Annotated in this window: 100 protein-coding genes, 1 tRNA gene and 7 pseudogenes (1 of these 108 running past the window's edge); 23 read left to right on the top strand and 85 right to left on the bottom strand. The window is 41.6% G+C overall.

What is annotated here, in order from left to right:
• The 11 genes and pseudogenes from secA to CO692_RS12270 form a co-directional block, all read right to left on the bottom strand.
• Nucleotides 1-194 (bottom strand): annotated as a pseudogene (gene secA / locus CO692_RS12325) (preprotein translocase subunit SecA); its annotated part reaches 2188 nt to the left of the window's first position; the annotation flags it as partial.
• Nucleotides 195-441: 247 nt separating this feature from the next.
• A complete protein-coding gene (locus tag CO692_RS12320) occupies nucleotides 442-1257 on the bottom strand; it encodes a DUF1189 family protein (RefSeq protein WP_096742355.1) in 816 nt (271 codons plus the stop codon).
• Between the two features lie 10 nt (nucleotides 1258-1267).
• Nucleotides 1268-2101: a sugar ABC transporter permease gene (locus tag CO692_RS12315; protein WP_077453539.1), complete on the bottom strand. Its 834-nt coding sequence runs from the start codon at nucleotides 2099-2101 to the stop codon at nucleotides 1268-1270.
• A gap of 2 nt (nucleotides 2102-2103) precedes the next feature.
• Nucleotides 2104-3393, bottom strand: a complete 1290-nt coding sequence (locus CO692_RS12310) for a carbohydrate ABC transporter permease (protein ID WP_077453540.1) — start codon at nucleotides 3391-3393, stop codon at nucleotides 2104-2106.
• A 160-nt stretch (nucleotides 3394-3553) separates the two neighbouring features.
• Nucleotides 3554-4819, bottom strand: coding sequence for an extracellular solute-binding protein (locus CO692_RS12300; RefSeq protein ID WP_096742354.1), 1266 nt, complete (start codon nucleotides 4817-4819; stop codon nucleotides 3554-3556).
• A 155-nt stretch (nucleotides 4820-4974) separates the two neighbouring features.
• Nucleotides 4975-5922: a LacI family DNA-binding transcriptional regulator gene (locus tag CO692_RS12295; RefSeq protein WP_096742353.1), complete on the bottom strand. Its 948-nt coding sequence runs from the start codon at nucleotides 5920-5922 to the stop codon at nucleotides 4975-4977.
• A gap of 182 nt (nucleotides 5923-6104) precedes the next feature.
• A complete protein-coding gene (hpf, locus tag CO692_RS12290; protein WP_005237301.1) occupies nucleotides 6105-6662 on the bottom strand; it encodes a ribosome hibernation-promoting factor, HPF/YfiA family in 558 nt (185 codons plus the stop codon).
• Between the two features lie 137 nt (nucleotides 6663-6799).
• Complete coding sequence (locus CO692_RS12285; RefSeq protein WP_077453544.1) at nucleotides 6800-7483, bottom strand: ComF family protein; 684 nt, start codon at nucleotides 7481-7483, stop codon at nucleotides 6800-6802.
• The gene (locus CO692_RS12280) at nucleotides 7473-8783 is read right to left on the bottom strand and encodes a DEAD/DEAH box helicase (RefSeq protein ID WP_096742352.1); all 1311 of its coding nucleotides are present in this window, start codon (nucleotides 8781-8783) and stop codon (nucleotides 7473-7475) included. Before CO692_RS12280 ends, CO692_RS12285 begins: the two co-directional genes overlap by 11 nt.
• Before the next feature lie 106 nt (nucleotides 8784-8889).
• Nucleotides 8890-9210 (bottom strand): PTS sugar transporter subunit IIB, encoded by a 321-nt coding sequence (locus CO692_RS12275; RefSeq protein ID WP_005228768.1) that lies wholly within the window; start codon nucleotides 9208-9210, stop codon nucleotides 8890-8892.
• Nucleotides 9211-9282: 72 nt separating this feature from the next.
• Nucleotides 9283-9576 (bottom strand): hypothetical protein, encoded by a 294-nt coding sequence (locus CO692_RS12270; protein ID WP_005237305.1) that lies wholly within the window; start codon nucleotides 9574-9576, stop codon nucleotides 9283-9285.
• Between the two features lie 110 nt (nucleotides 9577-9686).
• Here CO692_RS12270 and CO692_RS12265 point away from each other — a divergent pair, with 110 nt between their 5' ends.
• On the top strand, nucleotides 9687-10328 hold the full coding sequence (locus tag CO692_RS12265) for a YigZ family protein (protein WP_096742351.1): 642 nt from the start codon (nucleotides 9687-9689) through the stop codon (nucleotides 10326-10328).
• 200 nt (nucleotides 10329-10528) lie between these two features.
• Here the strand turns inward: CO692_RS12265 and CO692_RS12260 are convergent, their stop codons facing one another.
• Complete coding sequence (locus CO692_RS12260) at nucleotides 10529-11236, bottom strand: GntR family transcriptional regulator (RefSeq protein WP_005228765.1); 708 nt, start codon at nucleotides 11234-11236, stop codon at nucleotides 10529-10531.
• Between the two features lie 198 nt (nucleotides 11237-11434).
• Nucleotides 11435-15661, bottom strand: coding sequence for a 2-hydroxyacyl-CoA dehydratase (locus CO692_RS12255; RefSeq protein WP_096742350.1), 4227 nt, complete (start codon nucleotides 15659-15661; stop codon nucleotides 11435-11437).
• 174 nt (nucleotides 15662-15835) lie between these two features.
• Here CO692_RS12255 and CO692_RS12250 point away from each other — a divergent pair, with 174 nt between their 5' ends.
• On the top strand, nucleotides 15836-16441 hold the full coding sequence (locus tag CO692_RS12250; protein WP_005237309.1) for a TetR/AcrR family transcriptional regulator: 606 nt from the start codon (nucleotides 15836-15838) through the stop codon (nucleotides 16439-16441).
• Between the two features lie 43 nt (nucleotides 16442-16484).
• Here CO692_RS12250 and CO692_RS17730 read toward each other — a convergent pair whose 3' ends face one another.
• The 10 genes from CO692_RS17730 to CO692_RS12205 all read right to left on the bottom strand — a co-directional run bounded on the left by CO692_RS17730 (nucleotide 16485) and on the right by CO692_RS12205 (nucleotide 23162).
• On the bottom strand, nucleotides 16485-16652 hold the full coding sequence (locus CO692_RS17730) for a hypothetical protein (protein ID WP_005237320.1): 168 nt from the start codon (nucleotides 16650-16652) through the stop codon (nucleotides 16485-16487).
• 302 nt (nucleotides 16653-16954) lie between these two features.
• The gene (locus CO692_RS12245) at nucleotides 16955-17362 is read right to left on the bottom strand and encodes a NusG domain II-containing protein (protein ID WP_096742349.1); all 408 of its coding nucleotides are present in this window, start codon (nucleotides 17360-17362) and stop codon (nucleotides 16955-16957) included.
• A gap of 25 nt (nucleotides 17363-17387) precedes the next feature.
• Nucleotides 17388-17783 carry a hypothetical protein gene (locus CO692_RS12240; RefSeq protein WP_096742348.1) on the bottom strand — a complete coding sequence of 132 codons (396 nt, stop codon included), beginning with the start codon at nucleotides 17781-17783 and terminating at the stop codon, nucleotides 17388-17390.
• Between the two features lie 38 nt (nucleotides 17784-17821).
• Nucleotides 17822-17992, bottom strand: coding sequence for a 50S ribosomal protein L32 (gene rpmF, locus CO692_RS12235; protein WP_096742347.1), 171 nt, complete (start codon nucleotides 17990-17992; stop codon nucleotides 17822-17824).
• A 29-nt stretch (nucleotides 17993-18021) separates the two neighbouring features.
• Nucleotides 18022-18156, bottom strand: coding sequence for a putative metal homeostasis protein (locus tag CO692_RS12230; RefSeq protein WP_096742346.1), 135 nt, complete (start codon nucleotides 18154-18156; stop codon nucleotides 18022-18024).
• Between the two features lie 15 nt (nucleotides 18157-18171).
• The gene (gene rpsN, locus CO692_RS12225) at nucleotides 18172-18441 is read right to left on the bottom strand and encodes a 30S ribosomal protein S14 (protein ID WP_005225340.1); all 270 of its coding nucleotides are present in this window, start codon (nucleotides 18439-18441) and stop codon (nucleotides 18172-18174) included.
• Between the two features lie 16 nt (nucleotides 18442-18457).
• Nucleotides 18458-18610: a 50S ribosomal protein L33 gene (rpmG, locus tag CO692_RS12220; protein WP_005225339.1), complete on the bottom strand. Its 153-nt coding sequence runs from the start codon at nucleotides 18608-18610 to the stop codon at nucleotides 18458-18460.
• A 298-nt stretch (nucleotides 18611-18908) separates the two neighbouring features.
• A complete protein-coding gene (locus CO692_RS12215) occupies nucleotides 18909-20888 on the bottom strand; it encodes an alpha/beta hydrolase family protein (RefSeq protein WP_096742345.1) in 1980 nt (659 codons plus the stop codon).
• Between the two features lie 78 nt (nucleotides 20889-20966).
• Entirely contained in the window at nucleotides 20967-21911 is a 945-nt protein-coding gene (locus CO692_RS12210; protein ID WP_096742344.1) for a tocopherol cyclase family protein, read from the bottom strand.
• 213 nt (nucleotides 21912-22124) lie between these two features.
• Complete coding sequence (locus tag CO692_RS12205; protein WP_096742343.1) at nucleotides 22125-23162, bottom strand: NADH:flavin oxidoreductase/NADH oxidase; 1038 nt, start codon at nucleotides 23160-23162, stop codon at nucleotides 22125-22127.
• A 262-nt stretch (nucleotides 23163-23424) separates the two neighbouring features.
• Here CO692_RS12205 and CO692_RS12200 point away from each other — a divergent pair, with 262 nt between their 5' ends.
• On the top strand, nucleotides 23425-25563 hold the full coding sequence (locus tag CO692_RS12200) for a HelD family protein (protein WP_096742342.1): 2139 nt from the start codon (nucleotides 23425-23427) through the stop codon (nucleotides 25561-25563).
• A 142-nt stretch (nucleotides 25564-25705) separates the two neighbouring features.
• Here CO692_RS12200 and CO692_RS12195 read toward each other — a convergent pair whose 3' ends face one another.
• A complete protein-coding gene (locus CO692_RS12195) occupies nucleotides 25706-27082 on the bottom strand; it encodes a CHAP domain-containing protein (protein ID WP_221887454.1) in 1377 nt (458 codons plus the stop codon).
• Between the two features lie 391 nt (nucleotides 27083-27473).
• On the opposite strand from CO692_RS12195, the gene CO692_RS12190 reads away from it, so the two are divergent.
• The gene (locus CO692_RS12190; protein ID WP_081118385.1) at nucleotides 27474-28874 is read left to right on the top strand and encodes a metallophosphoesterase; all 1401 of its coding nucleotides are present in this window, start codon (nucleotides 27474-27476) and stop codon (nucleotides 28872-28874) included.
• 449 nt (nucleotides 28875-29323) lie between these two features.
• On the opposite strand, the gene CO692_RS12185 is transcribed toward CO692_RS12190, so the two are convergent.
• The 5 genes from CO692_RS12185 to CO692_RS12165 all read right to left on the bottom strand — a co-directional run bounded on the left by CO692_RS12185 (nucleotide 29324) and on the right by CO692_RS12165 (nucleotide 35484).
• Complete coding sequence (locus CO692_RS12185; protein WP_081118384.1) at nucleotides 29324-29677, bottom strand: nuclear transport factor 2 family protein; 354 nt, start codon at nucleotides 29675-29677, stop codon at nucleotides 29324-29326.
• Nucleotides 29678-30263: 586 nt separating this feature from the next.
• The gene (locus tag CO692_RS12180) at nucleotides 30264-30464 is read right to left on the bottom strand and encodes a cold-shock protein (RefSeq protein WP_015509157.1); all 201 of its coding nucleotides are present in this window, start codon (nucleotides 30462-30464) and stop codon (nucleotides 30264-30266) included.
• 247 nt (nucleotides 30465-30711) lie between these two features.
• On the bottom strand, nucleotides 30712-32172 hold the full coding sequence (locus tag CO692_RS12175) for a glycoside hydrolase family 1 protein (RefSeq protein WP_096742341.1): 1461 nt from the start codon (nucleotides 32170-32172) through the stop codon (nucleotides 30712-30714).
• A 1-nt stretch (nucleotide 32173) separates the two neighbouring features.
• Nucleotides 32174-33616 carry a glycoside hydrolase family 1 protein gene (locus CO692_RS12170; protein WP_016610579.1) on the bottom strand — a complete coding sequence of 481 codons (1443 nt, stop codon included), beginning with the start codon at nucleotides 33614-33616 and terminating at the stop codon, nucleotides 32174-32176.
• Complete coding sequence (locus tag CO692_RS12165) at nucleotides 33613-35484, bottom strand: beta-glucoside-specific PTS transporter subunit IIABC (protein ID WP_096742340.1); 1872 nt, start codon at nucleotides 35482-35484, stop codon at nucleotides 33613-33615. The genes CO692_RS12170 and CO692_RS12165 overlap by 4 nt, the downstream gene beginning before the upstream one ends.
• Nucleotides 35485-35591: 107 nt before the next feature.
• Here CO692_RS12165 and CO692_RS12160 point away from each other — a divergent pair, with 107 nt between their 5' ends.
• Entirely contained in the window at nucleotides 35592-36401 is an 810-nt protein-coding gene (locus CO692_RS12160; protein ID WP_005225327.1) for a MurR/RpiR family transcriptional regulator, read from the top strand.
• A 245-nt stretch (nucleotides 36402-36646) separates the two neighbouring features.
• Nucleotides 36647-37231: a polymer-forming cytoskeletal protein gene (locus tag CO692_RS12155; protein ID WP_010747631.1), complete on the top strand. Its 585-nt coding sequence runs from the start codon at nucleotides 36647-36649 to the stop codon at nucleotides 37229-37231.
• Between the two features lie 193 nt (nucleotides 37232-37424).
• On the opposite strand, the gene CO692_RS12150 is transcribed toward CO692_RS12155, so the two are convergent.
• The 4 genes from CO692_RS12150 to CO692_RS12135 all read right to left on the bottom strand — a co-directional run bounded on the left by CO692_RS12150 (nucleotide 37425) and on the right by CO692_RS12135 (nucleotide 41993).
• Nucleotides 37425-39089 (bottom strand): peptide ABC transporter substrate-binding protein, encoded by a 1665-nt coding sequence (locus tag CO692_RS12150; protein ID WP_096742339.1) that lies wholly within the window; start codon nucleotides 39087-39089, stop codon nucleotides 37425-37427.
• 228 nt (nucleotides 39090-39317) lie between these two features.
• Complete coding sequence (locus tag CO692_RS12145) at nucleotides 39318-40265, bottom strand: hypothetical protein (protein WP_060792887.1); 948 nt, start codon at nucleotides 40263-40265, stop codon at nucleotides 39318-39320.
• A gap of 108 nt (nucleotides 40266-40373) precedes the next feature.
• On the bottom strand, nucleotides 40374-41213 hold the full coding sequence (locus CO692_RS12140; protein ID WP_185939936.1) for a Cof-type HAD-IIB family hydrolase: 840 nt from the start codon (nucleotides 41211-41213) through the stop codon (nucleotides 40374-40376).
• A gap of 156 nt (nucleotides 41214-41369) precedes the next feature.
• Nucleotides 41370-41993 (bottom strand): GNAT family N-acetyltransferase, encoded by a 624-nt coding sequence (locus CO692_RS12135; RefSeq protein WP_096742337.1) that lies wholly within the window; start codon nucleotides 41991-41993, stop codon nucleotides 41370-41372.
• Nucleotides 41994-42066: 73 nt separating this feature from the next.
• On the opposite strand from CO692_RS12135, the gene CO692_RS12130 reads away from it, so the two are divergent.
• Entirely contained in the window at nucleotides 42067-42855 is a 789-nt protein-coding gene (locus tag CO692_RS12130; RefSeq protein ID WP_096742336.1) for a MerR family transcriptional regulator, read from the top strand.
• Between the two features lie 86 nt (nucleotides 42856-42941).
• Here the strand turns inward: CO692_RS12130 and CO692_RS12125 are convergent, their stop codons facing one another.
• Both CO692_RS12125 and CO692_RS12120 read right to left on the bottom strand, forming a co-directional pair.
• Nucleotides 42942-44714 carry an oleate hydratase gene (locus CO692_RS12125; protein ID WP_074536535.1) on the bottom strand — a complete coding sequence of 591 codons (1773 nt, stop codon included), beginning with the start codon at nucleotides 44712-44714 and terminating at the stop codon, nucleotides 42942-42944.
• Nucleotides 44715-44957: 243 nt separating this feature from the next.
• Nucleotides 44958-46598 (bottom strand): SH3 domain-containing protein, encoded by a 1641-nt coding sequence (locus CO692_RS12120; protein ID WP_086338612.1) that lies wholly within the window; start codon nucleotides 46596-46598, stop codon nucleotides 44958-44960.
• Nucleotides 46599-47208: 610 nt separating this feature from the next.
• On the opposite strand from CO692_RS12120, the gene CO692_RS17725 reads away from it, so the two are divergent.
• Complete coding sequence (locus CO692_RS17725) at nucleotides 47209-47349, top strand: hypothetical protein (RefSeq protein ID WP_005237363.1); 141 nt, start codon at nucleotides 47209-47211, stop codon at nucleotides 47347-47349.
• 74 nt (nucleotides 47350-47423) lie between these two features.
• Here CO692_RS17725 and CO692_RS12115 read toward each other — a convergent pair whose 3' ends face one another.
• The gene (locus tag CO692_RS12115; protein ID WP_096742335.1) at nucleotides 47424-48302 is read right to left on the bottom strand and encodes a DMT family transporter; all 879 of its coding nucleotides are present in this window, start codon (nucleotides 48300-48302) and stop codon (nucleotides 47424-47426) included.
• Nucleotides 48303-48416: 114 nt separating this feature from the next.
• Between CO692_RS12115 and CO692_RS12110 the strand changes: the two genes are divergently transcribed.
• Complete coding sequence (locus tag CO692_RS12110) at nucleotides 48417-49190, top strand: helix-turn-helix transcriptional regulator (protein WP_226818144.1); 774 nt, start codon at nucleotides 48417-48419, stop codon at nucleotides 49188-49190.
• A gap of 324 nt (nucleotides 49191-49514) precedes the next feature.
• Here CO692_RS12110 and CO692_RS12105 read toward each other — a convergent pair whose 3' ends face one another.
• The 4 genes and pseudogenes from CO692_RS12105 to CO692_RS12090 all read right to left on the bottom strand — a co-directional run bounded on the left by CO692_RS12105 (nucleotide 49515) and on the right by CO692_RS12090 (nucleotide 53199).
• On the bottom strand, nucleotides 49515-49973 hold the full coding sequence (locus tag CO692_RS12105; RefSeq protein ID WP_005225310.1) for a GNAT family N-acetyltransferase: 459 nt from the start codon (nucleotides 49971-49973) through the stop codon (nucleotides 49515-49517).
• A 72-nt stretch (nucleotides 49974-50045) separates the two neighbouring features.
• Nucleotides 50046-50344, bottom strand: a pseudogene (locus tag CO692_RS12100) (MazG-like family protein).
• Between the two features lie 150 nt (nucleotides 50345-50494).
• Complete coding sequence (locus CO692_RS12095; protein ID WP_010747619.1) at nucleotides 50495-51808, bottom strand: PTS sugar transporter subunit IIC; 1314 nt, start codon at nucleotides 51806-51808, stop codon at nucleotides 50495-50497.
• An 11-nt stretch (nucleotides 51809-51819) separates the two neighbouring features.
• Nucleotides 51820-53199, bottom strand: coding sequence for a glycoside hydrolase family 1 protein (locus tag CO692_RS12090; RefSeq protein WP_096742334.1), 1380 nt, complete (start codon nucleotides 53197-53199; stop codon nucleotides 51820-51822).
• 199 nt (nucleotides 53200-53398) lie between these two features.
• On the opposite strand from CO692_RS12090, the gene CO692_RS12085 reads away from it, so the two are divergent.
• Complete coding sequence (locus CO692_RS12085) at nucleotides 53399-54097, top strand: GntR family transcriptional regulator (protein ID WP_034868333.1); 699 nt, start codon at nucleotides 53399-53401, stop codon at nucleotides 54095-54097.
• Nucleotides 54098-54161: 64 nt separating this feature from the next.
• Here the strand turns inward: CO692_RS12085 and CO692_RS12080 are convergent, their stop codons facing one another.
• The 3 genes from CO692_RS12080 to CO692_RS12070 all read right to left on the bottom strand — a co-directional run bounded on the left by CO692_RS12080 (nucleotide 54162) and on the right by CO692_RS12070 (nucleotide 56829).
• Nucleotides 54162-55481, bottom strand: a complete 1320-nt coding sequence (locus CO692_RS12080; RefSeq protein ID WP_015509139.1) for a glycosyltransferase family 2 protein — start codon at nucleotides 55479-55481, stop codon at nucleotides 54162-54164.
• Nucleotides 55481-55987 carry a hypothetical protein gene (locus tag CO692_RS12075; protein WP_096742333.1) on the bottom strand — a complete coding sequence of 169 codons (507 nt, stop codon included), beginning with the start codon at nucleotides 55985-55987 and terminating at the stop codon, nucleotides 55481-55483. The genes CO692_RS12080 and CO692_RS12075 overlap by 1 nt, the downstream gene beginning before the upstream one ends.
• Nucleotides 55988-56082: 95 nt before the next feature.
• On the bottom strand, nucleotides 56083-56829 hold the full coding sequence (locus CO692_RS12070) for a YcjF family protein (protein WP_096742332.1): 747 nt from the start codon (nucleotides 56827-56829) through the stop codon (nucleotides 56083-56085).
• 399 nt (nucleotides 56830-57228) lie between these two features.
• Here CO692_RS12070 and CO692_RS12065 point away from each other — a divergent pair, with 399 nt between their 5' ends.
• From CO692_RS12065 to CO692_RS12045, 4 genes are all read left to right on the top strand, one after another.
• On the top strand, nucleotides 57229-57426 hold the full coding sequence (locus tag CO692_RS12065; RefSeq protein WP_096742331.1) for a hypothetical protein: 198 nt from the start codon (nucleotides 57229-57231) through the stop codon (nucleotides 57424-57426).
• A gap of 434 nt (nucleotides 57427-57860) precedes the next feature.
• Nucleotides 57861-58181, top strand: coding sequence for a hypothetical protein (locus tag CO692_RS12060; RefSeq protein WP_226818140.1), 321 nt, complete (start codon nucleotides 57861-57863; stop codon nucleotides 58179-58181).
• An 11-nt stretch (nucleotides 58182-58192) separates the two neighbouring features.
• Complete coding sequence (locus CO692_RS12055; RefSeq protein ID WP_096742329.1) at nucleotides 58193-58483, top strand: DUF5960 family protein; 291 nt, start codon at nucleotides 58193-58195, stop codon at nucleotides 58481-58483.
• A 188-nt stretch (nucleotides 58484-58671) separates the two neighbouring features.
• A complete protein-coding gene (locus CO692_RS12045; protein WP_096742327.1) occupies nucleotides 58672-58929 on the top strand; it encodes a hypothetical protein in 258 nt (85 codons plus the stop codon).
• Nucleotides 58930-59569: 640 nt separating this feature from the next.
• Here the strand turns inward: CO692_RS12045 and CO692_RS12040 are convergent.
• Entirely contained in the window at nucleotides 59570-60430 is an 861-nt protein-coding gene (locus tag CO692_RS12040) for an N-acetylmuramoyl-L-alanine amidase (protein ID WP_244323048.1), read from the bottom strand.
• A 124-nt stretch (nucleotides 60431-60554) separates the two neighbouring features.
• Nucleotides 60555-60890, bottom strand: a pseudogene (locus tag CO692_RS12035) (phage holin family protein); the annotation flags it as partial.
• Nucleotides 60891-60926: 36 nt separating this feature from the next.
• On the opposite strand from CO692_RS12035, the gene CO692_RS12030 reads away from it, so the two are divergent.
• The gene (locus CO692_RS12030) at nucleotides 60927-61370 is read left to right on the top strand and encodes a hypothetical protein (RefSeq protein ID WP_226818138.1); all 444 of its coding nucleotides are present in this window, start codon (nucleotides 60927-60929) and stop codon (nucleotides 61368-61370) included.
• Nucleotides 61371-61422: 52 nt separating this feature from the next.
• Here CO692_RS12030 and CO692_RS17720 read toward each other — a convergent pair.
• Nucleotides 61423-62830: pseudogene (locus tag CO692_RS17720) on the bottom strand (IS3 family transposase).
• 57 nt (nucleotides 62831-62887) lie between these two features.
• Here CO692_RS17720 and CO692_RS12015 point away from each other — a divergent pair.
• Nucleotides 62888-63607 carry a tyrosine-type recombinase/integrase gene (locus tag CO692_RS12015; protein ID WP_226818135.1) on the top strand — a complete coding sequence of 240 codons (720 nt, stop codon included), beginning with the start codon at nucleotides 62888-62890 and terminating at the stop codon, nucleotides 63605-63607.
• 84 nt (nucleotides 63608-63691) lie between these two features.
• On the opposite strand, the gene groL is transcribed toward CO692_RS12015, so the two are convergent.
• Together groL and groES are read right to left on the bottom strand one after the other, a co-directional pair.
• Nucleotides 63692-65320 (bottom strand): chaperonin GroEL, encoded by a 1629-nt coding sequence (groL, locus tag CO692_RS12010; protein ID WP_005237384.1) that lies wholly within the window; start codon nucleotides 65318-65320, stop codon nucleotides 63692-63694.
• 32 nt (nucleotides 65321-65352) lie between these two features.
• Nucleotides 65353-65637: a co-chaperone GroES gene (gene groES, locus CO692_RS12005; protein WP_005225291.1), complete on the bottom strand. Its 285-nt coding sequence runs from the start codon at nucleotides 65635-65637 to the stop codon at nucleotides 65353-65355.
• A 218-nt stretch (nucleotides 65638-65855) separates the two neighbouring features.
• Here groES and CO692_RS12000 point away from each other — a divergent pair, with 218 nt between their 5' ends.
• Nucleotides 65856-66500, top strand: a complete 645-nt coding sequence (locus CO692_RS12000) for a CPBP family intramembrane glutamic endopeptidase (protein ID WP_096742323.1) — start codon at nucleotides 65856-65858, stop codon at nucleotides 66498-66500.
• Nucleotides 66501-66542: 42 nt separating this feature from the next.
• Here CO692_RS12000 and CO692_RS11995 read toward each other — a convergent pair whose 3' ends face one another.
• From CO692_RS11995 to CO692_RS11940, 12 genes are all read right to left on the bottom strand, one after another.
• Nucleotides 66543-67973 (bottom strand): 6-phospho-beta-glucosidase, encoded by a 1431-nt coding sequence (locus tag CO692_RS11995; protein ID WP_074932480.1) that lies wholly within the window; start codon nucleotides 67971-67973, stop codon nucleotides 66543-66545.
• 25 nt (nucleotides 67974-67998) lie between these two features.
• Nucleotides 67999-69291, bottom strand: coding sequence for a PTS sugar transporter subunit IIC (locus tag CO692_RS11990; protein ID WP_096742322.1), 1293 nt, complete (start codon nucleotides 69289-69291; stop codon nucleotides 67999-68001).
• A gap of 155 nt (nucleotides 69292-69446) precedes the next feature.
• A complete protein-coding gene (locus CO692_RS11985; protein ID WP_096742321.1) occupies nucleotides 69447-70184 on the bottom strand; it encodes a MurR/RpiR family transcriptional regulator in 738 nt (245 codons plus the stop codon).
• A gap of 43 nt (nucleotides 70185-70227) precedes the next feature.
• Complete coding sequence (locus CO692_RS11980; protein WP_005231151.1) at nucleotides 70228-71034, bottom strand: MBL fold metallo-hydrolase; 807 nt, start codon at nucleotides 71032-71034, stop codon at nucleotides 70228-70230.
• 55 nt (nucleotides 71035-71089) lie between these two features.
• Nucleotides 71090-71944 (bottom strand): two-component system regulatory protein YycI, encoded by an 855-nt coding sequence (locus CO692_RS11975; protein ID WP_005225285.1) that lies wholly within the window; start codon nucleotides 71942-71944, stop codon nucleotides 71090-71092.
• Nucleotides 71945-73255: a YycH family regulatory protein gene (locus CO692_RS11970; RefSeq protein WP_096742320.1), complete on the bottom strand. Its 1311-nt coding sequence runs from the start codon at nucleotides 73253-73255 to the stop codon at nucleotides 71945-71947. It abuts the gene before it with no gap.
• Entirely contained in the window at nucleotides 73252-75093 is a 1842-nt protein-coding gene (gene walK, locus CO692_RS11965) for a cell wall metabolism sensor histidine kinase WalK (RefSeq protein ID WP_005225283.1), read from the bottom strand. Before walK ends, CO692_RS11970 begins: the two co-directional genes overlap by 4 nt.
• 3 nt (nucleotides 75094-75096) lie before the next feature.
• Nucleotides 75097-75801 (bottom strand): response regulator YycF, encoded by a 705-nt coding sequence (gene yycF / locus CO692_RS11960; RefSeq protein WP_010747607.1) that lies wholly within the window; start codon nucleotides 75799-75801, stop codon nucleotides 75097-75099.
• Between the two features lie 132 nt (nucleotides 75802-75933).
• Nucleotides 75934-76794, bottom strand: a complete 861-nt coding sequence (locus tag CO692_RS11955) for a DegV family protein (RefSeq protein WP_005225280.1) — start codon at nucleotides 76792-76794, stop codon at nucleotides 75934-75936.
• Nucleotides 76787-77353, bottom strand: coding sequence for a DUF1836 domain-containing protein (locus tag CO692_RS11950; protein WP_034858210.1), 567 nt, complete (start codon nucleotides 77351-77353; stop codon nucleotides 76787-76789). The genes CO692_RS11955 and CO692_RS11950 overlap by 8 nt, the downstream gene beginning before the upstream one ends.
• Nucleotides 77354-77847: 494 nt before the next feature.
• The gene (locus tag CO692_RS11945; RefSeq protein ID WP_226818133.1) at nucleotides 77848-79035 is read right to left on the bottom strand and encodes a tyrosine-type recombinase/integrase; all 1188 of its coding nucleotides are present in this window, start codon (nucleotides 79033-79035) and stop codon (nucleotides 77848-77850) included.
• Between the two features lie 60 nt (nucleotides 79036-79095).
• Complete coding sequence (locus CO692_RS11940) at nucleotides 79096-79332, bottom strand: helix-turn-helix domain-containing protein (protein ID WP_096742318.1); 237 nt, start codon at nucleotides 79330-79332, stop codon at nucleotides 79096-79098.
• 80 nt (nucleotides 79333-79412) lie between these two features.
• Between CO692_RS11940 and CO692_RS11935 the strand changes: the two genes are divergently transcribed.
• Nucleotides 79413-79485: transfer RNA gene (locus CO692_RS11935), tRNA-Lys, on the top strand.
• 647 nt (nucleotides 79486-80132) lie between these two features.
• Here CO692_RS11935 and istB read toward each other — a convergent pair.
• The 11 genes from istB to CO692_RS11880 form a co-directional block, all read right to left on the bottom strand.
• A complete protein-coding gene (gene istB / locus CO692_RS11930; protein WP_096742317.1) occupies nucleotides 80133-80873 on the bottom strand; it encodes an IS21-like element helper ATPase IstB in 741 nt (246 codons plus the stop codon).
• On the bottom strand, nucleotides 80863-82101 hold the full coding sequence (istA, locus tag CO692_RS11925; RefSeq protein ID WP_096742316.1) for an IS21 family transposase: 1239 nt from the start codon (nucleotides 82099-82101) through the stop codon (nucleotides 80863-80865). Before istA ends, istB begins: the two co-directional genes overlap by 11 nt.
• Nucleotides 82102-82579: 478 nt before the next feature.
• Nucleotides 82580-84118 (bottom strand): glycoside hydrolase 43 family protein, encoded by a 1539-nt coding sequence (locus tag CO692_RS11920; RefSeq protein WP_096742315.1) that lies wholly within the window; start codon nucleotides 84116-84118, stop codon nucleotides 82580-82582.
• 17 nt (nucleotides 84119-84135) lie between these two features.
• A complete protein-coding gene (locus tag CO692_RS11915) occupies nucleotides 84136-85035 on the bottom strand; it encodes an alpha/beta hydrolase (RefSeq protein ID WP_096742314.1) in 900 nt (299 codons plus the stop codon).
• Nucleotides 85036-85056: 21 nt separating this feature from the next.
• Nucleotides 85057-86220 (bottom strand): GDSL-type esterase/lipase family protein, encoded by a 1164-nt coding sequence (locus CO692_RS11910; RefSeq protein ID WP_010747594.1) that lies wholly within the window; start codon nucleotides 86218-86220, stop codon nucleotides 85057-85059.
• Between the two features lie 94 nt (nucleotides 86221-86314).
• On the bottom strand, nucleotides 86315-87415 hold the full coding sequence (locus CO692_RS11905) for a glycosyl hydrolase family 8 (protein ID WP_010747593.1): 1101 nt from the start codon (nucleotides 87413-87415) through the stop codon (nucleotides 86315-86317).
• 12 nt (nucleotides 87416-87427) lie between these two features.
• Nucleotides 87428-89554 (bottom strand): glycoside hydrolase family 3 C-terminal domain-containing protein, encoded by a 2127-nt coding sequence (locus CO692_RS11900; RefSeq protein ID WP_096742313.1) that lies wholly within the window; start codon nucleotides 89552-89554, stop codon nucleotides 87428-87430.
• Between the two features lie 267 nt (nucleotides 89555-89821).
• Nucleotides 89822-90430: a YesL family protein gene (locus CO692_RS11895; protein WP_081117184.1), complete on the bottom strand. Its 609-nt coding sequence runs from the start codon at nucleotides 90428-90430 to the stop codon at nucleotides 89822-89824.
• 38 nt (nucleotides 90431-90468) lie between these two features.
• The gene (locus tag CO692_RS11890; RefSeq protein ID WP_010747590.1) at nucleotides 90469-91365 is read right to left on the bottom strand and encodes a carbohydrate ABC transporter permease; all 897 of its coding nucleotides are present in this window, start codon (nucleotides 91363-91365) and stop codon (nucleotides 90469-90471) included.
• 18 nt (nucleotides 91366-91383) lie between these two features.
• Nucleotides 91384-92349 (bottom strand): ABC transporter permease, encoded by a 966-nt coding sequence (locus CO692_RS11885; protein ID WP_080646945.1) that lies wholly within the window; start codon nucleotides 92347-92349, stop codon nucleotides 91384-91386.
• Between the two features lie 89 nt (nucleotides 92350-92438).
• Nucleotides 92439-94136, bottom strand: coding sequence for a sugar ABC transporter substrate-binding protein (locus tag CO692_RS11880; RefSeq protein ID WP_096742312.1), 1698 nt, complete (start codon nucleotides 94134-94136; stop codon nucleotides 92439-92441).
• Nucleotides 94137-94355: 219 nt separating this feature from the next.
• On the opposite strand from CO692_RS11880, the gene CO692_RS11875 reads away from it, so the two are divergent.
• Nucleotides 94356-95186, top strand: coding sequence for a helix-turn-helix domain-containing protein (locus tag CO692_RS11875; protein ID WP_010747587.1), 831 nt, complete (start codon nucleotides 94356-94358; stop codon nucleotides 95184-95186).
• Nucleotides 95187-95251: 65 nt separating this feature from the next.
• Here CO692_RS11875 and CO692_RS11870 read toward each other — a convergent pair whose 3' ends face one another.
• From CO692_RS11870 to CO692_RS11860, 3 genes are read right to left on the bottom strand one after another with little or no spacing between them, the layout of a single operon-like run.
• A complete protein-coding gene (locus tag CO692_RS11870; RefSeq protein ID WP_096742311.1) occupies nucleotides 95252-96268 on the bottom strand; it encodes a Gfo/Idh/MocA family protein in 1017 nt (338 codons plus the stop codon).
• A gap of 15 nt (nucleotides 96269-96283) precedes the next feature.
• On the bottom strand, nucleotides 96284-97444 hold the full coding sequence (locus CO692_RS11865) for a Gfo/Idh/MocA family protein (protein WP_096742310.1): 1161 nt from the start codon (nucleotides 97442-97444) through the stop codon (nucleotides 96284-96286).
• Nucleotide 97445: 1 nt separating this feature from the next.
• Nucleotides 97446-98321 (bottom strand): sugar phosphate isomerase/epimerase family protein, encoded by an 876-nt coding sequence (locus CO692_RS11860; RefSeq protein ID WP_010747584.1) that lies wholly within the window; start codon nucleotides 98319-98321, stop codon nucleotides 97446-97448.
• 284 nt (nucleotides 98322-98605) lie between these two features.
• Between CO692_RS11860 and CO692_RS11855 the strand changes: the two genes are divergently transcribed.
• On the top strand, nucleotides 98606-99319 hold the full coding sequence (locus tag CO692_RS11855; RefSeq protein ID WP_096742309.1) for a helix-turn-helix domain-containing protein: 714 nt from the start codon (nucleotides 98606-98608) through the stop codon (nucleotides 99317-99319).
• Nucleotides 99320-99404: 85 nt separating this feature from the next.
• On the opposite strand, the gene CO692_RS11850 is transcribed toward CO692_RS11855, so the two are convergent.
• Nucleotides 99405-101174, bottom strand: coding sequence for a family 43 glycosylhydrolase (locus tag CO692_RS11850; protein WP_096742308.1), 1770 nt, complete (start codon nucleotides 101172-101174; stop codon nucleotides 99405-99407).
• Nucleotides 101175-101266: 92 nt separating this feature from the next.
• Nucleotides 101267-102748, bottom strand: coding sequence for a GH39 family glycosyl hydrolase (locus CO692_RS11845; protein WP_096742307.1), 1482 nt, complete (start codon nucleotides 102746-102748; stop codon nucleotides 101267-101269).
• Nucleotides 102749-102922: 174 nt separating this feature from the next.
• On the opposite strand from CO692_RS11845, the gene CO692_RS11840 reads away from it, so the two are divergent.
• Entirely contained in the window at nucleotides 102923-104092 is a 1170-nt protein-coding gene (locus CO692_RS11840) for an ROK family protein (protein ID WP_010747580.1), read from the top strand.
• A gap of 227 nt (nucleotides 104093-104319) precedes the next feature.
• On the opposite strand, the gene xylB is transcribed toward CO692_RS11840, so the two are convergent.
• The 5 genes from xylB to CO692_RS11815 form a co-directional block, all read right to left on the bottom strand.
• Nucleotides 104320-105816 (bottom strand): xylulokinase, encoded by a 1497-nt coding sequence (xylB, locus tag CO692_RS11835; RefSeq protein ID WP_096742306.1) that lies wholly within the window; start codon nucleotides 105814-105816, stop codon nucleotides 104320-104322.
• Nucleotides 105817-105834: 18 nt separating this feature from the next.
• Nucleotides 105835-107364 (bottom strand): glycoside hydrolase family 43 protein, encoded by a 1530-nt coding sequence (locus tag CO692_RS11830; RefSeq protein ID WP_096742305.1) that lies wholly within the window; start codon nucleotides 107362-107364, stop codon nucleotides 105835-105837.
• A gap of 465 nt (nucleotides 107365-107829) precedes the next feature.
• The gene (locus CO692_RS11825; RefSeq protein WP_096742304.1) at nucleotides 107830-109773 is read right to left on the bottom strand and encodes an alpha-glucuronidase; all 1944 of its coding nucleotides are present in this window, start codon (nucleotides 109771-109773) and stop codon (nucleotides 107830-107832) included.
• A gap of 73 nt (nucleotides 109774-109846) precedes the next feature.
• Complete coding sequence (gene xylA / locus CO692_RS11820) at nucleotides 109847-111151, bottom strand: xylose isomerase (RefSeq protein WP_010747576.1); 1305 nt, start codon at nucleotides 111149-111151, stop codon at nucleotides 109847-109849.
• A gap of 489 nt (nucleotides 111152-111640) precedes the next feature.
• A complete protein-coding gene (locus CO692_RS11815) occupies nucleotides 111641-112114 on the bottom strand; it encodes a YitT family protein (protein ID WP_208787793.1) in 474 nt (157 codons plus the stop codon).
• An 87-nt stretch (nucleotides 112115-112201) separates the two neighbouring features.
• Here CO692_RS11815 and CO692_RS17960 point away from each other — a divergent pair.
• A pseudogene (locus CO692_RS17960) lies at nucleotides 112202-112288 on the top strand (resolvase); the annotation flags it as partial.
• A pseudogene (locus tag CO692_RS11810) lies at nucleotides 112288-112431 on the top strand (topoisomerase); the annotation flags it as partial. The pseudogenes CO692_RS17960 and CO692_RS11810, both read left to right, overlap by 1 nt.
• Nucleotides 112432-112482: 51 nt before the next feature.
• Here CO692_RS11810 and CO692_RS11805 read toward each other — a convergent pair.
• The 4 genes and pseudogenes from CO692_RS11805 to CO692_RS11790 all read right to left on the bottom strand — a co-directional run.
• Nucleotides 112483-112680, bottom strand: a pseudogene (locus CO692_RS11805) (ATP-binding protein); the annotation flags it as partial.
• A 587-nt stretch (nucleotides 112681-113267) separates the two neighbouring features.
• Nucleotides 113268-113546 carry a type II toxin-antitoxin system PemK/MazF family toxin gene (locus tag CO692_RS11800; RefSeq protein ID WP_060792690.1) on the bottom strand — a complete coding sequence of 93 codons (279 nt, stop codon included), beginning with the start codon at nucleotides 113544-113546 and terminating at the stop codon, nucleotides 113268-113270.
• Nucleotides 113533-113808, bottom strand: a complete 276-nt coding sequence (locus tag CO692_RS11795) for a type II toxin-antitoxin system RelB/DinJ family antitoxin (protein ID WP_005225277.1) — start codon at nucleotides 113806-113808, stop codon at nucleotides 113533-113535. The genes CO692_RS11800 and CO692_RS11795 overlap by 14 nt, the downstream gene beginning before the upstream one ends.
• Nucleotides 113809-114738: 930 nt before the next feature.
• The gene (locus CO692_RS11790; protein ID WP_034868317.1) at nucleotides 114739-115227 is read right to left on the bottom strand and encodes an AAA family ATPase; all 489 of its coding nucleotides are present in this window, start codon (nucleotides 115225-115227) and stop codon (nucleotides 114739-114741) included.
• Nucleotides 115228-115343: the final 116 nt, after the last annotated feature.

Here is a 115343-nt window from a genome sequence, read left to right as displayed (position 1 = left end):
GCTTCAGGTAATAATTTATCCAAAGTCTCTCCCTCTTGGAAACGACGACGAAATTCATCGGTTTTCCCGCGTAATTGTTCATCAGATAAAGCGGCCATTTCATCCGCATGTGATTCAACTTGATTCGCAATATGGTCAAGACGTTTTAATTCTTTTTTGTCGTTTTCGATTAATTTTCTAAAAAAATTGGCCATACCTTAATAATTCTCCTTTTACTTCTACATTATCCTAGCTGGAAACTCTCCTAACTATTTTAGCACTAGTTCACCATAAATGAAATATTTTTCGATAGAACTATCGCATCAATCTTGCGTGATAAACGGATTCTTAACCTTTTTTCACAGATTTTAAAGAAACGAAGGGAAAAAATACGCAACAAGCCATTGATCGGCGCCAAAAGTCCAGCGCACGTCCAAATGACTTGTTGCGAATGTTTGCAAATTAGGCCGTTTTAAAACGGGTTTTTAAGAAAGCTAAGAAAAGCATCAGCAGCATGCCTAAAGACTGAATCCCGATCATCAAGATGATATCAGCGCCAATAAATCCTGCCAACATTGCCACCAGAGAGCCTACCCCCAATGCATTTAAAATCACGTTCGTGCTTTCTTTGAAGCTGCCGATTGTCGACAGTCGTGATTTTTTCGTCAACCAGAGGAAAAACGCTGCGCCTATGACGAGAATACTATTCATTGCCACCAATAAAAATGCCACTGTGATCGTCTGACTGAAGAAAATCGCCGTCTCGTTGTTGCGATAGAAGCCGTCTTCGATTGCTTTTTGAAACGAAGCCGCATCATCTACTTGATCAGGTGCCATTTCCGCCGTGTAACGCATTTCATAGTGATAAGTTTGTCCATCGATTTCTTCTTTGATGGTCCAGTCTGTTTCCCGAAAATTGATGGCGTATTTCGCTTTTTCAAGAGCCGCTTCTGAAAGCGCAACGCCTATAATGCCCGTTTCTGTTTGCGAAAAGACTTGTGACTCATCCGCTAAAAGTTTGCCATCTTCCAGCTGCAACTCATTGTATTTGGCTGCTGTTTCAGCAGTCATGAGTGTTTTTGCATGGGGGAAAAATGCCGCAAAGGCTTGATCCGTTTGCTTGCTGATCATCAAGGTCAGCGGGACCATCAGCAAGGACATCAAGAAAATATAGACAAACACTTGCTGCCAGCGATTTAATTTTTTACGCCATGCATAGACTTTTGTTGGAGAAAAAATGGCCCCAAAGTATGTTAAGGGAAATCGTTGTTCAGACATCCTATCATTCCTATCCTTTTGTTCCGCCCGAGGTCAAACCTGAAACAAAGTATTTTTGTAAGAAGAAAAACAGTGCAGCAATCGGTACGGCGATCAAAATCGCCCCAGCCGCAAAAAGTGCTACCCGTTGGTTACGGGCATCGTTGATAAAAGTCTGCAGACCGACTGCGACAGTCAAACGCTCTTGTGAGCGAAGCAAGAACCGCGCTAGCAAGAATTCGCCGAATGGCCCCATAAAGGCCCATAATGCTTGCACGGCGACCATTGGTTTTACGAGGGGCAAAACGATTTGCCAAAAGATGCGAAAATGCCCTGCACCATCAAGTTTTGCTGATTCATCCAAGTCAATCGGTACCGTATCAAAGTACCCTTTCATCAGCCAAGTATTCATGGGAATCCCACCACCGATATAGATCAGTGTCAAAAACCAGAAACTATCTAGACCGTTTGCTAATAAGCCCATGACATAAAAAGCGGTCAACGCCGACATCGTTGGCACCATCTGAACGATCAAGAACACCATCAAACTGCTCTTACGACCGGCAAAGCGATAACGACTGTAAGTATACCCTGCCAGCGTTACGATCATTACTTGGATCACCATCGTGGAAACGGCCACGATCAAGGTGTTTTTATACCATGTCAAATAGGGGGTTTCATTGAATAAACGTCGAAAGTTGTTCAATGTCCAATCCGCATCAAAATCTAAGCGAAAAGCGATCATGTTCCCTGCCTTGAAGGCTGAGGTTGCGGTAATCAACAAGGGATAGATGATAATGATCGATAAAGCGATCATAAACAAGTAGGTAAATAATTTGCTGAAAGAAAACTTTTTCTTTTTCATCCTCAGTCCTCCATATTAAATGCATTCGTCTTTTTAAACACCAGTAATGAAATGGAGATCACCACAAAGGAAATGATCAAGGTCAATGCAGATGCGATCGAATATTGTGGCGAGCCACCCGTCGTCAATTTGTAGATCCATGAAATCAAAATATCTGTCGAACCGGCATTTCCACCTAAACTTCCTGGACCACCTTCGTTAAAGAGATAGATCATGGAGAAGTTATTAAAGTTCCCTGTGTATTGCGTAACGAAGGTTGGTGCTGCCACCAAAAAGATCGCCGGCAACGTAATATTGCGAAAACGCTGAATCGCATTTGCCCCATCCATTTTGGCTGCTTCGTATAAATCTTCAGAAATGGATTGTAAAATCCCTGAGACCATGACATAAATATATGGAAAACCTAACCACCCTTGAATCAAAATAATCGCGGTCTTTGTCCAAAACGGGTCGGTTTTCCAAGCAATATTGCCAATATCAACAAAAGGCAAATTGTTCAATAGCGGGATCACCTGAGTATTGATTGCTCCAGCGGTATCATTAAACATGTTCGAAAAACTCATGATCGTGATGAACGCTGGCACCGCCCAAGGAAGTAAGAAAATCACCCCGAAGACCCGACGGAACTTCACAAATTTTTGATTGGCAACAACTGCTGTCAGTATTCCTAAGGTAATTTGCAAAGTAGTTGCTAAAACGGTCCAAATCACCGTCCAACTAAACACTTTTACAAAGGTGTCGCGGTAAGAACTTAAGGTGAAGATATTCGTAAAATTCGAAAAACCGATCCAGTCGATTAAGTTTGCTGGCGGAATATGTCGAAAATCATAGTTGGTAAACGCCATGAAGAGTGTCACCATTACCGGAAAAATAATTGCTACGATCATCACCAGATAGGCTGGGATCGTCAATAGATAAGCGAAACCATCCTCATACAATTTATTGAAAAACTCTTTTCTCGTAACTGCCACCGGGAACCCTTTTTCAATACTTTGGCGAACTTGATAGGCATCTTTGATATTTAAAACCCAAAAGATAATGAAAATAACGGTAACGATGACCTGTAGCGTTCCTTCGATCAACAAGAACAAAGAATTGTGTTCCATCGGTACTGATCCCAGTGTGACAAAATTATATAATGCTTGTCCACCGAACAAAAGCATTTCGCCAAGAAAAATTAGAAAGACCGCAAAAAAGAGTCCCGCTTTAAATTTCTGACCATTTTTGAATTGTCCCACCCCAGGGATGATTGAAAGAAGCGCTGTCTGCATGGCTTTTGAATTCGTCCTCATATGTATCCTCCTTAAAATCGAAAGTCTGCCAAGCGGCCGACGATCCATAGAAATCAATCTCATCAAGCAATTTCTTGCGTGCTACGTTGCAAGGAATCCTTTTGACAAACATCCTCTATAGAATCGTCGACATGAATGACAGACCGTAATCGGCTATTTATTAATATTTCTGCTCAATCGCTTCTTCGATTGTTTTGGCAGCATTATCCGCTGCTTCTTGAGGAGTCATATTACCTGAACCTGCATCAAATAGCATGTTTTCAGCCCCTACCCAAACCTCAGACATTTCAGGGATATTTGGCATTGGTTGTGAAACACTGTATTGCTCGATTACTGCTTTTGCTACTGGATCATCAGAAGCAGCGACTGTTTCTTGAGCCATAATGTTTGCTGGAATATCATGACGCATTTCATACAATTTCTCTTGATTGGCTTCGTTGGTCAAATACTCGACAAATTGTTGAGAAACGTCTTTGTTTTGTGAGTAGTTGGAAACAACCCACGCTTTTCCTCCGCCAAATGTTTCATAATCATTGCCATTGCTCAATGTTGGGATTTTCGCTACGCCATAGTTGATCCCTGCTTCTTCAAAGCCGTTCACGCCCCATGGTCCGTAGATGATAGCTGCTGTTTTGCCTTGGTTGAAGTAATCCAACATCAAGTTTTCGTTGGCTGATACGTCCAGCATTCCTTGTGGCCAAACATTTTGGAACCAATCTGTTGCATAGGAGATCGCTTCAACAGAACCTTCATTGTTGATCCCTAAATCAGATGGATCTGTTCCTTCATCCCCAAAGACATAACCACCATAACCAGCTAATAGACCATACGTATAATAAAAGTCTGTCCAGCGAGCTAAGAAGCCAACATTGTCATCGCCTTCTGCAAAACGATCATCTTTTGCTAGTTCTTCTAAATCAGAAAATGTTGCTGGCGCTTCATCGATCAAATCTTTGTTATAAAACATGACAACCGCTTCAATCATTGCTGGTGCGCCATAGATTTTATCATCGATCGTCACTTGTTGCTTGTCTGTATCGCTGTAACGGCCATCATCTGGCAAAGTCATCTCTGCCAAATGCCCTTGCGATCCTACTTGACCCACGCGGTCATAAGGAGACATCGTAACGTCGGGTCCTTTGCCAGCAGGTCCGTCTAATTGAAGCGCATCCATTTGATCGAACATGTCCATTTCTACAACGTTGATGGTCACATCATTTTCAGATTCAAAGTCAGATTTCACTTCATTGATATAATCAATATAGTCTGCGCCTACAGAGACCGTGATCGTTTTTTCATCGCTACCTGAACCTGCATCTGCATTGCTACCATCGGTACTACCGCTGTTGCCACCACATGCCGCAAGCGCTAACAATGCGCTTCCTGAAACTAATCCTAAAGCTGCCTTTTTCCAATTCACTTTCATCCTCTTTACCTCCTGCAATTTGTAACTCCATTATGCAACCGGTTTCTTAAAATGGCAAACCTTTTCTAAATGTTAGCGATAACAAAAATAGAAAAAGCCTTTAAATTAAGATATCAAGGAATCAAAAAGAAATTGCGCAACCATTTGCTTAATTTTCACCTTGTGGATTCACGAACCACCAGTTGAGGTAAAAAGCGCTGTTGTCGCTGGCTTGTATCATTATGTTCGATTTTTTGGATCAATAATTCGCCGCAAGCTTCCCCCATTTCCACGATGGCTTGCTTCATCGTTGTCAATTTTGGCGAACTTACCTGATCAAGGAATACGCCATCATAGCCGATGATCCCAAAATCAGCTGGCACCTCCACTCCGATCGACTGCAAGCCTTGATTAATGCCTAAGGCTAAACGATCCGTAGCACAGATAAAACAAGTGTTTTTCACTAAATGCTCATTCTGCGTTTGGATAAACTTGCGGGCAGCGGAAGAGCGATTGTCAAAACGATAGATTTTTGGTGCTTGTCCCGCTTTTGTGACTGTATCTATGTATCCTTTTTCTCGGCTTTTTGTAAACGCTTCTTCCAATTCTAAACCAATATAGACCAATTGTTGATAGCCGGCGTCGATAGCATGTTTGCATGCAGAAACGATTCCCTGGTAGTTGTCACTGTCGACAAAACTGAACCCAGCTTCATTTTCACCAAACAACACCACAGGCTTCCTTAAATTTCTTATCCAGTCCATGTCAGCCTGCCGAAAGCCCGTAATGATACTGCCATCTGCTGGGCCACGATCCACCCCGTCAGTCGTAACCAGCTGCAAAGAATAGTGTGCTTTACCGATAGAACGAGCGATCCCAACCAATAAGTTCATATAGTAAGGTTCTGTCGTATCCATCTCCTCTAAGATATACACTTTGATGATATGGGAACGCTTGGAAACTAATGATTTGGCAGCAATGTTCGGCTGATAATCCAATTCAAGCATCGCTTGATGAACTAATTGCTTTAACTCTTCAGTTACTTTGTCCGGATGATTGATCACTCGAGAAACGGTCATTGCGGAAACATTTGCTTTTTTAGCAACATCTGCTAGCGTAGTCATGATTCACTCTCCTTGTATTATTTCATCTATAGTATAACACATTAACTTAAAAGATAACTTGAAAGGATTTAGATATAAAAAGAATTTCTCCCTTTATAGACAATATAAAAAAACAGAGTAGCTTCTCAGCTACTCTGTCAAAAAAGACTTTTTGGGGTGTCGAGAAAAAGACTCAACACTTGTTAATCTGTTTCGATCAACCCGTATTTGCCATCTTTTCGACGATACACAATGCTCGTTCCATTCGTTTCCGCATCTTCAAAGATAAAGAAGTTGTGTCCAAGCATGTTCATTTGTAAAACAGCTTCTTCACTGTCCATTGGTTTTAAAGACAAACGTTTTGTACGTACGATGTCTAATTCAGAACCATTGTTTTCTTCATCATTTGCTTCAGTTGTGAACAAATCACCATCTGTTGGCGGAACCAACGCTGTCTCACGAGATTTGCGGTTGATTTTTGTTTTAAATTTGCGGATTTGGCGTTCCAATTTGTCAACAACCAAATCGATACTAGCATATAGATCAGGTGAGGTTTCTTCCGCACGCAGAACTAAGAATGGTAAAGGAATCGTTACTTCTACTTTTGCTGTTTTTTCAGTATATACTTTCAAATTAACATGTGCTGTTGCTTCCGGCACATCATTAAAATAACGTTCTAATTTACCTACTTTTTTCTCGACGTAATCACGGATCGCTTCTGTTACCTCGATATTTTCGCCGCGCACATTATATCTAAACATAAAAATTACCCCTTTCGTCTACCAGTAAAGAAGGAAAAGGACCACTCTTTTCTTCTTCTTAACTCTATTATATCGAACTCTTGGTCATTTGCCTAGTAAATCGAACAATTTTCTTTAAGCGTTTTCAAAATAACGATTCAACGGGCAAAGGAAAAGGATCGAATCGACTGGGGGGCAAAGGTCTGCAATGCTTCAGCTGCGTGATATAACGTTCTACCGGTAGTGTAAACATCATCGATCAACAATAATTTTTTCCCTTTGATTTCACATGCTACATCCGGCTTCACCGCAAAAGGTTGGGCCTCCTCTAATCGTTGCTTGCGAGAACGTTGAGCTTGTGGTGCGGTATCAACCACTTTATCCAGCCATTCTTGCGACTTGACTCCGGCTGCGTCCAGCACAGCGGTCACTTGATTAAACCCTCGCTGCTGGTAACGTTCTGCCGATAGCGGGATGGGTATCAAACAATCGTATTCAAAGTTGTTGATCTTTTGTCTGATGGCCGCAGCAAAGGTCTCCCGCAACTGATAGTTTCCCATTAATTTGTATTCGTGAATCCACGCCTTCATCCCTTGATCGTAAGCGAACAGTGCCCGATGCTGCAAATGGATCATGGGACAGGTTTTCGCCCAAAAGAGACAGTCACTGCAGGAAATGGTATCCTTTTTGCCACATGTTGGGCAGCAGCTTTGCCAATCGATCACGGTAAATCGCTGAGCGCATTGTGGACATAATTCTTTTTCGGGGATGCGCCAAGGAGCCAACAGCTCAATGATCGTTACCTCTCTTGGAAAAAATATTTGGCACCAACTACACTCCATCGGTCAACCAGCTCCTTGCTAATTGGTTCATCTCATTGAGTTCTTTAATTGCTTGACGGATCGCTTCTGTCATTTGGTCGTAGAAAAAAATGACTTCCCCTTCTGTAAACGCACCTTTGCGATCGACACGGCCAGCGATTTGTACTAACGCCGATTTTGTAAAGACCGGGTGATTGGCTCCTAGTACCACCACTGAGACATTTTCAAACGTTACGCCTCGTTCTAAAATCATCGTTGTAAACAACACCTTGTACATTTGGCTGCGCGCCGATTGGACTTTTTCCCTCCGTTTTTCATCTTGTGAAGAAACACTAGTGATGAGCCATGATGCTTCTTGCCTGCGGACAGCCCCTTCCATTTCCTTCATCAGCTGAATACTTGGACAAAATACCAAGACAAAGTTTTTTTTAACCAACCGCTGCAAGTGCTGTAGCAATGGTCGCAGCCAACGTTTTTTGCGATAAGCCTGCGCCCAGCGACTATAATGAATAGGTTTGGGAACGATCAGCGGACGCTGATGAAACCGCAACGGCATTTTCAACACAGCGAATTTTCCACGAATTTCTTGCAGCAGCCGTTCTGAAGGCGTCGCACTTAAATAGATCAGACACCCGTTTTCTGCCAAGGCATTGTATAATCCGTAACGCAGCTGCGTATCGCCCTCGTAGGGAAATGCATCTACCTCATCTACCACGATCAGTTGAAAGCTGCGATAAAAATGCAGTAGCTGATGAGTGGTGGCAATAAGGATCGTTGTATAACGATAAGGTTCTTCTGATTCCCCATAAAGGAGCAGGCTTTCCTCTTGTGGGAACGCTTGTTGAATCCGGGGGAACAGTTCACGGCAGACATCGATCCGTGGCGAGACGATCGCCACACGACCACCTTCTTGCCGTACGTGGCGGATCGTTTCAAAGATCATCTCGGTCTTCCCTGAACCCGTGACTGACCAAACAAGAGACGATTTCTTTTGTCGACAATTTGCTACTAGTTGCTGAGAAATTTTTTGCTGAAACGAAGTCAACACTCCTGGCCAAACGATCTTGTGATCAAAGGCTGGAAGATCCGTTTGTTGAATTACAAGTTGGCCACCTGATGTGATCCGACCATAGCGAATACAAGTTGGACAGTAATAGCTGCCTATCGGTAATTGCACCGACGGCTTGTGGTGGGAAGATCCGCAACGCTGACAAACGATTCTCTTCCCCTGCTCGAGCATTGCCGGTCGAGAATCAAAGGGTTTTCCTACACTCATTGTTTCATCTAAAACAAAATATTGTTTTCCTTTTTGACGATTCATAAAATACACCTCAGTTTTAAGTACGCAAAAAAACCGGTTCAAGTACTTTTCAAAAAGTACTTGAACCGGTTACAGAATCTATCGTTCATTTAACAGCAGGTCTTGCTTATTCGCCGATCAATGTCAAGGCTTGATCTAAGACTTTTTCGCCGTTCATCATGCCATAATCTGCCATGTTGATTACTTCTAATGGAATTCCTTTTGGCGCTAGACGTTTCTCAAAATCGCCTTTCATGAAACGAACTTGTGGTCCTAATAATAAAACATTTACGTCTTTGCTTTCTAAATGTTGATCTGCTTCTGATGCGGAAACTGCAAAAATATCTGCTTCTAATCCTTTTGCTTCAGCTGCTTTTTGCATTTTTGTTACTAATAAGCTTGTACTCATTCCTGCAGAACAAACTAACATAATTGTTTTTTTCGCCATATCGAACACTCCTTGAATTTTAAGAATAAGATAACATTTCCTATCTCTAGTATAGAACAAGTTTGAAATTTGTCAACGCTTTCTATCCAGCAACCAGTTTGATTTTACTAAACGATTAAAAACGACATACTCTTTTTTTAAATTGACGAGGACTACCTCGTAGCCGGCATTCAGCCACGCATACGCCCCATTTTCTGGATGGCGGTAATCATTCGCCCACCAATCGCTACTGGTGCGGGCACTTTTGGGCAAACCGGATGCGGGGAAAAGAAATTCATCAAACTGCGTAAACGTTAAGGTGATTTGCGAACCGCCGTTGTTCTTTAAATAGTGAGTGATCGTATCGTACTTTTTGCGTCTACCCAAAGCAAATGCCTCCTCTTTTTAGGGTCTATGTTCGTACCTGTTTCTTTCTTCTATTTGTAACTTTCCTTCCGATTGCCTATACTAGAAACATAAAGGAGGCGATCGTACGCGTGACTTATCGAACGATTCGACAAGACGGAGAAACAGAAATAGAAATCAAAAAATCGCGTTTCCTCTGTTCATTAAAACGAATTCAATCAGAAGACGAAGCCAAAGCGTTTATTCAAGCCCTCAAGAAAGAGCATTGGAAGGCAAATCATCATTGCAGCGCCTATGTATTGGGTGAAAACCATGAGATCCAACGCAGCAGTGATGATGGTGAACCTAGCGGCACCGCTGGGGTACCGATTTTAGAAGTGTTAAAGAAAAACGAACTGATCAATGTGATCGCGGTTGTTACCCGCTACTTCGGTGGAACGAAACTGGGTGCTGGTGGATTGATTCGCGCTTATTCAAGTTCGGCCTCTGCTGGAATCAAAGAGGTAGGAATCGTCGAGGGTATTTTGCATCAAGAACTTGCCTTGACCATCGAGTATCCCCTTTTAGGCAAGCTCCAAAACTACTTAGACCTGCAGAATATCTATATAAAAGATATTGGTTATACGGAGAAAATCGTTGTCACCTTAATGATTCCTGAAGCAGTACTTGCTGACCAAGAAGCCGCTCTGATCGATTTGCTACAAGGTCAAGTGCAATTGACCAGAGGGACTACCGAATATGTAGAACGCTTGATCGAGCAGTCAACAGAGTAAGCCAGCTTACTAAAGACCTTCCAGTGTGTGCTCTTTTCCTCAAGGAGGACGCTGCCAAGTTTGCTACAACCAATGCAGGAAGCCCAAATATTTGAAAAGCCGAAACGGTCATACACCCAGCGACGCTAAGCAACAGCAGATACGCTCGTAAGGTCCTTTCGGCTTTTTTGGTCTTTTTGTTGCCAATTGGAATAGACAGGTTATTTTTCCATATAAAATTCAAAACGATTACCAACATATTGGGTGCGCACGTATTCAAATGGTTGACCATCTTCAAATGAAGTGATTTGCCGCATACGTAAAATCGCATCGCCGCGTTTGATTTGTAAGTAATCAGCAATTTGCTCGGAAGCGACCATGGCTGAGATCGTTTGCGAAGCGCCGCCAATTTTCCGCTGTCCTTTTTCTTCCAACACTTTATAGAGGGAAGAGATGATCTCCTCCTTGCTAAAGTCATGAATAAACTTTTCAGGGATACTCGCGACTTCAAAACAGATCGGCACATCATCCGCATACCGAATCCGCTCCATCCGTAAAATCGTTTCGTGACCTTCTAATTGCAGCTTTTCCATTTCACTGGAGCTAGGTGCAGTTAAGAAATAAGCGACCGCTTTGCTAGAAGGCTTACGACCAAGAGAATTCATAATTTCGGTAAAACTCGTCGTGCCCGTCATTTTTTCCTGTACTTTTTGGCGAGCCACATAAGTGCCGGAACCGATTTTACGCTCAAGAATCCCCTCATCTGCTAAGGTTTGGATCGCTTGTCGCAACGTCATGCGACTCACGCCGAATTGTTTCGACAACTCCCGTTCTGAAGGCAGACGATCCCCGATTTTGTATGTATTGTTTTCAATATTGGCTTTAATTTGATCATGAATCTGGATATAAACAGGTAATTTTTCCACCACTACACATTCCTCCGTTCCCCTCCTATTATAACTGGTATATACCTAAATAGCTAATAAAAAAAGCAAAAACTGCTCTGTTTTTCTCAATTTGTGCGAATTCTTTCCCCATTTTATAGGCAGAAAAAGAAGTTATCACAAATTGTCCAAACAAGAGCAGTTTCTTTGCTTTTAAATTGGTTCGGTCGCTGACTTGGGAATTTATTCAGCCAGCGCTTTATTAGCAGTGGCCATCAGCAAGCGGATACGATTCAATTGATTGACGATCGAGACACCTGGATCGTAATCAATCGCTGCAATGTTCGCCTGTGGGTATTGACGACGTAATTCTTTCATAACACCTTTTCCTACTACATGGTTAGGCAGGCAGCCAAATGGTTGCAGACAAATGATATTGTTGACATCATTTTCCAACAGATCAATCATCTCACCGGTCAAGAACCAGCCTTCTCCCGTATGATTGCCGATGGAAACAATCTCGCTCGCTTGCTCCGCAAGCTGATGGATCGAATGGATACCATCAAAACGCGTTGACGCCCGCAGTGCTTTATCCATCGGTTTTTGGAGCCTTTCAATCGCCATGATCGCAAAATCAGCGATCATTTTACTTTTCTTCGCCATCCCCAAATGCTCGTAGCGCCAAATCTGATTGTAGAGGGAATAATTCATGAAGCCGACAATATCCGGTACGACCGCTTCCGCTCCTTCTGCTTCTAACAGGCGAACGACATCGTTATTAGCTGTCGGTGAATATTTCACTAAAATCTCTCCCACGACTCCGACACGCGGCTTCTTGATATCTCTTAGGGGCACTTGATCAAAGGCTTGAATGATTTTTTTCATATTGCGATTAAACAGACTGAAGGAGCCATTACAAACGTTTTTGGCAATTTTTTCCAGCCATTCTTGATGGAGCCGATCGACAGTCCCTGCTTCTTGCTCATACGGACGGGTGCGATAAACGACCCGTTCAAAGAGATCTCCGTATAAAAATGCCACCGCCAAACGCTTCATCATCGGTAAGGTAAAGCGAAAGCCCGGATTTGATTCAACCCCGGTGTTGCCCATCGAAATAGATACCACCGGCACTTGTGGGAATCCTGCATCGTTCAGTGCTTTACGTAACAAAGGAATATAGTTCGTTGCACGACACCCGCCGCCCGTCTGGGTCATCAAAACACTGGTATTTTCAACATCATATTTTCCGCTTTGCAATGCTTCTACTAGCTGTCCAATGGAAATGATCGCCGGATAACACGCATCATTATTGACAAAGCGTAAACCGACATTAACCGCCTCACGATCTTCACTAGGTAGACAGACCACTTGATACCCAGAAGCTTGCAAAGCAACATCGACTAACCCGCTTTGATGGATGGGACTCAACATCGGCAATAAGAGCGTGTGCTGCTTGCGCATCTCTTTGGTAAAAATGATCTTTGCCGGTTCCTCGTATTGCTTTTTAGGAACAAAGTGCTGTTTGTCCCGTTCGTTGACTGCTGCTTTCAAGGAACGCAACCGAATCCGGATTGCCCCAAGGTTCGCTCCCTCATCGATTTTCAACACCGTATATAACTTCCCATACTGCGCCATAATCTCTTCGACTTGATCAGTAGTGACTGCGTCGATCCCGCAACCGAATGAGTTTAATTGAACCAGTTCTAATTGTTTGTTTTTCGCGACCACTCGAGCTGCCGCATACAATCGCGAATGATAGACCCATTGATCCACAACCCGCAGATCGCCGACATTTGCTAAATGAGCAATACTGTCCTCAGTCAATACATGGAAGCCTTCTTGGGTAATGACTTCTGCAATCCCATGGTTGATTTCAGGGTCCAAATGATACGGTCTTCCAGATAAAACGATCCCTTTTTGATTGGTCGTCATCAGCATACGTAGCGTTTCTTCTCCCCGTTGCGCAATATCTGCCTTGAACTGGTCCAGCTCCTCGAAACCGCTGCGTAGGGCTTGGGCAATTTCTTCTTCTACAAAACCAAAATCTTGAAAAGTACTCGTTAAAGTTTTGACCATTGAGGCTTCATCCGCCAAATTCAAAAACGGACAGCGGTAGTCAACCGCCCCTTCACGAATCGCATCGACGTTGTTACGAATCACTTCTGGATAGCTTTGCACAATCGGACAGTTAAAATGATTCTCAGCGGCAGTGTTCTCTAATCGCTCAAAAATGACCCCTGGATAAAATATCAACGGTACGTTTTGATCAATCAGTGCTTGGATGTGTCCATGGGCTAGTTTGGCTGGGTAACAAACCGTATCACTAGGAATCGTTTCGATCCCTTGCTCATATAGTTCTTTGTTGGAACGTGGCGACAAGGTTACTCGAAACCCTAACTTGGTGAAAAAGGTATGCCAAAGCGGATAATTTTCATAAAGATTCAATACTCTTGGTAGGCCGATTTCACCATGGACGGCATCTTTTTTACGCAAGGAACGGTACTTAAACAAGCGGCGATATTTTTCATCCACAAGATTGACTTTGCGGTCTTCTTTCTTGATTTTGATTCGCGCACCACGTTCGCAGCGATTTCCGGTAATAAATTTTCGACCGTCAGAAAAGAGGGTCACCGTCAACAAGCAATTGTTTTCGCATAGACCGCAATTCGTAAATTCTTTTTCTGCTTGGAAATCGGCCATTTCTGCAGGAGACAACAACGTACTAACATCGTCAAGGGCTGCTTCTTCTAAAGCGATCAAAGCGGCACCATATGCCCCCATCAAACCGGCGATCGATGGTCGAACAACTTCACGGCCGCTGATCAATTCAAAAGCGCGCAGAACCGCTTCGTTATAGAAAGTCCCTCCTTGGCAGACGATTTTCTCGCCGAGGTCTTCAGGTCGCCGAACCTTGATCACTTTATAGATAGCATTTTTTATGACCGAGTAAGACAAGCCGGCTGAAATGTCGCCAACAGAAGCCCCTTCTTTTTGGACCTGTTTCACTTTTGAGTTCATAAAGACGGTACAACGCGAACCAAGGTCAACCGGTGCTTGGGCTTTTGTCGCTGCCAACGCAAATTCTTTGACATCCTGATTCATAGATTTGGCAAAAGTCTCAATGAACGAGCCGCATCCTGAGGAACAGGCTTCATTCAATTGAATCGAAGACAACGCGCCATCTTTGACCGTCATCGCCTTCATGTCTTGCCCACCGATATCGAGGATAAAATCAACCCCCGGCTGGAAATGTTCGGCAGCTTTGTAATGGGCCATCGTTTCCACTTCACCGATATCGACTTTCAGTGCATGTTTGATCAAATGCTCGCCGTAACCTGTGATCGTTGACTTTGCGATGTAAACGTCCGAAGGCATCTGACAATAAAGCTCTTGTAAAACCGCCATCGTTGTCGCTAACGGTTCGCCTTCATTATTGCCATAAAAAGAAAACAATAATTCCCCTGCATCATTGATCAAAACCACTTTCGTTGTGGTTGATCCTGCATCGATGCCTAGATATGTAGCGCCTGTATGCTCAGACAACGCTTTTTCTGTGGCCACCGCTTGAGCATGGCGAGCACGAAAAGCAGTCAATTCCTCCTCGTCTTTAAACAATGGGGCTAATGTATCAGTTGGCGCGAGTTTACCATCTTCTCCGTTGGCTAAGCGGGCTAATAGCACGGAAAGCTGTTGCTCTTCTTCTGCATATAGCGCAGCCCCCATCGCCACAAACAGTTCTGGGTTCTCGGGAAAAATGATATCTGCTTCTTGCAGGTTCAACGTATCGATAAATCGTTGACGCAATTCCGACATAAACGTCAACGGTCCACCTAGAAAGGCTACCTTGCCTTTGATTTTACGACCAGCAGCCAAGCCAGCAATCGTTTGATTGACCACCGCTTGAAAGATACTCGCCGCAATGTCTGCTTTTGCTGCTCCTTCATTGATCAGCGGCTGCACATCGGTTTTGGCAAAGACCCCGCAGCGTGAGGCAATCGGATAAAAGGTTTGATAATCTTTGGCTAGTTCATTGACCCCATTGGCATCCGTTTTCAATAAAACCGCCATCTGATCAATAAACGCACCCGTTCCACCGGCACAACTGCCGTTCATTCGCTGCTCCAATGCCCCTTCAAAAAAGGTGATCTTCGCATCTTCGCCGCCTAATTCGATAGCCACATCAGTTTCGGGAATCATTGTCTCAACTGTTTTGGTACAAGCGATGACCTCTTGGACAAAAGGGATCCGCAAAACTTCTGCCAGCCCCATTCCGCCTGATCCGGTAATCGCCAGCGCAACTGGCTGATCTTGGATTACTGCTTGCGCTTCTTTAATAATTTTTTCCGCTGCCTTTTGGATGTCTGCATAGTGTCGTTCATACCTTGAAAAACACGTTTGATTGCCTTCATCTAACAGAACCATCTTGACCGTTGTTGAACCGACATCGATGCCCGCCTTATATTTTTTCATTTGTTGCCTCCATCTAAACAACACTTTGTTGATTATCTAACAAGCCGTTTGTTATAATACTTATGTTCATTGTAATTCTTTTAATTGATAATTCAACAAACAATTCTAAGGAAGGTGTGGGATAAACAACAATTACCCGTTTTTTGTTGTTTATTTTGAAAGGAAATTCACAATATGAAAAAATTGGATTTACGTGTCAAACGAACCAATAAGTACATTATTGAAGCTTTTATCCGCTTAGTGGAAGAAAAAGGCTTCGAGCAAGTGACTGTCCAAAATATCGCCGATGAAGCCATGATCAACCGTGCAACCTTTTATGCCCATTACAAAGACAAACAAGACTTGTATGAAAAGATATTTGACTTGGCTGTCGAATCATTTACCGCGATTCTTGATTTTGAAGATTTTGTTCAAGGCAATCGCATCAAAATCCGCAAAATCGAAGCAGCCATGACCGAACTTTTTTTACACATTCAAAACAATCGTTCCTTTTATTTGACGATCATGGATGCCTCTGCCATTGAGATCATCCGTAAAAAGTTGGGCCTGATTTTGACTGAACGTTACCAAGAGATCTTTTCAACGTTGAGAATCACCGAAGGAGACATTGAAGTGCCCTTAGACTTCATCATTGACTATATGACCTCGATATTTGTTGGTACCTTGCATTGGTGGCTAACGGCAGAAACAACGATGACACCCGACCATCTAGCAAAACTTGTCATCAAACTGGTGGCAAACGGCCACCTGACTGTCTTGGGGATTGAGATTGAGGAATAAAAAAAAGAAGCTGCGAATATGCAGTTTCTTTTTTATTCCTCAATTAGTGATTCTTTGAACGCCATTTGATCGTGTCTTTCGTCTTGCGCTGTTTCGTTACTTTGATTCCTTTTGGAGCCACACGAATCGCATAATCTTCCTTTTTCACCACATCATAGACATGCTCTGCAACTTCCGTTACTTTTTCTTTTAGATTCAATTTAAATTTCATGTGTTTTCATCTCCCGAATGCTTTACTAATAGCCTATCGCAAATAAAAAAAATCTTCAACTTATAGCCCTTCATAAAAAAGGATTTTTAGGGTTTTCGTTCCTCTTTATTGGACAAGCGATTTAGACGCAACCAATGCTTCGTAATGCTGAACTGTTTTTCTAGGTTTAAAGGATTTGTTCAACAGATTGCCTCCAGTTAGACGCACTTATTTTCTATTTTCAATAAAAAAGTGTCAGTAGAAAATCCAACGATTTCCCACCAACACAAAATAGTGTAGTTTCCAACTACCACGAAGTTCGATTAATAAATCAAATAATCAGAGGCACCGGCTTGCTTGATCTCGATCACCAGCTTATGAGGCAGGCAAATGCTCGTCTGCCCATTGCGATAGATCCAGCTGGTTTTGACAGCAATCTGGTCAGGACTATTGTCTTCACGCACTCGGATCGCACCATCTTTGATCTCGACGATATTGTACTGTCCTTCTGCTGGATAATACGTTTTTTCCATCGTATCGATTTCTTCCAAGTTGAAACGGTCAACTTCTTCCCCATTGATTCGCACGATCGCATAACGATCCCCAGTATCACTTTGGGCTTGCGCTTCAAATAGAAAAAGTGGTAAAAAAGAGCCGACAACTAATAGAACAAACAGCAGATAATCATAGGGTTTTAAAAGTTTTAAAAATGGCTGGATCGTCTTTTTCATCACATGTACGCCTTTCACGGTTCATTCACTGTTTCTTTTTAGAAGGTAATCGCTCTTCAAAAAAAGCAGTTAAATCAATGATCTCTTCCTCTGTGAAGGTTTCTTGCTCCCATTGGTCAAGAATTTTTTCTTGCAAAGCCAAATCCATTTCCCAAAAATGATTGATTTTTTTGAAATGCTTTGGATCAAAGGACCGAAAAACCGGATAGATCGCTAAAAATTCTTCAAAGGTAAGATCCCAGTCCTCAGTATAATCTTTAACGACCCCTTCTGACAAGGCTTTTTCCGTCGGATCGCCGTTTTCTTTGATCAAGCCGGCTTCGTAAAAATGGCGATAGATGACCTCTTTAGTGATCTCAGGATGAAATTTTTTACTGTGATGGTAGGCTTCTTCAATCAATGACGGATAGATGATCTCCATTTTCCCCCCTGCTTTCTGGACGGCGTCATAAGACGGCGTTAATTCTTTTTGATCGGGTGCTGCGCTTTATATTCTGCTAAAGATACATGGTGGCTGCGCTTGAAGGTTCCTGTTGTCCCATCAAACGAAATCGCCGGGGATTTGACACCATAGTGGGTCCGACGCTTATTCTTTTTTGCTTTTGATGTTTTTCTTGCAGGTACTGCCATGTCATTTCCAACTTTCTTTCACTTTTTCATTATGCACGCAGCTGCACTGCATTTTTTCGTTTGTTTCGTTTAAATTCATGAATGATTTTTAATGCGCGTTTCCTTGTTTTGATGTTCGGGCTCTTTAAACGTCGATACGCACTAGACAAGTCCGTTTTTTCCATGTTGACTCCTTTCTGTTACCAGCTTGCTTTTGTAACGCCGGGAATTTCTCCGAGGTGTGCATGCTTACGGAAATTGATCCGTGACATGCCGAATTTATTCATGTAGCCGCGAGGACGACCATCGATCATATCCCGTTTTTTCAAACGAGTCGGATTCGAATCCTTCGGTAGTTTGGCCAATGCTTGGGTATCTCCTTGCGCTTTTAGTTCTTGGCGTACTGCTCGGTATTGTTCGATGAGTTGTACTTGTTTATTGTATTTTGCAATTTTTGATTTTTTTGCCATTCAGTTATTTTCCTTCCTATTTCTTGATTTCACGAAAAATCGCTCTGCGCCGCAACTTTGGTGAATATTTTTTTAATTCTAAACGTTCCGGCGTATTGCGCTGGTTCTTATTGGTCAAATAAAGTCTTTCCCCTGTCTCCACACATGCCAAAATAATATTGTTTCTCATAATAACCAGCTCCTTTCTCTTGCGTCACACCAAAAAAGGTTAAAGTGTAACGATTACGTTTTGTATCATATCACACTAAAACACAGGAAGCAAGCAAAACTATTTCTTCTTTTTGTTATTTAACAAGTGAAGAAAACGTCATATGAATTTGGTTTCAATCGTCGCTGTTATTGGCGGCAAGATAACAGGAACCTGCAGCTTTTGATCGCGCAAAAAAATCACCTGATCTTTAAGGAATCACTGGTTGGGCTTTTCAAGAAGCCCACGTCGTGATCCTTTATCAGGTGATTTCATTCGGTTAATTTACTGATTTGTTCTCATGTGATGCAAGCCATTCACTGATCGCCTGCAAGCGTTCTATCCGCAGGTTTGGCAAGCCATTGCGTGATAAGCCATGAGAGGACTGAGGAAACAGCATCAGCTTCGTATCGACGCCTTGACGCTGCAACGCCATGTAAAACTGCTGTCCTTGTTCTTGCGGACATCGCAAATCATTTTCCCCATGGAGGACTAGCGTAGGTGTCTTGACTTGGCTGGCATAGGCCAAAGGCGACATCTTCCAAAGTCCTTCGATCGCATCAAGTTCCCGCAACAATTGGAATTTGACAAAGGCAGGTCCAATGTCGCTCGTCCCATAAAAGCTGATCCAATTTGAGATCGAGCGTTGCGTAACTGCTGCACAAAAACGATCGGAATGGCCAACGATCCAGTTGGTCATAAAGCCACCATAGCTGCCGCCAGCTACATGGATCGTGTTCGTATCAATTTCTGGATGGTTTGCCACCACGGCATCAACCCCCAACAATAGGTCTTGATAATCTTTATTGCCATAATCACCTAAAATCGATTTGACAAACGTCTGCCCGTACCCTTGCCCGCCACGAGGGTTCAACAAGATGACCCCATAACCGTTAGCGGCATGGACTTGCATCTCATGGAAAAATGTTTCACCGTAGCAGACTTGCGGACCGCCATGGATGTACAAAATTGCTGGATGACTTTCTTGTGTTTCGGTCGGGGGTAAATACCAGCCTTGAATTTGCCAACCATCTGCTCCTTCGTACCAAAATGCTTCGGGTTTACTGATCGCTAACTGTGACATAACTGCTTGGTTGGGATCGTATAGATCGGTTACTTCGCCACTTGTTAAGTCAATCAAGCCTAAACGACTAGGGATCGTTGGCGTCGCATAAGCAACAGCAAGTTTGGCTTCTGAATAGATCGCCGCATCGAGGATATCCATTTTTTCATCAATGAGTTTGGTCCATTCTCCTTGGGTCGTGGCACGGTACAATTGTAGCTTGCCATGCTCCGTTACGGGTACAAGGAATGTGTCATCCGTCAACCAGGTGATCGCTACGCCGCTATTTTTTTGCTGAAAATCACTGATGATCGCATTGCCAAAGGCAACATCTAACTCCTTGGAAAGATTTTTGACTGCTTTCGTTTTTAAGTCGATCAAAAACAAATCATCCAAGGTCACAAATCCGTAAGAGAGATCATTGCCTAATAGTAATAGCTGATCATTGCGCGCAGCAGCAAATGAATACGTTCCTTCTGGCAGGATGTTTTCTAAACTTTCTGTCTTTTTCGTCTGGCTATCAAGGAGACAAACCTTCGAGCCATAGTCCCATTCATCTTCTTCCTCTTTGTCAAAGGTGAGGAACAACGTCTTCTGATCATCCGCGATGCCAGAAAAAACAAAGGGAGAATCATGCTCAAAAATCAGTTCCGTTTCTTGTGTCACGATCGTTTTTTTGATGATTGAATGTTTTTTTTCTTTTAAAAAGCCGACGCCATCCGCCAAATAATTGACTTTCGTAGTAGCTTTTACTTGTGGAAATTCCTTTTGCTTGTCTGTCTTTTCTGTGTCGTCTTGATACTCTGAGAGCGTCTCTTCTTGTGCCAGCTTATAATAGACTGCCGTTGCGTCTTGCTTCCAAAAATAGTCCCCCAGACCCTTCTCAGTGACAAGTGCTTGGGGCTTGCCGCCGGACACTGGCATCGTCCATAACGTACTTTCACCTTTTTTTGGATCGGTCGTCACAAAACTGAGCCATTGCTCATCTGGCGAGACCTTTAGGCTGTTGTGGGTCGTCGCTTCTGTTCCCCACTCACGCCGTTCGTTGGTCTTTGGGTCAATACTATAAATCGCTGAATCATACGTATTGGTCTCTTGGTTGACTGCCGTTTCCAAGTAAAAAACCTGATTTTGCCCCACGGCAGGTTGCGCAATCGTTCTCAGTTCAAACAGTGTCTCATTCGTTATTTTTTTCATCCATTTCCCTCCAAATATACGTATTTTCGCAGTAACTATCTACTAGTATATCAAAAGAAACGAATTTTTCTGCATTTTTTAATAGTGAAATCCTCGCAGATTCGCTACTTCTTCAAAACCAGCCGACTTCCCTGTCTGCCTTAAGATCTCTTGCCCATTTTCTAAAAGGGTTAAGGTGATTTCCGTACTGGCGCTTTCGCGAATGATCCGATTCATTTGACCAATAGAAGGTGCTAACAACGAATGGCCTTCTTTCGTCAACACTTCGATCGTCAGCAGCCACTGTTTTTGTTTGAGATGGATCACTAAACGGTCTTCCGTACGTTTGACATCATGAATCTTTGCACCATGATAGGTAGCAAAACGATATTCTTGGCTACCGACTTGCAGAACACAAATCGTTCCCAAAAAAGCAAAACCAGCAAAGGGAATGTCGGCTGCGGAGAAAAAGAACCGTACATCTGGTGCATCAAAACTGTTGCACTGAACCCAGATATAAGCTGCTGGAAAGGAGGTACCCCAGTCTTTTTCCAAATAACCGATCCCGTTCGTAAAATCGATTGGTTCTTCGTTCCAGTACAGCGTACCTTCTAAGGTATGACTCATGCTCAAGACCCCGTGGTAGCACTCCATAAATGACAGATACGAAAAAGGACCCATGATACTCGGCGCATAACGTGTCCGCTGAATCGGTTTGTGGTCGTTGTATTTTACTGCTCCTTGTACTTGGAGATCGTTATTTTTTAAAGAAACTTGGATGCCTGCTTCACTAAAGATATTGTTACCAATCGTTACTTTACGCTCCTCTTCTGACACTTGAAAGTCAGTTTCCGGAAAGGAAAAGTAATGCGCGCCCTCATGATTGATCACTTGAATGAACACTTCTTTGGTCCCGTCTTTTTGAATCGAAAAACCAGGAATAAAAGCATAGACTTCTTCACCGATTTGGTGCTTATGGTACCAGCCTTCAAAAAAAGCGGTCTGCTTGTCGTGGCCGTGAAAGAACCGATCTGTTGTCAACATCTTGATTTCCCTCCGTTTCTTTTTTAGTGTAGCATGAAGCAGAAAGATTCCTCAGGATAATGCTTTTCTATGTAAAAAAAGCCAGAAACAAGTAAGACACTTGTTTCTGGCTTTGCTTATTGCTCTTTCATCACTCGTTTGAAAAATATTCTAGCAGAATAAAAAAATCGCCTAAGAAGAATTTTCTTCTAGGAGATTTTTTTATCAAATATATCAACGCTTCACCCCGCGTTGATAGGAATCATTGTACGCTTGAAAGGACTTATCGTGGAGTTTAGCCGCTGCATCTGCCAACCAGTTGACATTTCTGATCAACGCGCGGCCTTGTAAAACCAAATCCACTTGATTGGTTTGCAAAAGATATTCGCAAAGATCAGGATTATCCAATAAACCGACTGCTGCTACGGGAATATCGACCACTTGCTTGATGGCTGCAGCAAAGGGCACTTGGTAGCCATCATAGATCGGAATATTAGGCTTTTTATCCACCACACCGCCTGTGGAACAGTCAAGACAATCAATACCATCTGCTTGAAGCCATTGGGCTACTTGCTGCCAATCTTCCAACGAATTTTGGCGTCCTGGTTCTTCATAGTCTGTCAGTGACAAGCGCATCCACAAGGATCCAGAAAAAACTGCCCGAACTGCTTGTACCGTTTCTTTTACAAAGCGATAGCGATTCTCTAAGGAACCACCATACTGGTCGGTGCGTTGATTGACGAAAGGCGAAAGAAATTGATCCATCAAGTAGCCATGAGCCCCATGAAGTTCGATCATCGTGACACCCGCATTGGCTGCTCGTTGGGCAGCCTGAACAAAACTATCTTGCACCCGTTTGATCTCCGACAGGGTCATTTCTGACGGTAACGGGTAGCGTTCGTTAAAGGCAACGGCACTTGGTGCCAAAGGATTGCTGGCATCAACTGCTTTTCGTCCTGCATGGCTTAGTTGGATGCCTACTTGCGCATCGAACCCATGCAGCAGTTCCACCAATTTCGTAAGCTCTGTTTGCTGTTCTTCATTCCATAGCCCTAGATCATTGTTTGTGATTCGTCCGTCTGGTTCAACGGCAGTCGCTTCAATAATGATCAAGCCGACTTTGCTTAATGCTCGCGCCCCATAGTGAACAAAATGAAAGGGTTCCGCAACACCGTCTTCTTTTTTTACTTCATACATACACATCGGCGACATAACGACGCGGTTGGCCAATGTTAAATTCGCTAGCTTCACTGGTGACAATAGTTTGGACATGTTGACACTCCCTCAACGATTTTTCGCTTTGTATTTTTCTCTATATTCAGTATAAACAGCCCCTTCAAAAACACAAGCAATGACCCTTTTTCCCATTTCTAAAACAAAAAATAGACGCATTCTGCTTGCTCCCATGACATTGGAACAATCAGCTGCCTCTTCCCACTATTATTATACCGCGTCCAGAGTCAAAAAAATAGACTAGTATTTTTGGTGAATGCTCGTATAATTGAGATACTTTGGAGAATGGATGTGAGTCTGAATGAACGACCTAAAGGCTGAAAAGAAGCATCTCGCAGACACGTACCAGCAATTGCTGACACGAAAGACAGTGCTGAGCAGTTTCTTGACTGAAGACAGAAAAAAAGATCGCCTTGCGATGCAAAGCATCGGCGAAGAGATTCGCTTAAACTTTGATAATTTTGCTGACCGTTTAGATACTTTTGCTGCCATCGAAAGTAAGAATCGTGAGATCGACCAAATGAACGCCGCTCTTCAATCTGCTGAACGTGAATTAGCTGCCATCGACCGTCTATTGGATAGTCCCTACTTTGGTAAAATCTCCCTACAATTTGAAGATGAGGAAACGATAGAAGATTTTTACATTGGGATCAATGGTTTTGTTAATGAAAATAAGGAAGGGCTGATCTATGATTGGCGCTCCCCAATTGCCGAATTGTTCTATGCCAAACGCTTGGGCCCGGTCTCTTATCAAGTGAACAATCAGACGATTTCTGCCGCTCTTGAACATCGCCGACAATTTATTATCGAAAAAGATCACTTGAAGCAAGCCTTTGATACCTCAGTCGCGATTCAAGATGAAGTGTTACTGGCAGCCCTTGAAGCCAATAATAGCCAAAAAATGCAAGATATCACTGCTTCGATCCAACACGAACAAAACGTCATCATCCGTGACTTAGCGCATAAAAACCTACTGGTCAACGGTGTTGCTGGAAGCGGAAAAACGTCTGCTGTCATGCAGCGGATCGCCTTTTTGCTGTACCATTTTCGTGAAGAGATGACCGCAGAGAATGTCTTGATCCTCTCCCCGAATTCTCGGTTTATTGATTATATCTCGCAAGTGCTGCCTTCCCTCGGGGAAAAAAATCCATTGACGCTGACCATGCGGCAGTTTTGCCAAACATTTCCTAGCGTTGACTTAGAATCGGAAGCGGCGTATTTTGACCGCATCCAGCAAGCCCCCTGTGAAGCAATCGACCTTTTGCGCAGTGCGGACTTCAGCCGCTTTCTTCAATCCTTGAGCAAACAGCTGCCTGAAGAACTTGTGCTTCATTTTAAACCAATCAAAAGAAAAAATGTCGTCCTTTTTTCTGAAGAAACGATCGAGACTTTCTTCCAAGAGACACCGAAACAGGCACCCTTGCGCGATCGCATCCAAGCTGTCAAAAAGAAATTGGCTTACGCTTGGGAGGATCGATTGCAAAAAAATGCCTTAGCAGCGAATGTTCACGACCAAGTTCGTTCTTTGATTGAAGACGAGCAACGATCCCTTTTAGGTACAGTTTTAAAAGATGATTCAGAAAAAACGATTCAGAAAGCAGCCCTTCGCCTCCTGAAGAAAAAATATGCAAAAGTTACGAAACAAATCAACGACCTTACTTGGTTTGATACGAAACGATTGTTAGCAGACAGTGCCGACTATTTTACTCATGGACAGATCACTTTGACGCCAACAACAGCTAGTTTGGATTATACTGTTTGTCTATTGCTGATTCGTCATTTGCTTGCCGAAAAACAACCTGTCCCTGCGTTGCGCTATCTGTTTATTGATGAAGTCCAAGATTATACGCCAGCACAAATTCAGTTTCTATTATGTCTTTTTCCTATGACCGCTTTTACCCTCGTGGGGGATCAGCAACAGGCGATCTTTACAAGTGCCATCACCGTATCAGAAATCCAAACGTTGTTTCAACAACAGGCGAAATCCCTCGAAACGTATCAGCTGACTACGAGTTATCGGTCTAGCGGTGCAATCACGCGGTTATTTGCCCAAATGCTACCAAAAGAAACCAATTTAAACATCTCTGCCGTTCGACCAGAAGGAAAGTTGCCACAGTTTTATGCCAATCTGCCTGATGTTGCCTTAGTAGACATAGTAAAGGAACTTAAGCAACCAGTAACGATCATCACCAAAGATAGTCGATCTAGTGAGGAGCTCAAACAGTTCTTCGATAAACAAGCCGTGTCATTTCATGGAACGATTTTACCGATTCATCTTGCCAAAGGATTGGAATTTAAGCAGGTTCTTTTATATGATGTTTCAGCAGAAAATTATCATACCGATCAAGATCGACGGATTCTCTATACGGCGATTTCTCGGGCAATGGAAGAACTGGTGGTAACTTCAAAAGGAACCTTTTCGCCGTTTCTCACTCCTTGAATAGTACCTTGATTAGATTTGAGAGAACCCTGTCTTGCCTCTCTGGGTAATTCTCTCACCTAACTGATCAAGAACTGAAAATGCTATCGATCAAATAAAAAAGCATCAACGCGATTGCGTTGATGCTTTGCTTTTGAATTGATTAACGATGGATGTAAGTATATCCAGATGCGTTCATTGTAGCTCTATTTGGTCCACCAGGACTGTCAAAGCCCATTCCGCCTTGAGAGATTGTGATGGTATTGTTTGATGGGTTGTATGATTCAACATAAGCAACGTGTCCATAAACTGGATCAGCAGTCCATTCGCCACCAACTGATTGACCAGCGGCAAAGACTACAACGGCACCGGCTGCTGGTGTACCATTGACAGTGTACCCATCAGCTGCAGCTGACGCACCCCATTGTGCACCATTCCCCCAGTAAGTACCTACCCATGGTGCAACGCTTTTCACGTACCAAGTACATTGACCCCAAGCATACATGTTCCCTGAGCTTGAATGATCTTTTCCGCCGCCAGTAGAAGTACTTCCGGTAGAATCATTGTTTGATGAAGAATTTGAACCTGAGTTATTTGAACTTGAATTGCTTGAACCAGTGTTTGAAGAGCCTGCGTTCGATGAACTTGAGCTATTAGAACTGCTGGTATTGCTGCTTGAGCTTGTGTTGCTTGAAGAACTACTTGTTGCTGTTTCAGTAGAAGCAGTTGTATTCTCTGTTGTGCTCTCCGTTGATTGAGCAGCAGCTTCTTGCGCTTCTTTCAAAGCAGCAGCTTGTCTTTCTTCTTCTGCTTTTTGAGCAGCAGCAGCTTCTTGTTGTTCTTTCAAGACACGGGCTTTTTCAGCTTCTGCTTCTTGTTTTTTCTTGTTCAATGCATCTTTGTCTTTTTCAGCAGTTGCTTGTTCAGCTGCTAAGTTTGCTTTCAAGACATTTAAATCAGCTTGTTTTGCTGCAATGGCATCTTTTTGTTGGCTAAGTTCTGCTTGGTTTGCAGCAACTTCTTGGATCTTGCTTTCGTTTTCTTTGACTTTGTCTTCAACATCTTGTTTGTCTTGTTTTTGTTGTTCAACTAAATCATTGTTCGCATTGACGATCGTTGTCATCGCTTGTACGCGACCGATAACATCCGTTAAAGAGTCTGCTTCTAAAACAGCATCAATGAAATTGGTGCTTTGACCGTTAACTTGTACATCACGGGCTTGCTTTTGGATTGCTTCTTCACGTTTGGCAATACGCAATTTCAATGTTGCGATTTTGTCTTGCAATTTCTCAGCTTCTTGACCTAACTCAACTTGTTTTGCTTCTAATGAAGCAACTTTTGCACTCACTGTTTCAATTTCTGCTTCTAGAGAATCGATCTGTGATTGGGCGTCAGCTTGCTGACCTTTAAGAGAATTGATTTTTTGGTCTTGCTGCTCGATTTGATCATCAATGGAATCTGCAAATGCTAATGCAGGTGCTGCAACTGCGGTTAATGTTAGTGAACACACCATTAATGCTGATAACAAACTATTCTTCACTCGTTTTTCCTCCGACTAGCTGGTTGATTTGACAGATGAACTGCCTTTATAAAAACTTAATTTTGTCTAAGAAAGTTTAATGTTCGATTTAACGACAAATGAATTCTACCATAATGATATGACACACAGATAAAGGAAATGTTACAAAAATGTTTCAATCTAACACTCCCTTTATCTCAGCGATAAATAACAGGACAATTAAAGACCGTTAAATCAATGTTTCTGAATAAGTCACCGCGTTTTCTTTTCATTTTCAAAAAGTGACATTCTTTCCATTTTAGTTATTTTTATCCCATAAAAACACCTAATTAATAGCACTTATAGTTTTTTTGGAATTATCTTAAAAGAAAAACTATGAAAACAAGAAATCATTCAAAAAAAGACCATTTATGTGACAAGATCCCTATTCCTTTCTATAATAAATAAAACAAGCGAGGAGGGAATCGCGATTCGTACACACAAAAAATGGTTTTGGCCATTGGCACTTCTTACACTTTTAGTCACCTGTTTCCTGTTATTCTTTCAATTTCGTAAGGTGCATGAAGCCGATACTCCATTGCAACAGGCGAGCAACAGTGAGTTTTGGCTCTTAAGTGATATTCATTTTCTTTCCTCCACGCTTCATGATAATGGCGAAGCCTTTCAGACCTTCACACAAGGAGCTGCTGGCAAAGAGATGACGTATCAAGAACAATCAATCGAGGCCTTCACCGCTCAAGCCTTAAAAGAGAAACCCACGGGAATTATTTTGACTGGTGATATGACGCTCAATGGCGAGAAAGCAAGTGCTCAAGAGTTGGCAAGATTACTTGAACCATTGCAAGAAGCTGACATTATGGTTTTCGCATTACCTGGTAACCACGAGATTTACAATGGTTGGGCGCGAGCATTTCAAGGTGAAAAGGAATACTATGCCGATCAAATCAGTCCTGAGGATTTTCAAACGATTTTTGCTGAAGGTTACGAAAAAGCCAACAGTATCGATAAGTCTTCCCTTAGCTACAGCATTCAGTTAAATGACAAGTATCGCCTCTTTTTACTAGATTCATGTATCTACGATTCTGAGGTTAATTGGGATGATCCTACAACGAATGGTGAGTTGAAACCAGCTACTCTAACTTGGTTGGAGGAGCAATTAACCCTGACAAAAGAAGCAGAGCAAGTACCACTGGTCTTTTTACACCATAACTTGTTCAGTCATAATGAGTTGTTACAAGACGGTTATGTTCTCGACAATACCTCCGAAACTGTCGCTTTGTTGGACCGTTTCAACGTGCCAGCCGTTTTCTCTGGTCATATCCACATTCAAGACATTAACGAAGGGAATGATTCGCTTTATGAAGCAGTCACTGGGTCTTATTCAACAGCAGAATTAGGCTACGGCGTCCTTTCTCTTTCTGAAAAGGAAATCGACTATGAAGCTCGTCAAATTGATCTCGATGCTTGGGCGGCTGAAACGAAGCAAACTGATGAACAGTTGCTGGACTATCAAAACTACCAGAAAAGTGTTTTTGAAAATGATACCGACCAACTGGTCCGCGACCAATTGTCCGCCGTGTCTGAACTGTCAGATGCCCAGATCACACAACTTTGCACGTTTGTCACGAAGCTGAACACTGCCCTTTTTACTGGCAATGATACTTACTCAGCCGAGAAAATAGCTGCCATCAAAGATTCCGAGGAGTATCAGTGGTTAGCGACCTATTCTTACTTTTTGAAGCAATATGTCGATTCAATGCTGGACGATCAAACCGATGATCGCAAGCTGACGATCCCCCTCACAGCAGAATAAAGCCAAAAAGTGTCTTCTTCCTTTCTTTTAGGAAAAAGACACTTTTTCTTTTCTAATGAACGATAGCCCTCTCGTTTGGGTAAACGAGAAGGCTATCTGACGAGTCAATATTTATTCTTTGAAAGTGCAGCATACTATTACTACTATTATTTATTTCTCATTTAAACGATACAATCCCTAACCTCTATTGTATCCTTGTAACTCTGAAGTTACGCCAGGTTTGAATAAATTTCTTCAAAACAAGTAACGTGTGGTACAAAAATATTTGTCGCTTATCAATAACTATACCATGAGACAGAGTGCAAATGGAAGAAAACGTACTTATTCTTAAACATTACTTAAACAAAAAGCTTTGTTTTCATACAGTGTTGCCCTTTAAAAAATTTAAGTGAAGCGATTAACCTTCCTGTCATGCATATCTGCTAACCATTCGTATAAAGGAAATCCTTTTATTCAATAGGCAAGTCGTGCTGTTTTAAGAAAGATAATTTATCCCAGTAGCCTCTTTGAAATAAAATTTTATCATTTACTATTTGAAAAAAACCGCAGCCTCTCAAACCTAAAGGGTCACGCCACTCTAAAATTGCCCATTGTCCATCTTCGAAAATATTCTCCACGATACAAACCATTTTTGCGTTAGAAAAATCTTGCTCAAACATCTGCTTTATCGCTTCTTTCCCAATAACTGGCTCATTGGCAACCTGATGATTGATTGCATTGTCATCATATAATTCTGAAATACTTTCTACATCTGCCTGATTAAACGCATCAACCCATTGGCAAAGTATTTCTTTTGGCTTCATATAAATCCCCCTCGAAATGTAATCATCTTTGTTCCAATCGCAATAAAAAAAGTAGCTAATTTGTATCAATATATTCTACTTTTACAATTCATTCAAGACAATATCGATGAAACGAATAAGAATTATCGATCTTTCACATCGATTACTCTTGTATAAGTACGGGGGACCATATATTGAATCGTGGCATTTTCCATTGTACCTGTTTCTTTATTCCATTCAAATGAGACATGCCATTTGAATCACGAGCGATCATTGCTTTTATTGATAGCGATGTTCCTAAACCTATTCAATCACTTTTTCATTTACTTTGAACGGCATTTATTTATTGAATACGGTATAGTGCCCTCTTTCTCTTTTCCTCTTTTGATACGCTTATCATCGAATGAGAAATCATGGGTAAGATTAACACAACGCTTAGGGCTAGTTGAATAGTGAAATCAAAGATGTACTATTTACCATGTTAGGTCCTCAAAGCCTGCAACTATTCTCTTGTAGCAAATCATCAACACCCGATCCATTTCAATATTTATATAAAATAAAACAAAAAAAAGCGAGAACCCAATGGATTCTCGCTTGTTAACGTCAATTAACCTTTAACGATGTTTGTTGCTTGTAAGCCACGTTGGCCTTCTTCAACGTCGAAAGTCACTGCTTGACCTTCTTCTAAAGTTTTGAAGCCTTCGCCTTGGATAGCTGAGAAGTGAGCAAATACATCATTGCCGTCTTCACCTGTAATAAATCCAAAACCTTTATCTGCATTAAACCATTTTACTGTACCGTTATTCATAAACGTATACCTCCATATTACACATCGACTGTGTTTATTTGTTTGTAATAGAAAATGATGTGTAATTGAAGTGTGTATCAATAGAAAAGATAAACAAGTATTAACATATCAGAACTTTACCTAATCATCATAGCATGGTTAAAATAAAATAGCAAATAAAGTTGGCTTTTTTTCTTGATAAAAAGGTAAATTGTTAAGAAACCTTATGATTAAGCCTAGCAATTGCTTTATCTGGAAGAATCAAAAATCAAAGAGTTGCGCCGTTTGAAGCAATTACTTTTTTGTACCAATCAAATGACGCTTTCTTGATGCGTTTCTTTGTGCCATTGCCTTCATCGTCTTGGTCAACATAGATAAAGCCATAACGTTTCGACATTTGTGAGGTTGAGGCACTAATGATATCGATACAGCCCCATGCCGTATAGCCAAAGACCTCGACGCCATCATGCAACGCTTCATTGATTTGTTCAATATGCTGACGCAGATAGTCGATTCGATAAAAATCATCGATGGTGCCATCTTCGTTTACGACATCTTCTGCTCCCAAACCGTTTTCGGCAATAAACAAAGGTTTTTGGTAGCGGTCATAGAGTTGATTCAATGCTGTTCGCAACCCTTTGGGATCGATCTGCCAGCCCCATTTACTGCTTGGCAAATAAGGATTTTTAATCCCACCAGTGATCAGATTCCCGACAGCACTTTCCAAGCGTTCTGGATGTGCGCTGACTGCACTGGACATATAGTAACTAAAGGAAACAAAATCAACAGGGTTTTCTCGGATGATTTCTAAGTCTCCTGGTTCGATCACCAATTCCACTCCTTTTTCTTCAAACATGCGGTTGGCATATGCTGGATAATAGCCTCTTGCCTGCACATCACTGAAAAAGAGTGAGGTTCGTTGACTTTCGACTGTTTTTTGGACATCATCCGGATCACAGCTGTACGGCGTTAATAATTGATAGCTGATCATACAGCCGACCTTGGCATCGGGAATCAATCGATGGCAATAGTCAGTCACGATTGCGCTGGCGACAAATTGATGGTGTGCCCCTTGGTACTTGTCTTGTTCAATATTAGGATGACCTTCTTCAATGATCCCGACACTAACATATGGATGGTGTTTGACACAATTGATTTCATTAAAAGTCACCCAGTATTTGACTTTCTTTTGGTATCGCTCAATCACCGTCTTGGCAAAACGGACATAAAAGTCGATCACTTGCCGGTTTGGCCATCCTCCATACTCAGTCACTAAATACAAAGGCATCTCATAATGGGATAGTGATACCACTGGTTCGATCCCATACTTCAAACACTCATCAAAGACTGCGTCGTAAAATACCAATCCAGCTTCGTTTGGCTCTACCTCATCCCCCTTTGGAAAGATCCGTGTCCAGGCAATTGACATCCGATAGGCTTTGAAGCCCATCTCAGCAAATAAACGAATATCTTCTTTAAAGTGATGATAAAAATCGATTCCCTGTCTTTTCGGATAGTATTTCGTGCTGTTTGGATCCTGTGCTTCTGCAACTTGCTGATGAGTCATCATATGCCATTGGTCAGTCCATCGTTCTTTCGGCATGGAGGAATCGAATAGATAGACATCAGAAACCGACAAGCCTTTTCCATCGATTCCAGAACCTCCTTCAACTTGGTTGGCAGCCGTTGCTCCTCCCCAGAGGAAATCTTTTGGAAAATAACTTTTCATTTTACTTGCCGCCTTTCAAAAATGATTCGTACGCCAACGCTTCCCCATTCGTGGCGATCACTTGCTGATAATAGGCAAAACTAGCTTTTTTCTTGCGGGAAAGATCTCCGCTACCATCATTTTGCTTATCGACATAGATAAAGCCGTATCGTTTTTCCATCTCTCCTGTCCCCGCAGAAACGATATCGATCGGTCCCCACCATGTATAGCCTAGAATCGTTGCGCCATCTTTGATCGATTCCGCCATTGCTTCTACATGGTCTTTTAAATAGGCCATCCGTTCTTCATCGACGATCGATCCATCTTCATTGACAACATCCTTTAAACCAATTCCATTTTCAACGATAAATAATGGTTTTTGATAGCGATCAGTCAATTCGCTGCAAACATAGCGTAATGCCAGCGGATCGATCGGCCATCCCCAAGCAGTTTCTTTTAGGTAAGGATTCTTTTTCCCTAGTAATCCGCCAGTATTGCCTAAAATTTTCATGCCTGCTTCATGCAATGAGCTGCGGTAAAAACTAAAGCCTAAATAATCGCAGGTCCCCGCTTTAATGATCGCTAGATCTTCTTCTGTAATGTCCAGCAACAGATGATTATCCTTCACGATGCGGTCGAAGTATTCCGGATAGGCTCCTCGCAATTGCACATCACTATAGAACAAGGAACGACGGCGCAGTTGATACGATTCAAAAACATCTTGCGGGTTGCACGTTGCAGGGTAAATCGGGCTCAGTGACAGCATACAGCCAATCTGATTGTTTTCATCTACTGCCTTCCCATTCAGAACTGCTTTGGCACTTGCAACAAACATATTATGACTTGCTTGATAAAGTGCCTGTAATTTTTCTTCTTCAGTCTCGAAAGAAAACACATCGATACCTGCTGCGAGTAACGGGATCGTATGGGTATGGTTGATTTCATTGAAAGTCATCCAATATTTCACTTTCCCTTTGTAGCGTGCAAAAACCACTTTTGTATACCGATCAAAAAAATCGATCAGCGCACGATTTTGCCAACCACCATATTTCGTCACCAAATGCAGTGGCGTCTCAAAGTGGGCTAACGTAACAACTGGTTGGATCCCTTTTTCATTCAAAGCATCAAATAAATCATCATAAAATTGTAAACCTGCTTCATTGGGTTCCGTCTCATCCCCATTCGGAAAAATGCGACTCCAAGCAATTGAGGTACGCAAACACTTCAAGCCCATTTCCGCAAACAGTTCAATGTCTTCTGGGTACCGATGATAAAAGTCGATGGCTTCATGGCTCGGATAAAAGTTATCCTCTTCAAGCTGCAGTGAAACTTGCTCAATACGTTTTTCACCAACTGGTAAAATATCTGCTACACTTAATCCTTTTCCTCCTTCCAAATAAGCTCCTTCGGCTTGATTTGCGGCGATCGCGCCGCCCCATAGGAAATTTTTTGGAAATACACTCATGAAATCGCTCCTTTTAATAAATCATTTGCTACCAAAGCGGTAACGTCTTTTTTCGCTTGATCCACAACTGTCAATGCATCTTCTTTGATCATACTGGTAAAGACCAACATGGTTGTCGGATCATATCCTTTTTCAATAATTTTTGCTAAGTCAAAGGTGCCAATTTTTTGCCCCTTCACGACTTGATCCCCTTGTTTCACCGAAATCTCAAACACGCCTTTTGCTAAATCAACCGTGTCTAAGCCGATATGCACCAACACTTCCGTCCCAGCAGCTGATTGGATCCCAAAAGCATGTCCAGTTGGAAAAACTGTCACAACCGTACCAGTAAGTGGCGCATAAATATCGCCGGCTGATGGATAAACGGCTAATCCATCCCCCATTGCTCGAGAAGAAAATACTTCATCTTTGACATCATCAAGCGTGATCGCTTCACCAGCAACTGGTGTCATCACTTGCAGCCCTGCACCTTCTTCTAAAACAGGTTCTAGCGTTTCTTCAAATCCTAATACATAGGTCAAAATAGCAGTACCGAAGAACGCAAAGGCAATGCCGATCAAATAGTACACAAAGGTGTCCCCAAAGAAAGCTGGCAATGTCGTTAATGCTGGGAAAACATAGACGATGGCCTTGGTTTGCATCATTCCCATAAACGCACCAGCAAGGGCACCAACGATGGTTTGAGCAATCAACGGCTTTTTAAATTTTACCGAAAGTCCATAGACGATTGGCTCTGTAATTCCTCCAAGCAATGCTGGAAGCAAAGAAGATAGCGCCAGGCCTTTGGTTTCTTTTCTGCGAGAGCGTAAAAACACACCTAAAGCAACCCCAGCACTCGCAAATGTTGCTGCTGCGATCATCGGGCGCAGCGTATCATAGCCATATACCGCTAGGTTATTGACCATGATCGGTACAACTCCCCAATGGATCCCGATCATTACTAAGAATGTCCAACCGCCACCGATCAACAAGCCAGCCAACAGCCCGCTCTTGTCGCTGATAAAGTTCATGGCATTGCCTAAACCGTCTCCAAGCATTACACCGACCGGTCCAATGATCAAAACGGTCAAAGGCACCATGATCAAAAGAGCTACTAGTGATAGAGCAAAAATCTCGATACTCTTAGGAATGATCCGTTTGAGTAGTCGTTCCAAATGCGAGTAGATATAGATCGAAACGATCGCTGGAATCACGGTACCCGAATACCCCATCAACACAGCTGGGATGCCAAAGAAATCGACCGTCACACCGTTTTCCGTCACCATTGCTGTAAAATTCGGCTCCAGCAACGCCCCAACGATTGCTAAAGCAATAAACATATTGACTTTGAAAATCCGCGCTGCACTGATCGCTAAAAATAAAGGCAAGAAATAAAAGACACTATTGCCAGCAGCAGCTAATATTTTATAGGTGCTTCCTTCCGTATCCATCAAATGATAGGTTGTAAAAACAACTAGCAAAGCTTTCAACATCCCTGCCCCTGCAAGAGCAACAATGATTGGATTAAAGATCGCAGACAATACATTGAAGAATCGGATAAATACATTGCCTTGTTTTTCTGTTGATTCTTCGGCATCCCCATCACTTTCCAAAGCATTTTGGATCGAATACTTACTCATGATCGTTTGAAAAACATCCGCTACATGATTACCGATCACGACTTGAAACTGGCCATTTCCTTCAATGACAGACAATACCCCATCAAGCTGCTGAATCTTATCCTTATTTTTTCGTGCCAACTCGACATCTTTCAACTTAAAACGCAATCTAGTGATGCAATGATACAGGCTAACGATATTTTGTTCCCCACCGACCTGTGCTATAATTTCACTAGCAAGTTTTGAATAATCTTTTGCCAAATGACTCACTCCCGTGTTTGATTTATAAAGCGCTTTATGGCGTTACTATAGCAGATTTTTTTCTCTCACCTGCGAAAGTTCGCAATTTGGAAACTGCTTACAAGAAAGGAAAGAAAATGGGCCTCTTAATCATTCGTTTATTGAATCTTTTAAATAATGCACCCACTGATTCCACCAACTACTATATCGGTTTGACCATGATCAACCATTATGATCAGATCCAAACTCTAAGCATTGGTGAATTTGCTGCTCTTTGCCATGTGTCAAAGTCAACCGTTTCAAAATTCGCTCGCACCTTGGGCTTTGATGATTATGGCGATCTAAAAGACAACGCTGCCTTTATCGAGAATCGCTTCAACAATCCCCTGAATTATCGTTCGAATATTTTGTCTGCCTTAGAGCAAGAGGGCGTAGACTCCTATTTTGACGCAGTTGTACAAGACATCGATTATCTGCGTCATCATCTTGATCTGCCAGCCATCGAACGGGTCGCACAAGCAATTGTGACCCATAAAAATGTCTTTGCTTTTGGAATTTTATTCTCAGAATCAGCTGCTATTGATTTCCAGATCAAACTAGCATACAACGGCAAGTTCATTCGGACCTTCCAAGACGATCTCGTACAGGAAGAAATCATCAAGACCGCTGATGAAGAATCGCTGTTTATCATTTTTACCAACTCCGGTGACTACCTAACGAAACAGCAAATTCGAAATGGAACACCACGAAAAGATTTCTTCGATCGAACCAAAGCCAAAGTCATCGTGATCACCGCTAATCCACAGATCTCGGAACTGCCCTTTGTCCAAGAAGCAATCATCTTCCCTCATCAAACCCATTTTCAAACCCATGCTTTTATGTATCAGTTCATCATGGATTTGATCGTATCGAAGTTCAAGCAGTTGACTGATCGAAAGCGCATGTAGTAATGATCCTCCATTATAGAAGAAGGGCATTTCTTCCATAATGGAGAGTTCTTTGTGAATGAGATGTCTCATTCATTCGTAAGCGTCACTCATTTATTCCCAGTTTTTTTGAAATTTTTTTAATCCTAGGCTGCTATTTATTAAATTTCTCCTCATTTATGTTTTTTGTTTCACAAACTTCATCTCGGTATGGTATAATCATTTTGTTTTTAAGAAAACTATGGGAATACAAAGGAGAAGGAAACATGAAAAAAACTAAAATCACTTTAATCGCTGCATCATTGCTTATGGGAGGCACTCTTTTAGCTGCATGTAGTTCAGATAACGATACAGCTGCAAGCTCATCATCATCAACAGCAGCTTCAACTGCTGCATCAACTGAATCATCAGATGACGTTGTTTCAACTGCTTCTATCAGTGACCAAACTTCAGTGATCGAAAAAGCATTGAGCGCAGATGGTAACTGGATCGTTGCTGTAACTGGCGACATGACATTTGATAACGATGTAACCGTTGATGGCGAATTCCACGACAAAGGTGACGACTCTGCTGATATCTACCGTAAATTTGCATTGTACTCACAAGATGAAGACCGCAACGTAACAGCTGAATACACAGTAACTGTTCCTAAATTGATCGTTAACTCAGAAAACTTCAACATCGTTCACGGTGTAATCAAAGGTGACGTTGAAGTGAATGCTAACGGCTTTGTATTGAACGGTGCAAAAGTTGAAGGTAACGTAACATTCACTTCAAAAGAATTCCAAGATTCAGCAACACTTGACGAAGATGGCGCTTCTGTAACAGGTGACGTAACAGTTAGCGAATAATCTTTCACTGGATTTCTGTGAAATAGATGAACAAAAAACGAGGTTGGCAAGTCGATCGTTGATCCCTTGCCAACTTTTTTTGTTTTTTTATAAACAATTGCATCCGCTCTCATTACTAACATTGTGTAAGTAAGAACAAAGCCCAAGAAAAAAACTGGCTTGCTCACGCAAAACCAGTTTCTTCTTTAGGCGCTTATTCTTCAATCACTGCCCACTTGTAGTCATATTGCGCACCAGCACCGTGTGATACGACCCCTTTTACTTTTGGTGCACGTAAATGAGCTTCAACGTTTTGGTACACAGGGATGACCCCTTGTTGATCCATAATGATTTTCTCTGCATCTAACAAATCTTGCCAGCGAGCATCTGGATTGCCAGCGTTTGTCGTGGCAGACGATTTCACTGCTGCATCGTACGCCTCACTTGTCCAACGACCGCGGTTGTAGGAATTGTCGGTAACAAACAAATCAGTAAAGCTGCTAGCATCCGCATAGTCAGCTCCCCAACCACCCATGACGACATCAAAGTCACCTGAGTTTGAACGATCTAAACGAACGGAGAAAGGAACAGGACTTAGGCTAACTTTCACCCCATCAAGCGTGTCTTGGATCGCACTTTGAATATACTCAATGGCCTTTTTGGTTGAATCTGTATCAGAAGCCAAAATTTCAAAGCTCAAGGAATCGATTCCCAACGCCTCTTTGGCTTTTTCCCAATGTTCTTTGGCCTTTTCTTGATCGTATTCAATGACACTTTCCGCTTCATCGACAAAATCAGTATTATCAGTTGGGTTAAAGGTCATTCCTTTTGGTATCAAACCTGTGGAAGCCAATGAACCGTCCCCTAAAATCGATGTCACTAATGCATCACGATCAATGGCATAAGAGATTGCTTTACGCAGATCCTCATTGCGGAATGGCGAATCTTCTTCTCGCTGATTCAACTCGATATAGGAAGTACGGGCTAATGGTTCTGACACAAACGCTTCATCATTGGCCATTTGCTGTGCCAATTCTCCTGTTAAGATGACGTCGTCTGCTTGCCCATCTTGGAATAGATTCAAGGAAGTTGATGATTCTTTTACGACACTAACATTGATGGTATCAAGTTTCACCGTCTCTTTGTCCCAATATTGGTCGTTCTTTTCATATGACCATTCTGTATCGGTTCCTGGCCCATCAAAGCCAGCTAACACAAAGGGTCCGTTGTAAACGGCATTGTCGCTTGTTGTAGCATATTGATCGCCGTTGTCTTCTACGACTGCTTGACTTTGTGGGAAGAAGGATGGAAATGCCAATAAGTATTGGAAGTATGGCGTAGGTGTCGTCAGCGTGATTTCTAATTCATAGTCACTGACTGCTTTGATCCCCAATTCTGAGGCATCTTTTTCACCTGCTGTTATCGCTTCGGCATTGGTTACGGGCGCAAATAAGTACGCATACTCAGAACCTGTTTCCGCACTTACGGTGCGTTGCCAACCAAACACATAATCCGCTGCCGTTACTGGTTCTCCATTTGACCATTTGGCATCTTCTCGTAGTTTCAATTTATAGGTCAGACCATCTTCACTGACTTCCGCTAATTCGGCGGCACCTGCTGGTTCGGGCTTACTATCAGCATCTAAGCGGTACAACCCTTCATACACATTATTTAAAGCACTGAAACTGATCGTATCGGTGGCTAAGGATAGATCGGCACTCGGCATTTCTTGTTGAACCACAACATTAAAAATTTGTTCGGCAGCTGCTGTCCCACTACCACTTGAACTTTCACCTGTACTTGATGTCCCTCCTGTTGAGCAACCTGCTAATACGATTCCACAAACAGCGACGACACCATATCCCCATTTTTTCTTCATCTTACCTACCCCTTATGAAAATCCAAAATTTTCAGAATTATTACAAAACTCTGAATGTAAATAAGATTTTAATAAATATTAATTATAAAAGCAAGCTATTTTTCTCATTTTATTATTATTTATTTTTTATGTTAACACGGCATGTTATTATTTATGACACAAAAACAAAAAACACAAAGCGAAAAAGATCTCGCTTTGTGTTTTTTTATCTTTGGATAGAAACGTGGATTACTCCATTTTATAGCTTTGACGCGTCACTTTCCCCTCTCGTACCGTAGCGATAATAGTTGGCACAGCCCCAATCGCCGTAAAGAGATAGACCAGACCTAAGTTCCCGTAATATTGACTCGCTTCCAAATATCCTTCACGAATCAAATCAGGTAAAATACGGAAGGCATAGAAGACATCAACGTCCGTGTAATAATTCGCTACACTGATCGACCAGTCGATACGATTCCCGACATAGACCATGATGATCATGACGATAATACTACTAATAATACCTTTTGTGCTGAGTTTTCCACCTAATAATTCATACCCTTTGATGGCACAGATCGCCATCGCGATCCCAGACAATGCAGCAACATACCCCAATTGTCCTAATAAAATAATTGCGCCGGCACCAATCAGTGAGCCAAGAAACGCACCCACGGTTCCAGCTAACCAATTTTCTTTTTTCTGCCCTTTTTCCCGTTCTTGCGCAAGGACTGCTTCTTGTTGTTTCTTAAAGCAAGCTTCACAGGCAATGACGGGAGCGCCGCCAATAGCATACAGCGAAACCGGCTCAGTGACCGCGCCGCAGAAGGTACAAGCATTTTGGAAGCCTTTCGTCTTCAAAAAATTCGTCAACTGGTCCAACGCAGTACGTAACTTGTCCACGGTTTTCCCTGCAGTCATCGCTCCGCGTAAAGTATAGGCAACTTGATATCCTTGGATCACACAGTCGATGATCTCTTTTGACTCACTTAAAACTTCTTTGACTTCTTCTTGGTTGGGAAGTTCGCCATCTTTGCTAAGTGAAAAGTGAGCCACTAGAGAATAACTATTGTTATTCTCTTGAACTAAAAAAAGTTTATAACTATGATACGTTCCATAAATCACCCCAGTGGAAGTATCAACGGAGAGCCCCAACGGCTCGGCAAATTTGGTCAATGTCTTCTCGATCTTCTTATTCATTTTTCTCCTTCTTTCCAACAAACACTTACCTTTTTAGGTATAGCTAAAAGTTTAAGGAGAGTAGAAATGAAAGTCAATCAATTTGTTCAAAAAACCTAGTTTTTTTATCTATTCTGTGACAAATCGCCGCAATGCATCAGCAACCCCATGGTCTGTATTGCTAGCCGTCACAAAATCAGCTTTTGCTTTGACCAATTCGGGCGCATTCTCCATCGCAACACCAATACCAGCTGAAGCAATCATTGGCAGGTCGTTAAAATTATCGCCGATCGCTAAGGTTTGCGCCAGCGGCACTTGAAAATAGGCCGCCAATTCATTTAGCACCTTATCTTTTCCCACAGCTTGATGAGTGACTTCCAAATAATTCTCTTTGGATAAGTAAAAGGCGCTTTCTAAAAATCCAGCGTTCTGGCAGGCAGCATGAAGCGCTTGGATTTCTGCCTTTGTGCCGATCAAAAGAAACTTATGAACCTCAAAAGCTTCTTGTGCCAACAGTTGTTCTAATGAAGTTTCTACAGGAGTCTCTTTGGTGATCGCCGCTTCTGCTCGTGCCCATTGGTCTACTCTTTCGCAATACCACTGATCACCAGAGTAGACATTGATGGAAACACCAGGAAAATCAGCTTTGATGCGCGCAACCAAAGTTTTTGCTTCTGCTTTTTTGACCTCATGACTGAAAATCGGTACCAGTGTGCCCTTTTGATCGTACCCTCCAATCAGGGCACCGTTGTAACAAGCCAAGGGCCAGTCTTCTATCCCTAATTCTTGAGCTATCGGTAGCATTCCTTTCGGGGAGCGAGCGGAAGCCAAAACAAAAGGAATCGCTTGCTGCTTCAATCGTTTGATTTCTTCAATCAAATCCAGATCGATTTGATGTTTATGATCCAAGATCGTCCCATCAATATCACTTAAAATAAACCCTATCTGCTTTTTTTCCAAATAAACCATCCTTTCCCATTCCCCATCCTTTTTACGAAAGCGGATTGAGCCATCGCTTTCGACCAAAATAAGCGCCGTTTCCATAAAACGAAAACAGCTTCCTTGACCTTCTTTGCTTCCAGTTTACCATACTAGCCAATGAAAAAAGAGTGCATCGCTGCACTCTTAGGAAGTATAGATATAAAACTCGATTTCCTTCTTAATCGGTTTTTTGATCCAGCGTTTCACAGCAGCTGCCCGCTTCAAGCCCATATGCTCATAAAAACCGAAATTACAGGTGGTATCGGTATAAAGGAAAAACGGAGCCGTTTTTTCCTGCTGGACCATCGCTAAAAAGGAAGTAAAGAGCTGCTTGCCTACACCCAATCCTTGTGTTTTGGGACTAACGGCAAACAAACCAACTTCGGTCTGAAAAGGAGTTTGTAAGTCTTTCAACATCGCTTGATTTAACTCAGCCACCTCCTTGGCATAATGCAGCAGCGTGTTTCTCCCTTCTTTCGTAAGCAGTAAGCAGCCAGCATGCCAAATCGTTTTCCCCCAATAGCGCGCTGGATGAAGATTCTTCCCTCTCTTACTATCTGCTAATAAGATACCGACAGCTTCACCATTTAAAAGAGCCACCCGCGAATAGGTCGCACGAGCAAGTTCATAACACAAAAAGACATGAGCAAAGTGCTTGGCGGTCTTCTTGTCAAATTGCTTGTCGTAGTTCCAGCTATCAATAATTACTTGCACAAGCGCAGGCAGATCTTCTCGTTTAAATGGTCGATATGTTACTTTTTTATTCATTCTATCTTCCTACCAGTAGTTGACTATCCTTAGTATAAAGTTTACAGTAACTGTAAAGTCAAGGAGGAGCTTCATGAAAACCAAATTAAAAGTATCGGAAATGGCACGCTTAGCGCGGATCAATCCTCGGACACTCCACTATTATGACGAGATTGGGCTATTTCAACCAAACAGCAAAGACGAGAACGGGTATCGGTATTATTCCCTTGATCAACTTTTGGATCTCGGATTGATCCTGTCATTGAAAGAATTATCGATGCCCTTAAAAGAGATCCAAACAGCGCTGCAGGGGGATGCCGAGACCATGAGAAACTTATTGGAAGCCAAGCGGCAAACCATCGATGAAAAAATTCAGCAGTTGACCAACATCAAAAAAATCATCGAACGAAAAGCTGCGGATTTGCGCCTGGCTGCAGAAAAAACTTCCCCCTTCACCTTGAAGGAACAGCCAGAGGAATATTTCTCCCTTAGTCCTAGATTAAACGGCAGCTCCATCCCAGAGATGATCACCCAAGCCTACGACCTTTTGATGGCACAGCCTTATCTTTTTTCGAATAACGAGTACGGTTTTATGATTCGGACGAACAAAGACGATACGCAAGACATCGACTACGTTTACGTGCGGCAAGAAGAGCCGCACGGGACTTCCTTCGTGAAACCAGCAGGATGCTATTTAACCGCCATTTATCAGGGGGATGACGAAGGATTGAAGCAGTTCTATCAAAAACTCAAGCAGCTGATTGCGACGCACCAATGGCAAATCGATGACTACTTCTATGAACGATCGATCCACGAAACGACCCTTAGCAACGAGCAAGCTTATTTGACAGAGATCCAAGTTCGGATTTTATCTGAGGAATAATGATTCGTTCAAACTGCGCTAAAAAGTAAATAAAAAGCGCAACGACAACGAGTAGCTTCTTTCGCCTCGTTGTCGTTGCGTTTTATTTAAATCAAATGGTTTTCTTTCAACAGATCGCCAATGTAGGTATGTTCGGTTTTCTTAACGAAGCCTTCCAAGAGTTTCCGTTCGATAAACGGCAGCTCCATTTCCGTAATTTTTTTCTTATCGGTCAGATAATAGACAGCTTTGGCCAAAGTACGTAGATCATAAGCGGAAGCAAACACTTCTGGTACCCCACGTTCCACAGCTAATAGCTGATAAACAGCCTCCATTGCAGTCCGAACGGAATATTCTGTTGTAAAAACAGTGTCTCGTTCAGTCTCTGCGAAATTACCGATAAAAGCTAAGTTTTTGGAGCCATTTGGAATAACCAATGGCCGATCCCCTGGTTCACGCAGCATGAAGTAAGAAGTGATAAAGGGCATGTAGACTGGAACTGCCACACTTGATTCTTTTGAAATGCGTTGGATTTCTGCTTCCGGCACGCCTAAATGGTAAAGCAGTTCTTGCACGATTTCTTGTCCAGAACATTGTTCAATTGGTTTTTTGATGTAGTTCCCTGGTGTATTTGACAACAAGCCATACACCCATGTGATCGTTTGTTGGTCTTTTTGTTCTTTAAAGTGCGGTTGGCGATGGGTCGCAAAGCTCATCATCCAATTGGAATCTTTGATGGTGATGATCCCGCCAGTGACGATTCTGCCTGTTCGTAACTTGCGATGGGTCAATTTTTCTAAATAAGGTTCCACATCAAAATTCTGCCAAGTCACGGTTGCCGAAACAAACCAGCTTTCTTCAGGTAAGTTTTCATAAAAGACTTCTGGATGACCAAACTCAGGCGATTGCGCCGCCAAGTTTTTCCATAAACGCCAGCTGCCACCAGGTGCTTTTGAGATAGGCGCTGGAGTATAATGGTCCCCTTGCGTGGAACTTTCAGTGATCGATCCGTTGGTAACAAAGACCAAGTCATCTTCTGATAAAGGAATTTCTTCGATTGCCCCCGCTTTTTCTAGCACAAGTTTTTGAGCAACTTTTTCCTCGCCCACGATCCGAACATCGATATTGCTGACGGTGCATTCATATTGGAAGTCAACTCCTTGTTCTTCCAAATAAGCAAGTAGTGGTTTGACCAATGACTCATATTGGTTGTAACGGGTAAATTTTAACGCAGTAAAATCAGGCAAGCCATCGATATGGTGCACAAAACGCAACACATAGCGGCGCATTTCAATCGCCGAATGCCATTTTTCAAAGGCGAACATCGTACACCAGTATAGCCAAAAATTGGATTCAAAGAATTCATCGCCAAAAACATCTTCGATTTTTTTCCCGATCAATTGATCTTCTGAAGTCATAAATAATTGGGTCAATTCCTTTTGTGCTGTCGCAGACAAGGTAAATTCTCCATCATCTGCTGCTCGTTGGCCGCGATTGTGGATGATCCGACAGTTAGACGAATTTGGATCATCGTGGTCCAACCAGTAAAACTCATCTAGCACCGAAGCGTCTTCCACCTCCAAAGATGGAATCGAGCGAAATAGATCCCACAGACACTCAAAATGATTTTCCATTTCTCGACCGCCGCGGGTCACAAATCCATCATGGGGAATGAATTTTCCGTCCAATGAACCGCCTGATAAAGAAAGTTCTTCAAGGACGTGGATTTTCTCACCCGCCATATGGCCGTCACGGATCAAGAAGACTGCCGCAGCAAGTCCTGCTAATCCCCCACCAACAATATAGGCTTCTTTCTTTTCGACATCTTTCGGTTTTCTGCTTCTTGCAAAAGCTTCGTAATTTCCGTTCGTATATCTCATGTAGATCCCTCCTAATATTGGTACGTTTTTATGGTATCAGTAACTATTTTTTTTGACAAAAATTTGTACTAGTAAAAACAAGTGATTTTGACAAATCGGCCTTTTTGTCAAAAAAACAGGGCAAAGCCCACCTTTTAAAAAGATCTGCGCCCAACCCAAAAAGCGCCCATAAGAAAACTGATGGCAGCTTTCTTATGGGCGTTTCTAACAAAGGACAAACCCTTTGCCTATTCAATGAAACATTTATTTCACGCGTAGAGCGAAGCTAGCAGTCGAAAAGCCTGATTGTGCTTCAGTGACTGTATAACCCGTGCTTGGCGCATGGATATAGCTTGTATTACTGGTAGCGATCGCTACGTGGTAGGTATTCCCTTTTTGACCCCAGAACAGCAAGTCGCCAGCTTGTGCTTGCGAGACAGGAATGATCGTCCCTGCGCTTTCTTGTGGGACTGTCCAATCGCCGATGTTTTTGCCCGTCACTTTTAAGAAGACGTAGCGTGTAAACCCAGAACAGTCGAAGACATCTGGTCCTTTGCCTCCCCATTGATAAGGAGTGCCGATATGTTTTCTAGCTTCTGCAACGATCGCTGCTCCGTTCACGCTCATCGGAACATTGGTATTGCCTGCGTTGTTATTGTTGCCAGGAGTCGTTGCACTGACTTCCTTCACATACGCTGCAGATACCCAGCCACCCGTTGATAACTTATACCAAGTGGCATTGCCATTGACTGACGTTCCTTGTTTTTGAGCGACTGCTTTGAAGGTCGCATTGCTGCCCAAACTGCTGACTACACTTGCAGAAGTCGATGCATTTGAGCGGACATTCATACCAGTGGTTGTTTGGAACGTTTTATTGATGGCTTGCTCACTCGCATTGCTTGAGCCGTTTGATGAACCAGTGTTGCTTGAACCTGTGTTTGAATTATTGTTATTACTTGTATTTCCAGAACTAGACGTGACGTCACGTACATATGCCGCTGTGATCCAGCCACCAGTCGATACTTTGTACCAAACATTGGTGCCGCCAACGGATGTGCCATTTTTCTGGGCAACGACCTTCACCGTCGTGCTGTTGCTTAGGCTGCCAACGACACTACCACTTGTTGAGGCACTCGAACGGACATTCAATGCCGCTGTTGTTTTCACGTTCTTGTTGATAGCCGTTTCTGCAGAAACACTTGTGTTGCCGCCAGAAGAACTATTTCCTGTCGAACTGCTGGAAACATCTTTGACATAGGCCGCCGTGATCCAACCGCCTGTGGACAATTTGTACCAAGTGGTCGTGCCATTCACCGACGTTCCACTCTTTTGTGCAACGACTTTCACCGTCGCATTGCTGCTTAGTCCACGTACGACACTAGAACTAGTCGTTGCATTTGAACGGACGTTCAATGCAGTGGTCGTTTTCACTGATTTCGAAATTGCTTTTTCCGATGAAGACGACGAATTGGACGAGCCTGTATTGGCAGAAGAAGAGCCTGAAGTGCTTTTCACATAAGCCCCTGAGATCCAGCCGCCTGTTGATAGCTTATACCATGTTGTATTGCCATTCACTGAGGTACCGTTCTTTTGAGCCACCGCAGTGATTGTTGTATTTGCTCCTACACCACTTACGATAGAGGCACTTGTTGAAGCATTTGAACGAACATTCAGTGAAGCTGTTGTTTTAAATTGTCGATTGATCGCCGTTTCAGCTGACGATCTGGCAAGAGTAGCAGTTGTGTTGGTTGATGACGAAGCGTTTGTCGTTTCGGTCGCATGAGCAAGAGACGTAAAGACACCTGAAGTCGATGCTAACGCTGCTGTGATACCCAATCCTTTTTGTACGAAAAGGGACCGTTTTTGTTTCACTAAACGCTTACGTTTGATTTTCCGAGATTCCAATAAAACACCCCCTGTACCCCATTTTAACAAAAATTAATATTTTTTGATATTGTTTTCGTTTTGTATTTTTTTACTTTACGTTTAATAAAACGTGTCATTTATTTTCCTGCGTTATTCTTTTTGATCACTTTCTCTTTGGTGTTGCTCAATGGCACACTATTTACAAAGATTTCTATAAATCAGAGAAAAACGCTATTTCATTCAACGTTATTTTAATTCGCGAATAAAAACAGGATTTTTTTGCAAACAAACCCACTTTTTGAAAAACAAGACTGTTATTTGAATAACATTTCTTTCCTGATCCCCTTTTTCAAAAACCGATACTAAAACCACCCATTTATCATTCCTTTTTTACACGAGGGATTCTGTGAAAAAATTGTTTCAAAAAGAACGCTGCTTTCACCTGTGTGATCGACGCTTAGATGAAATCCTGTTACATCGCTTCCAACCGGATGCGAATTTCTTAATAGAGAAGTCCCTCATCTCTGCCAAAAGAAATATTTTCACAATGTATTTCACGAAAAAGATTATAATACCAAGGAGAAAACTAAGAATTTGCATAAGTTTGTGAAATCATGCTATACTTAAAAAAAGGAAGAGGTGACCGAGTATGAAAACAAAGACGAAAGAAAAAGTGTATGCTGAACGACAACATAACTATAAAACGAAAAAAGAAGAGATTTTCAAAAAAGCCCTAGATTCCGTACCGACCACAGACAAGAAAAAAGAAGAACAGAAAAAGAAAGCGTAGACTCCTGCGTTTTCTTTTTCTGTTGATTTATAAAAAAGACGAGACTTCACCGATTTTGGCGAATCTCGTCTTTTTCACAATTTTTTTTGTAAACACATGATGCTCCCTATAACTGCCATAAATCCTACTAGCTCCACCACTGTGAAGTGATCATGAAAAACAATGATCGATAAGAAAGCAGCCAGCAGTGGCTCAACTGCTGTTAAAACTGTTGCAAGTGTTGAGGATAAATAGCGTAAACTTGTTAAAAAAATCAAATACGCTAATGCTGTTCCAAATAAAATGACCACCAGCAAATAAAGAATCACTTGAACGTTCAGTTGACTATCGATCTGCCACATTGGATGAACCACATTCCCCAAGCCTCCACCAATCAACATCCCCCAGCCGACAATTGGTAAACTCCCATATTTTTGCAAGAGTTTACGCGGCTGTATAGAATAAAAAGCTAGTGATATCGCTGATGCTAACCCCCAGCCTAGCGCAGATTGGGAAGTTGCTAATTGCTCATTCTGTCCTTTTGATGCCACAGCCGTCACGCCAAGTAAGGTTACCAATAACCAGAAACATGTCTTTAAAGAGGGGAGCTGCCTTTTGGCTATCGCGGCATAGAGTAAAACAAAGAAAGGTCCTGTATATTGAATAATCGTTGCAAACGAAGCATTGCTTTGCTCAATCGTTTTAAAGTAGGTAAATTGAACGAGAAACATGCCTAAGAAAGAAAACAAGAGCAGCTGAATGAAGTCCTTTTTCTCCCGAAATGGGGAAATCAATCGATCGCGATCCTTTAACCCAATGCTTAGCAACAAACACCCTGAAAGAACCAATCGTGTTGAAACGAGCCAATTTGCTGAAATACTATATTTCGTAAATAAAATTTGTCCAGCGATGCCAGAAACTGCCCACAAAGCTGCTGCTGAACAAGCATAAACAATCCCAACTGTTTTTTTCATAAAAACACCTTTTGTCTTTCACTTTACTTTGTTAGTATTATACCGAATCAGATAGTGAACTTTTGTCAATATCCTGATTGTTTTTAACACTATTCTGTAAAAAGGTGGTGCGGTATGTACTTTGAACGCACAGAAGAAAACGAAGAAACGACCAAACATACAACTACAAATCGCTCCTTCGCAATTTATCAACGTTGCTTGCAACAAAAGCGTGGCGACCAATTGCCTCTGCATTGGCACGACGAGCTGCAAATTGTATGGGTCGAAGAAGGTAGCTTCGTGTATACGATAGACGACGAGCAAATTTTGCTAAGCAAGAATGAGGCGATCATTATTAATAGCCGTGTACTCCATGGTGCTGTTTTAGCTTCAGAAAACGTCCGATATTGCTGCTTTGATTTTTCTTCAGGCTTTATTGCTGACCCTGCTTTTAAAGAAGCGATCGAACAATTAGTCCACGATCGCACCCGCAGCTATCGGCGCTTAACCTTAACCGCCCAACATCAAGCATTTGTTCAAACCGTGCGTCTGCCTCTGCTTATTGAACAACGATTTACTCTCTATGAATTGTTTTTAGCTGCCCTTTCACAGCTAATGGCTGCAAGACCTGCTTCACCAAAGAAAGAAACTATCTACTTAATGCTGGCATTTGTCCATGAGCATTATCAAGAACCATTAACGGTTCCTGCGATCGCTAAAGCTGCTGCCATCAATACACGTACTTGTACCGCCCTTTTTCGGCAATACACGACATTGACCCCAATCAACTATCTGATTGATTATCGATTGTCTCAAGCCAAAAACCTATTGATCGAAACGGATGAACCGATCTCAACCATCTGCTACCACGTTGGCTTCAATCACTTGAGCTACTTTAGCAAAAGATGATTTCAGCGTAAATTTGGTTTAACGCCGCTACAGTATCGCAAGACCTATCGCGAAGATGATAGAAATTAGCTGATCGGTACCAACAGAGCCTCTCATCTAGATAAATTTTGCTATATTCTATAAGCGGTTCAGTACTTTTTTCACTTTTACGCTCATTGGTCCATAAGAATCTCTTTGAAATCCTTTTCTAAAAACCACACACCCAATATTTAGTAGGCGAAAACACGTTCCTACAACATATTGTGGATAAACCTGTTGAAACTGTGCATAACTAAAAAGCCTGCGATTTTTTCGCAGACTTTTTTATTTATTGACAAGCTATTATTATTCTAGAGATAAATAATAGCTCACATTATCTGGTAGCGGTTTAAAGCCATTCTTTTTATAAAAATCCGCTGCTGGCATACTTTCTTCGGTATCTAACAGGATCGTTGGAATCTCTTTCTTGAGCAGATCCTCTTTGATCCTTTCTAAAAAAGTGGAACCAAGGCCTTTTCCTTGATGCGTGCCAGTAATTAAAAAGGTATCGATCACATACTCTTTTCCTTGATACCAGGGCTTGATAAAGCCTAATGAAAGACCAATCAATTCATTCGATGCTCGGTCTGTTAGTCGATAACCAATAAAAGTATTCATTGCCATCATTGAAGATACATAGTCGGTGATTTGCGGCACTGTCAATTGGTCATTCCATGGTTCTGCTGAAAATACAGCAATATAGTGGTCCACGACTTCTGCTAAATCCGCCGTGGTTAATTCACGCATGCTTACATTCTTTTCCATCCTATCTCCTGCTTCCATTTCTATTTCGGTAAGGGCCTATTCTCGAGGAATCTACTAGTTTTTGTGCGTGTATCAATTATCGATTCGTTTTGCATAGCCATTGCCATAACTCGTATAACGACGCTTTTGGTTGACGGCCATTTTTTATGAATCTCTGCTTCAAGATCGATGGAAAGGATTTCTGCTAACCCAAGAAGATAAATCGCCACATCCGCCAATTCTTCTCCTACCTCTTGTTGCTTCCGATACGCGTCAAAGGCTTCCCCTACTTCACCATATAAAGCTAAAAACTCTTTTTCAATATTTGTGACATTGAATTGGTGATCAATCTTGTTTTGATAAATCGCTTTTTGCATTTCTGATAGTTTCATAGTCGCTCCTTTTGGGATAGTATACCATTTAATTAAAATTCAAAATAGAAACTTAGTAAAAAATCACCTCAAAAAATAGTGACCCCCAAAACGTTAGAATTTTGTTCTAACTTTTGTAGGTCACTCTAGTATAGGATTCATCCTGTTTGTTTATTCTGCCCGCTCCAATTCAGCAGATTTGATTGCAACCCGTTGAGCGATTTTTAAAAATGGAAAATAGATTGCTACACAAACGACGATGATGATCACTTGAACCAAAACAACTTTGAAATCCCCTTTTGATGCCAACAACGCACTAAGAATTGGTGGTGTCGTCCAAGGAACCATCACAGAAAGTGGCTCAATAAATCCTACTGCGGTAGCAAAGTAGCCAATCAACGTCGCAACAATTGGACTTGCAACGAAGGGAATGATCATGGGTAAATTGAAGACGATCGGTAAACCAAAGATGATTGGCTCGTTGATATTAAAAATACCCGGAGCTAGGGATAGATTGACGACATCTCGAAAAGGTTGGTAATTGCGAACGAATAAGAGCACTGCAATGATCAAGCTGATCGTAAACCCAGTCCCACCTAGTTGAGCAAAAACCGTCACGAATGCTGAATTTAAGATATTGGGCGGCGCAGCGCCTTCTTGCACGGCTTGCATGTTTTCATTCATATTGACTAACAGCAATGGATCTAACAAGGTGCCATTGATGACGGTTTGGTGAATGCCTAAAGTAAACAGAAAATTGCCCGTTGAATAGATGATCAAGAACCCAAAAATCGATGTGTTCAATAAACGCAGTGGTTCTTGGATCACTGTTGAAATGATTTGAATCAGGTCGGTATCAAAGGCTGCTAGCACGGTCGCAACTACGGCAAAGAAGGAAATCACCAAAATAGCAGGGATCAACGTGCTGAAGGATTTGCTGACGGCAGGAGGAACTTGATCCCCTAAATTGATTTTTAAGTGCTTGTTTTCTGACAGTCGAATAAATAATTCCGTGGCAACTAACCCACAAATGATTCCAGAAAACATCCCTTTGGTCCCGACATCATCAAATAGCATCACACCACTGATGGTCACTTCTGCTTGAGCGCCTTCTGGCATCACGGCATGAGCCATCGCCAACATGACCACTAAGCAAGTCGTTGCCACAAAGGTTGCATTGATGGCGCTCGGATTGTTTTTGTTGCGGCAAAGAAAATAAGCGATCATCGGGGCGATCAGCAGACCGGCGATATTCAATGTTCCATTGGTGATGGAATTGCCAAACACTTGCATTCGCGCCAAGGCAGCCCCTTCTAAGAACCATGGAAAGAAGACATTATTAAACAACACAGCGATCCCTGCGATAATAAAGGCAGGCATTAAGGTCGCAAACGCATCACGAAGACTTTTGAGATGAACCTGATTGCCGAGACGGACCGAAAACTCTGTAAATTTATCTAAAAACGTGCGCTTTTCTGCTGCCATTTTTGTTCCTCCTATTCTGTATATGGGTTTGTATAGATCGTACTACCATTCGTTTTAATCACTTCTTTGAACCATTCATACGATTTTTTCGGTACACGTTTCATATCTCGCAACTCATGGTTGCCACGATTGACATACACGAGTCCGTATCGTTTCTCCATATCACCTTGCGAGCTCAAAATGTCGATCAGCCCCCAACCAAGATACCCAAGACAGACCACTCCATCTTCCACCATCGCTTCAAACATCGCTCGAATATGCTCTTGATGATAGGCAATACGGTAATCATCTTGAATCGGTTCTTTGCCATTCCAATGCTCTCTGACACCAATCCCATTTTCAATTGGAAACACTGGCAACCGGTACCGCTGATAGACTTTATTTAAGACATCACGGAAGCCGAGCGGATCAATTTGCCAGTTCCATTCCGTCGTTTCAATATACGGATTGTCTTGTTTTCCAAAAGTCATGTACCGATTCGGCGGCGTTCCTTCAGGAATTTTTTCAGCATTCAAGGTAGAAGAAGCATAATAGCTAAAGGCAATGTAATCATTTTTCTGCGCTGCGATCGCCTCTAATTCCCCAGGTAAAATATTCATATTGAGTTGATGATTTTTCACGTATCGGTCTTGTGCTGCCGAATACTTGCCGTGCGCATAGCAATCTAATAAAGTAAAGTTCGCAAATTCATCAAACTCTCTTGCTGCTTTGATGTCTTGTGGACGACAAGTCGCTGGATACGCCTCAGAATACGCTAGCATGCCGCCGATCTTCGCATTTGTTGTTTCATGAAGATAATTACAGATTTCTGCATGGCAAACCATGACATTGTGGAAAATCTGATACAATTCTTCTGTCGTTTCTTCCCCTTCTAAATAACCGCTGATCTTAAAACCATGGTCTTGGTGGAAAAGATTTTGTTCGTTAAAGGTTAACCAATAATGGACTTTATCCGCAAAACGATCTACCATTTCTTTTCCAAAACGAATGAATGCGTCCTTCACTTCTTTGCTGATGAACCCGTTATAGGTTTTCGCCAGATGCAGAGGCATATCAAAATGGTACAAACAAATCATAGGCTCGATCCCTCGAGCTAGCAGATCATCAATAAAACGATCGTAATAGGCGATCCCTTCTTCATTAAAGGCACCATCTCCATCGTGAACGACCCTTGACCAAGAAATTTGGAAACGATACATGTTCATCCCCAAATCTTGCATATAATCAAAATCTTCTGTATACGCATGATAGTTATCATTTGCTACATGCCAATCGCTAGCCTGTTCCGAAGCTTCCCGTATATCATAAACGGATAAGCTTTTACCGCCTTCATTCCAACCGCCTTCTGTCTGCATACTGCTGACACTGTTCCCCCAATAAAATTTTTTCATATTGATTCCTCCATCATTTGTATTCGCTTACAAAACCTATTATAATTAGGTGAAACAGGCATGTAAATTTTTCAAAAATACATGTAAAGCTTTTTCTATACATGTGAATTTCAGCGGATTCTTTAGTGATAGACCTTGTTTTTATCCCCTTCAAACAAAACTCAAGTCCATGAATTTCTTTACATAAGGAGTGATGACTATGACAAAATACAAAGAGATCGTTGATCAGTTGCGGACGAATATTTATGAAGGTGTTTTTCCAGCTTTATCAAAACTACCGGAGCAAACGGCGTTAGCCAAACGATTTCAAACCTCGCGAATGACGATCCAAAAAGCGCTAAATCAATTGAAGCAAGAAGGCCTGATTTCTACCAAAAGAGGTCATGGCACCTATGTCAATTCAGCGACCTACCAAGGACAGATCAATGAGTATATCGGTCTAGTCAACCGATATGGCGGGCGGCATAAAGTGCAAAGTAAAATCATTAGTTTCAATGTTCGTTTTCCAGAAGCCAACGAAATGGATTACTTGTCCTTGCGAGAAAACGAACCTGTTTATGATATCGTACGACTGCGCTATGTTGATAACGAACCCTTTGAATTGGAGTACACGATCATGCCCATCAAAACCATTCCCGATATTGATATGGCGATCCTTGAACACTCGATCTATCGATATATCACTGATTCCTTACATCTCAAAATAGGTCCCGCCATACGTAAAATCCGTGCCGACAAAGCAGATTCCTATGACATCAAGTATTTAGAAGTCGATCCCAATGATCCGATCTTAGAATTAGAACAAGTTGCTCGTCTCTCCGACGGACGACCCTTCGAATTTTCGCAAACTCGTTATCCATACCAAAATCGTGAGATTTACTATCTTTCTGAACCTTAATGGCAAAAAAACAAGTCTGAAGAAAACTCAGACTTGTTTTTATTGTCCAGGGAAGGTGAATTCGTTAAGATTCTTCGGTTTTTTTCGCCGTTCGCTCAGGGCTGACCCAAACGCCGCTGCCGTAGCCAAGGATGGTCTTGACGGCTGGAATAAAGGTAGTGACGATCGTTATGGCATTGATCATCCAGTAAAACAGCATGTAAAAAGGAGCAAAACGGAAATACTTCAGCTTGCTGCGGTTATCATCCGCCAGGAGGCTGGTAAATAGCTGCATGACCCCCGCAATCATCTCGAAACAAACGAAGAGAAAGGCCATCGTAAACATATGATAGATCCGTTCGTAATTCCCAGTTGCACCATAATAGATCAGATAGAAGACAAACAAGGCAGATGAAAGCCAGAAAAAGAATGACCAGATGATACTTAATGTTTGATCGACAAACATAGCGGTTCGACCAATGTTTTCAAAAGGATGCAAAAAGACCTTTTTAAAGTTGGTCAGCCATACTTCTGTACCGCCCTTCGCCCAGCGTTTCCGTTGTCGGTAGAGCATCTTGAGTGTTTCTGGCACCTCCATGAAAAACATCACTCGTGAAGCAAATAAAGACAGCCAACCTCGGAATTGGTGGTCCCAGGCAATACTGATATCTTCTGTTGCTCGATTTTGTCGAAACAGACCCACGTCCATCAATGCCGCGCGGCGATACATCGTATTGGCACCGCTATAGGCATAGATGACGCCGAAAACGGCTTGCTGTGTCCGTTTGATAATTCCTACGATACTTGAAAATTCAACGGTTTGTGATTTCCCTACGATCGTTGTGCGATTTTGAACATCCATATTCGCCGTAATGGCAGAGATATTGATGGAGTCTTGGCGGATGAAATAATTGACATATTTCCATAACGCATCAGGTTCAGGAACCGTATCTGCATCGTTGCTCAAGATCAATTCCCCTTTGGCAAACCCTACCCCAATATTAAAGGCATGGGCTTTTCCTTGGTTTTTTTCGATGCGCAACACTCTTAGATTTGGGTACTGTTCCATCAATCGGTCTAATATCACAGGAGTTTGATCCGTTGAGCCATCATCAGTCACCAACACCTCATAATTGCTGTAGTTCAGATTGTTCATTAAATAATGAATCGTGTCTTCAATAACGATTTCTTCATTGTGAGCTGGTACCATAATCGTGATCATCGGCTCGATCTCTTCGGGGATCGGTATCCACTCTAATTGACGATAACGGAACAAAAAACGATTGCAGATCACCCCGATGAACCAAGCAAAGCCGCCTAAAATCGGATACGTGAAGAGAATCATCAAAACGACTGTTAAAAATGTGTCCAACCACGGGAACCCAGTATCAAAATTGACAACCATCAGCCCACCCCATTTCTACGGAAAAGTTCTTGGATCTCTCTTTCTCCGATGTTTTGCTCCGGTGCAACCGCGTAGTATTTTGCCCCGTGGCGTTCTTCTTTCGTCCCGAAGCGTTCTTCGTAAAATGCTTCTAGCAACTCTTTGCGTTTTTCCAAAGCAGCTTCATCATGCATCGATTGCTTTTGCAGCAATCGTTTGAAGCGGCGGTTGTTTCTCAAAGTTAATAAAGTAAACGTAAGAACTAAAACCAAAAAAGAAATGCCTAAAAATAACGCTAGAAATTCGAAAGTGACTGCTTCTTCTAAATAGGTTCGAAAGGCGATCCGATCCGCCAGATTCGGCAGCGTCAACGGAATGGCCAGCCAGACAAAGGGAACCAAGACCATCAGCCAAGCAAGAATCGTCAAAATCGTTTGGCGGGTCTTTAAAACGGAACGACCTTTTTGAAAGTAGGCATCTGTTACCAACCGTTCTGTGACTTCTTCCCGTGTCACTCGTTGTTTCATTTTACTCACTCCTTAAAATTTTTTTATTTGCTGTGAAGAAAAAGAAGCAACAAAAGCAAGTCGTCTGGACCTGCTTCGTTCTTCTTCTGTTTGTTTCACTTAGATTTCTTGCCAACTTTCAACGCATTGAACAGCGTGTGAAATTGGCCTTTAAAGGACATCACTTGCTCAAACACATCTTCCCCATCATTCAGCATCTTGACCGTCACCCAGCCTAATGCTTCGGTAATACCGCTAGCCACACTGGCATTGATTGCAGCTCCAGCAACGGTGCCGACTGCTGGGACAAATTTCAAGATATTGCCAACGGCACTGCGACCAAAACTCACAACGACTAGCTCTTTCGAAATACTTTTCGCTAACCCTTCACGCCATGTTCGCCCAAAAATACGATACAAACGAGCCATCATTGTCATCTGAACTGGCACAAGTAACACTGCATCTGAAAAGGGAATCGGTGAACAGCCGATGATCGCCGCCGTCAAAGAAGCCGCATGGATCGTGCGGTGGGCTTTTTTTCGTGTTTCATCATCTACGCCAACTAAAAACTCCTCAAACACCTGATCAAATTGATCCTTGCTTTTCGCTAACACTTTTTCCGCCTGAGCTTTTGATCTGTCATAGCCTTTCATCACCAAGGCAGCCGATTTTTTCGGCATTCGCTTCATGACATCCGCAAAAAAAGAAGTAAACTCCGCTTCTTCTTGCAACTCTTCTCCCATTTGACTTTGCTCGACTTGAACGGACTGTTCCGTTAATAATTCATTTTCGTTTTGCTTCTTTTTGCGTTTTATCCATGGTTTTTTCAAAGAAATGTCTCCTTCTTTCGACTCGTTGTTCATTTAAAAATCAAAGTGAGCCATGATTTTGTTCCTCTTTCTATTTTAGCTCAGGTTTTTCAAGATAGCGAAAATGTAGCTTGAGAGAGCTTACACTTGCTGGAAAATGCGAATTTGCATCTTTAGATTATTTATTTATATTATCGTTTTTTTATGCTATGATACACAAAAGGAGTGGATCAAATGAAAAAGAAATTGAATTGGAAAGTCCTTTTTTATCTAGGCTTATTGACTTACTTTCTTTTAAGCGGGATCTTCGCATTCTTTGGAGTCGAAATACCGTTTCTTTATAAACGTTGATCTTCACGTTTTCTCAGAACCATATCATTCAACTCTTTGCTCTATGTTGAGAGAATCCATCATTCTATCGTCCATTCAATCTAATCAGAAAAGGTGATTTTCTTGTCCATTTTATTTGATCTATTGCAGCTGCTTGCTGTTATCTGTATCGCGTATTTATTGTTCACAAAAAACCATTTCCTCAAACAATTAACTGCTGTTCAGAAAATGGTCTTTGTCGTTTTATGTATTTCGGTGATACTGCCGGCCCTCTACGAATTTATTACTGGTTTTGCGCATGGATTTTGGGAACGGTTGTAATTGACGTTCCTTACAAAACTCGCTGCCTTTACAAAACAAATAGATAGCTTATATCTACCAATCCTTTCTCCTTTTATTCAAGCAATGAACCAATTCTTTGGTGCTTAGAATACTAAGAAGAAAGGTTTTTTGTCTTTTTCTGTGTTGAAGTATTTTTTGATCGCACAAAAAAAGAACCCCTCAAAAGAGGAGTTCTCAAGGCTTGCTTACATCATGCCGCCCATCTAAGGTTGTCTGGCACACTCAATTACACTAGTATAAAAATGCCTATATAACAGCCTTTTTAACAATTTCAATTATAAAAATAAATCAACTAGCTCGAACTAATAAAGTTATTTTGCCCCTTTTTTGCCCCCTATTCTTTATTTAAGTCCTTTACAATACGAACAAACGTTCGTATACTGAAGATGAAATAAACAAGAGGAGTGGTCAAAATGAAATATAATGATTTTAAAAACCTTTTGGAAAACCGTCTATCTGGTTACGAAGTATTTATGCAAAAAGCCGAGGAATTCCAAATTGCTAAGAATAAACTGCGTTCTGGAAAGGCTAAGTGGAATGACAATAAAGTTAACAAAGCAATTAACGGTATGTGGGATCAAGCTGCACAAAATATCTATCAGACTGTAAAAAATATGGATAAGATTCCAAATAATCGATCACTAGACCCTTACAATGATTGGCTTAAATTTATGGAAAGTAGAAATCTATTTGAAGTACTGTCAGATTCTCTTGCTGATGTCGAAATGGAATAGGAGTGATCGATATGCAAATACCGTTAGCGCATCAAAGAACCTATGCATTAGAAAGATATTACTACGAGTTTATAGAACGAATGGGACCGGCACATTTCATGTACGACCAGTTCGTTAGAACAATGGAAAATTTTGGGAAACCCTATTTCACTGTGCCAATCAGCTATAGTCATTATTCGGAAGAGTTGGCTTTTGTATTTAAAATAGACGGAGACAATTATCTTTTTGATCATGTTAGAACGCAAGACAAGATTCTCCGAAAATACGATCCTAGCATAAAATATAAGCCCGGCGGTAACTGATATGAATGTAATCAGCCAATACGAGCAAAGCTATTTATCCTATTCCGAGTTTATAAATGAATTCCCGGACAGTATTTCTGAATCACAGGAAGCTTTATATGGCGCAAGATGTATTGAATTTTATGTTGCTGTCACTTTAGGTAAAACGGATTGTCGCTATTATGTACAAGCTTACGGAGGCGATTGTTATGAAATCGATGAAAGGCTATGTATCGAAGATACGAGTATTGAAGATGAGCAAGACCCCTTTGGTGCGGTTCTCTTTGGATAACGAGAATTGCTTGATTGCTGCACATAGTTTGAATTTCTTGGCAGATGTGGATGAAGGAATGGAGATTGTGGTTGCTGGTGAGTATAATAGTAGGAAACAATTTGTTGTTAGGAAGTATTCGGTGATTGGTAAGACGAAGATCATGATTGAATTTGAAAATATCAATGTTCGATAAGCGCATTACTTTTCCTATTCAGTAAATTACTATATGATTATTATGATGACGGAACATAGTTCCACTTGCACGGCATATGAGAATATGCTGTGCTTTTTTTTCAAAAAACAACCACTCCCGGGGAGGAGTGGCACAATTAGAAAAAAAGTTTTTTTATATGGGAAATTAACTATATGAGCAATCTAAAATTTATTCAAACCTTTTGCTCAAAAATAACCCACCCTCAAGGAGAGTGGGCCTGAAAAAAGATATAAAATGAAATAGCCCCGGTCAAGGCTATGACTCCATTCTACAAGAACATAGTTTTTATTTCAACAAAAAATCCACCCTATTCTGCCTAGAGTGGACTAAAAGAAAAGTAAACAAATGAAAAATTGGATTGGTTGGTATGAATCTATGATACATCTTTTATTAATTAAACTGAACCAATTTATGACGATTTTCTAATCAATAATATCTATTACATTGAAATAATGATAAAATAAACAAGAAGAGTATTAGGCGCACTTCCCCAAGTTTTCACCGCCTAACTACTCTTCATAAAGTATTGCACGCACTTAACAATGTATAGCATAAACTAAATTACTGCAAGTAAAACGAATATTAAATATGTACAAGCCCGCAGAAGCGGGCTATTTATTTACCATGGAAGCTTGTTGTTGTTCAATGCTCTTTGTAACGCTTTGACCATGTTTGACACAGGACTGATAACTCCATCCACTGTTGTCTTCAAGGCTCGCTGCATAGCTTTGATCATTTCTGTTCCGCATAGTCCATCGATCGCACCATTGTATAAACCTTTTGCTTTCAACCGTTTCTGCCATGTTCGAATCAGCGTTGAGCCTTTAAGTGTATTATCGAATTGTGCCGCATAAAGGTTCTTGTTGCACGCTTGCCGATATTGGTGACTAATTTCGTCATCTGGTGTGATACCTTCGTATTGCATTGCTTTATTGGCAGTGCTTGGACCAAACATGCCGTCTTCTTGGATTTTATTGGCATTTGGTTTTACAGAAGGCGTACTCGGTTTAGCTGCTGAATTGGAACCGCTAGTCTTGCCAAACACCGCATCTTTGAACCGTTCTAGCTCACTTGGTTTTGCTACCCATGGAGCTGGGCAGTTCTTGCCAGTAACATCATAATGTCGCCAAATCTTATTTCGAGTGATATTTGGATATTTTGCGATCAATTCTTTAACGGCCTTCACAGCATTTTGGAATGTCTTTTCCGTAATGTTTCCATTCTTGTCTAGGCACATTTCAACACCGATCGTTGAATAGTTGGCGTTGCCTATCTTAGAATACAGCGGACGATAGCGTGAACCATCTGCATTGTATTTGCTAATTTCGTTGGCGTGATACGCAACTTCATTCAGCGGCATAATACAAAGCGCCTCAATATCATCTACAAACAATTGAGCAGAAGCATAGGTTCCTCTTAGATTATTAAAATAGTTCTTGTGATTACGTGCGGTGCCACCGTTGTTGGCAGTGTAATGCATAACGATACCGTCAATACCTTTGTTCCTGATACCTGGTCTTGAGTACTCATTAATATTGATATATTCGTATTTGATGAAACTCATTTATATCATCCTTTCTAAATTAAAAAAGAGCAGCCAGTAGCTACTCCTTCTTTTCAGTAAATTCTTGGCCATCACCGTAGTCTGGAACATTTTTACTATCCAAAGCTTTGGTTTCAGATTGTCCATCACCATAATCGATTTTAATTTCTGTTACTTTAGGTTTTGGATTTTCAGTACTATCCTGTAATTTAGTTAGTCTTTCTTTTACCCAGTTTGGAATTGGAATCCCCAGTTGTCCCAGATTTTCGATAATTGAGATTCCATAAACTGCGATATAGAAAAAGACGAATGCGGTCGCAAACGTCTCGAGATTCATAATCTTTAGGTACGGGTACGCAATAATCACTAAGCACACAACTAGCATATGCTTATTTAGTCATGCCTATTGTAACAAAGAATTAAGGTACACACAATGTGGATTGAACCTTTGAAAGATGGAAGATTCAAATATGTAGAAAGATACAAAGATCCCTATACCGAAAAATGGAAAAAGACAAGTACAGTTCTAACAAGTGATTCTTCCAGAGCCTGGAAGAATGCACAGAAAATATTAGACAAAAAAATAGCGGAAGCTTTGAGTAATTATGATAAATCTGACATCACTTTCAAGGAGCTTTACGAAGAGTGGTTTGTTTATTACCAACAACATGTAAAAAGAACAAGCTGGACCAAAGTTCCAAAGATGATGAAACATATTCAAAAAGTTATATCTGACGATGTTCTAGTTCGAAATATCGACGAGAATATGATTCGTAGTATTACAGAAAAAATGTATACTTTCGGTGACCTATCCTTGAATTATACGAAACAGACCAAGACGACCCTTTCAATCATTGTAGTGACCCCAAAAAGTTAGACTTTTATGGAGTGGAGAAATCCACTCCTTTTTTGTACGATAAAATTAACTGTTAGACAGCTGTTTTTACAGCTTCTCGAAACTGAACCGGACTTCGCCAATTTAATTTCTTTTTGATGCGTTTATGGTTGTAATAATAGATATATTGGTCAATTTTTGTTCTCAATTCATCTAAACTCCGATAGACTTCTCCATGAAAAATCTCTTGCTTTAATAAACCAAAGAAGTTTTCCATAGGTGAGTTATCTAAACAATTCCCTTTACGAGACATACTCTGGAAGATTTTATGCTGCTTCAATTTATTCTTATAAGCATTCATTTGATAGGCCCATCCTTGATCTGAATGGAAGGTTCTACGAAATGGACAATCATTTGTCATCTGGATTGCTTCTTCTAATCCTTCCATTATGGCTAGTGCGTTTGGTTTTTCAGAAATCCGATAAGATAGAATTTCACTATTGTAGAAATCCATGAAAGGATCTAAATACAGCTTTTTCTGACGAACGACACCTGTGGTGTCTACTTCATAATACTTAAACTCTGTGGTATCAGTTGTAATTTTTTGGTGACAGATATTTGTATAAAACCGACGATGAATACGATTTTGGCGACAGTGCCAACCTTCCCACGATAAGAATTGTACCGTCGAGATTTTCGAGTGTAAGACTTTACTTCGATACCTAGTTTTTTTATCAGACGTTGAATCTTCTTTTATTGACATGAATCCCTTGATTCTCTAATTCTTTTTTAGTCGCAGACAGCCATAGTCTTTATGCTCCTTGCGAATTTCAATCATTTTTTCTTCAATTTCTTGGTCTGGGTTTGGTCTGTCAAACCGTTTCTGCCAATACATATAGGTTGCTTTAGGAAATTTCAATGTTTCAAGAAGCTCAACTAGTTTGAATGATCCTCGGAGGCTGGCGATGATTCGTGCGATTGATTCTTGCGTCTTTGCTGGGCTTCCTGTTTTCGCAGCTTCCTCAACTCTTTTAAAAAGGCATTCTCAATTTGAAGGGATCGGACTTGCTTTTCTAATGCCTTGATACGATCGCGTTCTTCAGTTGTTGTATTTTCTTTTTTGTTCTCTTTTTTCTAGCCAAAGTAAGTGATCGCCCTTTCTCTTTTGAGATCCCCTCAATACCTGCTTCTCTGAAATTACGCATCCAATTGGCAATAAGCGCAGGGTTGTTCATTTCTAAAGTGCTGGCAACTTCTCGATAGGACATCTCACTTGTTTGATATAACTCTATCGCATTTAACTTAAATTGAACAGAATATTTCTGATTTTGATGCTTTCTCAATAGACCTTCCTCTCCGTATTCACGATAGGCATTCACCCAATCACTTACTTGAGACTTGCTTGAAATACCGTATTTATTGGCAAGATGCCGATATCCACCCACACCACTAAGATATTCTTTAACGATTTTTAGTTTTAATTCAAAAGGATATTTTGCCATACAAATAGCGACCCCCAAAAGTTAGATTTTTGGTCTAACTTTTGGGGGTCGCTTCACATGTTGAGTTATGCTGTTGAGAAAAAGTATATCAAACAAAATCTAGCGCTGAATGTCAAAATCCAAAGAAAAAAAGCTGAAGAAGAAAAAAGAAAAAAGAACATGGATAAAAAATACCTTGATCAAAGCGAAATTACAGAGTTGCTTGTATATATGCGAAAGTCTACAAAAAGACTATTGCACGCTAACATTGTAGAATTGTTGTATTTAACAGGTCTAAGATACGGAGAGCTACAGGCATTACAAGTAAAGGACTTTGACGGGAGTACTTTGGATATTAACGGCACATTAGACTATTCTTTCTTAAAAATGGCAGATGCTGTAAAAACTACACCTAAAAATATCTATTCTAAAAGAATAGTTTCTTTGCCTAATAGAGCAGTAAAAATTGTTTATGAAATCATAGAACACAACTCTTTGGTATTCGGCTCCCAAAGTAACGAGGATTATATATTTAAATCATCTAGAGGTACTCCGTTGTCTCTCCATAGCTTTAATATGGTACTGCATAGAGTTCAAGATGAACTAAAATGGGATAAAAACTTATCCTCACACATATTCAGACATAGTCATATTTCTTTACTAGCTGAATTGAATCTTCCTTTAAAAACCATAATGGAGAGAGTCGGACATTCCGATGCCAACACGACTTTATCAATTTATAATCACGTGACAAAAAAATCCAAAGAGCAAGTTATCGATCGATTAAACAATTTGTAGTTTGCCCCTTTTCTGCCCCTTTTGTTTAAAATTAACAGAAAACAAATAAAAGAACCCCTATAAATAGAGGTTCTTTTATTATAACTACATCATGCCGCCCATACCCATTGATGGGTCCATTGCAGGAGCTGCTGGCGCTGCTGGTTCTGGTTTGTCGGCAACGACTGCTTCAGTTGTTAACAATAATGCGGCAACAGAAGCTGCGTTTTGTAATGCAGAACGCGTCACTTTTGTTGGGTCAACGATCCCAGCTTCTAGCATGTTTACCCATTCGCCAGTTGCTGCATTGAAACCAACGCCTAAGTCAGCGTTTTTCAATTTGTCGATGATCACTGAACCTTCGTAGCCTGCATTTTCAGCAATTTGACGAACTGGTTCTTCTAAGGCACGTAAAACGATTTTGACACCTGTTGCTGCATCGCCATCTGTTTCGATTTCTGCAACTTTGTTGATGACATTCACTAAGGCAGTTCCCCCACCTGAGACCATGCCTTCTTCAACAGCGGCACGTGTTGCATTCAATGCATCTTCAATACGTAATTTCAATTCTTTCAATTCAGTTTCAGTTGGTGCCCCAACTTTGATCACAGCAACCCCACCAGCAAGTTTTGCTAAGCGTTCTTGTAGTTTTTCACGGTCAAAGTCAGAAGTTGTATCAGCGATTTGGTTTTTGATCAATTGAACGCGTGCATCAATTGCTTCTTTTTCACCAGCACCTTCAACGATTGTTGTGTTGTCTTTATCCACAACCACTTTGCTTGCTTGACCTAAGTTATCGATGGTTGCATCTTTCAGCTCAAGACCTAAGTCTTCAGTGATCACTGTACCACCAGTTAAGATCGCAATGTCTTCTAGCATTGCTTTACGACGGTCACCAAATCCTGGTGCTTTCACTGCAACAACATTGAATGTTCCACGGATTTTGTTCAATACAAGTGTTGGTAATGCTTCGCCATCAACGTCATCAGCAATGATCAATAATGGTTTTGATTGTTGTAAGATTTGTTCTAACAATGGCAAGATATCTTGGATGTTAGAGATTTTTTTGTCAGTGATCAAGATGTATGGATTTTCTAACGCTGCTTCCATTTTATCGTTGTCAGTTACCATGTATTGTGATAAGTAACCACGATCAAATTGCATTCCTTCCACAACATCTAATTCTGTTTCGATCCCTTTTGATTCTTCAATAGTGATAACACCGTCATTGCCGACTTTTTCCATTGCATCAGCGATGTATTGACCAACTTTTTCACTACCAGAAGAAACAGCACCAACTTGTGCGATTGCTTCTTTTGAATCAACGATTGATGAAATGTTGTGTAGCTCTTCTACAGCCACTTTTGTTGCCATTTCGATCCCACGACGAATACCTAATGGGTTCGCACCAGCGGTGACATTTTTCAATCCTTCTCGAACGATTGCTTGTGTCAATAACGTAGCAGTCGTTGTTCCGTCACCAGCGATATCGTTTGTTTTTGAAGCGACTTCAGAAACAAGTTTTGCGCCCATGTTTTCAAAATGATCTTCTAATTCGATTTCTTTAGCGATCGTTACACCGTCATTTGTGATCAATGGTGAACCGTAAGATTTTTCTAAAACCACGTTACGACCTTTGGGGCCTAAGGTTACTTTTACTGTATCTGCTAATTTATCTACCCCACGAAGCATTGCTGCGCGTGCGTCTTCTGCAAATTTGATTTCTTTTGCCATGATTTCATCACCTCAAGTATTTTTTATTTTTCTTATTCTACTACTGCAATGATATCTTTTGCAGCAACGATCAAATATTCTGTTCCTTCATATTTCACTTCTGTGCCAGCGTATTTTTCGAACATTACTTGTTCGCCAACGTTGACAGCAACAGGAGCTTTTTCACCGTTTTCGAGCGTGCGTCCTTCGCCGACTGCAATAACGGTACCCGTTTGTGGTTTTTCTTTTGCTGCTGATGCAAGCACGATTCCGCCTACAGTTTTTTCTTCTTCTTTTGCGACTTCGATAATCACACGATCACCTAATGGTCTTAACACGATAAATCCCTCCAATGAATGTTATAGAATTTAGCATTAGCACTCTCTTGTATCGAGTGCTAACTTACAGTTTCAATATTACTCATTTTCCCAAATTTTTGCAAGCCTTTTGCTAAATTTTTTTTTGCATTTCTAATTGATTGATAAATATAGTAGGATTTTTTGTTTCTAGAAGCAACCTAGTCTATAATGAAGCAAAGGAGTGTGAGGAAACAACTATGTCTTTATCAAAATATTCTTTGTCCACGATTCTTACTTACGGCATCGTCTTTTTTCTACCGATCGCCTTCGTCCCTAGCGGACATCAAGTAGCAGCAACAACGATCGGTTACTTAGCTGGTGCAGCGATCATGTTTTTCTTGTATTTCAAACAAACAGAACCGCTATCGTTTGAACACAAAAAAACCAAAGTCTCAGCGATTCTTATTTACGGGCTAACCGGCATTGTCGCAGCGATTTTGTTGCAAAATCTAGCCATCTTTATCGAATCCTTTTTCGGAGAAGTCAGCGCTTCGCAAAATACCGAAAACATCATTGCCATCGTGGTGCAAAACCCACTCTTTGCTCTCGCAGCAATGGTCGGTGGGCCAATTATGGAGGAATTTATCTTCCGCAGAGCCTTAGTTGGCATCATTGGGAAATACAGCAATGTATGGGTCGGTGTAGTGGTCAGCGCCGTAGCCTTTGCCTTTGCCCACAATGACAATCATCTCTTAGTCTATATTTTCTTAGGACTGTTCTTTTCTGGGCTTTATGCTTTGACCGGCAGTATTTGGACTTCCATGATCACCCATGTGGGAATGAACACTTTAGTTATTATTATTCAGTTATTGCTTCATTACGGCTATATCCAAATGCCCTAAAGAAAAAACGCTACGCAGAAATTTTGCGTAACGTTTTTTTCTTTAGACCTTCGTGCCATTGGATGCAATTACTTGCTGATACCATGCAAATGAATCTTTCTTCTGACGAGCAAGGGTTCCATTTCCTTCATTGTCTTTGTCCACATAGATCACACCATAGCGTTTCTTCATTTCCCCTGTCCCCGCAGAAACCAAGTCAATGATGCCCCACGGTGTATAACCTAATAAGTCGACGCCATCATAAGCTACTGCTTCTTTCATCATTTCGATATGGGCTTTTAGGTAGTCAATACGGTAGTCATCGTGAATCTGTCCATCCTCTTCCACCGTATCCACCGCACCAAAGCCATTTTCTACAATGAAAAGCGGCAATTCGTAGCGTTCGTTAAACCAGTTCATGGCATAGCGCAAACCTACGGGATCAATCTGCCAGCCCCATTCAGAAGCATCGACATAAGGATTGTCCACCAGATCTTGGCTCTCATCATAGTCATAGGTTGGATCATTCTCCTTGCCTTTGATCGCAAAAGACATATAGTAGCTAAAACCAATGTAGTCAACACAACCTTTTGCCAAAGCTGCTTCATCTTCAGGGGTGATATCTAAATCAAATTGTTTTCTTTCAAAATAGCTGCGCATATAACTCGGATAGTGCCCACGGGCATGAACATCTGAAAACCAATAGCGCCGTTGCATGGCCACCGCGGCTGCCATCATGTCTTTGGGATCGCAAGAATACGGATAGATTGGGCACATCGCGATCATCGATCCGATTTGAAACGCAGGATTGATCGCATGTCCTAGCGCCACCGCTTTTGCACTGGCAACGAGCTCGTAATGAGCTGCTTGGTACATGACTTTTTCTCGGTCTTCTCCTTCCGTAAAGAACAGACCAGAATTGGTAAATGGCGCAAAATCTTCTTTATAGTTTGCTTGATTATTGATTTCATTGAAGGTCATCCAATACTTCACTTTCTTTTGATAGCGCGTAAAACAAACTTCTGCAAAGCGGACAAACAAATCGATCAACTTACGGTTACGCCAACCTCCGTATTCGGTCACTAAATGATAAGGCATTTCAAAGTGAGACAGGGTAATGACTGGCTCAATGCCATAGCGTAAACACTCATCGAATAATTGATCATAAAAGGCCAGGCCTTCCTCATTCGGCTCGCGCTCATCCCCCTTTGGAAAAATACGGGTCCAGGCAATCGATGTTCGGAAGCACTTCAACCCTAATTCGGCAAAAAGCTTGATGTCTTCAGGATACCGATGATAAAAATCGATCGCTTCATGATTGGGATAGCTTTCGCCCGGTTGGATCCCTTCCGTGATTCGGCGAGGAATTCCGTTGCCTCCGACAGTCATGACATCAGCGACACTCACGCCTTTTCCACCCGCACGATAGCCGCCTTCCAATTGGTGAGCAGCGACTGCGCCACCCCATAAAAAATCGCTTCTTAGTTTATTCATTTCTATTCAACCTGCTTCCTTGGTATTAAACGATCTCTGTTTCTTGTTTATAGTTCAAACTATCGACCTTACGAATGAAAGGATAGTAAATAAAGAAGCCGATTGCTAAAACAACAAATTGTAAGATAGCGGTCCGAATGCCACCTACTAGAAAACCTGAAATGATCGGCGGGATCGTCCATGGAACTTGCACAGCAGTAAATAGCGGTACGATACCGGTATAAAGTGCAAAATACGTGATCACGCCTGAAACCATCGGTGTCAAAATAAATGGTAATACCATGATTGGGTTCATGACGATCGGTGTCGCAAAAATAATTGGTTCATTGATATTAAAGAATGCCGGAATCAAGGAAAGACGTCCTAATTGTTTGAACTGCGCCGAACGGGCAAAAGCCACCATGTATAGCACGATCCCAATCGTCATTCCTGCGCCAGTTACCGTCATAAATTGATCCAAAAACTGCTGGGTCACGATGTATCCGCCATTTTCTAATGTCAATGCTTTACCAGATTCAAGAATAGCCGTATTGGCTAGTGAATTGGCTTGTAAAATTGGTCCCATGATCCCGCCCACGATCGTCGAACCATGAACCCCAAAGAACCACAAGAATGGCACTAAGAAGCCTAGCATCATTGCACCACCAAGGGAATCCGTCACCCCTTGCATTGGACTTTGAATCACGGTGTAGATCCATTCGACCACGGTTGTTTGAAAAACTTTATCAAAGAAAATATAAATGCCTAATGCGATGGTCGTCAAAACAGCGGCTGGAATCAATGCTGTAAATGAGTTTGCGACATTGGTGGGTACTTGCTCTGGCAGTTTGATTCGGATGTCGCGTTTCAAGAACCACGTATAGCCCCAACCCACAAAAAGTCCCACTAAGATGGCACTGATCATTCCTTGTCCACCGGTCCACGTCTTATCAATGACATTTGCGATGGTCACCTTTGCTTCAGCATCCGTCACACTTGACTCCATAGTTAATAAGAAAATAACTAAACCAATCATTCCTGCAGGGAGTCCTTCGTAACCTTCTGCTTTTACATATGAATAGGCGATGCCCATTACGGCGAAAAAGGCCATAATTGCAAAAGAGGCGCCATAGGCTTGGTTGAAGTATTCACCTAAGCCGCTATTCGTTACCCAATCCGCAATCGACTGGACGGGAAAGTTTGCTAATAGCAGGAAAATCGATCCTACGATTGAAAAGGGCATCGTATAGAGCATACCGTTTCTTAATGCAGTGATTGCTTTCGTATTGACAAATTTTAATATTGGGGGTAATAATTTCTCATTGATCCATTCGTTCATCTCACATCACTCCTAAAATAAAATTCCATCCACCGGCCAGTGAATTCGCTTACAAATAAATCTTAATGGATAATATTCCCCTTGCCTATAGCTTTTCCAAGTTATGAAACATGTTCCAACAAAAAAAACAGCCGAAGCTGTTTTTTTACGATCACTTAGATTTGCTTGTAGACTTGATGGGCTAAAAGTTCGATCAGTGTAATCACTGGGACTTGCGTCGTCAGGTTCAAATCGACTTCTTTTCCCCCACTGACGACGGGCATATAGTAGGAAATATTGTAATCTGCCATTTGGGCGATCGTCGATTTTTCATCATTGGTGATGCTGAGTACTTTTGCCCCATACCGTTTGAAGTCCTCCGTTTGCTTGATCATTTGAATGGTTTCTCCCGAAACTGATAAAATGATCGCTAACGTATTTTCCATCCCACGAGGCGGTACTGGCAAAAAGGGATCGACGATGCTATAGGCATTGATGCCTAAATTAGCAAAATAGCGGCTGCCATAGGTGCCCAGAATGCCACTTGTGCCGATACCTGAAAACGCCACATGGCGTGCGGAAAGAATCAGTTCTACCGCTGGCTGGATAAACTTACGGTAATCTTCACTATTGACTTTTTTTAAGAATGTATTGACTTGGATCGTTGCATCATAGAAAAGATCAAACGCTCGTGCATCTTGTTCCTTTTTTTGACAGATCGCATACTTTAACTCTGAATACCCGCGATAGCCTAATTTCGTGATACATCGTAAAATCGTCGAGGTCGAGACATGGCATGCAGCTGACAATTCGCGGATCGTCAACTGATCGATCTCTTCAAAATGCTGGACAATGTACTTATAAACAGCCATTTCAAGCTCGTTCAGACGCTTGATTTTTTCTTCATCAAACATACCTGCTGCCTCCACCCGACAATTTTATCCTTTGTTTGATCGATTAGATTGCAAATAATTCCGTCGCTTTGTCAGGATCGGTATCATAGACTTCAAATGTTTCTCCAACACCTAGATCATGTTCTTTCATGGTGTTGACCATCGTTAAGTGCGCCAACTCTTTCAAGTTGTTTTCTTTACTTAAATGACCAAGATAGACCCGTTTGGTATTGTCGGTCAAGATATCCGTCATGACCAGAGCGCCATCTTCATTCGATAAGTGACCACGATCTCCAAGAATTCGCTGTTTGAGGCTCCATGGGTAAGGGCCCATTCGCAGCATTTCTAGGTCATGGTTGCTTTCCACAAGGTACGCATCGGCGCCTTTGATAATGCCTCGCACATGATCGCTGCAATAACCGGTATCCGTCAACATCACGAATGATTTGCCGTCTTTATGGAAACGATAAAATTGCGGCGCTGCAGCATCGTGAGAGACGCCAAAGCTTTCGATGTCCAAGTCACCCAAGGTCAGCACTTTTCCCATTTCAAAGATATGTTTTTGTTCGACAGCGACGTTACCGATCATTGGATCCATCGCTTGCCATGTTTTTGTATTCGCATAGACATCAAGTTTGTATTTTCGCGCCAGTACTCCGACACCGTGGATATGATCCCGGTGTTCGTGGGTCACAAGAATGGCATCCAAGTCTTCTGGTTTACGCCCTACTTCATCCAATAATGAAGTGATCTTCTTGCCGCTCAACCCGGCATCCACTAAGATCCGCTTTTTATTGCTTTCGATATAGAGCGAATTTCCTGAGCTTCCGCTGGCTAGAATACTTACTTGAAAGGCATTTTCCTTCATCATGGTTTACGTGACTTCCTCTCTGGTTGTTTCAACGAGTTCCATTATACCCGCTTTTTTATGGATTTTCTACCTTTTGAACGGCATTATTCGTGATGATCCGATTGCTAAAGGCATTGACCGTTTCGATTTGGATGGTGTCATCGCCATCTAATTGGAACGCAATAAACCATGCAGGAATGTACACATTTTTTTCCCTAACCTTCAAAATCATCGTATAGGCTAATTCCGTCCAGAGAATTTTCGAGTGACTCGGCAGCTTGTTGTTTAGATAAAGCGTATTTACTGCTTCTTTTTCTGAATAGACCGTCATCTTTTCCCTTAGAGGCGTAATATTGGATATATGTGTTTGCGTGTAACGGGCAATCTGCAATAGATCATCCGTTTGTTCTAAGGTGATATCGATTCGACTTGAGCTGTCATTGAAAGGAATGCCTTCATAGGATTGAACCGCCACCACGGTCGGATGATTGGCGTTCAAGACAGAGAGGTTTTCCAAATAGTCATATTCATCCCCAAACAGGACTTGATCTTTTCGTTGCAAAAAACCATTGACGGTTTCTTCCGTTTGGGAATCATCACTGATGTAAAAGCCATTGGTTGAGACATGGATCAACTGCTGCCCTTTGACCGTCGACCCTCTTTTGAACTGCGTATTGAGTTGCGGATTTCGTAGCTCCACATCAAAATCCGTCTGTTCACCGCTCAAATAATAGCCACTCAAGACCTCATCTGATAATTCGCCAGAATACCGAATGTCCTCAGACTCGAGGCGTTGTTCGATAGGAATCGTTTGGTTTGATTGTGAAACCATCTGATGCTCGCTGCGAGCCTCACTGTAAACATTGAATAAAAAGACGTTCAGACCAAGAAAAGCGAGGAAAAAAATCCATTCGATTCGTTTAAAATCCAATTAATTCTCCTCCGTTTCTGCTAATTTTGTCATTAATGCATCATAACTGATCCAAGACGAGTCATAATTGACATACCAAGCAGGCGTCAAATCAACGAGTGGTGCATCTTTGATCTCCCCCCATTGATAGCCAACGATGATCTGTTGCAATAATTCCGGATCAGCCCCTGCCGCAATCAGCTCATTTTTGACCGACAAACTAGAGGGCAATTCAATCTCGGTTTCAGAAGGAATCGGCACTTGAATCGCGTTCAAACTGGCAGAAATCGTCATTTCCCGACTGCCGGTCTGACCACTTTCTGAAAAAGCCACACTGATCACCCCTTGACCACCAGTACTAAAGACTGGATAGCCTTCAACGAAAACCCGATAATCCAAGTGCTTGTCTTGTTGATCAAAATAGCGGATCGTCCCAAAATTGTTGCCTAAACGAATAATATAATCTGCACTCAACATCGCCAGATCCGTTTCATCGGAACCATCTGTGGTGGTTTCAAACTTGACTTGCTGCTGATCTTGCAAGACCGTCATGTTTTGCCCACCTTCATAATAGTAGGTATCGACACTTTCATCATTGATCTTGACGTTTTTAGGATTGCTGAAAAAGGCTTCTCGAAACAAGCTCTGAGATTGGGTCGAAGAATAGTAGCTGTATTTTTTCAGCTTGATCGAATCCTGCGTATAATATTGCTTGCTGGATCGTTCTTCATCTGCCACCATTGTCGTCCATTCCCGAGGGTTGTCTGCTAGTAAGTGTTTTACTTGGCTTTTGTCCCAGTCGATTTTGCCTCGCACCACTCGTTGATGGGTAAAATCAACAAATTGGATCGTGTTTTCTTCAAGGTCAAACTGGATGCGGGAAAACGGAAAATCCTCTGTTTCACTTTCGTCCTCTAAGGACAGATCTTTTTCAAAGGTTTTCTCATAATCTTTCAAGTAAAACGTCGTATAGTAGTTTAAGGACACCCCTTGATTGACTTCTTGGGCTTTTGAAAAAGCTTGTTCCTCGCCATAGGTCCGCAGCGTCAAATCACTGATCGTTGCCTCATTGATCACCTCTTGGATCTCTCGAATCACCGCTTCAGAGTTGGTTTCTTTGATCGCGTCCTCGTCATTCCAAGTCAAATACAGGGGCAAAAACAAATCGCTTTTTTGTTTGTAGGTTTGAACCGAAGGATTGACGCCGGTATCTGTTTCCGTGCTGGCATTGTTGAACCCAGTCGGATTCAGCCAAATCATATAGGAGAAATAAAAACTCAAGGCGATCATTACGATCAAGCCTACACGAATGATTTTTTCTGAGATTCTCATACCCACCAATCCTCCTCATACGGTTCATACGGCAACATGATGTAAAATGTTGACCCGCGATTTTCTCGACTTTCCGCCCAAATCGCACCGCCATGAGCTTTGATGACTTCTCGTGAGATCGCCAATCCTAAGCCAGTACCTCCTTGCTGACGGGCACGAGCTTTGTCGACTCGGTAAAAACGATCAAAGATCTTCGTGAGATCTTTTTTCGGAATACCTAGTCCTTGGTCATTGATGCTAAGTACGATGTTGTTATGGGTCTCCATCAATTTCACCGTAATGATCCCGCCATCTGGCGAATATTTGATGGCATTATTCATGATGTTATCGATCACTTGGATCATTTTATCGGTGTCGACTTCCACCCACAATTCTCGTTTAGTGAACTCCCGACGAATCAAGTATTTTTTGCTTTCATTCGTCACCATCATGTCAAAACGATCCAACACGAAATTGACCATCTCATTGAAGTTGATGTATTCCAGCTGCAGTTGCGAATTGCCGCTATCCATCCGCGACAGACTCAACAAGTCATTGATCATCCGAATCATTCGATCCGTTTCATCCAACGTCACTTTCAAAAAGTTCGGCGCAATTTCCGGGTCTTTCCAAGCACCCTCACTCAACGCTTCGATGTAGCTGCGCATACTCGTTAATGGTGTCCGTAACTCATGAGAAACGTTGGAAACGAACTCTCGCCGTTCCTGTTCATTTTTTTCTTGCTCTGTAACATCGTGCATCACCGCAACTAACCCAGAAATAAAGCCAGACTCCCGACGAATCATAGAGAAATCGATGCGCAAAATCATATTTGTTCCCGTCAAATCATTGCTAGGACGCTCCAACAGCATGTCTTCAGGATTTTCCAAAAGCTTTCGTAACGTGTATTCTTCATCGATTTCCAATAACGTCAAAATCGACTGCCCGATCGCTTCTTCGTTGCTGACATTCAACAAGGACATCGCCATCTCATTGATGGTAATGACTTTGCCTCGTCGGTCGGTGGCAACAACGCCGTCTGTCATGTGAGACAAGACGCTGTCCAAGCGGTTTCGCTCAGATTCCATCGCCTCTTGAGTCTCTTCGATTCGTTCCCCTAGTTGATTAAAGGTCTCCGCCAGTTGCCCCAATTCATCTTTTCCATGAATAGCGACCTTGCGGCTATAATCTCCTTTGGCGATGCGAATCGCTTGTTCGCGCATCTCTCCGATCGGTTGGGTGATGGAACGAGAGACCAATAGTGCCACAATGATCGAAATCACTGCCGCAATCAGCGAGGCTGTCACAAAAATGACCGCTGTCGTACTGACTTCATTGTATTTTGACTCAAGATTGCTCCGTAAATAAAGGGTTCCTAAAACGGTATCCCCTGTCGGTGATTGGATCGACTGCACGATATTGAACACCCGCTGGCCGCTGGATTCATCATAGAGGACTTCACTGCGGTTCGTATCGTAATCACGGTAATCATTTTTTTCTCCCACCGAGCCACGATCATTGATATTGGTGGTTGCACGAATGATCCCTTGCTCATCCACCACCCGCATCTCCAAAATTTCCGATGAGTTGGTACTCGTTAAGATTCGATTCAAGGAAGCATTCATGGAATCCCAATCTAAACCGTCATCATTATCCATGCGACTCAATTCAGAGCCTAACGTTACCACTAACGTGCTGGCACGTGCCTCCATGTCGCGTTTGAAGGCATCGACCGTTGTTCTTTCCAATTCGCGAATAAAATACGCCCCGATAATCTGGATCGCAATCAATAAGATCAAGATAAAAGTCAGGGCGATTTTGAAGTTCACCGATTGAAAAAAGCGAACTTTATTTTTCATAGCTTATTCCTGTTCTGGGTTCCGCAAGTAATAGCCCACTCCGCGACGAGTAACCAAATAATTTGGATGGCTCGGGCTGTCTTCGATTTTTTCACGTAAACGACGCACCGTCACGTCAACGGTCCGGACATCACCAAAGTAGTCATAGCCCCAAACCGTTTGCAATAAATGCTCCCGGGTCATCACTTGACCAAGATGTTTTGCCAAGTAGTGCATCAATTCAAACTCTCGGTGCGTCAATTCGATGGCTGCACCATTTTTAGTGACCATGTACGCATCAGGATGAATGGTTAAATCACCAATCGTTAATTCGCTGTTGGCGTTATCGTCTGCTTCCTTCGCAGCTGCCGAGCCGCGACGCAGATTGGCTTTGACACGGGCCACCAATTCCCGGTTTGAAAATGGTTTGGTTACATAATCGTCCGCACCAAGCTCAAGACCTAGTACTTTATCGATTTCAGAATCTTTGGCTGTGACCATGATGATCGGCATGTCATGGGTTTTGCGCACTTCCCGTGCAACTTCCAACCCATCCATTTTTGGCAGCATCAAATCAAGCAAAATCAGATCAGGATCGACCTCGGCTACTTTTTCTAATGCCTCTTCTCCATCATAGGCGGTATATACTTCATATCCTTCTTTGGTTAAATTAAATTTGACGATATCAGAAATTGGTTTCTCATCGTCCACGACTAGGATCTTTTTCAAAAATGTCACCTCAATTTTTTTTGGTTTCTTACTTATTATACATTATTTAAACGGGCTTTTCATCTTTCCCAAAAACCGCGGCCTTATTCTTAAGGAAAGCACAAAAAAAGAAAGGCACGGGGCCTTTCTTTTTTACTCTTCTAAAAGCTGGATACCGATCCCTAACAACCCAGGACCCGTGTGGACGACTAATGCGGGAGAGATTTGTCCAAATAAGATTTCTTTGACCTTAGGAAATTCGGCTTCTAATCGTGCTTTCATTTCTTTGGCTTCTTGCAGTGCATCACCTTGCGCCACGGCTAAACGCACATGGCGATGATCACCGATGAATTGCTTGATCAAGTCAACGGTTTTGTCCAAGCTTTTCTTCCGTCCACGAGATTTTGCGACCGTATAGTAGATCCCTTCTTCATTACAAGAAATAATTGGGTTCAATTTCAAGGCATTGCCTAAGATGGATGCAACCAGACCGATGCGGCCGCCTTTTTGTAAATACTCTAAGGTAGCTACGTTGAAAAAGACTTTGTTTTTCGGCACTTCATTCGTTAATTGTGCCCGCAGTTCTTCCCAAGTCACGCCTTTTTCTAACAGTTCTGCTGCACGAATCGCTTGCAGCCCTGCACCGATTCCGATATTTTTCGTATCAAGCACGAAAACCTCAAGATCCGTCCGTTGTTCACCTAATAGGCGAACGACGTTAAACGTTCCGCTCAATCCGCTGGAGATGGTTACGGCAAAGACTTTCTCATACCCATCGGCTTTGATCCGATCAAAGATTTCCCCGATCGCAGCACCGTCAGGTAACGAGGTACTAGGGATCTCTTGCGGCAAGCGCTCGTAGATTTCTTCCGCAGTAATATCAACTTTATCGGTATAGGTCCGATCCTTGTAGATAATTTGCAATGGCAGCATATACATGCCGTATTGCTCCATGATCTGTGCGGGAACATCGGTACCTGAATCAACTAATAGGGCAATTTTCTCTTTATTCATGGGCTTCTCCTTTATGTGTGTCTAAATAAATGACTTCTAATTCAATCGTTTTTTCTGCCAATAGTTTGTTGGCAAAGGAACGCGTCGCACCTTTCATGGCTACTAATTCAATCGGGATCGGTTCCGACGTCATTTGTTCGGGTTCTCCCATCGCTTCTTTGCCGACAAGGTGGATCGCTTTTTCTTGTTCTTCACAAAATACATTGTAGGCATTTCTGATGCCGACAACTTTCCCTTGAAAAAGGATCCCCGTCTTTATTTCAGGAATCGTCAGCACTTGCTTGAGCATCGTGATCGCAATCAAAAATGCGAGATGCTTTTGATTGTAACGTTTCTTCTCTGGTGCTGGAATCATCCCTTTTTTGACATAATTATTGACCATGGAAGAGGTCAATAGCGGATGCTTTTCCGTTTGGATCACCGGCGATAAATATTGATCGATCAATGTGATCACCTGATCCATATACAGTTCCAGTGTTGGCAATTCTTCCCATCTCGGCAGGTGGAATTTCAGCAATGAATTGCCCCAATTTTTCATGTCTGCTTGTAATTTTTCCATGTCATCCTCCATTTTGACGAACAGAAGGTTAGATTATCACAAACTAATCATCTAGTTTTGATAACTAGATACATTTTATCACGGTTTTCTGAGTTTTTAAAGCAATCTGATCAATCTTTTAAGAATTTCCTATCATTTGAATTTGGGAAACAAATGGTGTTTTATTAAGATAACGCCAGTTTCTCAACTGAAAAAAGCGCATATTTTTTTCAAAAGAATGATTGATTTTTCAACAATGGAGTGCTAAGATAATGAAGTACTTTTGGTACGGGCCGTTAGCTCAGTTGGTAGAGCAGCTGACTCTTAATCACCTACCCTCTTATGTAGTGGTGTGTTTATAAACGTTGATTTATAGAGGTTTTACTGAGGTTTACTTAGTTGATAATCTTCAAGCCTTTTAATTGCCAACAATTTGCCAACAAAATGACAGACTTTTTTTATAGTAATCGTTTAAAGACTTGCCAGTTAATTTTGATCAAGTCTTTTTTTGTTATTTATTTTTTGAATCCAAATGTATTTGCTAAATTTTCTGCAGAAGCATATTTAAAACTTGGATCAAGGTGTGCGTAAAGATTAGCAGTTGTCGTATAAGAGGCATGACCAAGCCACTCCTGAACCTTCTTCATGTGCTCACCATTTCCAATCATTATAGAAGCGGTTGTATGTCTCAAATCGTGGAACCGTATCCTTTTTATATTGTTTCTCTTGATTACCTTCGCAAATCGTTTGGAAACAAAATCTGGTCTTATGATATTGCCATTTTCCATGGTAAAGAGATAGTCGTCTTCTTCATAATTATATTCAGTTCCGAAAATCTTTTTATTTTTTTCCTTCCACCGCGCTAATTTCACTAACTCCTCTTCAACTGTTTCTATTAAAGGAACAGAACGATAGCTGGAAGCATTTTTAGTTCTGTCTTCTTTAAGAACGGTTGTTAAGTCTTCTTTATTTTCCAAAACTACGTGTTTAATGGTAATTGTCTTATTCACAAAATCAATCGCATCCCATTTAAGCCCTAAAACTTCACTTCTTCTAAATCCATAAAATACTGTTAATAGAATTATTGGATAGAGCTTCTCACCTTTGAATAGTTTAAGTAGTTTTAGCACATCATCCTTTGTGTAAAAGTTTGGCACGAAGGAGTCCTTTTTTGGTCTACGTACACGATCAGCAATATTTTTATTTATCTGTTCTGTCATAAAAGCTTCCTGTAAAGCTTTTCTAATAAAGGCGTGATAGTGTAGAGCCGTATTTCCAGTGCACCCATCGTCTAATATTTTTTGATAGAACCTTTGCAAGTGGACCGGTTTTAAGTCAGACAACATAATTCCACTTGGTCCAAAATAATCTTTTATCCTAATATCGATATAACGTTTATAACTAAAATAAGACGTTTTTGACAGTTGTTGTTTTGCAGTTTCAAGATAACTATATAGGTAATCGACAAAAGGAGTTTCGGTTCTTTCCTGTTTTAAAACAAGATAATCCTTTTGTTTCATAGCAATTTCTTGCTCAATCTCAGATATAAATTGTTCTTTTATTCTTTCAGCTCTTTTCTTATTTCCTTTCTTTTTTAGTTTGGTATCTCTCCATCGTTGAGAAGTTTTTCCAAAATCATCTTTTATTGTAACAACAACTTGGAGAGTTCCTCTTTTTTCTACAATATTCGCTCGTAATTTCAATTCAAATCCTCCTAAAACTGAAAAAAGCAAGCTATGGAAAACGCAATTCTAACACCTTTATTATACCATAGCCTGCGTATGCTCATCTGCCACATTTTGGGCATTTTGTAAGTATTCGATCACACACTTTTTAGGAATCTTGTAGTTGCTGCCTATCTTGACATGTTTTATCTTGTTCGATTTTAGTAACCCATATGCTTTATTTCTCCCTATCCCTCCTAACATTTCTCTCAACTCATTTATTCCAACCAGATCTTTATAGTTCTCAAACATGACATCATAAATGTTTCGCTCCATTTTTTTCCTCCTTAAAAAAACCATAGATTATTGTTGCCAACATTTTAAAATAGTGATACTATATCAAAGTAATAATTTTTGGGCCATTAGCTTAGTTGGTAGAGCACTTGACTCTTAATCAAGGTGTCGAAGGTTCGAGTCCTTCATGGCCCATTGGGTGCCAAACCCACGGAACAGGTAAATGTTGGTGCGAAAGCATTTCGAAAACATTTATGCTGTTCCTTTTTTTATTTTAAACATTTTCTAAACCACCTTGGAAAAGGTACACAGGAGTCTCCTCCTCCCCCTGTTCATCAGCGGGACGCTTACGTGAGTATCATTATCTTCAACAATTATCTCTTTGCCTAAAGTTTCCATGCTTTAGTCGCAACTTTTGGTTTATCGCTCCTTCAAATCTAAGAGATCTTGGCGCCAAAAGTTGCCTGCTACTTAATCACTGAAAAAAATTTAGAAAATGGGCTATTTGGTTATCAATGAGCAATAAAAGAACGAAAGCGTTCCTTTCTAAAATAGTTTTACCAAATTTTTTTCAGAATATATATAAGTACAGGATAGAATGACACATATTGAAAAGTAGTTGATCCGAAACACAAAGACTAGTGATTCTAAAAGACAGTATGTCTCCTACCTTCAATTAATTGTTAGTGATTGAAGACACCACTGGATTCATTTATCGTTCATTTTGATTTTCTTCTATATTGATAATATCCCCTATGTGCTCGCTCAACATTAGAAATGTAGGTTTTGGGCAGAATAAAAATGTAGGTTTTCGGCAATAGGAATTGTCGGCAATCGCCAGTTTAGATTTTATTTCTCATACGATAAGACTTGCCGGTAATCTTGAACACTTTGACATGATGAACCAGTCGGTCAAGGATCACTGCCGCGATTTCTGGGCTTTGAAAAAATTCACCCCATCGAGATAAGACGATATTTGTCGTAATAATCGTAGAGCGGTGTTCATAACGCATGGCCAGAAGCTGGAAGAACAAATCGGCTTCTTGTTTTTGTATCGGTAGATATCCAATCTCATCAATAATCAACACATCATATCGTGCATATCGGTTTAGTACTCGCTCAAGCGTGCCTTTCTCATAGGCAGCTCGTAAGCGTAAAAGAAGCTCATGACAAAGGATGAATAAAGGCCGGTAACCTTGATGGCAGGCTTCAATTCCTAAGGCAATCGTTAGATGCGTTTTCCCAACTCCTGGGCTCCCAATAAAGACCAGGTTCTCATGCTTTTCTACGAAACCCATGTGCTTTAAATCCAGCAGTTCACGTTTATTAATACTTGGCTGGAAGGTAAAATCAAATTCCTCTAGACTGGTCCGTTTAGGAAAGCGCGCTCGCTCTATCACGCGATTCATTTTCTGGTTATGTTGATGATTGACTTCCTTTCGCGTTAATTCCAGAAGAGCTTCCGTCAAGGAAAGCTCCTCTCGATTGGCAACCTCGATATAATTGGGAACATACTCCCGCATGTGATTCAAACCGAGCGTTTCTAGGTTGGTCATCAGTTCTTGATAATGGCTATTCTTCATCAGCAATCTCCACCAAATCATATTGTTTTAGACTTTCGCGAGTATAAGCTCTGATGTCATCGTCCTCTTTATGGCTCATGACATCTGACTTTAGGATTTGGAAATAGTCCTCCTCATGATAGTTCAATTGTTTTTTCGTTAAGGGATGCGACCGGATCAGTTCTCCGTTATAATGAATTTGTACTTGGTCTTCCTTGTCGGAGAGCTCGATTTCAACCTCTTTACCGATATAGCGAGGATCTACAGAGTACCTGCATTTACGGAAAACGACCATGGCTTCCTTCGTGACTTTACGGCTAGTAAAGTCCTCAAAATAAGGATTCAAAAGGTTTTTCGGTAATTCATGTAGGTGCTCTTTTTCGTTTGTCCACCAACGCTCATCTGGCGTCTGGTCCGTTGCCTGGGAGACTTCACTATTTAACTCAGAACATAGGTCATTCACTAGATGACATAGCTCTACGGTATCATAAAATTCATGGTTATAGACCTTCAGTCGATCAACAGTTCTGGCTAACGCTTCTACACATCCTTTTGTTTGTGGTCGAAAGGGACGACAGGCAATTGGCGTGAAGCTGGCGTCTTTACTGAAGGCATAAAAGCGTTCGTTGAAATGCGCTTTTGAAAACTGACTGCGAGAATGATCAACCACCGTCTTCATATTGTCGAACCAGATTTCTTTTGGCACACCACCGGTGTGATAGAAGGCATCATCCAGACATTCAAACAGGGTATCTTGCTTACGGTCAAAGGTTAAAGTAATGAATTTTTTCTTCGAGTAAGGAAGGACGTATAAGAAGATATTAAATTCAAAAACTTCTCCTTGATTACTGATTAAGCGCATATCTTCCTTCCAATCAACCTGGGCGGAAAGTCCCGGGTTATGCTCGACACGAATGGTGGCCTTTTGCACTTTTTCTTGTTTGAACTCGCGACAGTAAGCTTTTACTAGGCTGTAGCTCCCGTCAAATCCTTTGCGTTCGATAAATTTGAAGATACTGTAGGCACTACAATGCCCCTTGACTTTGTCTTGGATAATTTCTTTATATGGATCCAACTTGCTTGGACGTTTCTTGCGCGGGGTAGGTGTGGACGTTTCACCCTTAGCTTCTTCGTATGCATTTTTGACTGTTCGATAATCACAGTCATATTGTTTGGCTAATGCGGCATAGTTCGGTTTGATTTCGTTGATCACGTAGATCATCACTCCTTCGCGTATATCTTTTCTCATCCCTGAACCTCCGTTTCATTTGGGATAAGAAGAGCATACAAAAATGTAGGAAAACCAACAATTTTAAATTGCCATTTTCCTACATTTTATCGTTGCCGTTAACACCTAGACGGACTTTATTTTTCCCCCTTGCTCTCTAACACAGATCAGCTTCTTTTACTCGGCATTTATGATGATGCCATCCCCAAAATGGACAATGGCCCTCTCCCAAACGGAAGAAGGCCATCTAACTACTCAATATCTTTACTCTAAAGTTAGATCAGACTATTACTTAAAATCAAGTATTTCTCATTTAAACAATGTGTTCCCATAACCTACTAACACACCCTTGCAGCCCTGAAGCTGCGCCAGTTGGATCAAATTTCTTAAAAATATCCTTGTATTTCTCGCGTAACAATATCTTTCGTGTAAGACACAGTATAACATATTTCCACCAAAACAGCAATTGGCCTAGAGCTTTTCTAACAAATCCCGCTTCTTAAACTTGGTAATCAAAAGACTGAAACGACGCGGTGCCTCCAATGGTTTTCCTATTATAGATAAATAGCCCGAAACGACAGCCGCTAAAATGATCCATTTTAAATGCCACCGGATGTGCCTCTCCTAATTGCAAAAAAGTCCCTTCGTTTTGGTAATAAAACCGGGTCAAATCCGTCATTTCATGAAAATCAGCGGCTACCTTTAGCGTGACTTTTCCACTTTCCCACAAAATACGAGTGGATTTACCGTTAGTTGCCTCTTTAGGCATTGCTTGCAAACTGGAATCATCTAGTTCACGGGTCTCCATGACAAGATAATACTGGCCTTCCTCTTTGGATAAACCAATAAAACCATAAGCGGATTGAAAGGCAGCTAATCCGGCACAATCCCCATCTTTCATTTTTGTCCCATCGATTGTCACGGTGGCTGCACATTTTGGATAGCGCATCCGCTGTGTTAAGACGTTAGGCGTCGTTGTCACAGATTGTGCAAGCCGTGTCGTCGTTAATTCCACACAGCCACGTTTTGGATCCAATAAGAAGCCAGACAAATCCGGTTCGTGATTAAATTGCCATTGCGGTTTTAGTCGGTAAGGCGTTTTGGCTAACGTTTTAAAATCATCACTCCCTACAAGAGGCGAATACACATATTCCGGTCGATTGTCGGTAATAAAAAATTGCTGTGGCGTCTTTTCTTCTTCACCAAAAACTGGAAAATCGTCTTGCCAAGTTACTGGTAAAAGTATGGGTAACCGTCCTACTGCACCATAATCTTGAAACAAGATCGCGTACCAGTCTCCCTTTGGCGTATCCACGATACCACCTTGGGCAATGCCTTGATTGCAATACCCGTTATCATCATTAAAGACATCACCGCCGACAAATTCACCTTCCAAATCCTCCGCCACAAAGCAAGCCTCAATCCGTCGCCAAACCTTTGGATCTGAGTGAATCAAGAAAATGTAATACTTGCCATTGATTTGATAAAAATGAGCTCCTTCATAGCCTAACCGAGGATTTTTTTCTGAGACAATCACACGATGGATGCCCCCAGCTTTCGGGCCACTGAGATCGGGTTTCAATTCCGTCAACCAGACATTACTGTTTCCATAGACGATAAAAACACGTTCCTTTTCAAACAACACAGAACAATCATGATAGAAACCTTCAATGATTTTCTTATCCCAAGGTCCCTCAATTTTTTCAGCAGTATAACAATAGGTCAAGCCGGTATCATTGGCGACAAAAAAGACATAAAAACGTCCTTCATGATATCGTAAACAGGCCGCCCACATTCCTTTGCCATAACTGTCTTTCCCCTCTGCTAAGCGCTGGCCTGCCGTACTATCCAAGCGCTCATAGACAAATGCCGCATGTTCCCAGTGCAATAAATCGTAAGAACGTAAAATTTCACAGCCAGGCATAAAGTGCATCGTAGTGGTGACCATATAATACGTATCTTCCACCCGAATGACGTCTGGATCTGGATAATCCAAGGGAATAATCGGATTCTGAATTGTTTCAAGGCTTTTCTTCATCTGTTTTCCTCATTCTTTTAAAATTCAACGAAACGCCGGTGTAAAAAACGTAAAGCTAAATTTTGCCACTGAGCGACATCAGCATTTTGCAACGTGAGATCACCAGATGCTTGGTAGGTTCCCAACGAGAGGCCATGCTGCCCTTCTTCAAATAAATGCAACTCTACTGGCACACCTAGTTCCATCATTTTATTAGCATAACGCAAACATTGTTGCGGGTAGACAAGATCATCTTGGGCTGTTGTCCAAAGGAATGTAGGCGGTGTTTTTCCTGATAAGAAATAATAAGGGCTCGCCTCTTTCATCCGATTTTCTGTATACTCTTTGCCTAAAAAGACTTTATTGGCATGATGCATAAAATCTCGCTTCGTGGTATCGGTATAGCTGAGACTTAGGTCAATCCGAGGATCTAGATTGGCATATTTTTCTTGGACAATGAAGTCCAATAACGGATAAGCGAGAATAACAGCATTGGGTTTCAGAAGCTGATTATCGCCGGTTCCAACCCCTTCTGCTAGCCAACGATTGTGCCAATGGGTTGCTAATTGAGCACAAAGATTGGCTCCTGCTGAAAAGCCGATAATGGCAATTTTATCGTTATCAATCTGCCACGTTTCCCCTTGCAGGCGAATTTGTTTCATCAACATCGCCAAATCTAAAAGTGGATTCGGATATTGCGCATTACCAGTGGCTTCTGTTTGATAATCCAATACAAAGACTTGAAAACCGGCTTGCAGATAATGCAAGGCCACCGGTTCTTTTTCGCGATCAGAAATCCCTAGATATGCTCCCCCACCACAAATAATCATGGCCGGAAATTGCCGGTCTTTATCAATTTCCTCTGAGCCTTCATGAAGATAACTTGTATAGGATACATTGGGTTTGTTGTCATATAGTAACGTAGTAAAGACTTTCATTTGAACCCCTCCATTTTTCGCTTAATCAATACCAAGTAACGTAGCCAACTGCTGGAAATCAACCGCAGCCGCCAAATGATTCCCACCTACACTGGAAATATGCAACCCGTCGCCACTATCAAATAATTGGTAGAGTTTTTGAGAATCTTGAGGATCTCCGGCGACTTGATCAAAGTCCCATAGTGCCTCAATTGGCGCTTTATTACGCAGCCAATGATTCAATCCTTGACGCAAACTTTCGGCCTTTTCACTGTAAAAGGCTGATTGATTAAAAGGAAGAAGTGTCACTCCAATCACTGGTACTTGCCGCAAATGGGCTTCCTCAATCATAAACCGAAAAGCCGCGGTTAATTCGGCTAATCCCTCAGCGACAGGTCTCTCGCCAATCGTCAAACAATCATTAATACCATGAAAAAGGATCAAGCCACTAACTGGCCCATCCGCAAAAACGTCTGACAAAAACCGCTTCACCCCAGCTCGCCCATGACGGCTAAAGTCATCGGCTGTAGCATCTGTATCTAGCAATACCCGGTTTCCCCCAATGCCACGATTTACGAGTGCCACTTGTGAAAAGCCCTCTGTCACCAGGCGCTGTTTGAAATGATCCGTCCAAAATCCCTGTTGTGTCAACGAATCCCCAAAAGCTATCAGGGTCTGACTGTTTCCTTGCAATTGTAGGCCCGAAATACCATAGATAACGTACATTCGTGGATTCCACAACGCATTTTGAAAGAGCTGATAATTATCCAAGGGATGGGTCCAGAAATTCTCAACCCAACGATAATTCAGCACTTCCTGTTGCAAACGAGCATAACTCACTAGAAAACTAGTCAGTTGCACCGGTTTGGCTAGATAAGTAGTGATTTCTAACACTTCTCCTGGTGCAGCTGATAATAAAATAGGATCACTTGCCAACTGCTCACAACCAGGGGCTAGCTGTATTTCCGACTTTCCATGAAGAGTCAGGGGAACTACCGGTGTGCGTGCAATGAGCTCTGCCGATTTCACCTGTGCAGTCACCTTATCAAACACTAACGGCCCTCTACCATAAAGGTTAGAAAACAATACACGCCATTGATCCCCATAATGATTTAACCGAATTCGCACTACTTGTACTTGTTGTTCAATCTCGCAAGGAGCACTGCGGTAATCCTGTTCCTGATATTCCCAAATTCGTTGCCACACGCCATTTATTCCTCCTAAATGAAATTCCCTATGTAAAAAACTGGTCAGCCTAGTCTGAGATTTTCCTCAATACCTCTGCTGACCAGTCAAAAAATTAGTAAATACGATAGTTACCACTCAAAGCCATAAAGGCAAAAGCATACAAAAAATTATCATAATATCGGCGCACGCCTTTACGAAGGGGCGTTTGCCAGAAACGTGTCACAAATTCTCGGGCGATTTCTGTTTCAGGATTTGCAAGGGAGGCCGCGGCTAAGGTTGCTAGCAAGCCTACTGGATGTAAGATTTCTTCTCCAGTATTTTCCCCTTCCACAGTATAAATGTAATTTTCTGCCCCAGCTGGTAGTGCATGGAAAAATTGTTGCAAATGAGCCAACCGATCTTTGAGTACAACATCTTCACCATACCACTGCATATCAAGCGCCACATTCATGGCTGTCCGATAGGCATCACTAAAGAAATGCGGATGTTCACTTTCCAATTGTGGACTGCCATCGTACCAACTGTATTCTGGATTCAACCCAGTTTCTGGATGAATGGCCTTTTTCAAATACCTTCGACTAGCCCTCGCCGCCTCTTTCCAAAACGGCCGGTCGCTAGGTTCTGTATAAAGAGCAAATTGTTCATAAAAATGCGGTACATGATAAGAAGGATCGGTAAATTCTACTTCTGGGATGAACTTGATTAATTTATTTTCATTGTTCCACATAGGCATGCCAGGAAATTCAGTCCCTTTATGAATACAATAGTTCAACAATTCTCGGGCATGATGAGAGTAATTGAATATCCCTTCTCCATCCCCCCAGCGATTGGCTGCAAAAAACAGCGCCAAGGCAAAGAATTCTTCCCCATCCGGAGCGGGTCCATAAGCATTTTTCTGACCAGAAGGAGCGACCGACCAAGCGAAATAATGGGCATGTTCCCCGCTATCCATATACATATAAGTCATCACCCAGCGCCAAAGCCGGTCAAAGACTTCCTTTTTGTCGTACTGAACCGCCATCAACATGCCGTAACTCATGCCCTCTGTCCGTACATCATCGTTTCCGGTATCCACTAGATAACCTGCATCTGCTGTTTCAAAATAAACCTTATCCGGTCCGACAAAAATTTCTTCCCAGATTTGCGTTAAACGGTCTTGGATTTCATTTTCATCATAACCATATGTTTTAAAAAGATTCGTATATGTTTTCATCCGTTTCTCCTACTAAATTACTACGGTTTCCACAAGTGGGACTGTTGCCACAAGTGGTGCCGGTTGGCCTAATTCTTGAGCCCGTGAACATGGCGCGGTTGTCCCTAACGTAAAGGTAATTTGTTCGCCATCAAATAATCGTTCCCCCGCTTCATTAACCACAGTAAGATTGATTTTGGCAACAGGTACCGTCACCGTTTTTGTTTCTCCGGGTGCCAATGCTACACGTTTATAGGCCACGAGTTTACCATTTAACGTTTCATGTTTCGAATCGGTTTTAACGTAAACTTGTAGTACTTCTTCCATAGCGCAATCGCTGGTATTGGTAATGGTTCCCTTGATCAAGTAGTCTTTTTCTTGCGTCTCTACTTGCAGATCAGCCAAAGCAATTTGGCCATACGTCAAACCGTAACCAAATGGATACAAGGGACTTTCCTCCAAGTAACGATAAGTCCGATTTTTCATGCCGTAATCTTTGAAATCCGGTAGATTGTCAGTGGTCCGATAGAATGTCACTGGTAATTTACCACTTGGGCTAATTTCGCCAAACAAGACTTTCGCTAACGCTTTTCCACCCTGGCTACCAGGATACCAAGCATGAAGGATGGCATGAAGATTTGGATGCTCTTCTCGACCATACAGAGAAATTGCTGAACCAGCTGCCACTACCAAAATCACTGGTTTATCCAATGCTAAAATTTGATCTAACAAGCGAATCTGTTCTGCCGGCAAGCCCAACGTCTCTTTGTCACCAGAACCGTAGACATTACCGGAATCTCCCTGTTCTCCTTCGATTGTCGGATCCAAACCAAGGCACATCACCACGGTATCAGCATGTTTGGCAGCGATGATTGCTTCTGATGCTCGCTCATGAGGACGAGACAAGGTCGATTCTGCATATTCTTGGAACAAGTGACAACCTGGCGCATAATACACCCGTGCATCATCTTCCAGATAGTCTTGAATGCCATCTAAGAAAGTCACATTTCGCGAAGCAACACCAAAATAATTGCCTTGCAATGCTTCGATACTACGAGCATTTGGGCCAATGACTGCCACATTTTTTACGCTTTCTTTTTTAATCGGTAAGATGCCGTCATTTTTCAACAAAACTAAAGCTTTTTCGGCAGCCTTCAAAGATAGTGCCATATGCTCCTTACTATCATTGGCTTCATAAGGAATAGCATTATAAGGATTGGTCTCATCAAACATGCCCAAACGAACGCGAGTTGTGTAAAGTTCTACTACTGCTTGCGTAATTTCTGTTTCTGTCACCAAGCCTTCTGCTAACGCTTGATGCAAGCTATCAGAAACATTCCCTGCACATAGATTGCAACCAATCTTCATCGCCAAGGCCATGGTTTGCGCCGCATTTTCAGTATAGTGATGGTGCTCATGAACATCTTCCAAAGCGCCAAAGTCTGAGACAACATGCCCTTCAAACGCCCATTTACCACGTAAAATATCTTGTAACAATTCGGGGTGCACACATGCTGGAATCCCGTTTACTGCATTGTAGGCTCCCATGAAACTTTCCACGTCGGCTTCTTTTACAGCAGCTTCAAAAGCAGGTAGATAAGTTTCATACAAATCTTTATCATTCACTACCGCGTCGAAAGAATGGCGATCCGCTTCTGGTCCACTATGAACCGCAAAATGCTTGGCGCAGGCCGCTAATTTCAGATAAGGGCCGTCCCCTTGCAAGCCTTTGATAAAAGCCACACCAAGTCGAGACGTCAAATAAGGATCTTCGCCATAAGTCTCTTGCCCGCGACCCCAACGTGGATCCCGAAAAATGTTGATATTAGGCGACCAATATGTCAACCCTTTGTAGATATCATTGTCTCCTTCTGCGTGGTACTGGTTATATTTTGCACGGCCTTCTTCAGCAATCACCCCAGCAATTTCTTCCATCAACTGATCATCAAAGATTGCTGCTAAGCCAATCGCTTGCGGAAAGACGGTGGCAACCCCCGCCCGCGCCACGCCATGAAGGGCTTCATTCCAATAGTTATAATCCGTAATGCCCAAGCGTTGGATGGCTGGGGCGCGGAAATTGATTTGACCAATTTTTTCGTCTATGGTCATTTGTGCCACAATTTTTTGTGCTTCAACTTTTGCCTCTGAATGGGTAATCATGTTTTTTCCTCCAACATTCTTTCAACTTTACAATAAGAAACAATCCGACAATACTCTGCTACGATCAACTGGGATATACTACAAAATCATGCAGCTGATCAAACAAGAAGAGTAGTCGTTTCTGCAAGAAAAATATCCGAACTAAACTGGCATTGCTGCTACAGCCTGTAGGATTTACCGGACAGCTTCTGGAAACAGTGGTATTACAATGTATTTAGCTCGAATATTCCCGTGTTTCTGAATGTGATTTATCTTGATAATTAATCCTTATGATGCATTTTCAATGGTACAAAATCCAAATAAGCTTTCACAAATGGGTACTGTTTTTTTCACTACAACAGGTAATAACACCAGAGCAAAAACTGGTAATAGCCAAATCCCTACGATCACTACGGTATACAAGACGAGCATTTGGATCATTTTTCCAAGATGGGTTAGCGCTAAAAGACCGCAATTGCGTAAAATTATTCTTAAAGGATCTTCAAAACGAGCAATATAAGCCAATACCAACACCACCAAGGGCAAGAGAACCAACAAACAAATCCCTAAAACAATTTGGATAGCATCTGAAAGCAAGGAATAACTCCCAGCAAGTTGTTGACGATTTAGCAGAAAAGAACTTGCCAACACCAGATACCCCGTCCAAATCAATGAACTTTGGAAAAAGGACTGTTTAAATGCCTTGAAAAAAGTCCCTAAGACATAGCCTTCTTTTTGGAACATGCATTGATAAACCGTGCGATACATGGCACTAGTTGCTGCCCCCGTCGTAACAAGCGGTACTGAGCAAAGTAGCCAGAGCACGCCTACCAATAAGTAATCGGCTACCAAACTCAACTTGTCCATAATCGCTTGACTATTTCCAGATTTTCTCATAATAAACACCTTTTAAAACCTTTCTTTTAAGCCTTAAATTAACCCTTAACCCCACCAATAGTCAGACCACTGATAAAGTATTTTTGCAAGAATGGATACAGGCAGACGATTGGCAAGGCTGTGACGATTGTCGTAGCTGCCCGTACCGAAGTTGGGGTCACCATGCCGCCACCACCTGCTTGAGCGGCATTTTGCATATCATTGGCGTTGGCCCCTTGACTTGTTACAGAAGACAAGAGTTTCATCAATTCGTATTGCAACGTACTAAGTTTTTCATTAAAGCCGTTGTACAACATCGCATCAAACCAAGAGTTCCATTGACCAACAGCGATAAATAAAGCAACGGTTGCCAACACTGGTTTACACAATGGCAAGATAATGCTCCAGAAAATCCGGATATGACTGGCCCCATCGATTTTGGCACTTTCGACTAAACTTTCAGGGATTCCATGGATATAAGTCCGGATAACCAATAAGTTAAAAGCACTGATCATCCCCGGCAAGATATAAACCCAAAATGTATTCGTCAAACCGATTTTATTCAACCACATGTAATTAGGAATTATCCCAGCATTCAAATACATGGTGAAGATGAACAATAAAGTAACCGGTGTCCGAAAGATAAATTCTTTTCGGCTAAGGATATAAGCCAACAATGATGTTAAAAACAATTGTGATAAAGTAGCAATCACCGTTCGAGCCACCGAGATAAAAGCTGCGTTTAGTAACGATTGTTTGGCTAAAACAGCTTTGAAATTATCCAAGGTAAAAGTTCGTGGCCACAGATAAATCCCTCCACGCAAAGCATCTAGTCCGTCGTTAAAGGCGACTGCTAAGGTGTTTAAGATTGGATACAGGGTTGCCAACGTGAATAAAATTAGAAAAATCCACTTAAATATATCGAATAGTCGATCTGAAATCGCAACTCGTTTCATCTTTTTTTCCTCCTCTGATTAGAACAAACTTTCTTCGCCAGCAACTTTGGCAAGTTTATTACCTAATGTAATCAAGATGATACTGATCACACCATTGAAAATCCCGGCTGCTGTGGCAAAGGAGTAGTTGTTCAAGCTAATCCCATATTTCAACACGAAAATATCAATAGTTTGGGAAACTTGTTGAACTAAGCCATTCCCTAACAAGTATTGCACTTCAAACCCAGCATTTAGGATATTTCCGATATTGATTAATAAGAGGATAAAGATTGTTGGTTTAATTCCTGGTAAAGTGATATGCCAGATTTTCCGCAAGCGGCTGGCACCATCCATTTCGGCGGATTCATACAGTTCTTCGTTGATAGCTGACATCGCAGAAAGGTAGATGATACTTCCCCAACCAGTACTTTTCCAAACATTAGAGAAACCAACAATCCACCAGAAATATTTCGGTTCGGAAAGGAAACTAATCGGCTTGTCTACAAAGTTAAATTGCATCAGTAGTTGGTTAATAATCCCCGTTTCAGGACTCAGCACATCCAACACGATCCCTGTTACAATAATCCATGATAAAAAGTAAGGCAGATAAGAGACAGTTTGCATGATTTTCTTTAAATGTTTATTTTTGACTTCATTCAATAAGACCGCAAAGCCAATCGAGAAAACAAAACCCAAAGTCAAATTGATTAAACTCATTGCCAAAGTATTGCGGACAACCCGTAAAAAGTTTGGATCAGCAAACAACATTCGGAAATTTTCAAGTCCAATCCATTCTTGATCAAAAAGACCAGTACCAGGACGGTATTTTTGGAAAGCCATCAACCAGCCAGATAACGGTGCATAATTAAAGAAAAGAATGTAAATGACAAATGGCAGACAAAGTAAACACAGATCTTTTTGAGCCCAGACACGTTCCCAAAATGTTTTTCGTTTTGCTTTTGGAATACCCTCGTTTGAATCTAACATCGTTGAATTTCCGCTCATTTCTTATTCCCCCAAATCTTCGAGTATGTAGCAAAGCAAGATTGTGGGAGTTGTTATTTTCACAACTCCCATCACCTCGCTACAGCAGACTATTTGTCAACTTTTGCTTCTAGTTCTTTTTCGATTTCTACCCGACGTTTCACTTCTTTAGTCAATGTATCTTCAAAGGCTTTGTAATCGATTTGACTATCATAAGCATTCATATAATCTTCCCAGTTTTGTTCGTAAGCTGCTGGTCCGCCCATGATGACTTTTGGTAACCATTGCATTTTCACTTCTTGCATGTTTTGACTAGCAATCCCAGCTGGATCAGAAGAAGTCCATTTGTTCCGTTCTGTATAGATTGGGAACCATGGTTGAATTGGATCTTGCAAGCGTACCATTTGAGTCCAGTTGTCTACTTTATAAGCATCCAACACTTCTTTATCGATATCAGACAATGTTTTGCGGAATTCAGAGATTTGTTCAGAAGGCAAAATTGTATTTTTTCCATCTGGCAAGTAACCACGGTAACCAGGCATATAACCAAACGCTACACTATTCTTTTGAACATAATCGGTATCTTTCCAATTTGCCCATTGTTCGTCAGTGCGGTAGAACATGCCGTCGTCGTCAACTTCATAGTCAACGCCTTTTTCGCCCCAGTTGCGTAGGATCATCCCTTTTTCAGAAACCATGTCGTCCCACATTTGCAATACGCCATCAACATCTTTACAGCTAGTGGTAATCCCAATCCCACCTTGAGTAGACAAGACGCCACCTTCTCGGTATTGTGGTTGAACATTTTCATCCAAAGTCAAATCAAGAGGTGCCCAAGTTAATTCATCTTTTCCTTGAGAAACCAATGAATCTCTTGCAGATTGGAAGTTCCAACCTTGGTCGATCATCCCCAACACTCGACCAGAAGATAATTTTGCAATATACTGGTCATATTTAGCAGTAAAGGTTTCAGGGTCAATCGTTCCTTTTTCAAATTGTTCAGACAAAATCTTGTAGTATTCTTTGGCTTCTGGAATTTTGTCATATACTTTTGCTTTCATTGTGTCTGGATCGACAATAGCTGCGCCATCATTTGGATATCCCGCTAAGAATTGCGGTGGGTTTTCCAAACAGAAGTAACGCCAGTCATCAGATAAGATTTCAAAACCGATATTTTTTTGACCATCAGTATCAGGATTTTCAGCTAAATACTTATTGATCAAATCAAAATACTGTTCGACAGTATTAATTTCTGGATAGTTCGCCCATTTGAGGACACGTTTTTGAATCCAGAAAGCTTCGCCACCATAACTAGTTGCCGTATCCACGGTACCATCTTTTTGAGCAAATTGTGGAATCGTATAAATATGGCCATCATTATCAGCTTTAATTTTTTCCCATTGAATATCACTTAATGTGGCTTTCAAATTCGGATAGTCATCTAGCTTATCCTCTAAGGGAACATAAGCTCCAGCATCAATCATCGCTGAACGACCATCGGAAGCATCCACGATATCTGGATACTCGCCACCAGATACCATAACCCCAATCCGTTCTTTTGCAGTTTGACCCGTCAGCCAGCTAACTTTCACTCGCCAACCAAATTCTTCTGCAAAAACATTGTTTAAACGAGAATCATCGGGAACTTCAGAACCAGGTACCGCCATAAAGGCTGTATATTTTTTATTGCCATCACTATCTGTGGCTTGCGTGCCACCATCTTTGTCTCCTTTACCATTTCCACTACCGCACCCAGCCAATAAGGCTAGTGCCATTGCTGTCACTGCAACTTTTCCAAACTTTTTCATGTGTTTCCCCTCCGTTGGTATGTTTAAATAACAAACATTGATGCATAAAAAAACCTTGCGACACAACTTCCTTCTAAACCCTGATTCAAATAAATTAATAGCGCTTACTTCTCTTCCTTGATTCAACTTTACTCTGAAACGCTTGCAAAAACAAGACAATTTCAGTACACTAATAGACGTAATCAGTTGACTATGATTTCTTAAATGGGAGGGTTAAAAATGACTGAATTGGAATCCTATCACTTCGGGGAAAAAATTTCCCACGTGGAATATCATCCGGAGAATCTCAGCTATCCTGAGCATCTTCATCGGAGTTTCGAATTATGGTTTGGTGAAACTGGCGAATTTCTATTGACAATCGATTCTGAAATTCACACCTTAAAAGCTGGCGATATCGCCCTAATTCTCCCCTATCAAACCCATCAAGTAGAAGCTGAAATGGAAAACTCTGGTCATATTTGGATTTTTTCTCCCGAGTATCTAGAAGACTATCTTCCATTAATTAAAGGGAAATCCTTCTTAAATCCTGTCATTCCGGTGGGACGCACTAAATCTAATCAGCTCTACGATTCATTATTTGAGAGCAACTCATTTTTTAGACACAAAGCCGCTTTATATGAAATCTTATATCTATATGAGCAACATACCAAGCTAGTCAAAACACGAGGCAAAGAGAATATTTTAGAATTAATTCTATTGTGGGTCTCTTCTCATTTTCAAAATGAAGTTACTTTGAGTCAGCTGAGTGAAGATATCGGCTATAGTAAAGATTACGTATCCAAGGTCATTACCCAAAAACTTGAGTCCACCTTTCCAAAACTAATCAACCAGTACCGCATCAATCAAGCTTGCTATTTACTAGCAAACTCCGATTATTCTATAACAGAAGTCGCTAGCTTATCTGGTTTTCAAAACACGCGAACCTTCAATCGTAATTTTTTGCAGAAAATTGGTCACTCCCCAAAAGATTATCGGAAAAATGCCCGTAGCGGACGAAAGGAGCCGACATTGATTCGCTTTGACAATCTCTACTACCAACAATTGTTGTAGTAAATTGAATGCACCTCAGCAAAAAACCATGAAGCACTAGTCCAACTAGTCTCCATGGTTTTTTACTATTTATTCAGTTGAACCCACTGCCCACTACGATCCGACTCATAAATCCCACAAACCATCTTCAAAGAATCCAACGCATCCTCAACGGCGAGGTACTCTGCGTGAGGATCTGGCAAGCCGACTAACTGATTGACAAAGGCTCGTACAAAGTGCAGGTGTCCTGCTCCCCAGTAAGCTTTAGCTACTTCGCTTACCATGCCTTCTTCAAGAGGTGCCGCTACGTCATTGACTACCAGTTTGTCAGCGGTCAACACCACTCTGGCTTCTTCAAAATCAAAGGTGACGGATGGGGCGGGATCTGAAGAGTAGTTGTTGGAGTCATGAATGACCACCGGCACGTCATCTGGAAGCACTGCTGTCGCCATCGCCGCGTCTTCTACTTCGATGGTTTCCTCCAAAAGCGTGGTCATTATCTTGCCTTTGATTTTCTCTGGTAACTCAATCATCCAAGTCACCACATCTAAGGTATGGATGGCTTGATTGATCAAGGTACCCCCACCTTCTTTTTTCCAAGTACCTTTCCATGATGCCGCCTCATAATACCCTTTATCCCGATGCCAGGTTAGCTCGCATTTGATTCCTTTTAACTGCCCGAAAGCTTGTTGGGAAATCATCGTTTTCAGTTGGGCATAGGAAGGGTTGAAGCGATTTTGATAACACACGGCATAATGCAAGTCTGGCTGTTCCTCCCATTTGGCTAAAACCTGTTCAGCTTCTTGGACCGTTATGGCCATCGGTTTTTCACATAGGACATGTTTCCCGGCTTCAAAAGCTTGCAGGGTCATTTGGCCATGGAGATAATGCGGCGTAGCGATGATTACTGCGTCAATCTCACCATTTTTTAGCATGTCTAGGTAATTCCCATAAAAACTACAGCCATGTTTTTCCCCAAAGCGTCGCCCTTTTACTTCATCTATGTCGCAACAAGCCGTCAACTGGGCTTCTTGAATTTTCTGAAGGGCTTCTGCATGGGTACCGGAGATATTGCCACAGCCCACAATTCCGAATCGTATCATCTTTTCACACTCTTTTTAGTAAGTATTTTCAGTATCCAAGACTTTTTCTTTCACATCTTTGTCTTTTGAGCCCGCAATTTTCTTGTTTAACTCTTCCAAGAACAACTCCTCGTCAATCGGCAACTCAACCCATTGGCCTAACCAAGAAGAGAGGTGAATGGCGTTAGAAATGGACAAGCCATAAATCCCATCTGTCGCTGGTGCCACCAGTTTTTCGCCAAAGAGAATATTGTTGACAAAGTTTTGCGTCACTCGCAAATGGCCGGTGCTGCCGTCAAATTCAACAGGAATCTTGATTTCCCAAACTTCCGGTTCGCCAAAGCCGCCGGTGTAAGTATCGTTCCATTCTTTTTCATCGGTAACGGTCCGCCAGAATTTCAACTGTTCATCTTCAATCACGATTTTTCCTTGAGAACCCACGATTTCAAAACGATTGGTCCCAGGCGTTTCCGTAGTGGTTGTCACAAAGACCCCAGTGGCCCCATTTGCGTATTCACAATAGGCCGTTACTTCTGTTTCCACTTCCACATCCCGACGTTTGCCATAATAGGCAAAGGAGAAAATCCGTTCCGGCATGCCACAAATCCATTGCCACAAGTCCAATTGATGGGGATCTTGGTTTAAGAGGACACCGCCACCTTCCCCTTTCCAAGTGGCCCGCCAGCCGCCAGAATTGTAATAGCTTTGGGACCGATACCAGTTGGTGATGATCCAGTTGGTCCGACGCAATTCACCGATTTGACCGGATTCTACGAGTTCTTTGGCCTTTTGATAAGTCGGGTTCATCCGTTGGTTATACACCAAAGACAAGGACAGTTCTGGATGTTTTTCTGATTCTTCAATCATTTCCCGAACTTTTTTCGTATACACCCCAGCCGGTTTTTCTATTAAGACATGTTTGCCTGCTTGCAAACCTTTAATGGCAATCACAGGATGATCATAGTGGGGCGTAGAGATAATGATTGCGTCCACTTCTGGATCTGCCAACAAGTTATCCACATCATCATATAATTTGAATTGATCCCCGTATTGTTCCTGGATACGGTCCAATTTTTCTGGATTGCTATCACACAATGCCACCAATTCAGCGTTTTTTAATTCACCACCTAAGACATTGCGCATATGAAAGGAGCCGATATTACCGACGCCGACGATACCGATTTTTACTGTTTCCATATTAGTTCCACTCCTGACCCATGTTTTCCACAAGGATTTTTTTCAATGCATTACTAGCGACAGTGAACAGTTTTTCACCATCGGATTTTGTTTCTTCAATGGAGACGCCCTCTTTTTCCAACGCCGCAAAGCCATCAAAAATTGACAAATGGGGTTCCAAGGAAGCAAAGCCTGTAAAGCCGTTTGCCACAAGTGCCCGCAAGACAGCTTCCACTTGCCCATCGCCAAGTCCAGCCGGTGTGACTTTATGATCTGCGAAATGGGCATCTTTAATGTGCATATAGCCAATTTCATCTTTTAATAATTCATAGGCATGGGGATAGACTTCCACATCACATTGGACAAAGTTGGCCGGATCAAAGGCCGCTTTGACTTGTGGATTGTTCAGTTCGGTCAAAAGTTTGGCACAACGTTCTGGAATATCTCCGTAAATGTCTTTTTCATTTTCATGAAGCAAGGTAATTTGAGGATAATCTTTGGCTACCTCTAAAAATTGGTTCCATCGCTTCACCACTTCTTCGTGAAAGTCGTCGGCAGGTTTGCCTTCTGGAATGAAGAAACTAAACATCCGGACATAGGGACTTTCAAAAGCTACTGCTACATCGAGAACATGTTTGAATAACGCTAAATGCTCTTCAAAAGGATCCTCAATACTGATTTTACCGATGGGAGAGCCGATGGAAGAAATCTTGATCCCGTTTTCATGGAGTGTTTCTTTGTAAGTAAGTACTTGATCCAACGTCAATTCACTGACATTGACGCCATTGATGCCTCGGACTTCGATATGGGCAATGCCGTTTTCTTTCAGTCCTTTGATTTGTGTATCTAAGTCACTTGCGATTTCATCTGCGAAACCGGTGATGGTGAAGTTGTTCATTAAATGAACCTTCTTTCTTGTTTTGTTACGGCTATTATACGTACATTTATAAATAATAAAAACGCTATAATGTGACCCATTTCATGCTAGATGTGATATCATCAGAGAAACTTGCGAAAAAGGAGTGACCCCCGACGAAACCAGTAGCAACGATTCAAGATCATCTTCATTCAAAAGATTTCGATTTTTATTATAAAGATTCCTGTTTCGAAACCCCCATCACATTTTTACCAGAGTACCACTACCATGATTTTCATGAGATCTATTGTCTATTAGATGGGGAAGTGGATTACTACGTGGAAGATTGTGTCTATCATATGCAACCAGGAAATATCCTGTTAATTCATCATCATGATATCCATCACATGATGCTAACCTTACCTTCTGCCCGTTATGAGCGCGTTTTCTGTTATTTTGACGAATCTTATTTACACCGTTATTCTTCCGCTAAAACAGATTTGACGTTATGCTTTTCCCGTATCAATAACCGCCAAAGTAATTTTTTGCCTACAAGTTTAACCGAAGTTCGACCTTTTATTCAAGATTTACAAAAACATAGTGCCTCTGAAGAATATGGTAGTGACTTGCGCTATACCCAATGTTTTAACGAGTTTCTGCTTTTTCTCAATCAACGCTTTTTAGCTTTGCAAAAAGAAAATACTCCCTTGACGAATAGTAAAGAAAATCATGTTGTTCGCCACGCCATTCACTATATCCAAGACCATTTATCAGAGCCCGTCAAAGTCGAGACCCTAGCCAAAGCCCAGTTTATTAGCCGCGAACACCTTACTAGGGAATTTAAGCGTCATACCGGCTTTAGTCCCCATGCCTACATCCAAAAACGGAAACTGCTCTATGCCAAAGAGCGTTTATTAGAAGGGGCCACAATTACGATTGCCTGCAACGATGCTGGTTTTACTAATTATTCTCATTTTATTAAAGCCTTTAAAAAGGAATTTGAGCTGACTCCTCGTCAATTTCAACAACAAAACCTTTAACAATCTGATTTTGATTGATCCTTTGCAACCCGTGATTCAAAAAAACAGCCCGTGAGTATTTAGTCTCACAGGCTGTTTTTACGCTTTATTTTACCTTTACTTTTACTTGCACCAAAGATAACTCAGGATTGACATCCATTGCTTCCGTCATTCCCAAAATTGGCTGTCCATCTACATCAAAATGTACCCGCCGGATACCTGAAGAACGGGGAGCATCGATACCTGGACGTGCATGATAAGTGTTCCAGATATTGCCTTCTTCATCTTCTACATAAGCATTGTGTCCAGGTCCAAATTCTCCTGGAACATTCAGAGAAGTCAACAATGGGTAATTTGATTTTTCCCAGACCGCTGGATTGAGCAAGTCACTGCCAACTTTGGCTTTTAGATACCCCACACAATAGCTACTGTCGACAGCTGCGCCGGAAATGGTTAAATAGATGTCTTCTCCTCGATACAAGGCATAGGGACCTTCATCGACAAAGGTATGATTATTGTCCCATCCATAATCTGGTTTTGCTAAGACTACTGGTTCTGTCAATAATTGCCACGGTTGATCAGGATTGAGCTCCGCAAAATAAATCCACGCACCTAAATCCACTGGAAAAAACTGACGTTGCGACCAAGCGGCATAGATTCGGCCACTATCTTTAATCACCGTCATATCCAAAGTGATGCCTCCTGTAATCAAAGGCGATCCATCTGCTTTTACGACTTTTTGCGGTCGCTGCCAATCTGCTAGCACCAAGGGATTGCCGCCTTCTTTCAAAGCCATTACGTGGGATTGTTCCTCTTCAAAAGGACCTGGTGTTGCACCGTGGAAAATATACAAACGATCATTAATAATATGAAATTCTGGTGCCCACAAGAGATTGGCAATTTCAGGGTACATCTCGCTATCCAAAATCTTCATCTCTTGGGCAGTAACTAACTCAGCAATCGTCTTGGCTTTACGGATATAGAGACTACGGTTATCATCATAATCATTCGTGGCAATAAAGTAGTATTCCCCTTGCCATTTGCCGATACAAGGATCCGCGCGATAAGTCGCAATCGGGAAAGAAAAATGTTCCTGATGCACTTGACCCTTTGCTACAAAAGCTTTTTCAGTAGCACTTGCTGGTAAATCAAACCAATCAATTCCGGCTTGGCGACTCGAGCCATCACTATAGCGCAAGGTTGCTTTCATCGTGGTAAGTTCTTCCATGTTTTCAACAACGACTTCATCCGGTAAGTCCACAGTGATATGATGGGGTGTTATCAATTTTTTTTGTAAATAGTCTCCTTGTTCCTCACTAATGGTCAAACTATTCCTCGGAATTGCCCCTTCAATATCCGTTGCTACTTCCAAAAGTGGTTGCCACTGAATGGCAACCTTTTTAGTCTCATCCACATGATCTAAGCTTGGGGTCGTCACTTGATAAGCTTGATCACAGCTATCTAACCACCGGATTTGATACCCTTCATCCGTATAAGCCAATTGAACATCCATCAGAGGCATTTCACTTAGGTGGAGCAAAGGTAGTTCTTGATACTGAATAAAGTTTTCCGTTTCAAAAACTAAAATGCTACCCACACTGGTTTCATCCAACGTTCCATCGGCATTTACCCGAATCCCGATGATGTAAAATTTCTCTTTTCCCTGACAAATCCAAGTTTTTTTAAGGGCTTTTGCTACTAAAAACCCATCTGGTAAAGAATGTGCTTTGGCAAACAAGACCCCAAAGTTTTGATTTAATGGCTGAAACACTCCTGATTCATCTGCCAATGCTAAATGCATCGCCAATCCCAGCCGAGTATCATAAAGCTCTGTTTCTTTAGCTTCTCGTTGATAATTCAATAATTGATAACTCATAGTAGCCTCCTAAATATAATAATTGCGAGTAGTTTGATTAGTGGTCCACACACCAATTTTCAAACCCATCAAATCCAAATAAACAAATTTTCTTATCTACCAGCCAAGACTCGTTGATAATCATAGCCTCGATCAGATGTTTGCTTTCTTGGCCGCGCCTCGAAATAATGAACTCCATAAGGCTGTACAGTAAATGAATAGCTGTTAGACGTGACCGTGGTAGTCACTTTTGGCTGAGCAATTTGCTGCAAAAGCGCTCTTTGTTCAGCACTCAAATTGGCTGGCTCTCCCAAATCATGCCAACTTTGCAATGGGTTGGTTGTTTGTTGATCCACCACTTCTGAAGTGATACACCATTTTTCAACCTCTTCTGGGAAATCTAGTTGGAAAGACATCGCTTCAGCTGTTAAATTCCAAAAAACGCCAGCAAAGCGCTCCTTGCCATCTGAAGTTACTATGCCGTGTTCCCCTTTATAAAGACAGTTCTTTTGTAGTTTTTTATAAAAAGCAAAGGTCCAAAAAGTTGGTTTAGGAATATTGCCATTGGCGACTAGCCCAAAACCTCCATGAAACGGTGTGAAGGGAACCCCCATTTCTTCAAAGATATCCCCAAACGTCCAATAAGAATACGAGGCACTGGTTTCTCCTAATCTTGAAAGCAACTGAGCGATATAGGCTGCGTTCAAATTCGTATCATGCAAAGGGCTATCCGGCCGATAAGACGTATTGAACTCCGTAATATGCATCGGCAAGCCACGATATTCTGGATAGTCATCGATAATACTACGGGAAATATCCAACTCAGTCAGGGATTCCTGTGCTTCTCGCAAAGTCACATAGCTATAATGTCCGGCGGTCTCTGGATCAGAAATGGTGTAAAAATGGCGGGTCACCGTATCAATCGCCAATTGTTCCTCGTGACAAAAGGCCATAAACTGTTGTAGCCAATTGATATCATCTACCCCACAAATCGCTGGTCCCCCAACTTTGAATTGGTCATCGACAGCTTTCACCGCCAAAAAAGTTTCTTTGAATAACTTAAAGTATTCGGTCATATCAGCATCTTGCCAAAAACCTGGCAAATTCGGCTCATTCCAAACTTCCACCGGCCAAGTCACTACCTCAGCCCGACCATAGCGTGTGATCAAGTGTTGTAAGGTCGCTTGGACTAATTGGCACCAACCTTCGTATGAGCGAGGCGGGGTCACGTTTCCCTGCCAATAAAAGACCGTCTGATCCCCAGAAGCTAGTTTTTGTGGCATGAAGCCCAACTCTAAATAGGGTTTTATACCCACTTCTTGATAAAAATCCATCACCATGTCCAAGTAGGTAAAATTATATTCCGCGACTTTTTGTCCCGTTTCGTCTTCGTATTCTTGGTAGATTGCCATGTCATCGCTAAATAAACCATGACCGCGAATATACTTGAACCCAATTTTTTCTTGTACGAGACGTAATTGTTCTTGGTATTGCCGCTGTAGAGCCAAGCCCATCCGGCCAGTACCAATACAATCATCCGCAAAATTGTGAAATGAGCTAACTGTCATATTTTTTGTCAATTGAATAGTTTCCATTTTTTCTTCTCCTCGTAATAGTTAGTTAAAAAAACAACCATTTTGGCTAGTGGTTTTAACTATAATTGGCTAACATTTGTTACAAAACCTTATGAATCCCCCTTTTTTCAGTTGTAATCAGTTAATTTGCACAGTATACTAACTCTAAGACGTACTTTAAAAAGGGGATTGTCCATGATTATTAATAAACTTGACATTCGTGAGCAAAATGAAGCGACTGTACTAAAAGCGATTATTGAAAATAAAAATATTTCCCGAGCCAACATCTCCACTTTAACCAATCTAAATAAGGCCTCGGTTTCGCAAATTATCAAAAACCTAATTGAAAACGATATCGTAGAAGAAGTTGGTATCGGTAACGCTAGTTCGATGGGGGGGCGAAAACCGATTCAGCTGCACTTTAATGGACGCTGCGGATTGGCGCTTGCTTTTGATGTGGGCTATAACTATGTGGCAGGGATGTTGGCTTATCTCGATGGGGAAGTGATTCGCCTCGAAGAAAGAAAAAATACCCCAATCAATAGCGAAAATATCTTGCCCACTGTTCAAAGCATTATCACCAATTTTTTAAGTCAGGCCCCAGTGACGCCCCATGGTCTAGTGGGGATTTCATTGGCCATCCACGGGATTGTCAACGATAACCGCATCACCTTTACTCCTTACTACGATTTGTCTGGCTTGGATATCAAAGAACCCCTAGAGCAACTTTTCAGTGTGCCGGTCTTTGTAGAAAACGAAGCCAACCTTAATGCTGTCGGGGAATACTGCTTTATGACAACTGGCGACTACCAAAAAATTATCAGTCTGAGTATTCATAGCGGAATTGGCGCTGGCACAGTAGCCAATGGTTCTTTACAATCTGGCTCCCATGGCTTCTCTGGAGAATTAGGACACAGCACGCTTTTCCCTAATGGCAAATTCTGTCCTTGTGGTAATAAGGGCTGTCTCGAACAATATGCCTCCAACAGAGTGTTATTTGATACTTTTGCCAAATTAAAAGACTTGGATTTTGTTAATTCTGATATTTTTGCAGCCGCCTATAATGCCGGTGATGTGGATGCCATCCGTCTAGCCCTAGAAAATGTTGACTATTTAAGTATCGGCCTAAACAATATCATCGTGGCAGAAGATCCTGAGTTATTGATCGTCAATAGCTCTGTCTATCGTAAAATTCCCGATCTTCTTCCCCGGATACGTCGAAAAATGGTCTCTCGTTTTACGCAAAGTATCACCATTCAGACGAGCCTGTTAGGGGATCATGCCCCGCTATACGGTGGCATTGCCCAGGCTACTTCCCACTTTTTAAAAATCCAAAACTTAAGACTAGGAATGCTTAAAAAGTAGGCTTCTTCCAATTGCTCATGGCGAAACCCATGAGCAATTTTTACGATGTTAAGTGGCTATAAGTCTTTTTGTCCCAAGCTTACTAGCTACCATTCATCATGAAACTTCCGCTATCCAGGGCAAACGAATACGGTTCCATCGTTTTTTTAAAGAAAGCAATCGAGTAATCAGCCGACTTGCTGATTATCCGATGTCTTATTTACCTTTCAAGGCAATGAGGCATTTTTTTACTCTTCTGTCAGTAAACGATGACAGATTGGTGCAGTTTGGGGATAAACATCTTGATAAATCTCATAAATTTTCGCATATTTCGCTACTTGTTGTGGATCAGGCATGATGTGTTTGTCATAGTGCACAAAAACCTCGGCACAACTTTCAGCATCTGGGAATAATCCCGCTCCGATAGCTGCTAACATGGCAGCTCCCATGCCTGGACCTTGTTCGGTAGTCAACGTTAAGATTTCAGCATCGAAAATATCTGCTTGTATTTGCAGCCAATCAGGGTTTTTCGCCCCACCACCAACGGAGACAATCTGTTTAAAATGGCGCCCCGTCGTATCTGCCATGATTTGTTGAGAATCCTTTAAAGAAAAAGTGATGCCCTCCAAAACTGCACGGCCAAAATGGCGCAATCGATGATGAGTGTCAATGCCAATAAAACTGCCACGAATCTTGGCATCACTATAAGGTGTCCGTTCCCCTACGATATAAGGAGTGAACAACAGCCCATCTGAGCCAGCTGCCACAGTCCCCACATCCGCTAATAAGGTCGCAAAATCTTCTTCTGGCGCAAAGGTATCCCGAAACCAGCTCAATGAATTTCCGGCGGCCAAAGTCACGCCCATCCCATACAATTTGTCTTTGACGCTATGATTAAAGAGATGGAGTTTTCCTTGATAATCCACTGTTTCATCTGCTTCATAAGACAAGAAGACGCCGCTTGTTCCGATAGAGGCCATCGCTAAGCCTTCTTTAATAATCCCAGCTCCCAATGCAGCACAGGCATTATCTGCCCCACCAGCAAAAATCGCTACTTCTTGGGTAAAACCAAATTTCAATTGCAATTCTGGTACTATCTTGCCGACTAATCCAGCTGATTCATGTAGTGTTGGTAAGACCGCTTCATCGATATCAAACTGTTTCAAAATAGCCGCTGACCAAACTTTTTCTTCTACATCCAATAACAATGTACCGGCTGCATCAGAGTAGTCCATCGAATATCGGCCTGTCAGCCAAAACGCCAAATAATCCTTTGGCAACATCACATGAGCCACTTTTTCCCAGTTGGCTGGTTCATTTTTTTGAACCCAACGAATTTTAGGCAAGGTAAATCCTTCGAGAGCCACGTTTTTCGTAATGGCTAACAATTGGTCCCCAAAAGTTGCCATGATTTCTTGACATTCTTTGGTTGTTCGTACGTCATTCCACAAAATTGCTGGACGAATAACTTGGTTGGCATCGTCTAATAACACCAAACTATGCATTTGACCGGAAAAACTAATCCCCACCAACGCATCCTTCATATCTGGACGAAAATCCAACAGTTTTGTCATCACAATTTCCGCTGCTTTTTGCCAATGATTCGGATTTTGTTCACTGTAACCAGCTTGTGGTGTATCTAAAGGATAAGCACTATCTGCTGATGCTAGCAGGTTCCCGCCCTCATCAAAAAGGAGTCCTTTTAACGCGCTCGTTCCGAGATCTAAGCCTAAAATTTGTTTCATAGCGATTATTCCCTTCTCTTAATTGACCTGGTGTTCAATTTGATAAGCATCCACATATCCTGTAGCCTGTGGTGCTGTTCTGGTAGCATATAGACCCATTGTACAGCCTACAAAACCACCAGCAATTTCTGTACTTAAATAATGAATAGCCACCGCTTCTGCGACAAGATGTTCTTCTTCAGCTACAATTACCTTGGCTGTCAATTGTTGCAACGCACCGGTAAATTGCAATACGAAACGATCACCGGTAAAGGTCGTCCTCCCTAGTGTTTCTTCTACGCCAGCTAGAGTACGGATGAGCTGGGCTAGATAGCCATTTTCTGTTTCGGTAATTTCCAAACGTACATGGTAGTCATTGCTTTGAATCAACGCCAAGCCACATGCTTCCCCTTTGGCCAAGGATGGTTGGATATCGACACGAAAATGGTAATTCATCGCTTTTTGTCGTAACCCAATATAAGTGGGTGAAGCCACATCTGATAAAGTCGCTTCCCCGGGTGTCAATCGCAACCAGCCTGGACGAACAGTCCGATTGTAATCAGCAGGATGCGGATTACGCAAATAGACAAAGGCAACGTTTTCTTCAGCCAATGAAAACTGGCTTGTTTCTGGGACTGGACTGAGGGGCAGTGCATGTTCTTGGACGTCTAACAGCTGCCCATGACCTGGATTGACTACCGGCCAGCCGTCTTCCCAGACAACTTCAGCGAGAAACGTTTCACGTCCAAGATTGCTGTAACCTTCATAGTTTCGACTAGCCAAACAAGTCATATACCACTTGCCTGTTGTCGTTTCTACTAAATCCCCATGCCCGACATTGCAAACAGGAAAATCTTTACCTAAATGTCGATGAGTCAAAATAGGGTTATTGGGATTTCCCAAATAAGGCCCTGCCACTTGTTGACTTCGAGCAATCGTCACACAATGGTTAAAGCCAGTTCCCCCTTCCGCAATCATCAGATAATAATAGCCGTCTTTTTTATAAAGATGTGGTCCCTCAGGCCAAACTACATCTCGCATAGCACCTTTCCACAAAGAAGTACTCACACCAATCAGACGCATGGTATTTAGATCAAGTTCTTGCAACCATACTTCCCAATCACCATTGTAAGTGACACCTTTTGGATTCGGGCGCGTGCCTACATAATAACAACGTCCATCTTCATCAAAGAATAGACTGGGATCAATACCTGGAGCATCTTCTAAATAATAGGGATCAGACCACGGCCCCTTGGGATCGGTTGCTGTCACCACAAAGTTGCCACCATGGGTAACATTGGTGGTAATCATATAGAAAGTTCCTTCATGGTAACGAAGACAAGGTGCAAATATCCCTTGGGAATGCCCCGCCTGGTCTAAAGGCAACTGGCGATCCCGCTCTAAGACATTGCCAATTTGTGTCCAATTTACCAAATCTTTGCTGTGATAAATGGGAACACCTGGAAAATAAGCAAACGTCGAGGTCACTAAATAGAAATCTTCTCCTACCCCGCAAACGCTTGGATCTGGAGAAAAGCCTTTCAAAACTGGATTAGTAAAAGTATTCATGGTTAGCCTCGTTTCTCATTTTTAATTGCTAAGGAAGAGGGACACCAGCTAGCATCCCTGAAATAAGGCGCTATTAAAATGAGTCAGCTAGTTCAGTTTGTATGCTTTACTAACTTTCTAAATGATAAAACACCTCTTGACACAAGTCAACCGCTTACAGAACAATTTTTTTGTTTTTTTTGCTACACCACTATCCGTCTATTAACCACTAATGAACAACTATGCACGAACCCTTTACTCCTTAAAAAAAGTCGGTCTCGCCCCCCAACAACTTCATCAGGTTATAGCGAAACCGACAGACAAAAAATTCGTTTTTCTTTTGACAGGGCTAGTTTAGCTACCGTCATACTATTTTCTAAAGACTAAAGTTCTTTTTTACCTCAAAACCTTCGTATATCCCGCGTCAGATGGCCTCGTATTTATTTTTCAAGGCTTGAAAGCGTAGAACCCTTTATAAGCGTAACTTTATGGATATACTTTACGCCCTGCTTGATCGGCAATACCCGATTTTCGCCAGAAATAAGTATTGATTTGATCTCGCCACTCCACTGCCAGTTCTCGTTGCCATTGCAGCAACTCTTTGACATTTTGATAAGAATTCTGGTCAACATGAGGACCGATTTCTTCCCAAACAGCTTGATAGTCCTCAACTCGTTTAACACCTTCAAAATGCGTATCATAGATGTCTTGAATCAGGGTTTTGCTATTGTGTAGTCGATGCGTGTAAGGTACATGGTGAAACCATAACAACAACTCATCGGGACAAGTTGTTAAGTCATTAAAGTAATCTCGGATAGCTGGCGCATATTGTGACACGTAATCCGTTCCTGAAGTTGTTCGATCATTGCCAATACCCAGATGGTCAGCAAAATGATACGTTCCCCACCGATCATATTCATAACCATCGATATTGGGCCCATCGTGGGTTCCTGGCGTCACCATAAAACCGACACCTCGAGGGGCTGTATACATGCCATAGGTTTCCCGAGAAGTCACCAAAAGATCTGCCAACTTTTTCGTTTGATCCTCAGCTAAATCGAAAGTTAAGCCAATCCAACGTTGGGCACAGTCTTGGGTGGTCAGCTGATTGTTCCAACACAGTTTGCCATAACCATAGAGATTGATTTGCATCAGCTTATGGCCAGTCCAGTTTTCTGACATGCCCACCACTCCTACGGCACAAATACCACTGTAAGCTGGTTGTGGTGAAGTGTTTTTCAATAATTCCTTCACTTGGCCTGGTACGTCTTCATTGCGACAATCAAAATCCAATGCTTCTTTCCACACGGGCAATTGATAATAAACGGCTTTTTGATGCCCCGTATATTCCTGAGTCAATTGAAACTCAATGATATGATTGGTCTTTCGCAACCCACTCAACAAAGGAGAAGTGGGCTCTCGCACTTGGAAATCCAGTGGGCCAAGCTTAATTTGTAGGCTAACATTTTCAACAAATTTCCCATCCAAAGGCATAAAATGATCATACGCTGCTTTGGCACGGTCAATGCTACGGTCCCGCCAGTTTTGTTGATGATTATAAACAAAACAACGCCATACCAAATGTCCACCATGAGGTTGCAATAGCCTGCCAAACATATTGGCCCCATCATCATGCCCACGACCATAAGCAAAAGGCCCTGGTTCCCCTTCCGAATCCGCTTTCACTACAAAGCCCCCAAAATCAGGAATATAACGATATAAAGCATCAATTTTTTCTTGCCAGAAAGCGATGACTTCTTTAGCAAGAGGATCCGCTGTTTCCAAACCACCAATCGCTTTAGGGGCGGCAAAGTTCACACTAAGGTATAGCTTAATTCCGTAAGAGCCCAAAATTTCATCAATAAGTCGCAATTCGCCAAAATGCTCCTCGCAAATGAGGGCTTTGGCTGCACCACGAACATTCACGTTATTAATTGAGATAGCATTAATTCCCACAGATGCTAAAAGACGAGCGTAGGACTCAATCAGTTGGTAATCCTTACGAAATTCATTGTCTTTAAAGAAAATGGAATCTCCGGCATAGCCTCGTTCAATTGTTCCATCCATATTATCCCAGTGATTAATCATCCGTAGCGCTTGGTCTGGCACACTTGTAAAAGAAGTGAAAGCTTCTCCCAATATCAATTTTTCATACAAGGCAAATAAGCCATAGAGTAAGCCTTTTGTCGTATTACTCTGAATAGCAACATGATTTTGCTCCCCTTTTACTCGATAGCCTTCCCTTCCCAAACACTCTTCTGTTACAAGTGAAAAGGCCAAGTCCCCTTCACTTGCTACTTCTTTTGTCAAATTCAGTAATGTGCCTACTTCTCGGCGAATACTTCTTGCCACTAAATCATCCGCAGGCAATGAGAAATGTTGAAAATAATGACTGGCTACTTTTCGTAACCAACATAAATCGCGAGTCATCAGTCCACCTAACCTTCATTAATTTTTTGTACAAGAAAAGGGGCCTAAGAAGACCCCTCATCATTTAAACGGCTTATAAATAATCGTTCAAGATATTTTTCACATATTCGATATGGCTAGATTTCAGGACTGGATCTTCATGGCTAACAGCATAATCGTATAAGCTTTCCAAGTCTTCTTCATCCTTCATGATTTTTTCGCCGAGGCCTTCGTTAAAGGAAGCATAGCGTTCTTCTTTCAAATCATCGAAGAAACGATCTTCTTTTAATTTCGCTGCATTTTTCAAACCGCGAGCGAAAGTATCCATCCCAGCAATATGAGCCAAGAACAAGTCTTCTGCTTCGAAAGCGGAACGACGTACTTTGGAGTCAAAGTTGATCCCACCAGGAGCGATACCGCCATTTTCCAAGACTTCGTACATCGCCAAAGTCACGTCCATGACATTGGTAGGGAATTCATCCGTATCCCAACCTAATAAAACATCCCCTTGGTTGGCATCCAATGAACCCAATGAATCGTAGCAACGTGCCACTGCAATTTCGTGTTCAAATGTATGACCAGCTAAAGTAGCATGGTTCGCTTCCAAGTTCAACTTGAAGTCGCCTTCTAAACCGTAATGTTGGATAAAGGCCATCGTAGTCGCTGCATCAAAGTCATATTGATGTTTTGAAGGTTCTTTTGGTTTTGGTTCCAACAAGAACTGTGGTTTGTGACCAATTTTTTCACCATAAGCAATCGCCATTTTGAAAAGACGAGCTATATTGTCTTGTTCAAGTTTCATGTTGGTATTCAGTAAAGTTTCGTATCCTTCACGGCCACCCCAGAAGACATAGTTTTCACCGCCAAGTTTTTTGGAGATGTCTAAGCCTTTTTTCACTTGTGCTGCAGCAATCGCATAAACTTCAGCGTTATTTGTTGAAGCCGCGCCGTTAACAAAACGTGGATTAGAAAACATGTTGGCAGTGTTCCAAAGCAATTTAATCCCTGTTTGATCCATTTTTTCTTTGATCAAGTCAGTAATTTCATCAACATTTGCAAAGAATTCTTCTAAGCTATCGCCTTCTGGTGCGATATCTACATCATGGAAACAGAAGTATTCTGCGCCTAATTTTTCGCAAATTTCAAAGAAGGCTTCTACCCGATTTTTGGCAGTTTCCATTGGCGTTTCACCAAACCAAGGGCGTTGGTTGACTGGATTACCAAATGGATCCGAACCATCTTGAGTCATTGTATGCCAATAAGCAATGGCAAAACGAAGATGATCCTTCATTTTTTTGCCCATCACTACTTCATCTGGATTGTAGTGGCGGAATGCAAACATATTTTTTGTGTCTGTGCCTTCATATTGAATCTTGTCGATACTTGGAAAATAACTCATTGAAAATCCCTCCATCAAATAGGTTGTTTAGTTTAACTAACTAACTCTATTAAAGAATAGCGCAACCTTTTTTTAATGTCAACCGCTTTCACGTATCTTTTTTTCAGTTTTTTTAAAGAAATGCGCTACTCCCACAGCTACCTTCACCCCCTCCTATTAATTAGAAAACAAGATTGCCTTGCTACCGGAGAATCAGCCGGATTGTAGACTGGGTATTATAAAGTTTTCACTTGTGAAAACTTTATAATACCCAGTCTAAAAAAAGGCAAGCCCTCTTTCAAGGTTGCTTGCCTTTACGCTTTTGTATTTAAGCTTGCTAGAAAAGTTGATTACTCCACCTTAGCCGGCTTTTCCTGATGCATCCAAGCTGGCAAATGAAATTCTTGTACGATACCGATGAGTTGTCCTGAAAGTATGACTGTCAGCAATGAAAAACCAATGCGATTCAAGGGAATATAGCTCAAAGACAATACCAAGACGACCAAATCACTAGCAAGGTAGGCCCACTAAATTTTTAATTTTAAAAACTTTGGCAATACTCATGGCCATAGCATCATCTCCACCCGGGGCACCACCTGCTCGAACACAAAGCCCACAGCCAACCCCGACAAAGATAGCTCCTACTACTGCTGCCAAAAGGGGCGTATCACCGATATTGGGCCAAAAAGGTCCGATTGCTTCAAAAAGACTATAGCTAGCAGAAAAACCCACAGAAGCGACAATGGAATAAAATATGAACTCTCGCCCTAATATTTTCCAGCCAGCCGCATAACATAACATATTGAAGATGAACCCAGTGATTGCTGGTGACAAATGAAACCAATGATCTAGTAACAGGGTCAGCCCCAGACCACCACCTTCAGTCACACCACTGAAGGAATGGATATTAAATAAGCCAAAAGATAAGATTGTACTCCCCAAAATCACCATCGCTAGTGCGCGGGGTTTAATTGTTTTTAACACAGTATTTTCCTCCAAAACAGATAAGTTATTTTTGTTGATGAATGTAACCAGCCTTATTTCACCAATTTGTACTCTTCACAAAACTGAATCAATCGTCGAACGTTTAGAAGGTATCGAGCAAGATATAACGTGACAGTAGATCAAAGAAAAAACAAAGAAAAGAGGGATAGTTAATGAGTACGGTTATTTTAGCTGAAAAACCAAGCCAGGCATTAGCCTACGCAAGTGCTTTAAAACAAAGCACCAAAAAAGACGGTTATTTTGAGATCAAAGACCCACTATTTACAGATGAAACGTTTATCACCTTTGGTTTTGGGCAGAATAAAAATGTAGGTTTTCGGCAATAGGAATTGTCGGCAATCGCCAGTTTAGATTTTATTTCTCATACGATAAGACTTGCCGGTAATCTTGAACACTTTGACATGATGAACCGGTCGGTCAAGGATCGCTGCCGCGATTTCTGGGCTTTGAAAAAATTCACCCCATCGAGATAAGACGATATTTGTCGTAATAATCGTAGAGCGGTGTTCATAACGCATGGCCAGAAGCTGGAAGAACAAATCGGCTTCGGCATACCTAATAAAATTCAACATATCCAAAGCATTTTCAAACTAAATAAAACTATCAATTATTTAACTCTTAATCAGCGGGTCGCGGGTTCGAGCCCCTCACGGCCCATTGGGTGCCAAACCCACGGAACAGGTAAATGTTGGTGCGAAAGCATTTCGAAAACATTTATGCTGTTCCATTTTTTTGTTTATAATTAATTTATTGCCAATTGAATAAGAAGAAATGCCTTGCTGTCAAAAAGTTTCTTATTAAATGATGTATGTAAGAGCTATGCTTTTCGAAAAGTTTTTTTCTACGAGATGACTGAACTCTTTGCACGTGAAATGCTTCGTTTCTCCATAAATTAACTGAGTCAGATAATTTGTGGAAGTAATAGCTTCTGTATAAATTCAGTGAGTGCTTCGCTAGTTCAAAAACCTTTACAGTAATTTTTTTCTCACTATTACCACTACAAATTAGATATGAAATCAAAAAAATCACTACCTAGTCCTAATGAAAAGGTAGTGTATTTTTAATGCTGTTCATTCTTCTAAGAGCGCTCCTTAAGAAACTCTTCTAAACGATTCAAATCTTTCTGAGATAGTTACCCTATATCTTTATATTTAAAATCTATTTTTTCTTTGGAAAGAACGAATAACGTTCCTGTGTCAATCCAAGACTCTTTTTTTAAATTTGAATCTTGCCAATCATTGATATGGAAATAAAGCTTTTTTATGCGCTCTGATTTGTGTTCAAACTTGCTTGTAATCGCATAAAAAAGAACTTCATTTTCACTATTCTCAATAATCAAAACTGGTCGTCTTTTTCCTTCTGGTTTACCCACATAAGCCACATACATTGAAACTATTTTATTCATCTTCATCCAACCAAGCCTCGAAAGCCTTATTATCATCTATCCTCGTCACATTAGTAGATTTTTTCGCTAACTTAGCAATTCGCCTAGCTTGCTTTGTTTGTTCAGAAAGTTTTACCTCAAAGGGTAATCCCCCTTTTTCTATGACTTGTTTATAAAAAATAGTAATTGCCGTAGTGGGATTCATTCCTAAATCATGTAAAATATCTTCTGCTTCCATTTTTAGATCTTTTTCAACCGCAATCTGAATTCTTTCTTTTTCCTTCTTCATAACGCACCCCCAAAAAAGAGTTTTTTATACTCATATTATACTCTATTTGAGCGCTATTTTCACTTACTATACTCATAAATAAATTTATTTTTCGCATAAGAAATCTAACTTCTTCAAATTACCTAACTTTTAGTAAGTGGGTTTAACACCCAATGAACAGGTAAATCGTGGCGCGAACCCCTATTTATATTATCTCCATATATTCTTCAAAAAATCCATGGATATTACACTAGCACTAATTATCGTAACACCATAAAACAAGGAGCATAACTTGTTAACCTATGTCATGTCCCTTGTTTTTTTAATTCAGGTATTGATAAACTAAATACATAAACCATACTAATCCTATTATAAAAAATAGATTTAAAATGTTTTTATTTATTTTTCTTCTTTGCTCTCCAAAGTATGGCGACCTTTTTTGCCAAAACAATTTCCTGTTTTTCACATCAGAAAAAAACAATTTAAAAATTATAAATAACACAGGAAGAGAAAAATTTAACACTATATAAAAATATCTGTAGGATCTCCAATTAAAACTAACCCTATCAAAATAAATAATATAATAAGAAAAATTAGTTTATACTGAACTTTCATAACTCACCTATACAATCAATTGATTTTATTCTATTTGTATTCTGAAGGTTCTGAGGGGACGATCGTCATTTTAAAATAGTTCTCCTATTTCTTACCCTCTTTTACAATTTTGGCTGATCTAATTCCTCTCATCAGCAATTGGATACAAATTTCGTACTAGCTGCTCTTATTCTTCATTTGGGGTGGTCACCGCTAAATTATTTCTTCTATCGAAGAATGCAACAAGAAAAGAAATTGCCAATCACTATTTTGCTTCTAGCATGACTGTCCTTCGTGTCCTGCACAGGAATAAGACTAACTGTATTGAAAAAGAGTAAAAAAAGTTTTGAGGCTACTTCATATATTCTTTTGCTCGATCACTACCTCATCTTCATTTACCGGTTCTTCGAATCCTGAAAAAAACCGTTGAAGGATTTCTTCTGTAATAGGAAAAGCGGAATTTGCAGTCTGGACTTTATTTCTGATCGCTAATCGTTTTCGTAAAGTATCATAATCAGCTTTTAGATAGATTACTTTAATCGTCACATCATATGCTGCCAGTAGTTCTCTATAAGCGTCTCGGTGACTTTTAGCCCAAAAACTAGAATCGACAACTACGTTTTTTCCTTCTTGAACAGCCTTTACTGTAAGCTCTTTCAATTTAACTGAAGATAATGAAGAAACTTTTGCATATTTCTCCGAAGGGTAATCAACACCATAAACGCCATAATCTTCCCAAATCAATTCATCTATTGCTAGTCTTACATAGCCTTCTTGCTCTTTTTGTTTTGAGTAAGTGGTTTTGCCTGCACCACTAACGCCACACATCAAAAGTACCTCAACCATTATTCTCCTCCTACCTTTTCTGATCAATAAACAAAGAGAACGAAAAAACCTTATTTGTAATCACCGCTCGTGTTTTAGACCACTGTTCGCCACCACATCTGATGGTACAATGATAA

This window comes from Enterococcus sp. FDAARGOS_375 (assembly GCF_002393265.1).
GTDB classification, from domain to species: Bacteria; Bacillota; Bacilli; order Lactobacillales; family Enterococcaceae; genus Enterococcus_D; species Enterococcus_D innesii.
The sequence above is the reverse complement of the archived record's forward strand: the minus strand, read 5'-3'. Positions and strand labels throughout refer to the sequence as shown.

Bases quoted from the DNA above. Each gene is read 5' to 3' on its own strand.
- CO692_RS11825 (WP_096742304.1), bottom strand. From the start codon at position 109,773: ATGACTCGCGATTTATGTTGGTTACGAAAAGTAGCCAGTCATTATTTT.
- istB (WP_096742317.1), bottom strand. From the start codon at position 80,873: ATGAAGAATAGCCATTATCAAGAACTGATGACCAACCTAGAAACGCTC.
- CO692_RS11795 (WP_005225277.1), bottom strand. From the start codon at position 113,808: ATGAAGAAGGAAAAAGAAAGAATTCAGATTGCGGTTGAAAAAGATCTA.
- CO692_RS12240 (WP_096742348.1), bottom strand. From the start codon at position 17,783: ATGGAGATCATCTATCCGTCATTGATTGAAGAAGCCTACCATCACAGT.
- xylB (WP_096742306.1), bottom strand. From the start codon at position 105,816: ATGAAACAAATTTTAGGCTTAGATCTCGGAACGAGCGCGTTAAAAGGA.
- CO692_RS11950 (WP_034858210.1), bottom strand. From the start codon at position 77,353: ATGGAAAAATTACAAGCAGACATGAAAAATTGGGGCAATTCATTGCTG.
- CO692_RS12250 (WP_005237309.1), top strand. From the start codon at position 15,836: ATGAAAAAATTGGATTTACGTGTCAAACGAACCAATAAGTACATTATT.
- CO692_RS11830 (WP_096742305.1), bottom strand. From the start codon at position 107,364: ATGAATACTTTTACTAATCCAGTTTTGAAAGGCTTTTCTCCAGATCCA.
- CO692_RS12080 (WP_015509139.1), bottom strand. From the start codon at position 55,481: ATGGTTGTCAATTTTGATACTGGGTTCCCGTGGTTGGACACATTTTTA.
- CO692_RS11860 (WP_010747584.1), bottom strand. From the start codon at position 98,321: ATGAACAACTTCACCATCACCGGTTTCGCAGATGAAATCGCAAGTGAC.
- xylA (WP_010747576.1), bottom strand. From the start codon at position 111,151: ATGAGTTATTTTCCAAGTATCGACAAGATTCAATATGAAGGCACAGAC.
- CO692_RS17725 (WP_005237363.1), top strand. From the start codon at position 47,209: ATGAAAACAAAGACGAAAGAAAAAGTGTATGCTGAACGACAACATAAC.
- CO692_RS11920 (WP_096742315.1), bottom strand. From the start codon at position 84,118: ATGAAGAAAAGCCTTGAAACAATTCAGAATCCGATTATTCCCTTGGAT.
- hpf (WP_005237301.1), bottom strand. From the start codon at position 6,662: ATGTTTAGATATAATGTGCGCGGCGAAAATATCGAGGTAACAGAAGCG.
- CO692_RS11990 (WP_096742322.1), bottom strand. From the start codon at position 69,291: ATGAACGAATGGATCAATGAGAAATTATTACCCCCAATATTAAAATTT.
- CO692_RS12200 (WP_096742342.1), top strand. From the start codon at position 23,425: ATGAACGACCTAAAGGCTGAAAAGAAGCATCTCGCAGACACGTACCAG.
- CO692_RS12180 (WP_015509157.1), bottom strand. From the start codon at position 30,464: ATGAATAACGGTACAGTAAAATGGTTTAATGCAGATAAAGGTTTTGGA.
- CO692_RS11875 (WP_010747587.1), top strand. From the start codon at position 94,356: ATGACTGAATTGGAATCCTATCACTTCGGGGAAAAAATTTCCCACGTG.
- CO692_RS12030 (WP_226818138.1), top strand. From the start codon at position 60,927: ATGTGGATTGAACCTTTGAAAGATGGAAGATTCAAATATGTAGAAAGA.
- CO692_RS12115 (WP_096742335.1), bottom strand. From the start codon at position 48,302: ATGAAAAAAACAGTTGGGATTGTTTATGCTTGTTCAGCAGCAGCTTTG.
- CO692_RS12130 (WP_096742336.1), top strand. From the start codon at position 42,067: ATGAAAACCAAATTAAAAGTATCGGAAATGGCACGCTTAGCGCGGATC.
- CO692_RS12095 (WP_010747619.1), bottom strand. From the start codon at position 51,808: ATGGCAGCAGAAAAGCGCACGTTTTTAGATAAATTTACAGAGTTTTCG.
- CO692_RS12155 (WP_010747631.1), top strand. From the start codon at position 36,647: ATGAAAAAAACTAAAATCACTTTAATCGCTGCATCATTGCTTATGGGA.
- CO692_RS12140 (WP_185939936.1), bottom strand. From the start codon at position 41,213: ATGGTTTATTTGGAAAAAAAGCAGATAGGGTTTATTTTAAGTGATATT.
- groL (WP_005237384.1), bottom strand. From the start codon at position 65,320: ATGGCAAAAGAAATCAAATTTGCAGAAGACGCACGCGCAGCAATGCTT.
- CO692_RS11895 (WP_081117184.1), bottom strand. From the start codon at position 90,430: ATGAGAAAATCTGGAAATAGTCAAGCGATTATGGACAAGTTGAGTTTG.
- CO692_RS12275 (WP_005228768.1), bottom strand. From the start codon at position 9,210: ATGGCGAAAAAAACAATTATGTTAGTTTGTTCTGCAGGAATGAGTACA.
- CO692_RS12015 (WP_226818135.1), top strand. From the start codon at position 62,888: ATGTTGAGTTATGCTGTTGAGAAAAAGTATATCAAACAAAATCTAGCG.
- CO692_RS12210 (WP_096742344.1), bottom strand. From the start codon at position 21,911: ATGTTGACAACAGATCGGTTCTTTCACGGCCACGACAAGCAGACCGCT.
- CO692_RS12215 (WP_096742345.1), bottom strand. From the start codon at position 20,888: ATGAAAAAAATAACGAATGAGACACTGTTTGAACTGAGAACGATTGCG.
- CO692_RS11955 (WP_005225280.1), bottom strand. From the start codon at position 76,794: ATGAATAAAGAGAAAATTGCCCTATTAGTTGATTCAGGTACCGATGTT.
- CO692_RS12000 (WP_096742323.1), top strand. From the start codon at position 65,856: ATGTCTTTATCAAAATATTCTTTGTCCACGATTCTTACTTACGGCATC.
- CO692_RS11985 (WP_096742321.1), bottom strand. From the start codon at position 70,184: ATGTTTGATGAAGAAAAAATCAAGCGTCTGAACGAGCTTGAAATGGCT.
- CO692_RS12085 (WP_034868333.1), top strand. From the start codon at position 53,399: ATGACAAAATACAAAGAGATCGTTGATCAGTTGCGGACGAATATTTAT.
- CO692_RS12185 (WP_081118384.1), bottom strand. From the start codon at position 29,677: ATGAAGCCAAAAGAAATACTTTGCCAATGGGTTGATGCGTTTAATCAG.
- CO692_RS12135 (WP_096742337.1), bottom strand. From the start codon at position 41,993: ATGAATAAAAAAGTAACATATCGACCATTTAAACGAGAAGATCTGCCT.
- CO692_RS11980 (WP_005231151.1), bottom strand. From the start codon at position 71,034: ATGATGAAGGAAAATGCCTTTCAAGTAAGTATTCTAGCCAGCGGAAGC.
- CO692_RS12090 (WP_096742334.1), bottom strand. From the start codon at position 53,199: ATGAAAAAATTTTATTGGGGGAACAGTGTCAGCAGTATGCAGACAGAA.
- CO692_RS12285 (WP_077453544.1), bottom strand. From the start codon at position 7,483: ATGGAGTGTAGTTGGTGCCAAATATTTTTTCCAAGAGAGGTAACGATC.
- CO692_RS11915 (WP_096742314.1), bottom strand. From the start codon at position 85,035: ATGAAAGTCTTTACTACGTTACTATATGACAACAAACCCAATGTATCC.
- CO692_RS12255 (WP_096742350.1), bottom strand. From the start codon at position 15,661: ATGAAAAAATATAAGGCGGGCATCGATGTCGGTTCAACAACGGTCAAG.
- walK (WP_005225283.1), bottom strand. From the start codon at position 75,093: ATGAAAAATAAAGTTCGCTTTTTTCAATCGGTGAACTTCAAAATCGCC.
- CO692_RS17730 (WP_005237320.1), bottom strand. From the start codon at position 16,652: ATGAAATTTAAATTGAATCTAAAAGAAAAAGTAACGGAAGTTGCAGAG.
- CO692_RS12230 (WP_096742346.1), bottom strand. From the start codon at position 18,156: ATGGAAAAAACGGACTTGTCTAGTGCGTATCGACGTTTAAAGAGCCCG.
- CO692_RS12150 (WP_096742339.1), bottom strand. From the start codon at position 39,089: ATGAAGAAAAAATGGGGATATGGTGTCGTCGCTGTTTGTGGAATCGTA.
- CO692_RS12245 (WP_096742349.1), bottom strand. From the start codon at position 17,362: ATGAAAAAGACGATCCAGCCATTTTTAAAACTTTTAAAACCCTATGAT.
- CO692_RS11880 (WP_096742312.1), bottom strand. From the start codon at position 94,136: ATGAAAAAGTTTGGAAAAGTTGCAGTGACAGCAATGGCACTAGCCTTA.
- CO692_RS11885 (WP_080646945.1), bottom strand. From the start codon at position 92,349: ATGAGCGGAAATTCAACGATGTTAGATTCAAACGAGGGTATTCCAAAA.
- CO692_RS12125 (WP_074536535.1), bottom strand. From the start codon at position 44,714: ATGAGATATACGAACGGAAATTACGAAGCTTTTGCAAGAAGCAGAAAA.
- CO692_RS12105 (WP_005225310.1), bottom strand. From the start codon at position 49,973: ATGGAAAAGAATGTAAGCATGCGTGAATTAACCACGGCGGATTTAGCA.
- CO692_RS12320 (WP_096742355.1), bottom strand. From the start codon at position 1,257: ATGTCTGAACAACGATTTCCCTTAACATACTTTGGGGCCATTTTTTCT.
- CO692_RS12045 (WP_096742327.1), top strand. From the start codon at position 58,672: ATGAAATCGATGAAAGGCTATGTATCGAAGATACGAGTATTGAAGATG.
- CO692_RS12110 (WP_226818144.1), top strand. From the start codon at position 48,417: ATGTACTTTGAACGCACAGAAGAAAACGAAGAAACGACCAAACATACA.
- CO692_RS12060 (WP_226818140.1), top strand. From the start codon at position 57,861: ATGAAATATAATGATTTTAAAAACCTTTTGGAAAACCGTCTATCTGGT.
- CO692_RS11970 (WP_096742320.1), bottom strand. From the start codon at position 73,255: ATGAGAATCTCAGAAAAAATCATTCGTGTAGGCTTGATCGTAATGATC.
- CO692_RS12295 (WP_096742353.1), bottom strand. From the start codon at position 5,922: ATGACTACGCTAGCAGATGTTGCTAAAAAAGCAAATGTTTCCGCAATG.
- istA (WP_096742316.1), bottom strand. From the start codon at position 82,101: ATGAGAAAAGATATACGCGAAGGAGTGATGATCTACGTGATCAACGAA.
- CO692_RS11800 (WP_060792690.1), bottom strand. From the start codon at position 113,546: ATGAAGATGAATAAAATAGTTTCAATGTATGTGGCTTATGTGGGTAAA.
- rpsN (WP_005225340.1), bottom strand. From the start codon at position 18,441: ATGGCAAAAAAATCAAAAATTGCAAAATACAATAAACAAGTACAACTC.
- CO692_RS11850 (WP_096742308.1), bottom strand. From the start codon at position 101,174: ATGAGTTATCAATTATTGAATTATCAACGAGAAGCTAAAGAAACAGAG.
- CO692_RS12145 (WP_060792887.1), bottom strand. From the start codon at position 40,265: ATGAATAAGAAGATCGAGAAGACATTGACCAAATTTGCCGAGCCGTTG.
- CO692_RS11905 (WP_010747593.1), bottom strand. From the start codon at position 87,415: ATGAAAACATATACGAATCTTTTTAAAACATATGGTTATGATGAAAAT.
- CO692_RS11900 (WP_096742313.1), bottom strand. From the start codon at position 89,554: ATGATTACCCATTCAGAGGCAAAAGTTGAAGCACAAAAAATTGTGGCA.
- CO692_RS12280 (WP_096742352.1), bottom strand. From the start codon at position 8,783: ATGAATCGTCAAAAAGGAAAACAATATTTTGTTTTAGATGAAACAATG.
- CO692_RS12070 (WP_096742332.1), bottom strand. From the start codon at position 56,829: ATGAACAACGAGTCGAAAGAAGGAGACATTTCTTTGAAAAAACCATGG.
- CO692_RS12175 (WP_096742341.1), bottom strand. From the start codon at position 32,172: ATGAAAAGTTATTTTCCAAAAGATTTCCTCTGGGGAGGAGCAACGGCT.
- CO692_RS11790 (WP_034868317.1), bottom strand. From the start codon at position 115,227: ATGGTTGAGGTACTTTTGATGTGTGGCGTTAGTGGTGCAGGCAAAACC.
- CO692_RS11995 (WP_074932480.1), bottom strand. From the start codon at position 67,973: ATGAATAAACTAAGAAGCGATTTTTTATGGGGTGGCGCAGTCGCTGCT.
- CO692_RS11890 (WP_010747590.1), bottom strand. From the start codon at position 91,365: ATGAAACGAGTTGCGATTTCAGATCGACTATTCGATATATTTAAGTGG.
- CO692_RS12205 (WP_096742343.1), bottom strand. From the start codon at position 23,162: ATGTCCAAACTATTGTCACCAGTGAAGCTAGCGAATTTAACATTGGCC.
- CO692_RS12055 (WP_096742329.1), top strand. From the start codon at position 58,193: ATGCAAATACCGTTAGCGCATCAAAGAACCTATGCATTAGAAAGATAT.
- CO692_RS12315 (WP_077453539.1), bottom strand. From the start codon at position 2,101: ATGAAAAAGAAAAAGTTTTCTTTCAGCAAATTATTTACCTACTTGTTT.
- CO692_RS11870 (WP_096742311.1), bottom strand. From the start codon at position 96,268: ATGATACGATTCGGAATTGTGGGCTGTGGCAATATCTCCGGTACCCAT.
- CO692_RS12160 (WP_005225327.1), top strand. From the start codon at position 35,592: ATGGGCCTCTTAATCATTCGTTTATTGAATCTTTTAAATAATGCACCC.
- CO692_RS12300 (WP_096742354.1), bottom strand. From the start codon at position 4,819: ATGAAAGTGAATTGGAAAAAGGCAGCTTTAGGATTAGTTTCAGGAAGC.
- CO692_RS12075 (WP_096742333.1), bottom strand. From the start codon at position 55,987: ATGAAACAACGAGTGACACGGGAAGAAGTCACAGAACGGTTGGTAACA.
- CO692_RS11865 (WP_096742310.1), bottom strand. From the start codon at position 97,444: ATGGAAACAGTAAAAATCGGTATCGTCGGCGTCGGTAATATCGGCTCC.
- rpmF (WP_096742347.1), bottom strand. From the start codon at position 17,992: ATGGCAGTACCTGCAAGAAAAACATCAAAAGCAAAAAAGAATAAGCGT.
- CO692_RS12170 (WP_016610579.1), bottom strand. From the start codon at position 33,616: ATGAGTGTATTTCCAAAAAATTTCCTATGGGGCGGCGCGATCGCCGCA.
- CO692_RS12040 (WP_244323048.1), bottom strand. From the start codon at position 60,430: ATGCATTACACTGCCAACAACGGTGGCACCGCACGTAATCACAAGAAC.
- CO692_RS11840 (WP_010747580.1), top strand. From the start codon at position 102,923: ATGATTATTAATAAACTTGACATTCGTGAGCAAAATGAAGCGACTGTA.
- rpmG (WP_005225339.1), bottom strand. From the start codon at position 18,610: ATGAGAAACAATATTATTTTGGCATGTGTGGAGACAGGGGAAAGACTT.
- CO692_RS12310 (WP_077453540.1), bottom strand. From the start codon at position 3,393: ATGAGGACGAATTCAAAAGCCATGCAGACAGCGCTTCTTTCAATCATC.
- CO692_RS11845 (WP_096742307.1), bottom strand. From the start codon at position 102,748: ATGGAAACTATTCAATTGACAAAAAATATGACAGTTAGCTCATTTCAC.
- CO692_RS11940 (WP_096742318.1), bottom strand. From the start codon at position 79,332: ATGGAGCGAAACATTTATGATGTCATGTTTGAGAACTATAAAGATCTG.